This window comes from Arthrobacter sp. JUb119, from assembly GCF_024807995.1.
Lineage (GTDB): Bacteria > Actinomycetota > Actinomycetes > Actinomycetales > Micrococcaceae > Glutamicibacter.
In genome coordinates this window covers 57,473-170,790 of sequence record NZ_JANUFE010000008.1, presented here as the reverse complement: position 1 = coordinate 170,790, position 113,318 = coordinate 57,473, and the positions used below count along the sequence as shown (strand labels likewise).

Below are 113,318 nucleotides of genomic sequence, written 5' to 3'. Positions count from 1 at the left end.
GGTGAGCACAAGGTACCGCGCCTGGTCCGCGCTGGAGAACACTGGGCCCTGGGCGTGAGCCAGGTCGAAGAAGGAATTCCCTCACCAGGTGAGCCACCCCGGGGACATACCATCGCGGCCGCACCCAGGTTCTGACCTTCAAGAGCAGCCTGTGAAGGACGCCCAGCGACGCAGGAAACCCAGCGACGTACCCCCAGCTGACGATGCCCAGGTACCCGCCTTGAAGTTAAGAGCTCACCCAGTAAAAACTCCCGGGCCCAAGGGAGACGAAAGCGCCGGCAGACGGCCTGCTTGGTGGTACGTCCCCGGACGGCAGCCTCTGGACTGCCGGGATCCTGGCTAGGAAAACCACGGATGCGCTGAAGAACCTATCCTGCAGTTCTGCCTTGGTCAGGGCGTGCAGGATAGGTTCCGGAAAATCTAGCTGAAGCGGATATTGAACCGTTGGGAAACATCCAGCAGATCTGGATCATCTGCAGGTATTTCCAGGCCCTCGCCCGCGAAAACCAGGTCGTTGTCCAGCCCGTCATCGGTGCGTCGCATCCAAAACGCCCAGCAAGTGCCAATGCCGTGTCGGGAAGTGAAGCGGATCCCGTCAGCGAAGCCGCCGTCAGCGAGCCGCAGGTTGCGCAATCTCGTGGAAATCAAGGTGGTCAGTTTGCGATCTGCTCCGAGCAGGTGGGATAGGTCCACGGCTTTCACACCGCAGGTTTTGGCGATTTCGGGGCCAAAGTTCCGATCGATATAGGCCAGCGAATGCGCTGTGCCCAGGTCGAACCAGACAAGGCCTTCCTTGCTGGCCAGTTCGTAGATCCGTCGTCCTTCACGCCAGTTTTTGGGAAACGTTCCAGGTCCTTCGTGCCCGAGCTCTCGCTGTTCCTCGAGATAGAGAGTGTGGGCCTCCTCCCAGGTGATGCCGAACTGCCCAGCCATGAAGTCGATGGCCGTGCGAGCTCCCCTGTCTATTCGGTACCCGTAGAGGCATTCGGTAAATGCGCCGAGGCGCGTGGACGCTGCGTACAACGTCCGCCCAGTGGTGTCATACCTGTTCCACACTCCGACGTCATCGGGGAAGAAGTAGCCCCGTTGCGGGGGATTAAGCGCACCGTAGCTTTCAGCTGCGATGCGAAAGCCAGCCAGTGGTGCTCGCACGATGCTTGGCTGGCCGTCCGCTTCTTCCAATGCGCTGCTCATTATCCGTTGTAACCTCCTGAGGACATGGCTTCGGCTGCGTCGATCACAGCCTTGAACCGATCTTGGTGAATGGCTTCGACGGGTGAAATTTCGTCGAGCCAGGGGTTGGCACCAAGGAACCACTGGCGAGCTACCTGTTCTCCGTCAACGTCGGAGACCATCATCCACGCACGGTGGGCCAGCAGAATGCGAGCCTGGGACGCATCCGAAGGGATCGTTCCATTCTCCTTTTGCCAGCGGTAGCTTGCCTTGGGGTCCTTGGCGCCCGCTAACGCGGAAACCATTGCAGCCCCGAGGGACGCATTCAGCCTCCGCACGATCTCACGGAAGTCCATGCGGGACGTTTCCGCATGAACCGTCCCTATAGTCGGTGTGATTCCCATCTGTAGATCCTTTTCCTTGCACCTCTGTGCTTCTGAACATAGGCCTCTTGCCTTTTTCACCGGCATCTCTCCGGCAACACAACCTTACCACTGATTTACCACCAAAATAAGTGCTGTTATCACACTTTCAAGCTCCTGCCCTGCAACATGATGGCGGGAAACTGGTGCTCGCTCCGTAGCCGCCCCTGGGGACGAACTCGCTCCGGCGAGCGCTGAGGCACAAGGAGCAATGGCTGCAGCAGCGGGACGTACCGCCCTCGGTCCGGGTCCCAGGCTGGAGACGCCTTCCGTGAAGATGAACGCCCAAGGAGGAGTGAAATGACGCCCGGGCGCAGAGGGGCTTGGAGTGGTCGTCGAGGGTTCTGCTGTTGAAAGAGGGCCAAGGACGTACCGCCAGGGGGACCTCACTGATGAGAGGCGCTGGCCGGCCCTCGCTGCCAGAAGGCCGTGTGGCAGTATGTCCCCCACCAGGGTCTTCAAGCTGCGGGTCAGAGCATCATGATGGCCATGCGTAAGGCGGCGTCGCCTGTCTGGGGTACCAGGAGACGGGGACCTAGTGAAGTACCCGGTACACCAGGTGTACTTCGCTTGCGAACGCTGAAGTTTCCGCCCGTTCCAGCTCGATATGTTGCCCTAAACCTTCAAACAGGGAAATGCCGTTGCCAAGCAATACTGGGGCGATATCAAGATGCAGCTCGTCGACCAGTCCCAAAGCTAGACACTGCCGCGATATCTTCCCGCCCAGCAAACTGACAAAGCCGTCTTGTGCATCCCGTTTGGCGGATTCCACGGCCCCAGCAATGTCATCGACCACGAAGGTATAGGTGATGCCGTCTCGTTCCACCGGCTCAGCGGCTGCATGGGTCATCAGATACACCGGAACCTGAAGCATCCCTCCATAAGGGATTTCACCGTCCTGGATCGTCTGCGTTTGATTTGCTCCGCCGACAATAGCTCCGATCTTCCCCATGACCGAGGCAACGACCTCATCATCTTCCGGCGCGGAGGGATGGCCAAACATCCAATCCACTCCGCCATCAGCATCGGCGAGGAATCCATCGAGAGTGATGGTGGCATGGACAATCACGGTGGCCATAACTTCGTTCTCTTTCACCAAGGGGTAAGGCGGACAGCAAAGCACAGTCAAAAGCCAGCGATCCGGACTGCCTTGTTCTCTGCCACCCTAAAACACCCGTCGGCGCACTGGATAGCCTCTCTTTGAACCGAAGTAGCCTGATGCGCCCGGAAGGCGCCGCCACTTGAACTCGGAGTGCAAACGAGTCGGTGCGAGAGGACGGCGAGCGCCGGCTGGGAAGAGCGGGACGTACCGTCGAGTGCCGCAAGCGATCGATGGACGAAGAAGGGCGCCGACTCATCCTCGCTCTGCCAGGCGGCCGCATGATGGTATGTCCCCCACGATGCCTGGCCGCACCGGCTAAGGTACTTTACGCCTAAACAGGATTCTTATCCTGGGGTGCAGTGCTTGCGAATGAGTGCAGCTAAGCGGCGCTTGTCGACTGTGTTGGGAATAGGGAATGGCACGCGTTTCTTAGTGAGAGACTGCGTAAGGGGCTGCAGTATCTGCACTGTATCTTTACGGAAACCAATAACGTTCAGCTCGTTCAGACGCCACGGGGTTTTTGGGTGAGCTTCACGAATCTCAAGTAACGTCTGAAGGTCTGCGAGATCATTTTCTGCGCTTCGCTCATTCCAAGCGAACGCTTTAAGGACCAATGCCTCTTCAAGATTTGGGACCTTAGTCCTATAGGTCAGGATTTCACCATTGCCCAAGTACGTTTCAACATCAATGATGAGCGGTGCGTAGAGGAAAATATAGTTCAGCTCGGTCAGAGTATCAATCTGCCCCACGCCAGGGACGTTGATAGGTCGAATTCCTGGAGTGCTGCCGGTACGGGAAGCTAGCCCGGGTATTTCATGAAGGCGACAGTCATTAACTGACTCAAAAGAAGAAAAGGTGACCTGAACTGGGAAAATAGTGGTGTCTAATCATCATCCACCCCGTTCAAAGGATCACCTTTTCTGTGAACCATTCTACCCACGTTTTCCCTGCCCTACCGACCCAACCCACCGGCCAAGCCCTCGTCTCCCATGCTGGGTTGTCGGTACTCACCAACTTTCTGAACGCCCTGGACTTCCGCCAGCTTTGCGAGGACCGGTTCAGCCAGTTCGTGCCAGCCACCGCGATCCACAGTCCAGGCAAGATCCTTGGCGCGCTGGCCTTGTCCCTGGCCGCTGGCGGGCAGCAAGCCACCGATATTGACCAGCTACGCGCCGCACCAGAGCTCTTCGGACTCGTGGCGTCTGATGCGACGGTCAGCAGATTCATGCGACGGTTCAAGGAACAGCCCGAAGCTTTCGCCCATGGCTTCGCCACCATGACCCGCAGCCTGTGACCCAAAGTTTGGGCGGCAGCCGGACCACGGAACCCCGCCCAGTTGGCTACGCCAGCGAACCCGCTGGTCATCGACATCGACGCCTCCCTGGTGCACGTGCACTCCGACAAAGAGAACAGTGCCGGAACATATAAAGGCGGGTACGGTTTTTCACCGATGATCGCCATGGCTGACTACGGCAAAGCCCACGGCACCGGCGAAGTCCTCGCGGTGCAGTTGCGCCCGGGCAATCGGGGAGCGAACTCCGCCGCCTCGCATATCGAGGTGCTCAACCAAGCATTGGCCCAACTACCTGATGATTTCTACGACGAGCACGGAAACCTGTATGGAGAGAAGATCCTGGTCCGCACCGATAGCGCCGGATCTTCACGTGAGTTCTTGCATCACCTGGATTCGCTGGGGGTCCAATTCTCCACCTCGTACTCGCTGCCGGTGCTCAAAGAGCGGTTCATCCGGTGGATCGATGAGAAGAAGTACTGGGAACCAGCGCTGACCGCTGACGGTGACCAGCGTGATGATGCGCGGGTGATCGACGCGTCCAAGGTGATCGAATTGAAGGACTACCTGCGGGCTGAACCGTTGCATCCCGGAGCGAAAGCGACCTTGTTCGATACCGACGGGAACAGGGTGACTGCGTTCTTGACCAATAGTCCGCGGTGCAACGTGGCGTTCCTCGATGCCCGGCACCGGGCCCGTGGCCGGTGCGAGAACAGGATCAAAACGCTGAAGAGCGCGGGGTTGGGCAAGTTGCCGTATTGGTCTTTTACCGCGAACCAGGCGTGGGCGGACTTGGCGATGTTCGCACTGAATCTGGTGTCGTGGCTGCAGCTGGCGGTGTTGCCTAGTGGCCATGAGGCTTCGGTCTGGGATTTGAAGCGGTGGCGGTACCGGCTGTTTTCGATGGCTGGGAAAGTCGTCTCTGGCGGCCGGCAACGCCGGCTTCTGATCCCTGAGAAGGCGCCTGAAGCGCAGCTGTTATGCCAGCTGCAAGAAGGCATCGGTACGTTGTTCCAGCGATGGCGCCACGGTGAGCTCACGGCCTGAACTGGTGGTTGATCTGTTGCTTCTGAAATTATGAAAGGACTCCGTTTGGTCCGGGTGCGTGGAGCCCGGCACCCAGCGCCGGTGCGTCAAGGCGCTATTTGGTATGGGCAGAGTCAGGAACGGCCGCCGAGAACCCCTTGGTATCGGATTTTGGCGGCCGTCAGATGACTGATGGAAAATCTGGGCTAGTCTGATTTCAAAAACGTCGATTTTGACCGGGCAATCAAGAACGAAACCGATGTAGCCGATGCTCACGCCAGGTCAAAAGACCGATGAACACATCTAACTCCCTGAGTGATGTTCGGTGTGGCGTGTTTCCTTCCGGCCGTGAACCGCCAGGATTCCACACTCAGCCCCTGTTGAAGATGCACTCGGACATGGTCCTTAGATCGATGTGTAAGCCGGCCTCGAACGGAACAACATCTGCTTCATCTCTGGATTTCTGCTGAAGATGGCACGTAAATTTGCCAGCGTGTCCAATGCCATAGTTCTGTCGCCACCCAGTCATGGCCCCGTGACGGGAGTGACCAGCGCGTTCAAGACCAGAAACCAAAGCCCTCCGAATTCAGTGAAGACGAGGGGCCCGTCTTGGAAGGATTTCCCGCCGTTTTCAGGATAAAAAACAAAAGTGAATGCATTTCTCAGAAATGAAACGCCCCGCCGACAAAGGCAGGGCATTTCGCATCAGCGCTCAACTCGACGAGGTCATCAGACCATCGCCATGGCATCAATAACCAGAACCATGAACACCGACACAGAGCAGATTCGCTTTCTGGTGCATCTGTGCGAGATCAATACAGGGGACGGTCTCCGTGCCATTGATAGCGGCGCTGCTTGCCACTTGCCACTTGCCACTTGCCACTTGCCACTGTGAATAGAACCAGAATACGGAAACGCTAACCCCTTAAAAGGGCCGGCTGCTCGGAATTCCGATAATCCCCATTGCTTTTTATGGACCTTGCAACAAGGTGATGACGACGTTCATGATCTGCAGCGACAGCACACCGAACGCGATTGAGATCACCGCCCACAAATACGCCCGCTTCGCCAGTGCGATACCGCTGCCGATGAGGCCGAACAGGATCGGAAGGAAGAACATCCAGAGCGGCTTCGCTTCACCGGAATTCGTCCAGTCGACGAGCGCCAGCATTGAAAGGAGCACGAGCGCTATGCTGATCCAAGTACCTGCAGGGCACTGACGTCGCTTGCTTACTGCCTCGGTCATTGGTGAACCACTTTCTAATCGTCAATTGAGGTCTACTTGAAAGGATTGCAGAACGAATAGGTGAAGTACACGCTGACTGCGCTGGCCATGGCACGTTCCTTGCCGCCCATCTTGTATGCGTTCCTCTTGATGCCTGAGACCAAATTGCGGTCGCACGAGCACGCGAAGTATCCGCGGGAGCCGTAACAACGGTCGTGCGTGCGGCAGAGCGAGTCGAGAGTATCCACCGCGCGTCCGCCGCCGTGGCCAGGGCCGCACCAATTGCCCCAGAGGGGCATGCCGTAGGTCGTCACGCCTCCGGCCGGGGCCGATTGTGCCGCGCTGTATTCGTTTAGCAGCTGCCCGACCTCCAGCGTCTCGGCGTCAGCGCCGGCTGCCTTGGCCTTCGCAATGTCGAAGTAGACCTGGCCGCTGCGCGTGGTCGTGAACTCCATGGTGGAGTCAACGTTTTCGGTGATTTGGCGCTCAGCGGCCTTCTTTTCCGAATTTGACGGTGCCGCGTACGACGGAGCCGCGAACACGCCCAAACTGGAAACCACCAGCGCGAGTGACGTCAGGAGCGTGATTCCTGATTTATAGATTTTTACTTTCATGATGAGATATTCATCATTTCTCGAGGTGAAAGTCAAACTTCAAGTTAGAGGTGACAAGGGAAAAATTCTTTTGCCTGCCATCCATGCGCTGTATTCTTGCAACAATTCGAGGTTTCCCTTCTGTTTTCAACTATGTTGGATAAATTGCATTGGCTGAGAATATTAACTCGGCTTGTCACAATCTGAATTGTGAATCCAGCGATTGAACTACTTCTTGATAGCCGTGCCAGCTCATGTTCGCAGGTCAAGGAAGGGGTTTCACCAGTGCGGGTCGGTGGCCCACTGGCTGCGCTCGTCCAGATGATGCCGTTTCACCGCAGGAAGTCTTGGGTCGGCTTTAAGCTTGATCTCCATCTTAGCCATTAGGTCATCAGCGATCTCCCATGTTTCCAAGGTCGATGGAGGGTTCACGCCCGCCTCTCTGGCGATGACCCGTCGGTATTTATCGGTGAAGCCGAGAACCGTTGCTCCATCGATATCCCGATCCCACAGCCAGCGTGCCAGAAGCTTGGCCTTCGCTCTGCGATTCGAGGTCGCGACCGTCCCCTGGCGGAAAGGGTCAGCAGGGCTGCTGTCAGGCTGGGCTCCGCTGGATGATGGACGGCCATCATGCGCGATTTGCTCTGGGGACGGCTCTTCGCTGCGAGCAGTCAGCCACCTGTCACGGTCGCCCATTTTCCGCCGTTCGAACTTTGGATCATCGGGGTTGGCGAGGGGGCACGTGCCGTCTGTTTTTCCAGGAGCTCGGCGGCCAGAGGCAGGATGGATGCGGAGTCGTCGTGACTCAGCCCCAGCTCCTGGAGCGCATCCTTGACCTTGCCTTCAACCTGCTCCGGGGTCAGGTCGCGGTCCCACAACCAGCGTGCCACGACTTTCGTCTCGGTCCGGTGCCGTCCAGACGGACTGGCTGGTGGTGAAGCAGCTTGAGCCGATTCGACATGCTCGACCTGCGGCCTGCTTGCTGTGTCCATGATGCCCAGCAGCTCCTGGTTGACTTCGCTGGGTTCCCATACATGGTCGTGTATGAGCGTGCGAATGTCAGCCACCATGTTTTCATAGGCAGCAATGCGGTTGCTTTCCCATCCCAGCATTTATTCCTGCTCCGAACGTCGATGATTAGTGAATTCAGTATCCATCTTGCCCATGTGTGCGGAGCGCGGCGAGAACCTCGACTTCAGTCCCGGTAGGTTTTTCCTTCCCGGTAATTCGGTTCCGGCGCGATGCCCTGGGCGAGCAGCCGCTTCTCGATTCGGCGAACCTGGCGGTGCGGCAATGGATCGGACCCGAACATGAACCAGTCCTTCACCGGCCTCCCGTTGAACGTCCGCCTGGTGATGCCTGATGGAGGCATCTGCCGGTGGCGCAGCTTGGCTTTCCCTGATTTTGCCTGCATGGGCCTCATGTGTGCGGAACCCCGTTATCTTGTTGACAGCCCTAAAAGAGGATCATAGGGACTGTCGGCCGACCAATCCCGGCATGGTGTCTTGCCCCTGCTTATCCAATAGTCCGGGGTGTTGCCACGGGGATTGGATGGCAGCAAGGTGATTGCTGATTAGAGGCACGGCGCCAAAAACGGACGCCAGTCGTAACGTGAATGTAAGACTTTGCTACCGACGGTTGGCCGACCTTGAACAATTAATCGGTCCAAAGGAGCACCGGTCATGAAAACCGAAGACATCCAGATCTTCCTCGGCCTCGACGTCGGCAAAACCGACCACTGGGCCTGCGCCGTCATCCAAGACGGCACCAGAATCTGGAACAAAACCCTGCCCAACGACGAAGCCAAACTCACCGCCGCGTATCAAAAGCTTCTAGCTCAAGGACAGGTTCTGGTAGTCGTGGACCAACCCGCCACCATCGGCGCGCTGGCCGTTGTTGTCGCTCAGAACCTCGATATTCCGGTGGCCTATCTGCCCGGGCTCTCGATGCGCCGTATCGCAGACATGTATCCTGGCTCGGCGAAAACCGACGAAAAAGACGCCTTCATCATCGCCGACGCGGCACGCACCATGCCACACACCTTGCGCAGCATCCGAGTCTCCGACGAGGACGAAGCAACCCTGGGCATGCTCACCGGATTCGACCTGGACCTGGCACGGCAGATCACCCAGACCAGCAACCGGATCCGCGGGCTATTCACCCAAATCCACCCGCCACTCGAACGTATCCTCGGCCCGTGGCTGGAACACGACGCCGTCCTTGAAATCCTCGCTATCTGGCCCACTCCAGCACAACTGAAGCATGCCGGCAAAGCGCGGATCGACGCGAAGCTGAAGAAATACGGTGCCCGCCGGCACACTGCCTGGGCCGTAGCCATCATGGACGCGCTCGATGAGCAAACAGTGGTCGTGGTCGGCACCGATGCTGCTGGACTGGTGATCCCTCACCTGGCCCGGCAACTAATCTCGTTGCACGCCCCGCGGGTAGATGTAGCCACGCACTTGGAAACCCTGGTGGAGGCTCACCCTCTTTACTCGGTCCTGACATCCATGCCAGGGGTCGCCGTCAGGACCCCAGCGATCATCATCGCCGAGACCTCCGGCAAGACCTTCACCAGCGCCGCAGCGTTGTCCTCCTACGCCGGTCTGGCACCAACCACGCGTCAATCAGGGACATCGATCAAGTCCGAACGCGTAAGTCATTCAGGCAACAAACGCTTGAAACGAGCCCTCTTCCTCTCAGCGTTTGCGTCCATCCGTTTTGATCCGACCAGTCGGGACTACTATGACCGGAAACGGGCTCAGGGGAAGCGGCATATATGACCGGAAACGGGCTCAGGGGAAGCGGCATAACCAAGCACTCATCGCGTTAGCCCACCGACGACTCACAGTACTATTTGCCATGATCCGAGACGGCTCACTTTATGACATGCCAGAGCTGAAAATAGCTTCACTTTTTACACAGGGGCACCCCCTTTTTTCAACCACGGTCGATTCCGGCGCATAACCAACTAGTATCAGTGGCTCTCCCAGGATCCGCTCCAAGATCAGTTTCCTGAGACCTGGGACCTGGGACGATCGGGTCATCCGTAGAAACATCCCAGGAGGTCACGCCATTCCAGGTGGCGATGGAGCCATTCACGTGCAGGCGCATGCCGGGGTAGTCGGCGCCATAGCGGATCTCATCCAACGTGAGGGTGCCGAGATTTGACACCAAGTAGCTGGAACAAAAGTACCATTTTGAATCGTCCCGGGTTTTATGCCGCTTTCTATTGAGAGAATGGAAAGCATGCCCAAGCAGTACACCCCCCGAAGTCAAAGCCCGCGCAGTGGACTACATCATGGAACGACTTGACCGCTATAAGTCGGTCTACGCAGCCTGCAATGACATGGCTCCAAAGCTGAACGTCGGTAAAGAAACCCTGCGCCGCTGGGTGCTCCAAGCCCAGGTTGATTCCGGTGAACGAACCGGACCGACCAGCGAAGAACTCGCCGAGATCAAAGCGTTGAAAGCCAAGGTCCGGGACCTTGAAGAAGCCAACGACATCTTGAAGGCATCAGCGATTTTCTTCGCGAGGGAGCTGGACCCTCGCCGGCACTAATCACCGAGTTCATCGACCAGCAACGCGAACACGGCTACGCAGTCCAGCAGATCTGTGATGCCCTGAATACTCAGGGCCTGAAGGTTTCTGCCCGCACGTATCGCAGTTGGAAAGCAGCTGAACCAGCACCACGGGTCGTCACGGACGCACTCATTTTGAACGTTCTTCATGACCTGCAGAAACCTGATGAAAAGACGGGGAGACCGAAGCCCGAGGTTCTTTATGGGCGGAGGAAAATGCTGGTCTGGTTGCAGCGCAACGGCTTCCCTGACATCTCAAAACACACCGTGGATCGGCTGATGCGTGTGGCTGGGATGAATGGGCTGGTGCGGGGTCGGAGAACGACTACAACGATCCGCGCTAAAGATAAAATCCGGGCGAAAGATCTATTGAATCGGAACTTCTATACTGATGCACCTAACAAGGTGTGGGTCACTGATTTCACTTATGTTCCGATTCGTGGCGGGTTCGCCTATGTGTCCTTCGTGATCGATTTGTTCTCACGCCGGATCTTGTCCTGGGCTTCGTCGACCTCGCATGACACCGAGTTTGTGGAGGAAGCTCTCCAACTGGCCCTATGGCAACGCCGGATTGAGCAAAAAGCGCATGTGAGATCGGCCTTTGGCACCATCCACCATTCAGATGCGGATAGTGAATATACCTCTCAGAGGTACACGCAGACGCTGGCGATGGAGGGGCTGGTGCCGTCGATCGGAACGATTGGGGACGCATTCGACAACGCGGCCGCCGAAACGGTGATGGGGTTGTTCAAGAACGAGGCGGTTGCTAAGGATTCACCGTTCCGCACTGGAGTCTTGGCTACCAAGGCGGACGTGGATGACGTGGTCGTGGAATGGGTGCACTGGTACAACAACGACCGGTTGCACTCGACCCTCGGATATCGGGCTCCGGTTGAATTTGAAGAACTCTATTATGATGAAATGAGCGGCTCGTTACCCGATGAAGCCGCCAGTAAACTGGCGGCGTAATTTCCGGGACGGTTCACCAGCGGGAAGCCATCACGCGGGGGCGCAATGTAGATCACCGCCAGCTGATATGAGCGCCCCTCATGAGTAATGGTGTGAGCCTGCGAACGGATATCGATATGTCCATCCACGTAACCTGCGACAGCATCTTTCAGGGTTGCTGAATCGAGGCTCTGACCACAGAAATCCGTCCCTTCAGCAGGGCGACCATTATCCTCAGCTCCTATCACGAGGTAACCGCCCTCTGGCTGGTTTCCCATCGCCGCGCAGTCCTTGATGAACTCCAACTTCTTGATCTTGTCGTTCAAATCGATGGTGCGTTTGAAATCAAGCGAAGAAAACTCTGCCTGGGCCCCCAGTAACTCCAGAAGTTTCTCCCGGTCGACCCGCCCATCACAAACAAACGGCTGCGGCGGAACTCCAAGTGGCGACTGCTCCATCTACGAGTCCTTTCAAAAACTGCACCAGTGCTTCGGCGATCTACCGATATATCAATCATGAACCATCACCCCGCCAGTTCAGCCTCACCCAAGATCCGTTCGCTACCAAGCGAGATAGCACGGCGAGCGCAGATGAGACGGGGCAGGTGGGGGACGTACCGCCCACAGGACGGGTTCCAGGAGGAAGAGGCCTTCCGCGACCGTCAGGGTTCTACAGCCGAAGGAAACCAAAGAACGCACCGCCGGGGGCTAGGATCTCACTCATGAGATGCGCCGGCCGGCCCTCGCTGCCGGCAGCCCGCCGAGGGTATGTCCCCAGCCTGCAGCGGGTTAGCTTGCTGAATTCTGGGGTGGATGCCTGAGATCAACGTCTGGGGGCAGCGCCTGGAAAGAGACCTAACATCGACAAGTAGCCGGACCTGGTCGAACGAGGACCTGATTCGTTGATAGCGCCCGAAGCGTAGATCCACTCCCGCAGCGCTACATGACGGTATGTCCCCACCGGTCTGCAGCGCATCAAGGCCTCCGGTACTTCAAGACCGCGGTTGCCCCATCGTCCAGTCCATGGTGAAGCCACCACGGCCTCACTGCGTTAGATCCTGGTAGCGGGTACACGGCGAGCGCAAGGCATGAAGCCAGCGTCCAAGGAGCATGCTCAGAGCTCCGGACCGAGTCCTTGGTCGAGGAAGGCGCCGGCTGGTCCTCGCTGCAGGCGGCTGCGTGATGGTATGTCCCCCAGCGCCGGCTTCGCCTCCCCCAACTGGACGCTGGGCTGAACGGACGGTGATCTTGCTTGGAGCGGTAGACCTCGATCCTTGTTCTTATATTGAGGTTGATGCCACCGAAAGTTCCTGTTGCAGCTGCCAGACCTGGCATCTGCAGAAAGACTCCGATCGGATCTGCCACAGCGCTCGGGCAAGGCGGCATGCACTCGCCAAACGCACCAGGCACAGAAGCTCACTTCGAAGCATCTCTAGGACAAAATGTCAGGGCGCTTCAGTACGATGACCCCAAGGTGCGAAACTCCTGCCAGGTGGTGAATGTCCTGAGGACGAGCCGGCGGGATCTTTCATTAACAAGAAAGGCAAGACCATGGCTCGAAGTGACTCACTCCGTTCGGAGATCGCTCGTTTACAAACGCGTAAAAGTACCTTGTCCTCCGATATTGCGAAGGCTGAAAAAGACGCGGCTACAGCGCGTGAAGCTTCCCGAAGAAAGCGTGACCAGGCAGCACGGTCCAAGAGTCCCTCTACTGCCCGCAGTGCATCGTCCGCAGCGGAACGAGAGGACAAGAAAGTGGCGGCCGCAGAAGCCAAGATTGCGAAAGCTCGAAAAGATGCAGCTGCTGTGGAGAAAACCATAGCAACTAAAAAAGCCTCGCTGCGCTCCGCTGAAACCAGTGAAACCCGCAGTGCCGCTTCCAAGCAAAAGCAGGCCGACGCTCAGCGACGGCGCGAAGAACTGGCGCACGCCCGGGAAGTATCCCGGCTCTCCACTCCGCGTTCGGAAATTCGTTTTGTCCAGGTGCGTCCGCCAGAGCCAGAAAAGCTGCGGGTCCTCTATCTCACCGCGAATCCCGAAGCCACCGAAGAAACTCTTGTTCTGCCGGACGGCACTGAACAACGGTATGGGACATGGCTACGCGTGGATAGAGAAGTTCGCGAAGTTCGCAAAGCTCTGCGTGGCACGAAATACCGCGACCTCGTGGAAGTTGAACACCTACCCGCTGCCACCGCTGGCGACCTGATTGACGGACTCAATGACCACCGGCCACACATCGTCCATTTCTCCGGCCATGCCAACTTTGAAGGCCTCCTCCTAGAGAATGAAACTGGCAGCAATGAGGGCAAAGGAATCACCTTCGAGCTCTTCGCGCAGGTCCTCGGCGACACTGACGATCCGCCGCGGCTCCTTGTCCTCAACGCCTGCGAAAGCCTTGCAGGCGCCGATGAGATCCTCTATACGGTGCCAGCAGTGATCGGGATGTCTGAAAGCATCAACGACAGTTCAGCGATTATTTTCGCTTCAGCGTTCTACTCTGCGATTGCGTCTGCTCAATCGCTGGAAACTTCACTGAACCAGGCGAAAACCCGTATGAAGTTGGCATCGTTGGAAGGCTCCGAGCTTCCAGAGCTCCGCGTCCGTGACGATGTTGTCCCCCGCGATCTGGTACTCGTCACTCCACCTGCAACATAGCACCACGCAAACTTGTCCGAGTGGCACCTGCCACTGAGTGGCTTACCCATACTCAGCAATCTCATTGGCCCGCGCCTTACCGTCTTGCCAGACGTTTGAGCATGATTCGCGGTCTTTGAATCCTCAGCACAGTAACCCGCGTTTTAGAGCGACTGGGAGCTACAGCAAGATGCCACGGCCAGGCAGGTCCCATGATGGCCTCATTCCTGGCCTGGGTCCAAGAAGACCGGGATCACGTTGCTCTAAGCGGATGCAGATTCGGCGGCGATGGCGATCGCAGCCAGGTCTTGCCGCATCGCCCGTTTCGTGACTGCCCTGCCAAGAGGCGCCATAATGGCACCGATCAGGCGCTGTGCGAAGTTTGCCCTCTGTTGCTCTCCACAAAAGCGCATGGTCAGCGAGCATCCCGTTGCCGTCGGCGTGATCTCGAACCCTGTTGTGTAGCGCATCCCGTGCGATTCAGCGGTGAGTTCGGTCGAGCGTTCCGGGTCAACGGCAACCACCTCCATCACTTCGCTCGCTTCGGTGCCGAACATCTTGCGAGTTTCCCGCCAGCGGGTTCCGACACCATAGGCGGGTCCAGCAAGATGCTCGATCCCGGTCACGCCCGGCAGCAAGGCCTTTGCCTCTTCGAGGTTGGTCAGAACGTTCCAGACTGCCGATGGCGTGGCCTTGATCTGCTGCTCGACCACGATCTTATTGGCGCTCATGCCGGCGGCCAGACGCCGATGATGATCGCCATGACAATGATTGTGATCGCCTCGTTGAGCACGGTGAAACCAGTCGCCGCGAACTTGCGCGGATCGAATGCGTCATGCACGACGATGCGGGTAGCCGTGAATCCTACGAACAGTATGATCGAGCCGATCAGGGCGTTGGCGAAGAACGATCTGCCGTAGAACGAGAACGACAGCCATGCCGCGCCAGCGAGCACCCAGGCGGTCAGGAAGCTGCCGATGGCGGGGACCGCATAGAGCAGCGGCGATCCGCCGTTGAGAGAGGATTCATCGTGTCCGACTGCGCGCATCCATGCAGTGCCCAGCACCTTCGGATGATAGAAGACGAAGCCTACGAGCATGCTCGAAACCGTCGCTGCGATAACAGCGAGATAGTTGATGTCAGGTAGCTGCATAACGAGAGTATATATCCCTGCCCTCACCGTGCATCGGAGCGGAGAACTGGTCAGTGTGTTCGTCCGGACCGGACACCGCCCGGTGTCGCGGCGGGCACTCAAATACCGCATAGGCGGCCTGCCTGATGACGCAATTCCCCGTTGCTCACCGCCTCCCTCATCATGCGCAAGAAACTTGAGCCCACGGCGAGCGCACGAGGCAGCAGTGGCGGTTACAGTGGCGGGACGTACCGCCGGGGGCTAGGGCCTCACTCATGAGATGCGCCGGCCGAATCTGCCGCCGCCCGCCTGATGGTATGTCCTCCAGCTTGCAGCGGGTTAGCCTGCTGAGTTCTGGCGTGGATGCCTGAGACCTGTGCCCGGGGGCAGCGTCTGGAAAGGGACCTACCGTCCACGAGTAGCCGGACCTGGTCGAGCGAAGATCTGGTTCGTTGATGACGCCAGATGAGTGGATCCACTCTTCGGGCGCCGCATGGCGGTATGTCCCCACCAGCCGGCAGCACAGCAAGGCCGCCTGCCCGCCAGAACCCGCGCCTGCCCATCGGCCGATCCATGGTGAAGACACCACGGCCTCACTGTGCCTGTTCCTGGTAGCGGGTACACGGCGAGCGCTGTCGGTGGGCCGAGCAGTGGTGACGCTCATCGATGTGGTTTCTTCTACCTCGCGAGGGGCTGAGTGGGTGTGTCCTGCGATTCCGGGCTGCTGCGCCCTGGTCTCTGCCAGTCTGGTAGCGCGCAGTTACGGCATGCCTTCGCTTATGGGCCCGCAAGGCGTTTTCGGGGCGGGCGAAAAGTGTGGGGTGCTAGGAGACGTACCACCTGCCGGCAAGACGGGGCCTGGTTACGATGGGCGCCGGCTCATCCTCACTGCCAGGCGGCCGAGTGATGGTACGTCCCCCACACGGCGCCAGACAGGGTCCGGCTGCGGGCCCCTGCCTGGTTCGGAACCTTCTTCTACTCTGGGGTGCAATGCTTGCTTATGAGCGCAGCGCAGCGACGCTTGTCCACGGTATCCGGGACCGGGAAAGGGGTGAGCTTCTTGGAGAGTTCCTTCACCAGCGGTTGCAGTACGCGCACCGTGTCCTTGCGGAAACCAATGAGGTGCGGTTCGTTCAAGCGCCACGGCGCCTCTGGATGGGCTTCACGGATTTCCAGCAGCGTGTGAAGATCCGCGAGGTCCTTGCCCATGACCCGCTCTTTCCATGCGAATGCTTTGAGCACGAGTGTTTCTTCGAGGTTGGGGATGCGCGTCTGATAGGACAGCTTTTCACCGTTATAGAGATCCACTTCGACATCCACGATGAGCGGATCGTAATGGAAAATGTAGTCCAGCTCTGGGAGGGTATCGATTTGGCCCACACCGGGAACCGTTTGAGGTCGAATGCCTGGGGCGGGTCCGGTGCGTGGGGCGAGCAAGTTGATTTCCACTCGTTGTTCAGGGGCGATGTCCTGATAGAACAGGTTCCCGCCTTTCTTGGTGAAGTTCTGTGCGAGGAAGTTTTGTGCCATGGGAGCGGCGATTTCCAGGCTGCCGATGGCGGTGTCGGCATCTACCGTGGACCTGGCAATAGCATTGGTCGTGGGGTAGACATGCAAAAGCAGGCGGACCATGTGCCCACCGACGATGCGGTAGTCGTTGCCTTCGGCTGCCTCCGCGACCGCTTTTTGTCCTCGATATCCCAGGTCGTCAGCATTGCTCGTGGACAGGGTATAGATTTTGTGCGGATCGGTCATAGCGAAAGAGTTGTGGTGATCAGAGCGGCAAGGTGTTCTGCTGCTTCGTGGCTGTCGATATCGTTGCTGTTCAAAACGTCCCAGTAGACCAAGACAGCATCAGCAAGATCCATGTCCTCATGAATGGCGAAGGCGCCGATCCAGGTCAACCGCCACACAGTGGGGTCCTCGGGGATGCAAGTAATCAGCGTGGCTTCCTCCAACGGGGCAGGGACAAAGCCGCAGCCGGCCAAGTCGACAGGACTGTCGACGTAGATCCGGCCTCGGGTCGGCAGTTTCCACGGCATCAGCCGGTCCGCCGCCACATCCCCGCTCACGAGAGGGTTCGCATCAAGCAGTCGAGCCTCTTCTACAGCGTTCAGGGTTTGCTCAACGATAGGGTCGAGGCTGTACCAGCCGAATTGCTGCCCACCAGCCCCGGGGTAATGCGCCCTCCAGCGCTCCAGCAGCTTGACCGGCTCCAGGGTTTCCACCCCATCAACAGTGTGGGTGGCCAAGGAGCCGAGGTCTTTGCAGACACGAGAGACCATCTGCTGGCTCACTCCCGCATACTCGGCGATCTCCGACTGGTGCAGGGGTGTATCAGCCAGCAGGAGGCACCGCTCAATGGCCCAACGCCCCCACGCTTTTCTGCCGGAAGCTGCTTGACGCTGAATGGGAGTCGATTGTTCGACTTCGGGAGTGAAAACTGTCCCTTTGAGAATCAATTGCAGCGGCTGCTGCGTGAGCACATCCACCTGACCTTCTCGTGCTTGCTCAATCACGCTATCGGTAGCCGTGCAGCCGATAAACAAGGGACGTACCGGAGAGCCGCGATGAGCAATAAAGTTCCGCAATGTATGAGCGGTAACCCGCTGCACCGAAGGGACCATCGACATCAAGAAGATGGCGTTATCCGGCGAGCGCAGCACCCTAGAGCGGGCGCTCGTGCCTTCTTCGATGCTGAAATCCAGTTCCCTAAGAAGAGAAACGACATCAATATCCATGCTCACCACCTGTTACAACTTTCATCCCATACTACGGGTTGAAAGTTGTTAGACAAACACAACACCAAGAGGTATAAGCCTCACAGGCGTTGTGAGTGGTAGCCGGCATTGGGTTTGTGAACTTGTCTCGCGGTGTGTAGATCTTTGTGTTGAGGATGGATACCGGCGCTTCGGTTTCGTCCTTCCTTGTGCCATTGGACCTGAGCTAAGCCTGCGTTGATGAGTTTTCTGCCTCGCTGGAAAGGGTTGCCCTAGAATCCCTACCGGTTTCTTGGGTTATAGGAACAGCGGACCCACCATCAGGTGACCTGCTGCGGGAGGCATGCAGGCCATTCAAAAACCTGCACGGAAAATAATAATGCCCCCTCACGCGCTTGAGGAAAATCCCAAGTCTCTACAGTTCGTTGAGCGGACGTAAGCCCGGATGAGTGAAATGCTCAGGCTTTTGCATGGGCTCCCCCGCGGCATCAAAGAACACCCGGTAATACACCGTGGTCAACCGCTGGTCAACGCCGCTCAACGTCCCGGCCCGGTAGGCTTCAGAGGCCCACTGCGGGTAAATCGCCCACAGCCACGCATCACATTCCCCAGAGGGCAACGGCACTCTGGAGCCGGTGACGCGGTGATGGCCCGCAATCGACAAGGTCAGGCAAGTCCCCTCAGCCACTTTGCCTTCGGTCAGCCACGACAAATCAGAGATGTCTGATCCCAAGGTCAAATCGACCAGGGGATCCCATAATGACTTCACTGGTCCCAGACCGGGAATTCGGCGCGAAGGGGCATCAACTGTTGCTGGTCCGGTATGCCCCTGGGGTCCAGTGACCTTCCGGAACAACGCCTCGATCTTCTCCCCGTGCTTCTTGGCGATCCGTTCGGTCAGCTCTGGGACATCCATGCTCAAGTTCATGAGGACGACTATAGCCACCACAACCGACAACCACAGTGGCGAAGCAACGAAAACGGCGAAAAGCACTGGAAACACCAGCTATGACGAGTGCACCACAACAGCGGACTCACCACCCCTCGACACGGTGAGCGCCCAAGGAACAAGGTGCAGTGGATGTCATGGCGGGACGTGCCGCCTGCGGGACGAAGCCCAGGCAGGTGATGGCTTGCGTGGTCTTCTCTTGCTGCGGCTGAAGGAAGCCGAGGACGTACCGCTTGTCTCCCCGGGGGCAAGGGCTCCATTCAAGAAAGGCGCCGACAGCCCTACTGCAGATCACTTGCCGGACAGTACGTCCCCCAGCTGGCTGGCAGCGGGTTAGCTTGCTGAGCTCTGGGGTAGGTGCCTGAGATCGCCCTCCGGGGGTCAGCATCTGGAAAAGGGCCGACCATCGACGAGTCGCCGGACATGGTCGAGCGAAGACCTGATTCGTTGATGGTGCCCGAAGCACGGATCCACTCTTCGGGCGCCGCTGTGGAGGTATGTCCCCCGCCGTGCCTGGCAGCGCATCAAGGCCGCTGGTTGCATAGCAAGTTATCTACCAAGAGGATGACGGCGGTTTTATTTGGCTCTGAATAAAGCCAGCGCCAAACGCCTGGTCGCTACTGGGCCAATACCCGCCGTAATTGAAAGACTGCTTTCGGGCCAAATCATAGACCTCGCTGATGACCCCCGCGATTTGTTCATCTGAGTTATCCCCGAAAATCTGGGTTCGGAAAGTGTCGTCCTCCCCGTCGAGCTTTTCGAGAATCGGCTGGATACGATCCTGCCGGTAGGCAGCGCAGCTCGGATAAAATTCATAGTGGCCATTCCCAGGGTTCTCATTAAGAGCTATGCAGCACCAGAGGAAATCGAACTGCAACAGCGAGTCAAGTAATGCATCAGGGATCGATACGAGTTGATCTTCTACCGATGCTTCCTTAGGCATGTAGTCCGGGCTCAACTGGGGTGTGTTTACAAGGATCTGCCGAGCAGCAGAGATCATCCCAACACCAGCCTTGTCGTTGTCAAAGAGGTTGGCACGGGATGCTTCGGTGAGCCCGTGGCGGATCCATGATTTATACCCATACGGGGACGTACCGATGGGGTGCAGCACTATTGAGCGCAGAACTTCATAGTGTTCGGTTCTCAGCGCCAAAGATCCAACGACCATGACTCTGGAGATGATTTCCAGACCATAGCGTATAGCGCTGTATTTGAGGATCGTCGCGTTCTCGTAATTGCGTTGATAGGCCTTGTAAAGCGCATCGGTCACTTTGATCAGGGTGTCAGTGTCATCAAAAACGCAGGCTTCGCAGGCAAGAGCAGTGAGTTTATCGAGAATCTCAACCCGGCGGTCATCGTCTTCGATGGCTTGTTCGTAAGCCGAGGTTCCAGTGAGAATCACGCGTTTAAGCATGGACGACTGATTAATTTCGAGGACTTTTCGTACTGACGCGGTGAAAGTCGGTAGGTCCATGTCAAGGTCAGGCGCTACCGGATGTGCAGGACCTGTAGCACCCATTTGCGCCACGACCCGGTGGATCAGTTCATCGACATCCGCGCGGGCTGCTGAGCGCACCTGTTGCTGCAGCTTATGCAGAATCTGCTCCCATGTCTTATGGGAGGCAAGGACGTTCTGCGAACCCTCCCGGGTATAGACCGCGCCTTGCTGGAAGATCGGCTTTCCATTAGGCACTGCTCCTAGCTTTTTAGTCACCAAAGGAAAGCCATCGCGCGGGGGCGCAATGTATATGACCGCCAACTGATATGACCGTCCCTCATGAGTGATGGTGTGAATCTGCGAGCGGACGTCGATATGACCATCCACGTAACCTTCGACTACTTGTTTAAGGGCTGCTGAATCGAGGTTCTGACCACTGAAGTCAGTCCCCTCAACAGGGCGGCCGTTATCTTCAGCTCCTATCACGAGGTAACCGCCCTCTGGCTGGTTTCCCATGGCCGCGCAGTCCTTGATGAACTCCAGCTTCTTGCTCTTGTCGTTCAAGTCGATGCTGCGCTTGAAATCAAGCGAAGAAAACTCTGCCTGGGCCCCCAGTAACTCCACGAGTTTCTCCCGGTCGACCCGCCCATCGCAAACAAACGGCTGCGGCGGAACTCCTAGTTGAGGCTGCTCCATCTACGGTTCCTTTCAAAAACTTCACAAGTGCTTCGGCGATCTATCGATATCCCAATCATGAACCATCACCCCGCCAGTTCAGCCTTACCCAAGATCCGTTCGCTACCAGGCGAGATAGGACGGCGAGCGCAGATGAGACGGGGCAGGTGGGGGACGTACCGCACTCGGGGCGGGTCCCAGGATGAAGAGATCTTCCGTGGTCGTCGGGGTTCTGTTGCTGAAGGAAACCAAAGAACATAGCTGCAGGCCAAGGGCAGTGCCTGATCGATACCAGTTCCTCGGGGTGCTAACCCACTGTTGCCCACGGCCCTTGGCGTGTATGCCTGAGATCAATGTCTGGGGCAGCGCCTGGAAAGGGACGTACTATCACTTCTAGCCGCCGGGCCCGGCCGAACGAGTAACTGATTCGTTGATGGCGCCCGAAGAGTGGATCCACTCCCACAGCGCCGCATGACGGTATGTCCCCACCGGCCTGCAGCGCATCATGCCGCCTATGCTTCAAGACCGTGGGCCCCATCGTCCAGTCCGTGGTGAAGCCACCACGGCCTCACTGTGTTAGTTCCTGGTAACGGTTACACGGCGGCGCAAGGCATGAAGCCAGCGTCCAAGGAGCATGCTCAGAGCTCCGGGGGCGAGTCCCTGGTCCAGGAAGGCGCCGGCTGGTCCTCGCTGGGTATGCCCCCCAACCTTTGCGGGTTAGCTCGCTGAGATCTGGGGTGGGAGAAAAGCGATCTTCTGGGCATTGTCGAGCGACATGTAGGGTGCGCCTTGAACGTTTTCCTGGAAGTGGCCTTCGACAATGAAGTACCACCCGCTGAAGTCGCTGATACTTTCCAGGTTCTTGGCTTGCAGCAGCTCGGCGAGCACCTCTTTGTGGAGTCTGACGGCAGGCTTTTTCTCATTCACGTAACCGGTATCCAGGAAATATCCTCGTGCGTGGTGGACCTGTCCCCAGAGGATCATTGTGGTGCTTCTAAGGGTGAATTCATCGACGTGAACGCAACCATCGGCGATCGTCGTGCGGGTTCGATCGCTCAGCGTTAAAGCCCTTCTGCTGTGGCGGAAATCTGGGTCATCGATCAGCATGCCCAGCAAAGGCCCGTAGCCTACCGACCCTGCACGCCGCTGTCTGTCAGCGCCTTGATGCCGGTGGGTCCGCCCCGGTGATCCAGTGGCCCCGGGGGTGTTGTCGGTGACCGGCCGGTTCTGGGGCAGAGGATCAAGACGGATGACCAGCTCGTCCGCGGTGTTGGCGATAGCGTTGAATTCTTCGACAGCTCGTTGCAGTTCAATCTGCTCATCGCTCTTCAATCTAAACCGGCAATGGTCTGAGTGGCGCCCCCAAAAGTAGGCAGAACCACCGCTCTTGGAGCGTATGTGCCATCTCATTGGCGCTCCGCAATCCTGGTCGAGACAGCTCCAGCGCCCTCTATAGGGCTCGCGGTCTTGTTCTCGCAAGTCCGAGGCGTAGATCTGCTGTACACCATCAAGCCATGCCCAACGCATCGCCATTCCCCTTTCAAGTTCCTTTATTCAGATGCTTGAGATGAAACCTACCAGCCATCACCCACAGGAACGTTGATCCATCCAGCACCCCTGCCCAAACCATGAGACCAGGCGCAGCGCGGAATCGCTCTCCGACCCCGCCCGGTCCAGAATGCCGACTGCAGAACCGACGAGCCACTAGCTGAATCCCAGCAAATGCTGAGACAAGCGTTGAACAGCGAGCGCCACAGCGAGAAGGAAGGTTCTCTGGCCGAGAGGCAAGCAACCCCAGCAAGCGCCCCAACCCTCTGCACAAGTAACGCGGTGGGTACAAAGTGCCGCACATGATCCGCAGTGGAAGCCCCGCATTGGAGAACTCTGGGCCCCTGGGCATGTACCAGAACAGGGAAGGCCTATCCTCACCAGGTGAGCAGCCCCCGGGACATACCACCGCGGCCGCGCCCAGGACGACCTGCCCCCCATCGCCACCAGATCCCGGTAGCAGCCAGATTCTGGCCTTCGAGAGCAGCCATTGAAGGAAACCCGGGGACGTACCACCAGCCGACCGTCCCCGCGACCTGCCCCAAAGAAGGCCCCTGTCCCCGCGGAAGGCGCCGGCAGCCGCGTTGCCGGCAGCCCGCCCGATTTGCCGGCAGCCCGCCCGATGATACGTCCCCCATCCACCAGGCACCAAGTGCCAGGTACCAGGCAGGCGACTGGCAACACAAAAACCACGCGATGCCATAGGATAGAATTCCGGTTCGTCTTGCGTATCCGCTGGCTCATCGAAGATGCTGGGCTTCCACGTAACGGCGATGGACGTGGCTTTCTCGGCAGCCCTCTTCACAAGTTCCCTCACCTTTGAGGCGGATTCCCTCGCCCGAGCCCACCGCAGGTCCTCTGCGAAACTTTTCTCCCGCTGAGGCATCTCATCATGTCTCAGCGAAGCACTGGTTCACTACTATCCAAAACATGCAGCTCGGCTCGTGAAGGTAGTCCTTCCCAATCGCCTGGTGATAGACAAGCGAAAGCACCAACTCGCACGGCAGTAGCTAATGCCTGTTGCACCGTACCTCCAGCGCAGCGCTCGGTCAGATATCCGGAGACAAAAGCATCGCCTGCACCAACAGTGTCAATGACTTGGATCTGGATGGCGGAAACTTCACTTACAACTCCGTTATCCAGCGCCAAAGCACCTTCAGACCCTCGTTTGATGACTACTTCCGCCGGACCCAGCAAGCTCATGCGTTCTGCAAGCGTCACGGGATCACCTTCCCCAACGATCATCTGTGCTTCATCCTCGCCGGCGAAAACAATGTCTACAAGAGCCAAGATTTCGGTAATGACCCTAGTCGCGTCGCTCTGACTCCACAATTGAGCCCGATAGTTAACATCGAAGGACACTTTTAACCCGCGAGCTTTTGCCCTGCGTGCCATGCTGAAACACGTTGCACGAGCCGAATCCGAGAGCGCCAAAGTAATTCCCGTAAGGTGAACCGTCCCGGCTCGTTCGAGTATCGGATCCGGGATATCGCTGGGCTCCAGCTTCGAACCTGCGCTGCCGGCGCGATAATACATAACACGCTGATGCTGGTTGGTACGCTGCTCTTTGACCATCAGACCGGTCGGGGCCGTCGTGTCTATTACAGCATGAGCAAGGACAGCTTCGCCACGGATTTCCCGCAGGACTCTGTAACCAATGGGATCTTCTCCCACACGACCACACCAAATGGCTTGACCGCCGAGACGCTGAATTCCTATGGCCACGTTGGATTCTGAACCGCCAACCCCGACTGAGGCGGCGTTTGCATTAGCGAGCGGTCCGGCAGGCGAGGTTCGAAACAACCCCATGGTTTCTCCAAAGGTCAACACTGCTTCGGGCTGTCCCGCTTTTTCCCAATGCGTTTCGCTCATGATGCGCTGAATTCCTTAACCTGTTCGACAACGCGAACCGAACGCTCGCTCAGCGATTTGAGGTCTCCGCCCTTAAATGCGTCGAGCAATAACGGGCCACCGAGGCTGACAGCTAATGCACCAGCTCGCATCCACTGAACAGCACTTTCCAATGAGACGCCGCCGGAAGGGACCACCTGGATCTCGGGGAACGGTCCGCGCAAATGAGAAATATAGCTAGGTCCGAATACGCAAGCTGGGAAGACCTTCACCGCGCTCGCGCCGAGTGTCCACCCGTCATGCAATTCACTGGGCGTCAGTCCTCCTGGAAATATCGGTACCCCACGGGATACCGCGCGATCTATGATTCCTGGCCGTGTGGTTGGCGTGACGAGATAGTCGGCACCCGCATCGATCAGTGGGTCAACCTCCGACAGCGCGGTCACCGTTCCCACCCCGAGGTCGATTGAGTTCCCAAATTGCCGCCGCAGAACTGGCAGTTCCTCAATAACTCCAGGGGTGCTGAGCGTTAATTCCACGCTCACGATACCCCCTGCTATTAAGGCCTCGATCACTGGGGCATAGTCACGTGCGTGTTCCGCACGTAGCACAGCAATCACCGGAGCAGATTGCAAACGGGGAGATACCGGTCTCGCGAATTTAGTGTTCTGGCTCATGCCCTTTTCCATTCCGTTGTATTCATTGCCTCGGACAAAGCTTCACGTGGCCCTGAACTGTGCAGAAGATCCACATAACGCCCCACGCGAGCGATAAATTCTTGGTCCTCGGCGACATCATCACCGAGGAACCGAAGCTCGGCCAATGCGATATGCGCTAATTCTGTTCCGTTCGAGGCTGCTGCGGTGCGCTCGCGCAAGACCTCTCGTAACGGATCTTGCATGGCCCGCGCATGTTCGCCCGGATCAAAACCGGGTAGCGGACTGACACAGCTGAGATAGCCGGACACCGTCAGGGCCAATAGTTCACGACTCTGCCCATTTTCACGCAATTGCTGGCTAGGGAAAGGCACGCGTTCGCGCAGCTTCACAGAGCCATCCGATCCTACTTGGCTCGTGCGGTGTCCCAAGGCCACGTTGCGCCAACGTCCGAAGAGCTCTGCCTCATAGGCGCGGACATCCACTCCCTGAGGGACTTGGACGCTTGGAAGGTATTCTTCTCTCAACACCTTTCGAGCTGCATCTGCGATCCACGGGTCGGAGACAGACTCGGGAATAGTTGCTGCCCCGGAGAGCGCGCCCAGATATGCCAAGAGCGAGTGTGTTCCGTTGAGCAATCGCACCTTGAGCTGTTCGAACTTGTCGACTTCGTCGCTGAAGATGGCCCCGCCGGCTTCCCACTGCGGACGTCCTGCAGCAAAGTTGTCTTCAATAATCCACATGCTGAAAGGTTCAGCCGGGACTGGAACTGCATCAGTGTATCCCGTTGCCGACGTCACCTGATCAATAAGTTCCTGCGTCGTCGAAGGCACAATGCGATCGACCATCGTGGAAGGGAAGGTGACATTGCGTTGAATCCATAATGCCAAGGAAACTCCCCTTCCCTGCGGTAGCTCGGCGATGAAATCTGCTACAAGAGTCTTAGTCAGTGCCCCATTATGGGATAGGTTGTCACAACTCAAGATTGTCACCGGTCCGTTGCCAGCCAGCATGCGGCGTTCGAGCCCAAGGGCGATCTGCCCAATGGGAGTCACCGGAAGTTCATGGCCGTCCAGATCCTGCTGGACCCGGGCATCAGCCAAATTTAAACGACGGGTTACCGGATCGAAGGTATAGCCGTTCTCGGTTACCGTCAGCGAAACGATCTTAATACGCGGGTCTGCTATCAGTTCTAGAAGTCGCTCTCCTTCATTGGCCGCAACCAGCGCATCAGTATGAACGTTGGGCACCGAGTAGGAATAATCATCTGGTGAAATTTGAGCGACCGTATAACAGAAGTCCTGCTTTTTCATAGCATCAACTACTGCGGCCGTACGACTGGCAACCCCGATGATTCCCCAGTCACCACCATGGGCATCAATCGCGGCTCGGGTATAGGTCGCCATATGCGCCCGATGAAAATTGCCCAGTCCTAGATGGATAATCCCGGGCCCGAAATTTCGAGGCCTGCGCTCTACGTGATCCGTCATGGCCTACCAGTCCTTGACAGAACCGTCGAGATTACGGGCAACGGGCAAATATGCCTGCCTGTATTCGAACTTACGGGCTGCTTTCTCATCGAACTCAACACCCAGGCCCGGCTTATCGGATGGATGCAGGTAGCCGTCGTTGAAGGTGTAATGGGAGGTGAAGACCTCGGATACCAGGGGGTCGTAGCCCATATGTTCCTGGATAGCGAAGTTGCTGGTGGCCAAGCCCAGATGCAAGGAGGCTGCCATGTTGATAGGCGAAACATCGGATGGGCCATGAGGCGCGCCCTGAACGTTAAATACCTCGGCAAGAGCCAAGATCTTACGCATGTGGGAAATTCCGCCAGCGTGTACGACCGCACAGCGGATGTAATCGACAAGCCGTTCGGTAAGAATCTGCTGGCAATCCCAAATCGTATTAAAAACCTCGCCGATGGCCAGAGGAATCGTGGACTGGTTCCTGACCTGTCGAAGTAGCTGCGGGTTTTCGGCAGGCATGACATCTTCAAGCCAGAACAAACGGACAACCTCGAGGTCTTGGGCCAATCGCGCGGCTTCGGAGGGTGTCAGCCGGTGGTGCACATCATGAAGCAGATGCAATTCGTCGCCTACCGCATCGCGTACCCGGGCCAACATCTGCGGTGCGGTACGAAGATAAGCAGCGCTATCCCAGTCTTCTGTTACGGGTCCAATGCCACGTCCAGCTGGTTCGTAGGTAGCCGCTTCACGGGTCACCCCGTAAACTTTCTCCAGCCCTGGCACACCAAACTGAACCCGAACTGCCCGGAAACCTTCGGTCTGGCGCTGGGCTACCGAGTCCATGAGCTCTTCGAATCCCCAACCCGTCGCATGGGTGTAAGTCAGGATCTTGTCCCGTGCCGCACCGCCTAGCAACTGGTAAACCGGCATGTCGGCAGCCTTGCCCTTGATATCCCACAGCGCCATGTCGATGGCGCCGATGGCGGCCATGGTGATCGGGCCGCGGCGCCAATAGGCGCCTTTGTAGAAGAACTGCCAGGTATCTTCAATACGTTCGGCATCGCGTCCGATCAGCGCAGGGCACAAATGATCCTTGAGGTAGCTGGCGACGGATAGCTCACGGCCGTTGACGGTGGCGTCGCCATAGCCGACGAGCCCGTCACTTGTTGTAATTTTGAGGGTGACGTAGTTTCGGCTTGGACTACTGACAAAAACCTCAGCAGCAGTAATTGTTCTGTTGGCAGGCATGCTATTTCCTTCGTGGCATGTGGGGTGCTGGAAGCACTTCAGTTCAAGCTGTACAAGGTGAAAATCAGAGAACCTTGCTCAGGAAATCTTGAGCACGGGCTGTCTTGGGTGAGGAGAAGAACTCGGCCGGGGTGTTTTCCTCGACGATTTCGCCATCAGCCATGAAGATGATTCGGTCTGCAGCAGTCTGGGCAAAGCCCATTTCATGAGTCACCACAACCATGGTCATGCCTTCGCCCGTGAGCTCTACGATCACGTCCAGTACTTCCTTGATCATCTCCGGGTCCAGGGCCGAGGTCGGCTCGTCGAAAAGCATGACCTTCGGTTTCATTGCCAGAGCTCGGGCGATTGCCACACGCTGTTGCTGCCCTCCAGATAGCGCGCTGGGTCGCTTGTTGGCCTGATGGCCAACTCCAACACGTTCAAGCAACTGGAGTGCCCGTTCCTTGACCTCAGCCGGTTTCTGCCCAAGTACCTGGACCGGCGCCAACATGACGTTTTCCAACACGGTCATGTGAGAGAAGAGGTTGAACTGCTGGAAAACCATCCCGACTTCAGCTCGCAGTTGAGCCAATGGTTTACTCTCCGAGGGCAGCTCTTTGCCATCGATGATGATGCGCCCTTCGGACGTTGGCTCCAGACGGTTGATGGTGCGGCATAAGGTTGACTTCCCCGATCCGGACGGGCCGAGAATGACTACGACTTCACCGGGACTGACATCGAGATTGACATTCTTGAGTGCATGAAATTGTCCAAACCATTTTTCGACCCCTTGGATGGAAATCATCGGTTCATTTGCAGGCATGGCTGAATAACCTTTACTAGAAGTGAGTGACAAGGAACGATTGCCGCTTCTTGAGAATTTGAGCGCGGTCTAGGAAACTCGCTGACTGAGAAGTGAGGAGATTATTCCCAACAGAAGGCAGATAGCCACGTAGATCAGGGCAATCGCTGCGAAAATCGGCACAGCGTACTCTCCGCCGAGGAATTCGATTGCGTGCTCACCAGTGAGCAATAGGTCGGTGTATCCGATGACGAAGCCCAATGACGAAGCCTTGGTAACTCGGACCATCTCACTGACTAAGCTTGGGAGAACGAGCTTGACCACCTGGGGTAGCTGGATGAAGCGCAACGTTTTCACCGTGCGTAGCCCCAAAGCATGTGCTGCTTCGGTTTGGCCACGAGGAAGTGCCATGAATCCCGAACGGAACACTTCTGACATCGCAGTGCTCTCGTATAAAACCAGACCTACGACCAGGGCCCAAAAAGTGTTAATGGACCAGCCGGTAACTGCCGGGATGCCGAGGTAGATAAAGAACACTAAAAGTAGTTCAGGCAACCCGCGCAATGCTTCGATCCAGATCCGGCAAAGCGTGTTCAACCATTTCCGATGGGACAAACGCCCCAATGCCAACAGGAGTCCTACGACAAGCGAAAGCAGGACACAGACGATGGCTACTTTGGTGGTAGCCCATAATCCTTTACCTAGTGCTTCGAGCAGATCCGGGGTCGTGAGAACTTCCCAGCGCTCCGCGTCAAATAATCCCTGCTCGTGGAGGGTGAAGGAGGCAAGCACCAAAAGCAGCGCAATGGGAATGGAACCTCCCATGATTCCAAGGCGAATTCGCCGTCGTTCAATTGGCCCAGGAGTTTCGAAGAAAGATGCTGTAGTTGCCATTACGTCGTGAACACCACCTTACGTTCCACGATTCCTGCAATATATCCGGCAGGAATGGTGAGTAATGAGTAGAGAAGAGCTGTAAACACCATGAGTGCTATTACGGCTGAATCATTTGTATTAATGAGCTGGAGCATTCCGCCAAACAGCTCGGTGACGCCAAACACGCCAGCAATTGCAGTCACCTTGATGAGCGCAATCATGGTGTTGATCAAAGGGGGTACGGAGTTTCGGATCCCTTGCGGAAAGACAATTTGGCGAAGAATCTTGCTCTTCTTAAGTCCCAGCGCTTGGGCTGCTTCCAGCTGGCCACGTCCGATAGCGTTGATTCCTGACCGAAACGCATCGGAGAAATACGCCGAAAAGTATACGGTGATTCCGATGCAAGCCAGTGCGAAAAAAGAAAGTTTCACGCCGAGCAAAGGCAGCACGAAAATCGTGAAGAAAAGGTGCGCCGCAGCGGGGATATTGCGCATCAGGCCTACGTATACCGCGTTGACCACGCGGAGGAACTTAGACGGAGAGATCGAGAATGAGGCAAGTATCAAGCCGAAGACGATCGATATCATCCCGGAGATCATGGCCAGCAATATAGTCTTGCCGAATGCTGCAATGAATACATCAAAGTTTTCTATGACTGCGTTCATGGGCTTATTCCTTAGTTGAGGGATGGCTTAGCAGCCAGTCATTTCCTCAGGCTTGGCCGGAGCTTCAAGACCTGACTTGCCCATATGCTCATCCCACATTTTCACGATACTTCCGTCGTCGAAGGCCTCATTGAGTTTTTCATTGAGGTATTCACACAGATCGCTGCGGTCCTTTGACATGCCGATGCCCCAACGTTCTTCTTCGCCGTACTTGATTGGGGTGAACTCGAAAACATCTGGCTTTTCTTCAACGAATCCTGCCAATAGCGGGGCAGTTGAGTCCACGGCATCCGCGGTTCCTTGTTCAAGTGCACGGATGCAATTGGTCAACACGTTGAATTCGACAATCTCGGCCTGCGGGATTTCTTCGGCTACACGTGGCTGTCCTTGGCTTCCTTGAAGTACGCAGACTTTGGTGCCCTTGGGGATTTCTTCGAGTGTCTGCATTTTCTCGGCGTCACCCTTGCGGACAATCAGCTGCGGGCTGGTCTTTAGATACGGACCGGAGATGTTGACCGTCTCTTCACGCTCTGGAGTCATCGCCAATGCGGTGACGAACATGTCGATCTTTCCCTGCTCAATGAACGGGATTCGGTTAGCCGCAGTTGTTTGCACCCATTCGATGTTGTCGGCTTCGATTCCCAAGGTACCCGCTAGGTATTCGGCCAAGTCCATATTGAACCCTTCCCATTCCTGCTGGAGGTTCAGTTCCGCAAGGCCGGGTTGGTTGGGCGAAGCTCCCAGTTTGATTTTCCCCGCTTGCGCGATCTTGGCCATGGTCGACCCTTCTGGAAAATCAACATTCTTGACAGGCGCACCTGAATCTCCTGCACAAGACGAAGTGAGTAATGCCAGGACTGCCAATGACGAGAGAGCAGCTGCCTTAAACGTTTTCTTCATGATGAATACACCACTTTCATTTTGGGCACACCAAGTAAACCCAAGTGTTGAGATGGGATTTTCTAGGGAATCCTAGAATTCTTTGCTAACGAGCCAGAACCTTACTGATGAATCTTTCGAGCAGTCGAGCCTCGGACAATGAGCTGGGATTCGAGTTTTGTGGTTTGTTGTGTCACTTCGTGTTGTTCCACCAGCTTGATGAGCTGATCGACACTAGCAGTTCCACAATCGTTGATTCCGAGTCTGACGGTGGTCATTCCTGGGTCGGCGATTGCGGCAACGTCAAGATCATCGATGCCAACAATGCTGATGTCTTCCGGACAGTGCATTCCCAAGGTCCGCAAGCCGGCTTCCAGGCCTAGCGCGACAAGATCGTTGTAAGCAATGACGGCAGTTGCTCCACAGGCCGCTACCGAGGCCGCAGCCGCGAGACCCCCATGAGTGGAAGCTGCCTGGTTGCGCATGACCGTCAACTGCATGGAATACGACTCAGAGATTGCGGCTATCTGCCTATGCCTTTGGGTATTCGCCCACGACATTTTGGGTCCAGCCACATATGCAATATGCCGATGCCCCAGTGAATGCAAATGCTCGACGGCTTGGTGCAACCCGTTCTCAGTTTCCATCAGAATTTGAGGAAGCGGGTCAACCTCTCCATTGATAACGACAGTTGGAGTCGCCCCGACAGCTCCTTTGATCGCGCTAGATCCAGCTCGCGGCGAACATAATACGATCCCGTCGACTGCTCTCCCCATGGTGGAGAGAATCTCGATTTCGCGTAGTGGATCTTCGCCTGTGTCCGCACTGTAGATCAGGTGACGCCCAGACCATGCACGTTCTTGGATCGACTTCATCATCGTTGCGTAAACGGCATTAGACGAATCCGGAACCACCACAGCAAATGTGTGTTGCGCTTTTCGCTGTACGGGAATGTCATATCCAAGCTTCAGTGCGGCGGAAACTACTTTTCGTTGCGTATCTGCCGAAAGCAAGTTCGAATCCTTGAACGCGCGAGATGCAGTCGCTAGCGACACTCCGGCTTCAGCAGCAACCGACTTAAGCGTGACCATATGCACCTCGTGAACTCGCAAACTCTTCCTTGAACATGACTAGCATCACATAGTTTTCACTAGAATGCAATGTTTTCATGAGTTTTCATAAATGCTGTTCGCTAAGATATTTCCAACCGGGAGTTGAACCGTAAGGGTAGAACTGAAAATTCGTTGCTCTCGCGAGCTCTATCCTCCGAATGGCTCCAGACCACAGTGTTTGTAGAACATGAATCATACGAATGCTGCCCTTGCGGTCGTGCCAAACAGGCGTTCAATGTCCGAAGACAGAAGCCGTGCGTTGAAGACCTATTAACGTTGCGAAGCTCGAGCTGGTGCAACTGTTTTGGAGCGCGTATCAGCAGATGGCTGATGCCTACTGGTAGAAGAACCGGAGATGGGGACGTAGAACATTGAGCAATTGGTCGCCGAGATCGGTACCAAAGCATCGAAGGATTTATCAGCTTCGAAGAAGCTCAGTATCGCGTGGGGTTCCAAAGATTATGCGCACAGTGCACTACATCGCACGGTCATTGTTGAAAATCCGTGGTTTTAGATACCGCTTACACTCTGACCTCGCGCGGTGTCCCCTGCCCGAGAGGGGACCAGCTCGTCCGATACCGATGATTCCAAACTCATATAGCAATGATAGGGAAAATTCTGCCCAATTTGATTGCTTATATTTGCAGTATCATGTGCTCATGAGCAATGAAATGAAGCTTGACTCGATAGATCAGGAAATTATATTTCAACTTTAGCAAGATGGCCGCCTGACGAATCTTGAACTGTCCAAACGGGTGGGGCTGACTCCTGCCCCTTGTTTGCGTCGAGTGCAGCGGCTTGAAGAGAGCGGAGTGATTTCCGGGTATTACGCGGCGATTGATCCTGTTGCGTCGGGGCGCGGGTTTTGCGTGGTGATGTCCATTGAGATCACGATGACTGACCGAGATACTGTCGAGAATTTCGAGTCGTCAGTAGCTGCGCTTGAAGAAGTTCCGGAGGTTCGCCGGGTGTACGGGTTCCTGATTATATCGTTACTGTTCACGTTCCAGACGGCAACGCCTACGAACGTTTTCAGACTGAAAAGATGACGAAGCTTCCAGGGGTTCGTCATATCACGTCGCATTTGACGATGAAGCTGGTGAAGGGCCGAGAATAGTTTGACGCGAAGTAGTTGGCACCCGCAGCATCGTCAGGCATGCGGCCTTTCAAATGGCTATGCATCCGTAGCCCCCTCATCCTGCTGTACCGTTCTGGCTTTCACTAATCGGCTGGTGCCCGGCGCGCAGATAATACTCAGAGCTCTTCGAGATGTTCGAATGAATTTCAACATCCTTCGTGAGAAGCAACCCGATTAGATGAGCTAAGCGGGGAGACGGAGAGCAGCAGGCGTACACGCCGTATGCGAATTATTCTGAAGCTCTCGCTGCAGGCGCGGCACCGATCAGCCGTGTCGATCCCTGCTATAAATCGCATCTTGATCGCGATGGGGGACGGATCGGTTACGACTCCTAGCTCCCCAAACTCGCTGGTACGATAGCCATTGTTGTGGTCATTGGTCAGAATCACGGATCTTGCAGATCTCACTTCTCGACATGCCTGTGGATATTGCCAACTCCGATATCCCTGCCCCACCCTGCAAAGCGTCGCGGATCGCCCAGTGAAGTTCCTTCCTGAGTGCCACTATTTCTGCCAGTTTTGCATTCACTTGCACTTCCAAATAGCGTATGTGCTCCCTTTCACCCATGCTGACCTCCGTTTTCTTTTCTCACGCGATGTTTCAGGAAAATTCAATCAATCAATTGCTCTCATGGTTGACGTGCTTCGTTTTTGCATCATCACGATTCGGAAAGCCACTCCACACATCGCCACAAACACCGACCCCAACAGGACCGGAAAAATAAGGTAGTCCCATCCCTCATACGCAAGCAAAATTGCTATGGGATTACCTCCAGCTGGCGGATGTGTGACACGCAACAACGCCATCGCCGCTATCGATACACCGACAGAAAGTGCGAGGCTCCACCACACGATCGGAAAAATGTTCGGGCTAGCAGCCCGCAGCATGCTGATACGACATGGCCGCCAACCACGTTGATCGGTTGAGCCATGGGGGACTCGGGCAAAAGAAAAACCAAGACGCACGAAGAGCCGAATGCAGCTATAAGGACAGGCGTGCCAGTGAGGCAACCCAAAATCGTGAGGCTTGCAATGACAGCAAAACTTCCCACCGAAGCAGTCACGATACGCCCCCAACTCATTGGGTGTTGTGTACGTTTCAAATAGGCAAGAAATGCCGGTTGTAGTGACATGGGACCTTTCAAAAGATGGCTCCCGCAACGGCGAATAGTCAGTCAGAGGTGAGGACGGAGCGAACTGCGTCATCGATCGCTTCCGATAGAGATTCTGCCGAACGACTGGCAAGGCGGACGATAGCCACGGGCATCGTGACATGTGGATCTGTTAGCGAAAACACACGGATATTGGGGTTCAGCGGATACTCGGTAATTGCCGATTCTGGGAGCACTGCGGCCCATGGGCCGCAAGCCACCAGGCTCAGAAGTGATTCCAGGGAATCGACTTCGAGTCGAGGTTCAAGATGGATTCCATGTTCCAGCATCCGTTTATCGAGCTGTTGCCGCGCACGCATATCGGGTGCTAGCAGGGCGAGCTGAACTTCGTTGAGCATGCGTCCTCGAATGATTTTAGTATCCGAGGAAAAAATCCCAGTCGATGCAATTACCACGTTGGATAATTCGCCAAAGGCCACTTCGTGCAAATCCGGTCCATCTGCTGCTGATGGCAGAATCACCCCCGCTTCCAGTTCGAAGCTCCGGAGTTTGGATACGATTTCTTCGCTGCTGAGCCCTGTATTCAAGGACGCAGTCACTGACGGGTGGGTCTTTCCCAGTTCCGAAATAACAGTTGCCCCGATTGAGCTTCCAGCGGGAATCGCACCTATGCGGATGTGGGCATTCAAATTGCCTTTTGCTGCCGATAGATCCGTGAGCAGGGAATCCTGATCGGATAATATCCGTCGCGCCCAAAGCAACGCGAGCTCCCCTTCACCGGTAAGCCCCTGGAAATTTCTGCCTCGGTTGACCAGCTGCGCCCCAAGTTCTGCTTCCAGTTTCTGGATCGACTCGGACAAGGCCGACGGTGAAACAAAACAGGCGGCCGCGGCTCGCCCGAAATGCCGCTCGCGAGCCAATGCCACAAAGTATTCCAGTTGACTAAGAAGCAAAACAGTCCTGCTTTCGTTTTCCCATGGCTCATAGGGGCATGGGCATGGGCTCACTGCGATGGCAATTGATATGACCCATGCCCAATTCTCCTACAGAAAACTACTTCTTTTCAGCGTACGAGTGAGCTCCGGTTCCAGCGTAGTTACCACCCTGAACGATCAGGTATTCAGGGCGGATCTCGCGTCCCTCAAAGAAGCACTCCAGGATTTCCCGAGTGCCTGCCGCATACTTCGCCTGGGCAGAGAGCGAAGTCCCGGAAGTATGGGTCGTCATCGCATTGTGCGGCATGGTGCGCCATGGGTGGTCTACTGGTGCGGGCTGGGGTGCCCATACGTCTCCGGCGTAGCCGGCCAGTTGGCCCGATTCCAGCGCACGAACGATGGCGTCACGGTCTGCGATTGCGCCGCGGGCGGGGTTGACGATATACGAGCCGCGGCGCATGGTGCTCAGCAGCTGCTCATCAAGCAGTCCACTGGTCTCGTCGGTCAGAGGTGCATGGACCGTGAGCACGTCGATGTTCTTCACCAGGTCCTCGATGTTCTCGTGGAAAACCAGGTTGTACTTCTCTTCGTACTCGGCCGGGAGGCGGAAGCGATCCGTGTAGTGAAGGTGCACACCGAATGGTGCAAGGCGTTCCATGACAGCACGACCGATACGTCCCGCTGCGAACACACCCACATCCATGCCTTCGAGATCATAAGAACGCTCGACTGCATCGGCGATGTTCCAGCCGCCGTCAACAGCAATCTGGTGCTGGGGAACGAAATCACGAACCAGCACTAGTACCTGCATCACAGTGTGCTCAGCAACGGAGAGGGAGTTGCTGTAAGTTACTTCGGCAACCGTGATTCCAAGCTCGTTGGCCGTGTCCAGGTCAACATGGTCGCTGCCGATGCCAGCGGTCACAGCAATTTTCAGGTTCTTCGACTTAGCAAGGCGTTCAGGGGTGAGATAGGCCGGCCAGAATGGCTGGGAAATGATGACGTCAGCATCTACCAGTTCACGCTCAAAGACGGAATTTTCGCCATCTTTATCGCTTGTGACGACTAATTCGTGCCCGTTGTCCTCAAGGTACTTGCGCAGTCCCAGCTCTCCGGTTACCGACCCGAGAAGAGCACCAGGGGTGAAGTCGATTCCTTTGGGGTTCGGAAGCGTCTGACCGTTAGGGTAGTCAGGCAATTCAGGCAGGGAATCGCGGGCGTAGTCCTTCGGGAATTCTGGGAATCCATTCACTGGATCCGGATACAGGACGAGTACTACCTTAGCCATGATTTTCCTTCTGTATTTCGCGTTGAAGCACGAAATGCGCTTCTATTTCATGCTATTCCTGGCCTCGCTGGAGGTAAATCACGTACTCCCGGACGTGCATTCGGCGACACCGAATAACAATTCGGAGGACATCTCGCAGGACTTTTAGTTACTCAACCTTCAAGCCAATCGGGCGTGATGGCGACTTACGGTGAGGACGATTGCGACTGTTCGCGACGAACGCGAACTTCCCATCCCGGACATGCTTCGGGCAGCGCTGATGCCATTGCCAAATGAGTGGTCGGCAACCAGTCGCCTGACCGCGTTCGGGCATTTTCGTTTGGCTGAGCGCTGTCAAGCCGTCCAGCATCAGGCGTTTCTTGTGATGCCGGGGCTCTCCGGGAAGTCGTCTGCAAAAGCTGATCTCGATCCTTAGACGCTGCCGATCAGGCAAGAACCGATATTTATGGCCCGTCACCTCGTGAAAACTCGGGTGGCAAGAGGATGCAACAGAGCAAAAGCACGAATAAAAATACCTCTCTCATGGCTTCCCAACTGGCCAGATCCAAAAGAGACCATTTGGACTCGTTTCGAGGTCAGAGCAACGATTGGAGGAATTCCTCGTCGTCGACGACTGGTGAACCTTCCGGTTCGACCCGGCATGGGCTAACTCCGTAACTTTGCAGCAATAACTGCAGTTGAATTCTTCGTCGAGGAATAATAGGCATAGTATTGGGCTGGATTTATTCGGGTCAACCGAGTGAGTTCTGCAGCGAACGCAGACCCCAAATTTCTGTATTGGCTGCTTGCCTGGTGTCGTCCCCAAGATGCCAGGCGTCACATTTGGGTTCCCCCAGTCCCCAAATGTGCAAGGAAGCTCCCGGCCTGCAGGGCCGGGAGCCTTTTCTACGTTCCTGCCACCATGAAACCTGGCACTGCATTAGATCATCCGAAGCTCCGGTATCCCGTTCACCGGGTAACGATCTATGCATCCGGCTTCGACGAACAACTCCTAGTCGGTCTGCCGGCTATCGGCCAGCATGCCCCCCGGATTCGTACGAAGGCGAAATTGCTGGTTCTTCGCCTAGGCTCGAAAGCAGGCTCAAGGCCGGGGCGAAAAAAGCTACACCGGTTCGAGGTGTCGAGAAATCCAATAGACGATCATGCAGGCCCGGCGGGTCCCCAATGAACATGCGCTCCAGCATCCGCTCAATAACCCACAAATGCCGCGTATACCCGATGAAGTAGGTGCCGAATTCGCCGCTACCCGGGCTTCCGAAAGGCATGTTGTCGCGCAGAATGTCATGCTCACCTGTCGCGTCTTCGATCGTGGCCAGGGTTTTGTGCGCTTTCTGTCCGGCCGCGGCATCCTCTAATTCAACCCCGTCAGCCTTCGTGCGCCCGATGATCGCTTCCTGCTGTTCAGTCGTGAGGTTTTGCCACTCATCTAGCGGATGCAAGTACTTTTGGACGACAACATAGCTGCCGCCTGCGAACTCAGCATCTTCTTCACCCACGAGGGTGGCCGCCGGAAGATCCAGCCCAGTCGGGTTCGCCGTCCCATCGACGAAACCAAGAAGATCGCGGGAATCGAAGTAGCGGAAACCTGCAACCTCATCGACCACGTTCACGCTGTCGCCCAGCGCCTTCAATATGAGCCTCTCCAGCTCGAAGCATAGATCCTGGCGTTCGGATTGAATGTGGAAGAGCAAGTCCCCAGGTGTTGCCACAGCGGTATGCGTGGCCCCTGCAACCTCTCGGAAAGGATGCAACTCGGCTGGATGCGCACGCCTGGTCACTTCATGCCACACTCGGCTACCGATGCCAACCGTGCAAGAGAGCCTGGCTTTCAGATCCCGAAACCCAACTGTCTTGACCAGCCCCTGGATATCGCTGAGGGTTTCACGGACCATGTCGATGGCCGCGGCTTCATCGCGGATTGTGCATACAAGGAAGACCGCTGATCTGGTGAGCGGAGCATCCACGCTTTGCGGCTCGATAGGTACTCGATTCATAGTGCCTGATCCGTCCGTACCATGGGAGTTTGCAGTCATCGGGCTCCTTCAGTCGATGTGGCCGTCTTTCAGCAGAAGCTGGATATTGCTAAATCTACACTCTGGTCACAGGACTACTGACCAGGGGCAGCCTTGCGAAATCCTGAAACTCCGTACAGGACTCCCATATTGTTGGCCATTATTGAACATGCCTGAGACGATCATGGCCAAGAGAAGAAATCCCCTGAGAAATTCGACAGGCAAGTTCACTTCTGTCACTCCGAGCCGCGCCCCTGCAGCGTGCTCGCGCAGTCTGCACCCACTTGCCGTGTTTTAGACTGGTCACCAGAACTCCAACTTTGAAAGATTGCACGCGGAAATGCCCGACCAAGACTCGTAGCTACCCGTCTTGGACCCGCCGCGCTTCAACCAACAACCCGGCTGGATCCACACTTGATGCTAATCGTCAGACGCGTCCACAGCGCTCTTCTAGCACTATCCCCCACCCGTAATGATCACTCGGTGGCTTGGCGGCTCACCGCCAGCGTAGGCATCCCGTCACTATTGCTCCTTGCCGCAGGGCATCCCCACTTGATCATCTACGCAGTGTTCGGGGCCTTTCTCGGGATGTACGGCAGAGATGATCCGCCTCAGCTGCGCATCGTCCACCAAGCCCAAGCCGCTGGTTTGCTCCTTGGTGGCGCAATCCTGGGCATCAGCCTGGCCTACCTCGATACAGGACTCTGGGAACTTGTAGGCATTGAAGCGCTTTTCGCCGCCGCAGCCTCCGTCTACGCCGATAAATACGGTCTCAAACCCACCGGACCATTCTTCGCTATCTTTGCTCTCGGCGCCTGCGCCTCGGTTACGCCGACCGTGCCATGGTGGTGCGCTGTAGCTATTTGCCTGGCGACCGCCGTGTTCTCAGCATGCATCGGCTTTGCAGGCTGGGTGACCGACCGGACCTGGTCCGCTGAAGCGACCCGAGATGTCGCTTCCCTGCAAATCTCAGCGACCCTGGTCCACGCATTTCGCTATTTCCTGGCCCTAGCTGTCGCGGGTGTAGCGGGCCTCCTGCTGGGCATCGGCCATCCATACTGGGCTATGGCAGCTGCTGCCGTTCCACTTGCTGCAGAAACTCTCAACCAGCGCATTAGAAGAGGCCTGCACCGAATCATCGGCACCTTGTTGGGGGTCGGGGTTACCGCACTAATACTGTGGCACCAACCGCCGGTTGCGATGCTGGTCATCATTGTAATTATCCTGCAGTTCCCCAGCGAGCTCCTAATGACACGGAACTACGCCCTCGCGCTGACATTTTTCACCCCCATGATCCTGCTCATGACACTCTTGGCCAGTCCTGTAACTACTGAGACTCTAATCGTAGACCGCATAGTGGAAACGCTGCTGGGGTCCGTCACTGGAATCTTGGTCGCGCTGTGCATCAAAGAACCCCGCCAACGCCTCGCTCGGTAGTCCGCATCACGCTGTTCTTCCCTGAAGCGACGAGGCATCCTGTGCACACAGAGTGAACGCCGCGAAGCACAGGTTCCATGCAAGAATCCGTCACACCGTGCAAGGCCCCGAGGGGTAGTGCACGCTTTTCGGCGGTCTGCCGATACATACGAATGGGTTGCACCAGAGTGGACGGGACTCCTGTCCCGTCCACCCAACTGGTACTTCTTTGGTTCAGGCCATTCCAGCCGTTATTTTCGGCTCAGTTCAATCGTCACTTTCAGATGCTTCATGATTGGCTGATCACTCTGCGTGCTGTAGTCGCCGATCGCGCACAGCACGTTCATCTCAGGCATGTAGCCAGCAGCGCAACTGACCGGGATATCGTACGGAATCGCCAAATACCCGGCTAAAGAACGGGTGGAACCATCCTTGGCAGTGCTCACGATATCCACGGCATCGAATTCCGAGATGCCGCGATCCGCCATATCCTGCGGATTCATGAAGACCAGCGTGCGGAGGTTCTTGATCCCGCGGTACCTGTCATTGTCCGAATAGATGGTTGTATTCCACTGGTCGTGCGATCGCATAGTTCCCAGGGCCAGCGTCCCGGCGGCCGGAACCACATCGGGAAGCGCCGCGGCAGAGAACTCTGCGCTGCCCGAGTCGGTGCGGAACACCAGTTCCCTTGCGGGCTGCTTGAGGCGGAAGCCCAAAGGCAAGCGCACCCTGCGATTGAAATCCTCGAATCCTTCCAACGCGCGCGACATGGTGTCACGGATGCGGTCGTAGTCTTCCACGTACCACTGCCACGGCGTCTTGCTCTCCGGCAGCGCGGCGTTGGCGATGCCGGAAATAATGGCGGGTTCGGAGAGAAGATGTTCGGAAGCCGGACGTTTCATGCCCACAGATAGATGGACCATGCTCATCGAATCCTCCACCGAAGTGCTTTGGATCCCGGCAGCTTGGTGGTCTTTTTCGGTACGCCCCAGGCAGGGAAGAATCAGTGCCGCCCGGCCATGGACCAGGTGGCTGCGGTTGAGCTTGGTACTCACATGCACCGTGAGGTCGCAATTGCGCAGAGCAGCAAAGGTATAGGGAGTATCCGGAGCCGCGAGGGCAAAGTTTCCTCCCATTCCAATGAATACCTTCACCTCGCCGCGATGCATAGCCTCAATGGTTTGGACGGTGTCCATCCCGTGCTTGCGGGGTGATTCAATGCCGCAGACCTCATCTAGACGAGACAGGAATTGTTCGTTGGGGTGGTGGTCGATACCGCAGGTTCGGTTGCCCTGGACGTTGCTGTGGCCGCGTACCGGCGATGGGCCGGCACCTTCCCGCCCGAGATTGCCCCGCAGCAGCAGCAGGTTGGTAATCTCCCTGACGGTGTCTACGCCGTGTTCATGCTGGGTGACTCCTAGACACCAGCTGATGATGCTGCGGTCAGCGTCCCTGTAGACCTGCGCCGCTTTGAGGATCTCCTCATGGGCCAGCCCGGATTGGAGTTCGATCTCTTCCCAGCTGGTTGCCTCGCAGATGGCCCGGTATTCCTCGAAACCGGCGGTGTGCCGGGCAATGAATTCACGGTCCAAGGCCTTGTCGTCGGTCAGCGACATTTCCAGAATTGCCTTGGCCATCCCGCGCAGCAGGGCCATATCCCCGCCGATGCGTGGTTGCAAGTTCAGCGTGCTTGTTTTCGTTGACCGGAAAGTTGCCATGTCCAACATATCGTGCGGGACGATGGTGCGGGTGGCGGCGGCCTCGACGAGCGGATTGATGTGCACCACTTGGGCGCCTCTCTTATATGCCTCGGCAAGGGCCGTGAGCATTCGCGGAGCGTTGGAGGCTGCATTCACGCCCATAATGAACAGGGCATCGGTGATTTCCCAGTCGTCCAGGTCTACCGTACCCTTGCCGGTGCCCAATGCATCTTGAAGTGCGCGGCCACTGGCTTCGTGGCACATGTTCGAGCAGTCCGGCAGATTGTTGGTACCAAGTTCGCGGGCCATGAGCTGATAGAGGAATGTGGCTTCGTTGCCTAGGCGTCCAGAGGTGTAGAAAGCCGCTTGGTCAGGATCGTCCATTTCCCTGAGATCTGTTCCGATCAGTTCGAACGCGTCTGCCCAGCTAATGGGAACATAGTGGTCCGTTGCAGGGTCATAGACCATGGGCTCGGTGAGGCGGCCTTGGTGTTCCAGATCGTACTCGCTCCATTTTGACAGTTCTTCTACTGAATGGGTGGCGAAGAAGTCTGGCCCAACTCTCCTGTGGGTCATTTCCCAGGTGACGTGTTTAATGCCGTTCTCGCAGATGTCCAGATGCAGGCCTTTGTTGTCGTCCGGCCATGCGCATCCGGGGCAGTCGAAGCCCTTGCCCTCGTGGTTCATTCTGAAGATCGCCTTGGGGCCGTCCACAAGGGCGCCTTCTTTGACGAGGATCTGCCCGACGCTCTTTGCAGCACCCCACCCAGCCGCGGGATGGTGGTAAGGACGGAATTCCGGGGTCGCGTCGGAGCTAGGTTTCCCGTTTGGCTCTGGCTTGCCCTGGTTGTTCTTTTTCTCGAAGGAGTTCACAGCATTCCAACTTCCGAGTCAAGGGTCAGCGTTACTCGCTGGTTACTTTGAACCTTATCGCTGTGAGCCGACTATTGAAACGGAAAAGGTGCTTCTCGGTTTCTCAAACTGTTTTCGACGATTCATCCGCGTGCTCCAAGCACGGTTCATAAGAACCTCTTCTGCGGCACAACCTTGCTATATTCTGCACACCCTGTTCCCCAGCCCACGCACATTAGCCGCTTATCGGTCCTACCCAATGAGGCTGATCACCAAATTGATGGTGGTGGCCAGGAGCCCTGTGCCAAAGACGAAGGCAAGCAGACTATGATTCAGCACCACTGATCTCATGGAGCCTGAAGTGATGTTGGTGTCTGCTACTTGGTACGTCATGCCTACGCTGAAGGCCATATATGCGATATCCGTGTACTGGGGCGGTTCCGTTTGGTTGAAATCGATGCCACCTGGCTCGCCACTAAAATAGACCTTGGCGTAGCGCAAGGTAAACAATGTATGGATCATGAGCCAAGACATGGCCGTGCAACTCATTGCAAGCAGAGCCAGCGCGAACCGTCCGGCTCCTTCAACATCGCTGCTACCCATAATGACGAGCGCAACTGCTGCCAGGGAAGAGACTGCGGCCATCAGGATCAACAGTTCCGAGGTGCGCTGTCCAGGGTCTTCCTCCGCAGCATGGAATGCCGTGCGTTCTGCATCCATAGGAGCAACCGTGAGCCAGACCGAGGAAGTGTAAATGAACGCCGCGACAGTCCACCCCACCGCCGGGGCGTAGATCCACTGGCCCAATAGCCCCGTTAATATCATGGCAAGCGTGCCGAAGACGAGCATGCACAGGGAACGAATCTGGCGATGTTTTCTGCGTGTGCTGCCCGGGAAACTCATGCTGAAAGTATGCCACGACTACCGCCCCGCCCTCCGCAGAGGGCACCCGTATAGGCGCAGCGCTACAAGGATGCAATACAGGGCCTGATCTACGCTGTTAGAGCGACAAGGCGCTCCGATTCTAGACTGGGTGGAGAATCTTTGATCGAGAAGAACACCAGCACGGTTATAACTCCGGTCGGCATCGGTCAATTTCACGAAGAAAGTACCGAGTTCCAGGCAAACGATCGATGGCTCATCAAACCGACCAACGATTCACCTCTGAACCGCCGGATTCAAGACCTGACATCAGTTACATCAGGGTCGTGGAGTCATAATCATTCACCATTTACTTGCAAGTGAGGCAAGTCACATAGGGTTCTTGAAAACTTACTAATCCCCTATCGTCCCCGTCCCGAAATTAGGATCAATTCATGAATGGCACGCTCAACAACGTTACTTCCGCCGATAAAATTCGAATTCACTTGGTCGACGAAGATGGGTATTCCCGCTCGGCAATCACAGCCCAACTAGGTGAAGCAAGCGACCTGGCATTAGAGGCCTGCTTCAATACGGTCGAACAGTCCTTAACCCAAAAATCCTTTAGCGCCCCTGACATCTTGCTCATTAACATTCTTCATCCGGACCTATTATCCGATCATGCTCTCAGCGAGGCCGTCTCCACACTGCCAGAGACCAAAGTCGTACTACTGACCATGAATCCCAGCATGGACGTCCTCGACGATGCCTACGACTCGGGAATCGCCGGAGTAATCTCCAAAAGAATGGTCAGTGCCGGGCTGCCGAACTATATTCGGGCCATCGCCGAAGGTTACTGGCTTTTCATCCGACCGGAAACCGGCGGCCCCTGCGCTGCAGAACCGTTGCGCGAAGGTCTCTACAAACACTATCTAAGAAACTTGGAGACAGCCGATCAGGAAATAGTGCGATACGTGGCCTTGGGACTAACGAATGCCCAGATCGCAAAAGAAGTGCACCAGAGCGAAGGAACCGTCAAGAAGCGCCTCTTCGATATTCTCGCTGAACTTGGGTTGTCTAAACGAGTCCATCTGGCTCTTGTCGCCTGCGATGCCGGTATCGTCCGAACCAAAGACCTCCTAGCCACACTGGCCGAAGATCTTCGCTTAGGGGCTTAGCGCCACCACCTTGGGCATCATAATCCATAATTGAGCACGGCTGCTACTCGCATATTCGGCGAGACCGCAGTTCTCGAAACCACAGCGCTCTAGTTCCGTGTGCACGGCTTGTGCGAGACCTCCACCCGTTATGCTGTGGACATCACCTAAAAGAGGATCATGCGACTGTCGGCCAACCAGTCCCGGCACGGTTTTTTACCCCTGCCTTCAACGATCCGGTGGCGCCCCTGTGGGTAGAAGTTGCCCATGAGGGTGCGAGTTCTGTCCGCATTCAGAAACTACATCAGAACCATCGAAGACAAGCAGTACGCAAGCAGCTGTCACAAGATAGTCGCACTCAAAAAGCGCGGACATCTGCTTACACTTCAAGGACATGCCGCCACGCAAGGACTGCGTTCCGCACAGATCCTGGCGAAGCCCGGTATCCCGAAACGCTGGCCCAGAAAGGGGATTTACTTGGTGGGTGAGCGCATCCCACTGGAGCCTGGATGGCGACCAGCGGACTCCGGCGGCCGGCAACCCCACAAGGGACATGCCACCACTCAAACTAGGGCGCCAGGTCTCGAACTGGCTCCAGCTGAGCATCGATCCCAAACCTGCTCTCCTGTCTCTGGGAACGCGATTCAGAGAATCCGAACTGGGAACATCAATCAGCCCGGACCATCAGCTAACAGGACGCAAGCAGCCAACCGTGCAGAAGACCTCCTGCAGTGCCACCCAGGAAGATGGGCTGCCAGCAGCAGCTGGGCCGCCGCCGGCCCACTTGCACGGACGAAATGTCCCCGTCAGACACCAAGCAGAGAAACACCAGAGCACGTGAACGGCGAGCGCAACCACCCGAGGGAGAACTGAGGAGGAACGTCAGGAGCTGTGGTCAGGGGCGCAGCAATCAGGCGCAGGTCCGGGGGCGCGCCTGTCATATTTGGTGGCGAAATGCACCCTTTTCATTGACAGTATGCACCCCAGCCTGGATGCTTACCAATGAGAGCAGGCCGCCTTGCTAGGCGCGAGTCCTGTCCGTGTTTAGCAACACCAACAGATCCAAAGTGGACGCACGGTGCTTCAGCTGCCGCATGTGGCACCGAACCTCTCACCGCCTGTGCTAATAGCCAGAGCAAACGCCGTCGATGAACCAATACGACGAACAACCATGCCTGGCAAGGTCTGCTCAGCAGACCCAACAGCAACTGGAATCCGGCCCCGGCTAAATAGCGATGCGCTACCGGTTCCTCCCGTTTACTTGTTGCGCAAGCCAGCAAACTCCGGCGGCTGGCAGTTCCACAGGGATATACGGGCAGCTGCCAAGCACAACGGATCCCAGGCAACCCACTGCCAGGCCCCAGGGCAAGACGCAGAACGGGACGACGCGAGAAGGAAGCGGAGGGCGCCGCGGTGGAATAAGAGTGAAAGAGTCAAGACATATGGACGCGGGATACAAAGCCATACAGGGTTCCGAGTCATCGAAGACTCGATGTAGGGGGATAACTTTCGAAACTCGTTGCGCGGTTGTCAAACCCTTTGTACGAACCGATCTGTTTTCACTAAAAGAACGGCGGCGTTGCAGATGACAATTGAACATAAGAGGGTGACCACCTCTAAGTCAGGTTGTCACTTTCGGCATGTGGTGTCTACTCGAAGTGGAAACCGAATAGCCCACCATCTTCGAAGGCATCGGTGAGATGTGGTTCGATTACGGCATTCGATAAAGAATCGTTGTATCGCTCAGCCTTGGCCAGATCGTCACTGTTCATCGTCACGATGTACTGCAGTCCTTCCTCTGCACATACTTTCGACGCTAAGTTGAGCGCTTCGGCGACTTGACGTTCGTCGACGCCGTCGAAGAGGTGGCTGTCGTGTACAAGGAAATCTGGCCCGTGTCCGTTGCGGTGAGCGAGCACAGCGCACGTAAGGTCGAAGCAGAAGATGACCATCTTTCCAATACCCTGGCTGTTTTCACCGCCGATATGCGGCGAGATCCGCAGACTGGTTGAGAGCGCTTCGATATCAACATAGGCCTCCCTTCCTGGCCCGTAAAGGGCTGTTGCGAACCGCTGGAAGAGGATATTAATCTCGGCGATGTGTTGCTCTCGCTCATTCAGGTCACGGTTAATCTCCTGCTGGAGGCGACTCCTCTCGAACTTGATCTCAGCTTGGGTAGCCTCAAGTTGTCTTGCAGTCTCGAAACGACTTGAGATCGTCTGTAGTTCTGAACGCGCAAGAGAAAGTTGCTCTTGCAAGGCGGTAAAAGCGTCGAGCGCGCCACCTTCATGCAATGCTCTTAGCAGACGCGCCTGTTCTTCACCGAGCCGTCCTCGCTCGTCCTGGCGACCATCAAGACGGGTTCTGGTTGCCGCAATTTCTTCCTCTAAGTAAGCCCTTCGATTAGTTAAGACGGAATGATGGAATGACTGGACATCGTCATAGCGGCGCAATACAGCGTCAGGCAATATGATGCCGAGCTCTTGATAGGCTCGCTGAAGATACTCTGCATCTGGCTCATGCTCATCGTGTAGCGCGTCGTTTAGATCTTGCAGATTACGACGATCAGCGGCATCTTCTGTCCGAGCTCGACGAATCCGAGCATCGACTTCGTCTGCTCGCTCCTGTAACAGTTCATACTCTGGGACAACCCGGAACGCAGAGACTTGTTCTTCGAGTTCACGCACTCGAACGATGGCTGCTGCAACTTGCCCCCGAAGTTCCGAAACCGAACCGACAATCAGACCAAAGGCCGGGTCTTTAATCGCCTGCTTTAACTTACGACGGAGTGATTCCCGTCCCGCAAATTCTTGGTAGCTAGCTGCGAGATTCCAGTCCAGCCCGAGTAAGTAGGCAACATTTGTCGTTGCCTCAGTCATCGCCTGCGCCGGAAAAGTTTTAACCGGTTCGTCCATCCCGTGCTGGCTTACCCTGCGGATATACAAGGACATGAGTGCCCTAGCACTGATTCCGGTATGTTCCTCCGGAAATCCAAATAGTCCTCGGCCAATGGCTTCTACCCATTCTGGAACAGCAAGGTAGCCAGAAGCGTGTGCGGGTACCGATTCCAAAGTGACGTTCGGGGTGAGCTCAATACGGCTCTTCTTAATTAATGAACGGGTAACGGTCACCCCATTGTCGGCATTCGGCCAATCGAGCTTTAGCGAAAAAGCGTCGTTGCTCAGTGCTGCATTAGCCATAACTGAATTCGTTAGTGTGCGCATACCGAAGATAAAGTGCAGAATCTCGATAATTGAAGACTTCCCTGCACCGTTACGACTGTCGACGTCTCTCGAATGGGCCGTTTTATCCGCAATTAGGATGTTAAGACCTGAGCTGAACGAAATAGATTTGAAACGATCGTCGCTTGATCGCAGTTGCCGAAGCATTAGCTGGTTCCTTTTCGATAGAGCAATCCGTCTTCATAATGCACGGTACCCAGGCTATATAGCAGGTCAAGGGCGAGCACGAACCAAGAGAATGGGATAAGCGCATCGTTCGCGTGTCGGATTCGCCATGCTTTGAAAGCAACCCATACTTGGCTGACAGTCATTGGTTCGGTGAGGACAATTGAAATCTGGGCTCCGACGGTTAGAAGTGCCCGCTGGGGAGCGATACCTTTGGTCGGAGCTATCAATTCTGCACATCCATATTCGCTGGTACCCAGCCGGATGGGACGTTCTCAAATATGTCGCAGCTCTCGAAAAAATAAGCAAGGACCGCAGTTTGGGCACGGTAAGCCGGCGCTGTCGGCATACGATTACCAGCAAGAAATTCTCGGATCCTCAGAAGGACGTCTTCTGGGTCCAGCCCGCTGTTCACAGCAGCACGGTACTCGGAATGGAAACGGCCAGCCACTTCATCACGTTCAGTAATATCGATACGCTGTTGATAATAGTCAGAGATAGTTGACGAATAACGCATCCCCTCACGCAACTCGGCTTGGCTCTCCTCGCTGAGATCGCTGTACCGCAGCTTATACGCAGATACTGTTTCAATTGAGCCTAAGGGCGCGTTGATCAAGCGCTTCTCAGACAAAGCTGCGAGTAGCTCTTCCATCTCCTGCAGTCCGAGCGCAATAGCATGTTGCATCGGCAAGGGGCTTTTGAGTAAAGCTTCGACATCCTGACTATCCTTTTTGCCGAGAAGGTCGCGGAAATGGCGCATACCCATAGTCTCGAATGAGATTCCAGGATGAGCGCTTCGTGCTCTGGCCAGAGCTGCAGAGATCTCTGGGTGTATGCCTCGCACATCGTTGTGGACGAATACAAAAGTCGTGAACTGTCCAGACCGTTTCTTAATTGCACCGGCTAAATCGGAGTTGAACTTCTGGATCGTGGCTGCAGCGTCAACCGTTTCTGGTGCGTAACAAGCATAGAGTTTGTCTCCGTAGAGATCGAGCCCGTCACTTGCGAGGTCACCAATGTTGCCATGCGTACGTACATCAACGAACCCCGGGAAGCATAGCGACATCAAGTCATGGAAAAAGGATTCGAACGCGTTGCCGTGGAGCTCGTGAAGATGAGTCCAAAGCAATCCTCGCATCGAAAGACGCTCGTAGAAGTCCATGCATCCCTCTCGGTGTCGAATCCACGATGATCTCGTAGGAGCTAGTTCCAGTTATTTTCTGGAAGTCTCCATTGTTTATCCATTAAGGATAAATTTACTGTGAACCGTTCCGAAAATCATGGCTGTAAATGACTAACGGCATCATCGAATAACGAGCCGTTGAATTCATCATAATGGAGTTCTTCGAGCTCTACCTGACACCGGTAGCTCAAAGTCAAATACGATCGGGAGGCGTTATACCAATGCCCCCTCGCTGCAGAATAAGAGCCCCCGAACCCCGCAAGCCCAGGGCAGGGGCCGAGGGCACGACGCAGAACAAGCCAACGCAGAGCGGCACGGATGGGCACGGAGCACCCCTGGGGGCAAGACGCAGAACGAGACCACGAGAAAAGGACCAGACGAACACCAGCACGGAACGCAGCGGAACAGGGGGGGTGAAGAAGGCGAGACCTCCCCGGACCGCAACCCCTTCCACCGTCTCAGCACCTGGCGAGCGGTTCAGCAACCCTGAACATGCGCCCACCCAAAGGCGACGCACACGGCAACTTCAACGCGCCAGGTTACATAGCCCACCAGGAACTCAAACAGCAGCATGCAGCTCTTCAGGATGGCGCCAAGCGGCTACGCACGGTATGTCCCCACCAGCCGGCACACAACCAACACCAGACGGCAGGGAAGACCGGCAAACGCAACCAGCAGGCAGAGCGCAGAGGAAGAAACCGTGTGTCCGCGCACGAGGCTCAGCGGGTGTGTACTTTACTCGAAAAAGCAGGCCTGCATAAACTTCGGAAACAGGGCGAAAAGGCTCGTCACAACGCGAATCTGGGATACAACGACCGCGAGTCGCGCCAGACCACATACCGCTTTTCCACCCATCCACGCTGGAACGAGAGGGTTGAGATTCGGCTTCATAAGCTTCCGCTCTTGGCGCGTAAATGCCGCACCTGTGTGCCTTTCAGTTACTGGGCGGAGTCTTTCAATCAAATCGCAGGCAGCTACAAGGGCGAAAAGTATGCCTTGCTCAGCTGAAGTCAATTTCCCGGAAATGACCTTCGATTCACCATCATCTTCGGCGTCCATCATGGTCAAAAGTCCGCTAATCCATGTCCGCCCGTGAGTTGCAGCAAGGTGATTGCGCTTCCGCGCTATAGCTTGTGTTTCTGTACCTTAGCGCGCGCCCGCGCCCATTTCTGGTCCTGTTGATTCGCCCAGTTTTTGTTCTGTCGTTTCCGTTTATCCTTCCGGGTCTCTCGACACACGTACTTCCGAGCATGGGTGACCTCTGAGGACTTCATGACCACGGGGATCTTCACGAGCTGTTTATAGAACTCGCGTTCGTTGTCTCTTTGATCAATCACAACAAAGCCAAACCCAGCAAGAGCACCGTAGAACAGTGAGAAAAGTGCAGCGCCTGCTAGTCCGAGTGCACCATAGGTCTTGTCAATGGGCCATATGAATTCCAGAATAATGACCCCAAGTACCAGGAACATGACAAAAATGAGAGCAGCGACAAGCATAAACGGAGTGATCTTCTCCAGCATGCTTTTCCTCTGTAGCGAAAACGTGGTCAACCGCAAGCTTTCAGTCATGATTGCCTGCTCAGCAGCTTTATATGCATGCGATGAAGGATCTAGTGTATTTTGGTTCGCTTTCAACGCATCCAAACGAGCGATCACCTGAGAGCTACGGGCCTTGTTTTTGAAGACAACGAGGAATGATGAAACTCCCGCAGTTCCCAGAAGTGCACTGATTATTTCAGGGCTAATATTCATTCAACGGAACATAGCAAACACGGTGTCCACTAAGACAAAATATGACATGATCTCAATAAATCCCCACACGTGAAGTACCGAAGTGGTAATTGCTAAACCAGTCCCACAGGGGACGTATGCCCTCCATTGCAGGTCTTTCCACAGCATAATTTGTATCGATAAGCTCAACTGAGGCTCAAAAATCTGCTCAAAGTGTCCGTATGAGTCGACACGAGATCTGGCACGGCATCGGCGAGCGCAAAGATTGAATGCACCGGGACGTACCACCGGTGGCTAGGACCTCACTCATGGGATACGACGGCCGGATATGCTGACAGGTGGCCGCGTGATGGCATGTCTCCCACAGCGCCTGGTTCTTCAGGCTGCGGTCCAAATCCCATTGGTCATGTGTGGGGCGCTGCGGCCCGCCTGGGATGCGCGGCGGAGGTGCTCAGTGAAGCACCCGGTACGCCAGGTGCACTTCACTTGCGAACGCTGAAGTTTCCACCCGTTCCAGCTCGATATGTTGCCCTAAACCTTCAAACAGGGAAATGCCGCTGCCAAGCAGTACTGGGGCGATATCAAGATGCAGCTCGTCGACCAGTCCCAGAGCTAGGCACTGCCGCGCTATTTTCCCGCCCAGCAAACTGACAAAGCTATCTTGTGCATCCCGTTTGGCGGATTCCACGGCCCCAGCAATATCATCGACCACGAAGGTATAGGTGATGCCGTCTCGTTCCACTGGCTCCGTGGCTGTATGGGTCATCAGATACACCGGAACCTGAAGCATCCCTCCATAAGGGATTTCACCGTCCTCAATCGTCTGCGTTTGATTTGCTCCGCCGACAATAGCTCCGATCTTCCCCATGACCGAGGCAACGACCTCATCATCCTCCGGTGCGGAGGGACGGCCAAACATCCAATCCACACCGCCATCAGCATCGGCAAGGAACCCATCGAGGGTGATAGTGGCATGGACAATCACGGTGGCCATAACTTCGCTCTCTTTCACCAAGGGGTGGGCGGTCAGCAACGCACGGTCAAAAGCCAGCGAGCCGGGCTGCCTTGTTCACTGCCACCCTAAAACACCCTTCGGCGTACTGGATAGCCTCTCTTTGAACCAAGGGTTACTGCGGTGGCGATGTACTCCAGCGTGGTGGTGTGAGCTGACGGCGAGCGCCGGCTGGGAGGAGCCGGACACACCACTAGCGTCAACGCTGGATCATTGCTCATCCTTATGTGCCGGACCCGGATCTGGAAGGCAGGACGTACCGTCGGGTGCCGCAAGCGATCCCTGGACGAAGAAAGACGCCGGCTCATTCTCGCTGCCAGGCGGCCACGTGGTGGTATGTCCCCCACGGGGCCTGGCTGCGCCGGATTCTTGGGGTACAGGAACAGCGGGCCACCATCAGGTGACGCGCTGTAGGAGGCGTGCAGGCCACTCGAAACCTGCAAGGAAAAGAATAGCGTTCGCTCATACGACATGGGAAAAGTGCACAGTGAGCCATCAGTCAACGCACCAGCTGAAAAGCCCCAGGAATCCTGAGTGAGTCTAGAGCTCCGGGCAGGGGTGTGTTTAGACTGTGAGCGTGTGGTTTGACCGAACCCCACCCTACCCAGGCAAAGGGGGAAGGGGTGGCGTTCCTCTTTTAAGTTCCACTTGCGTCCGCCGAGATGAAAACCAGGCCCATGGCATCATGACAGCGTCGCAATGCTTTCCCTGCACTAGTCGGGCACCAGATGAGGCCGAGGGCTAAACGATCAACGACTAGCCGCGGCACCCGCGTACCTAGAGCGCGAACAGGCTCCCTGTTGAGTGCCGAGGCAGGCGGATGGTTCGGCAGTCACCGCTATTTGAACGCTGAGTGCAAATAAGATGCCGCGGTACACGGTGAGCACCCAGGGAACAAAGTGCAGTGGTTGTCATGGCGGGACGTCCCTCCAGTGGGACAGAGTCCAGGCAGGTGATGGGTTGCATGGTCTTCTCTTGCCTCGGCCGAAGGAACCCAAGGGTCGTACCGCTTACCGCCCCCCGGGCTGGGCCCTTGTGAAAGGTGCCGGCGGCCGCGCTGCGGCAGCCCGCCCCGGTGGTTTGTCCCCGGGCGGGCTGCCGCACTGCTCAAGACGAAACCAGGTGGTCCCGTTCTAGGTCCGTCGGGCTTCAATGAGATGTCGTGACGAGTGCGCAATCAACGGCTGGCCACCACGCATCAAAGCATCCAGCTGTCACTGAAGCCGGTCCTAAGCCGCGAGGTAAACAAAGGTCAGGTTCCAGCCCGCTCACATTCAATATGCTCGATCTGAAGTTCCGCCCATCTCTTTTCGACTTCAGATTTTCGATAAATGTAATTAGCCACGGCAGCCCGAGGGTTCCAGTCGCGTGTCCACGAAGTTTCTTTCTTTCTGGAAAGGAAAATAGCGAATGTAGGCAGCAAACCCGTGAGACTGCAAGTGATTCCCACTAAGGGAGCAGAAACATACGCCAGCCCTACACCAATCGCGGCAAGCGCGGCTAGGTAAAACAATAGGAGAACTAAGGCCAGCAACTTATCCCAGACGGAAGTTTTCATCATCCAGGATATAACGGTGTGAAAATTGGTCACAGCACAGAATCCACCGATTACTGCGTAAAATGCGTAAATTCCTAGGGCCGCAGAAAAGGACACTGGGTGATAAAATACCATGGTTAATGAGGCTAAGACAAAGCTCAATGCTAGAGGAGGTAGTAAAAATACCTTCCACGCAGCAAACCGTGATCTACTACGAAAAATTTCAAGGTTCACTTGTGCTTTACTTAGCTTCGTTCGCGCTAGCTTCAATTGTACTCTTGGATCGTTAACTGCATAGTTACCTAGCGTTATCGACAATAAGATCAGAGCAGTATAAGCAGGTATAACGACTAGCATTTTAGCCGCCTTATCCGCTTCTCCGACTGAGGCGACTGAGGAAAGTACAATTGCAGGGAACGTACACGCGATAATTAAAGTAGAAAATACGCCTAAGGTCCTACTTGTTTGCCATGCTCTATCGCCAGTCCCTCTAATTTGTCCAGTGACACTCACTACAAAGAAACCCAACAGGATCGTTAGGTAGAATCCGCAAACCCATCCAATCTCTTCTAGTATCGAATCCCCGAGGGCACGTACAACTCGATGAAATTCATCCAACCCACTACCCACGGGAAGCGTACATTGGATCGCCGCAAAAGAGAGCACTAATATTACGATCGAAACTGTCATTATTTCACTGAGAGTCTCGCTTAGAGGTCGTGTCGGCCATTGGCCGTAATGAGTTACCCTTGCTTTTCTCACAAACTTGTTCACCTAACTTATTTTCAATTCATTTAAATAATGGCAGACAGAGCACACTTATCGATATATAAGCCGGGTGCCTCACCTTAAATTTTCAGATAGAAAATCTTGATTATTTATCGTTCCTTTCGAGGTAGCGCTGATTTCATAGTGCTCACCAGAGCCGGAGTGTCTGCCGCTGATCCCTCACTTTGTTGCCATCGGCCTACGAGAAACTGACGAATCAAGCGTTTCACGGCGGCCGAATGCTTCAACAAGAGGCCGTTCAATCAAGAAATACAAAATCCATGCAACAGCTACAGCGATCACGAATGCGGTCAGCGCTAGGGTAATGATTTCGGAAATGCCCTTCAGACCGTCAGATGACTTCGACCATTTGGCGACCAATTCAAGTACTGGGTAATGCACCAGATAGAACCCGAAGGACAGCTCCCCTAAAAGCATCAGCCAGCGAGGCGCATCAGTTCCACGCGCATAGGTGCGGCTTAGTGAAGCGGAAAGTATCAGCCACGCGCTCGGGATCACCAATATGGCCCGATGTGACCACAACGTCGGTGCATACAAGCAAAGAATGTATGCACAGATCAGACAAACGAGTGCTGGAAGAATTGGAGCTCTTTTGATCCACCCTGATCTGACGGCTATTGCAAGGCAGCCTCCGAGCACAAACTCTGGAAGTCGAAATAGCGGAGATACATAGGCAATCCAGTAACCGAAGCTCTTGACGTTCGGATCTAATGGCATCGCTACTCCAGTATTGAAATAGGTTGCAAGCAGCACGATGCCAGCGATCGCAATCAGTGCTCCAACGGCCAACACAGTTGCCCTCATCCGAGTTCTACATTTATGCATCAAAGGTGCGATGAAAAGCGGGAAAAGAGCATAGAAGAAGGCCTCGACGCATAGTGACCATCCAGGTGCGTTGAGCCCAAGCGCGGTTGCTGGGTGTGTGAACCACGCTTCACTCATGACCAGATATCCGGGAAGCAGATGTAACCGATCTGGGTTAATCATGACGGCCAGGATCCCGGAGAGCCAGTACAACGGCAGGATTTTGACGAAACGGCGCCGCCAAAAACTACGAACTCTATCACCGGGTTTATGGGACCAACTGATCACAAAACCACTGAGGATAAAGAAGAAAGTCACTCCCAAGCCGCCAGCTGGGTCTGCTAGCCAGCGTAAGGTCGAATGGGATTCGACCTCAGATGAGAGCAAACCGATCTGAGGGAGAGTCACGTGGAAGATGAAGACCACAAGGGCCGCGGGGAACCTGAGAACAGTCAGCATCTGCAGACGTGGTGCGTCCACTGGGCTAGGGGGTTGCATGAGATTTCGTTGCTCTATTCATTTGTGAAGGTGCGATGCTGGAGAATGGCCAGCTTGATGAGACATGCCATATTGAAAGGCCAGTGCAGACACTGGCCTTTCAATATGTTTTGAGTTGCAAGATTGTCGATGGCGCTCACGCCGTGGTTTGAGCTATTCCGCCATAACGGCTTCGACCAGCTCTTGTTTCTTGGTTCGAGTCTGCGCAGCCAACACCAGTGCAGCAAGGACGACGAGCACGGCCCCTGTCCACATTGCGATGGCCGGGTCATCGCCAAACATTCCAATGGTCACAGCGCTGACCGCTGAGCCCAGCGTGACACCTGCCGAAATTACGGCAGTGTGGATAGTGCTGACCATCGTGCCTGCACCACCAACTTCTGCCACACGAGTTACCAGAGCCGGGTTCATCGTGACTCCGACGAAGCCAACGACGATCACCATAATCAGAACGACCGGCTGGACGTATCCGAATGCGGCAAGCGCGGCGAGCGCGATGAATAGCAGGGCGTGGCCGATCCGGAGAACTGCGATGGCGTGCTTGTCTGCGAATTTCCCGACGATCATGTTGCCGATGTATGAGCACACACCGTAGGCAAGAAGGATGATGGTGGTGGCGTTTGTGCTGAATCCTGCGCTGGTCTCTAGCAATGGCGTGAAGTATGAGAAGGAAGCGTAGGCAGCACCAACGGTAAGCAGGCTGACCAGGTATCGTGCCCAGAGTCGTGGCATTCGCAGGTTTCGTAGATCTTGTGCAGCTGCTTCCTGTGCTGGGGCTTCGCGTTTAGGTAGGACGGCGAGGCTTGCGACGAAGAGTGCAAAGGTGAGGATGCCTAGGACGTAGAAGCTGGACTGCCAGCCCCAGCGGTCTGCGATGAAATGCGATAGTGGCAGCCCTAGGACGGTGCCGACCATGATGCCGCCGAGCACGATTGAGATCGATTCTCCGATTTTCTGCGGGCTTGGGGCGAGGAGGGCGGCGTAGGTGACGGATAAGCCGAATGATGCGCCAGCTAGTGCTCCGGTGACGATGCGTACCATGGCGACCCACCAGTATTCATCGACTAGGGGAACGAGTACCTGCATGACTGCGTAAAGGGCCACGATGGTTAGTAGGGCGCCTTTGGGTGGGCTGTGTCGTAGGAAGTAGGCAAAGAGGGGTCCGCCGACGGCCATGCCTGCTGCGAACATGGAGACGAGCATGCCGATCTGGCCTGTTGATACTCCAAGGTCTTCGGACATGGCTGGCATCATGCCGGCGACTTGGAGTTCGCTCATGACGGTCACCATGATGGTGACCATGAGCAAGTAGAGGTGCTTTTTCATAGGAGTTTCTTCCTTGAGAGCTTGGATCTTGTTGGTTGTTCGAACAATTTTGGATTACATTATCCAGAAATTGGGTATGCGTAATCGTTGTTGTTCTGGATCAGGCGTTCGTTCCGCCGTCGACAGCAAGTGTCGCTCCAGTGATGTAGGAAGCTTCTTCGCTGGCGATGAATACTGCAGCACGTGCAACGTCGTCCGGAACACCATATTCTCCAAAGACCGTAGTGGAGCGTTGGTAGTCTGAGGCTGGTCCGTCTGCAGGGTTCATTTCTGTATCGATTGATCCGGGCGCAATTTCGTTGACGCGGATTCCGAGTTCTCCCAGGTCTCTTGCGAGTCCACGGGTGAATCCAGTGATGGCAGCTTTGCTGGTGGCATAAGAGGTGAGTCCTCTGCTGGGCACTCGATTTCCAAGGCAGCTGCCGATGTTTACGACTGATCCCTTGGGACTGATGTGTGGTGCAGCTGCTTGTGTAACCAGAAATGGTCCGATGACGTTGGTGGTGATCGTGCGTTTAAGCGTTTCGGGAGATATCGACAGGAAGGCTGGCGCGCTCATGTCGGCGTATCCTGCGTTGTTGACCAGGACGTCAATCTTTCCACCCAGGATGCCCACGGCCTGCTGGATTGCTGGGGCGATCGTTTGTTCTTGTTCGAGGTCTAAATGTATGGCGGAAGTTGGCAAGTTGGTTTCGGCGGTGATGCGTCGTGCCGTTTCTTGTGCGGCTTCTTGGTTGCTGCGGTATGTGAAGGCTACTTCGTATCCAGAGTTAGCGAATTGCTGGGCGATGGCTGCGCCGATCCCTCGGCTACCTCCAGTGATTAGGGCCGTCTTCCGTTTCGAAGTTTTAGTTGTCTGTTGTGCAGACTCGATGGTCAATGTACTTTTTCTCCGTTTGCACTTGGGTTTTCAATGGTCGATGCCGTGGTGTTCTTTACGTGTTGCACCACCATTGTGGTTAGGCGGGTTGCAATCCGTGGCGCAGTCCGACCTCAGCGGCTCGGAGGTTGTCTGCTTCGGTAGCGACTGGGATCGGTAGTGCAGGTTCAGCCTTGGTTCCGGCTTCTTTGAAGAACTGTTCGGTGCCTGATGGGGTGAAGAGAAACTGCAAGTGAGCTGGTGTCGCTGTGTGGTTGTAGAACCTGTGGACGGTTCCGGCGGGAATCACAGCAACATCGCCCGTGTGAACTTCTTGGCCTTCTTCGTAGAGGTAAAGAGTGACGGAACCGTCCAGGACTGTGATGATTTCCAAGGCATCAACATGGATGTGCGGTGGTGGGCCCCCACCAGGTGGTACCCACGCGTCTGTGAGGGAGATGGCTCCACCTGTCGCTTCACCGGGGACTGTCAGGGTGTAGACATCGCTGCTTAGCCAAACTTGTTCGGCTTCTGCGAATCTGAGAATTTGCGCTTTGGGCGTGTCGGGGTTGGTTTGTTTTCTCTGGTTCATTTTGGTCTTTCCTACAGGAATGGTCCTGCAGTTTTTCCGCCAAGAATGCGGTTCCCTGCAAGTTCTAGTAGTGATTGTTGGGCTACGGCATGCTGGCACATCACGTGCAGGTCACTTAAGCGAGCGCCGAGATCGCCGGCGGAGACGTAAACCGCCTGGGCGCCGAGCAAGTCACCTGCTTTCATGACCAGATCTCGTGATCCCTGGAATGCGCGCTGACGAATGGCTGCAGAGGCTACGAGGATCGAGTCTTGATCAGCTTGGGTGTGAGGGTTTTGCTGATACACGTCCCAGGCTGTTGCCAAGCTGCTGTAGACACTTGCTCGTAGTGACAGTAGGTCAGCGGTGAGATTTCCGATGGAATGTAGAACGCGATCGTTTGGTTTCTCGCCCTCTTTGAGGAGAGCTGCGACTTTCTTCTGGACACCGGCGACAACTGCGCTGAGTCCGCCCACAGCTACACCGAGAGGGATTCCTGCCATTTTGCGCAGAATGGCATCGTGGGGACGATGCATTGGGCCGTCGAGTTTCGGTTCGTGCAGGGAAAAGGTTCTCTCGGTAGGGATGATGAGACCCTCTGCGCTGTAATGCTGACTACCTGATCCTTGGAGCCCCCAAGTGTCCCAAGTCTGCTCAACCTTGACTGATTGTTTGTCGAGTACTGCAATGCGCCAGGTCCATTCGCTGGAGTCGTGGGCGAAGTATCGAACTCCCCCGAGCAACACGTCAGCATGGTCGATGCCTGAGCCGAATTGCCAGCGACCGTTTACTTGGCAAGTCCCGTTTCCGAGATCGACGGCCGTACCTTGAGGATGAATCCAGCCGGCACTAATCAGTCCGGATGTGGGGAACACTTCTTCGCTCACGGAGGATGGTAGGAAACCTCGGTAGATTCCTGAGTCCATGCCAATCATCACGCACCAGGCTAAACTGCCGTCGATCGTGCCTAGCTCTTCTAAGACTCGCGCTTGGGCTGCCGAGGTTAGTCCGCGGCCGCCTTGTTCCGTGCTGAGCGCGAGGTCGAAGAGTCCGCCGGTGCGCAGTAGTTCTACGCAGCTGTCAGGCAAGCGTCCGCCTTGTCGGGCTTTCACGCCGTGGTCTTGCAGTTCTAGACGGTGTTCCTGGACCCATTCCAGGACGTCCCATACGCGATCCTCTTCGGCAAAGAAGTAATCGTCTTGCTGTTGCAGCATTGTTTGCAACATCTGCTCTCCTGTCTTGTTGGCCCTACAGGGTGGACCTAGTACTTAGTGGTGTTGCAGGCACTTCTGTATGCCCCAGCTCAAAGGTTGGTGGCGGTTTGAGCCGGTTCGTTATTCTGCTCCGGCGGTAACGTAACGATTACTTGCAAAAACTCGGGTCGGGTCAATCACTCGACTAATCCTTTGTGCAAGGAGAGCGTCAATGCTCCGGCCTTGATCGGCATAGTCTTCTCTGGTGTGCCCTGTATCAACTCGGTAGGGTGCGTATCCTGAGTCGACGAGCTTGGAAACCATCCGGTCAAATACTTGGTGGGCGTCATTGGAACCGGTCTCGTCACGCTGGAATGAGAGCGCTACGACCAGGTCCACGGTGTCGTGGTCAAGTACGTTCACGGTAGTTCCGGCTCTTACGTTTGTTCCGACGATGCTTTGTCGGACAATTTCGATAGCTTTGACGACATCTCGACCATGCATGGGTAGGAAGGGCAAAGCGAAGATCCAGCCGGTCCCGTGTTTATCGGCGCCTTGTGTTGATGCGTTAAGTGCGTTGCGTACGATGGTTTCGCTATTGCTGGTGTCACCGTCGTACAAGCTGATGACAGCGGACATGAGCGGGTCATCATTGACTTTTGAGGCCGGCACTCGTTGTGGTTGGATGCTTCCGAGGCGCCGCCAAAGTTCTGAGATTTTGGCTTCTGCGATCTGCTCAGGACCATCAATGCACGCGTGAATGGCAATCCTTGCTTCACGGGCTCCGTAAAGTGAACTTGATTCTTCGTCGTAGATCTTTGTGACGCCGCTGAGAATTCCGTCTCCAACTAGGGTGCGTAGTTGGTCGACTACCGTTTCCATTGTTCCGGGGTCGACGGTGAAGGTCACGATCTCGCGGCGGGAAGGACGTGGTCGAAGGCTAATGGTCGCGGCGGTGACTACCGCAAAGTTTGATTGTGTAAATAGGTGAAGCGACGAAGGGCCCAGTCCCCAACGATTCGCCGCGAGCGATCCCACGTTAGGCCACCACCCAACTGTGCCAGCGGTGCCATCAGGTAGAACGACTTCAACTCCTAGTAGATCGTGCGTTCGTTGGCCGTGAAGGCCGACTCCGCGATCCATCATGTTTCCAACAATTGAAGTTTGGCCCGAGGAGGCAGTGCAGTTGAGAAAACGTGATGTTCCTTGAAGCTCAGCACTGAGCTGATCCTGTGTAACGCCAGCTTCTACAACGGCGAATCCTCGCTCAAGGTCAATGATCCTGATCTTGTTGAGTCGATGTAGATGTACAAGATCAGTATTTGGTGTGGGGCTCGATGCTGAACCGAGTCCCCAGTTATATCCGCTGGAGACGACGCGTAGCGGGAGGTTGATGCTCGCGTTGTGTGCTTTGAGCAGTTCTTGGACTGCGGCGACATTTTCTGGCTCGAAGACTGTGCCTGGTTGAACTGCAGGAAACTCGCTGACGTTCATTCCTTGGAGGCGGTTCATGCGGACTGCCCCCACTCACGGTTACGGTCTGATTTGATCGCGACATATGAGTGTTCATCGTCAAAGGTTGCATCCGGGGTGATCAAACGTGCCCGACGAACCGATTCCAAAGAGTAACCAGCTTTAATTGCAGTGCGTACAGAAGCGGAATTTGCTGGTTTGATTCCAAGCTCAATCCTTTGAATTCCTGCAGATTCAAAGGCCCAGTTGGTAAATACTTTGAGCGCACGCGCGGCATAGCCCTGCCCACGATGATTTGGCATCGTGGCATATCCGACGTCAAGAACTCCTGGTGGGACGAGTCGACGTATGGACAGCTTCGCGACGGGTGGACCGTCCATCTCAGTGCGAGCGATGAGGAGCGATGTATCCCCAAGTCTCCAGCCTAGGTAAGCTTCTGCAACAAGAGTTTGAATCGTCGCGTCTGATGCAGCGGGGAAGAGCGCGTGTTGGCGTGTTCCTTCGTCCATTTCATTCGCGCATAAGTCAATGCAATCAGTGACTCGTGGGTGCGTGAGCACAAGCCCCTGGCCGCGGATACAACCGTCTTTCAGGACCGGGAAAAACATCTTAGGTTGCTGGCTTATCTGCTGACCTTCTGATGGAGCTTCCCATCGCGAGTTGCCCAGATGTGTCCACCCTTCGCCAATCAGCCGTTCCACCTCCTGGCAGTCGCCCATTGTCACAATCCGAACATTGGGCTCGATGCGATACTCAAGGGCTCGGTGATCTAGAGCCATCTTGTTTCCTCCCTAGGTGAGTTTTCCTAATTTGCCCTGACAGCTTCGAAAGGTCGTTGTGGAGCTGTTGGTTTTGGACAGGGCAGTACTTTCATTCTGTATTTGAAAATACAGAATGAAAGTACAGTTTTGAAAAGGTGTGATGATCAGAAAATTAGTGAATTAGTACGGAATCCAGGCTGGCCTTGGCGACACGCTCAATTAGATCAGGCTCAGCTCCTGCTCCTGCCGTTACCCTCATTCCAGATATAGCGGTAATCACCAGCATTGCCACATCTTCTGGCGACATCCCCGGGGTAACACTGCCATCCGATTGGCCGATCGTTGCCGCATGGACCATGTGCTCTAGGCGCCGCTCAAGGTCGCGATCCAAGATATCTTGGATGCGCCCGTCCCGCGCGCGAAGAGTTGGGGACATGTAGGATTGCACGATCATGCAGCCTGCCGCGCGCCCCCCCGAAAACGCTGCACGCTCTTCATCCACAGCCATCTCCACGACCCGACGAAGCCGGGTCCCTCCATCGAGGTTAACGTCAGTCAGAACTGTCGCATGCGCTTCAGCCATAACCTCCGTGTAGCGTTCTAGTGCTTGAATGAAAAGCTCGTCTTTCGACACGAACGCGTTGTAAAGACTGCTGCGACGAACGCCTGCAGCTTCACACAATTGGTCGGTCGATGTTTCCTCAAAACCGTTGATACGAAACTCCTTGATAGCAGCATCAAGGGCGGCAGTGGTGTCAAAAGAGCGCGGTCTAGCCATGGGAGGAGCGTATCATGTTTTGGACTACAATATCCAATATAAGGTTCATCTCCAGGCGTCACACTCCTCAAGACCCCACCTATCGTTCACTTAGGACACATGTCATGCGTCCTGTCACCCGGAAGAGGTTTTACTTTGAAGGCACTTGTTCTCGCAGCCGATGGACTCGAGTTAGCTACCATCCCTGAACCCACACGCGAAACCCCAGATGCAGTACTCGTGGAAGTTACCCTTATATCCCTCAATCGAGGAGAGACTTCTCTACCTTGGCGCTCAGGTCAAGTTGCTGGCTGGGACGCATTCGGCACTGTTATTGAAACAAGCTCTGATGGACAGGGCCCTCCGGTCGGTTCCACCGTGACCACGTGGGGCTATTCAGGAGCCTGGGCACAACAACGGGTCGTCTCACGCCATGATCTGGCAGTCGTTGCCGGGAATATCGATCCTTATGCCGCGGCAGCACTTCCCGCAGCTGGAGTATCCGCCCTACATGCAGTAAAAACAGCCCAAATAGTCAAAGGCACACGGCTAGCCATAGTGGGCGGAACTGGCGGTGTCGGGCATCTGGCAACCCAACTAGCAGCAAGTCTCGGCGCCATCGTCACAGTCGTAACCAGAGACCCCATTTCCGCCTCAGCAGCACACACAAAATCAGCAAACTGGAACATCAATTTCACCTCTGTAGAAGACATCAATCCCTCCGCTGAGTTTGACGCCATCATTGACACTGTCGGAGGCACACCACTATCGCTTCTGACCGAACATCTGGCGCGAAGAGGCCGCGTCCTGCTCGTTGGTGCTGCAGGCGGTGAAAAGACAACCCTTGACACTTCTCAGCTCATCAAACGAAAAGCCAGCATGCACAGTCTCGACGTCCCCACACCTCTTGGAAATGACTTATCAGACTTACTCACACTCGTTTCAGAAGAGAAAATACGACTCACAGCTTCCGACGGCGGTAGCTGGGTCCGGTTAATTGACGAACCAGCTTCTCAACTCATGGGCATGGGAAAAAGCGTGTTCCACGTCAACTAATACTCAACGGAGCACGCCAGCATTCTCAAGCACACAAATCCCCGGCGAAGCGCTGATCTCCAATACTGCCCTGACCAAGCGGGGCATGCAGCATCCTGCAGGGACCGTGAGCATCATGAGCACTAAAATTCCTGTCGACTACACGGTCGTCGGTTCATACACACCGCTCGTTACTTGAGCTGCCGTGCACGGCAAACGACCGCCCACCGGCTCAACACACAACCCGGGGTCAAATACCCCGGAACGAACCTGCAAGTTGAAGAAACCAACAGAAGCAGCAGCCATGTCCGGCAAGGTCCGCTCAACCACCCCAACCCACCACAATCAGCAACCCCATGAATCCGAAACCGACTGAATAAGGGTGCGTTACCCGGACCATACGGCCTGACCCATCGCGCTGGCCAGCATTGCTAGCAGCCGGCACCCCAAAATGGGGACATACCGCCAGCCGGACCCAGGGACGCCGGGCCTCAGACCGGACCCCAAACAACCCCTTCCATCGTCACCGCAACTGGCGAGAAACTCAGCAACTGGCGAGCGGTTCAACAACCAAGAATGTGCGCCCGCCCAAACTAGACGCGCACAGCAGCTTCAACGCACCAGATTACTTAGCCCACAAGAACCCAAACAGCACGCAGCAGCAAGAAGGCCTTCAGGATGGCGCCAAGAGGCTACGCACGGTATGTCCCCACCAGACAGCAAAAACCAACCGAGTGCTTGTTCGATAACACCCCAATCTTCATGAAGATCTGCATCAGACGGGAGATTATTGAATGGCAGGTCCAATTTGCGTGAAGGAGTCATAAATGAGTGCAGCAGATGATGAGTTTCTTGGCGTCGGTCTATTTACTGAGATCAGGACTCTCCAACGGGGGACTGTCGCAGAGCCTCAACCAATAACGAAATTCGCTGCTAAGAATGTGGAAGATCATGCACGTTCTAACGACGGCACCACTCATGATGCTGTGGACCGTGATTATATGATCTTTTCGGATAGCTCAGGTTTCATGACTGCGCCGCATTCGCACGTTGAAGCTTATCGACGCTATTGGGCTATTCAATCTTTCGATGATGATGGACAAACTATCCGTTGGGTGGAGAGTCGGCAGAAAGATTTCATGACACCGCTTAACGTGTCTCGAAAGGAGCTCAATGCAATTTGTAGAGAGCGACCTGTGACGTTCAAGGGTTTACGTTGTCCAAGGTGTAATGAGCCGGTTCGGATTCATAGTCGCAGAGAAGCAGTAGACGCGATCTGTTCTCCGAGTGGTTATTGCGGAAGTTGTTGGCGTAGTTACTGGGATGAACTAGTGCAGAGAAACGACCGTGAACGCGATGAGAGGATGCTTGAATCGCAGAAACAGGAACGCAAGCTTCGCCGAGTTTTCGAAAGCATTTCTTGCGAAGATTCACACCTTTCGGAGTGCCTGAAGCTTTTAAGCACTTCTGCTCTAGAGCTCTATCTAGACCTGAAGCAAAAGTCTGATAATCCTGAACAAGGATTCTATCGAGAAGAGCTTCCAGGTCATTCTGTGTATCTGATTAATCCGTGGCTTGAAAGACCGCAGGACGCCACTTACCAAGATCGTGGCCCTGATCTGTTTTCGCTATCCAGACACAGGCTGATTGAGCCCGAACAACTGAATGGGTTCGTTACTTTGACTCAACATGGCCTGATAGATCCCACAGGGCTGCCCCACGTCGCTTGGGTTGTGCACAACGCGCCAGATGGCTTTCCAGTTGAAGAAGAAGTTCAGAGGCTCCTACGAGAAGTTCAGGGGAATTAGCTTGGACATTGCATTCGCTTTCCTGAAAACATCCCCTCGTTGATATGTAGCCGAGCTACGACTGGGGCAGCTCAGCTTCGCTTCTCTCGATGCAGAATTCGTTACCTTCTGGGTCTCGCAGAGTAACCCACCCTCGCCCGTCAGAAGAGCGGTGATCCGCATAGATCGTTGCACCCAATTGGATGGCTCTTTCTACTTCTGCATCTCGGTAACGTTCTGTGGGCTGCCAATCGATGTGCACTCGATTCTTGACTGTTTTGCCTTCCTGCACGCGGATAAACAGTAGCCCAGGCAGGGGATGAGGGGCCTCTACCAAAACTTCTGGATCTCCAGGCGCGTCAATGTCGGAGACGGGCCAGCCGGTCATACGACTCCAAAAGGTCGCAAGAAGATAGGGATCAGCGCAGTCAATGGTCAAATGGCGAAACCTCATGGTCGCTCTCTCCTCCTCCAAGCGGGCGGCTACAGCCCAGCTCTTCCGTTACCTTTCAAGAGCCTTTTACTCTGCCACGTCGAGAATAAGAAGCATAGGCCTTAGGTGACGAATCTAGGATCCGAAACGTTTCGGGTTCACTGCGAATAGTTGCGCCAGCTTACTCAGATATGAAACGGTAGAAGCTGTGAGTTGATTGCCGTAATTTTGGGTTTCATCTCATGATTTATGCGCATTCCCCCCAAGATAGTGCATGAATCAGTTGCTTGGCAGTCCCCCAAGATGCCAAGCAATAGTATCTGGATATTTACTACCTCAAGGTGTTCTGGATGCGACCAATGTAGGGATGCTTTGCACCAGCGACGCATCCCTACTTTTATGCGCATTATGCGAAATCCCTAGGACGTTAAATATGAAAGACGTAGCGTAGTTCCATGGTTGGGTGGGACGTTTCAAGGCATCCTGAATGGGACATGATGTACGCTGCAGGACTCACCGTGCGTGAGATCTCTACCTGGTGTCACCAGACCTACAGCACCGTACATCTACATTTGCAGGTCCGAGAGAAGTACTCCCCCGGGCTCCGTGCACGCCATGAAGCCGCACTCGCTGATCGCGGCCCAAGTATCCCAAGCACGAAATGGCGGAACCGGCTTGCGGCAGTTGTCGACTTCTACCAAGCGCACGATCGGATGCCTGCGGCGAATGATGAGCCCGTGGAGCAGTCTATGCACTTATGGCTTTGCTCGCAGAGACGCGCTTTTGAACGAGGAATCATGCCCCTTTCGAAAAAGGTACTGCTCGAAGCGTTGCCTGGTTGGGATCAGAACTCACATCAGCAGCAGCTGGACCAGCTATGGAATTCCCACCTGCAAGCTTTCCAAGACTTCGTTGATACTCGTGGGCAGATGCCCAGATACAGGAATTATTCTTCGGAATTTGAGCACCAGTTAGGTGTGTGGCTGCATAACCAGCACCAGCGTAGATCTCAGGGGAACCTGGTGACTTGGCGGCTTAAAGCTTTGAACGCCGCGGCGCCTGACTGGCAAAGCCGTGCGTAATCAGCTACTCGTATTGCCATACAGGAACTATTCAAAGGCTTTATACGCGGCCTCTTCGTGAACGACGTGCTGCTAAATCACTCGGAAGCCGCCAAAGATTGCTCAGCAAGCGGCAACGAGCTGTCGAATCGCCACAGTGGCAGCTTTGTTAATACTGCCGATCCACATGAGATTTTTGCCGGAGTGAGATTCGTTCTTTTGCATGGCGATAGCCGAGAGTGCTGCCACCACTCACATCTAAAGTTGTACCTGTTGTCCGAGATGACCGCTGAGATATTAAGAAAAGCACTGCTTCAGCAACAGTTTCAGGGCTCGAAACATCCCCGAGTACAGCATGAGATTCCATATGTTTTCTCACTACAGGATCTGAGAAAAGTTCGTGCCCGTTATCAGTGAATCCTGGGATCACTGCATTGACCCTGATCCCTTTCCGTGCCAAAGCTTCAGCGGCATGGAAGGTCATTGATTCAAGAGCGGCCTTGCTCATCGAGTACACGATGTCGCCTGGACTCGAGAAGTGTGCTCCTGCCGAAGAGAAATTGACAACAGAACTCCCAGGGGCCATTAACCGGGCGAGTTGTTGGGTTAAAAAGAATGGTGCTCTTACATTGACTGCTACATAATTATCGAAGGACTTTTCAGTAGCGGTTTCAAATGATGGGCCGAGCAGCAGCGCTGCGCAATTGACTAAACCCCTAAGTTGCACTTGTGGGTCTTCCAACAGGTACGAGACTCTTGTGACGATGTCACGCACAGACGACGACTGGATAAGGTCGCACTTGAATGTATCGCATCGTGCACCTAGAGAAAGAATTTCAGATCGCAGATTCCTGATTTGAGGTTCACGAGAATGAAAGGCGCAAAAAAGATCGTACCCTTCTGAGGCCAGTCGAAGGGCTACGGATCTCCCAATTCCTCCGCTCGCTCCTGTAAGCACCACTAAAGGCCTTGCTTCGTCGGTCATGCGTTCTTGCCGCCCTCGTGATATTCATTTTGATGTGATCGAACAGCAAGTGCCACTGTCATCTCAAGAAGTTCTGGTGCGTCTTCCCAGCGACCGGTGAACTCCAACAAATCTTTCGTCCCCAGGCCGGCTGCGGTAATTAGCCACGCAAGCTCATCGATATTGGAATCGTTTCGGATTTCACCTGAGCTTTGGGCATCTATTAATGCAGAACTGACAAATCCTTGCCAAGTGCGAAACGGGTTGATATTCCGTTCGGGAAAATATCTGTGGGATTCGGCTGCAATCCTGATTCCGGCGCGGACAATGACATCGTTGGCGAGGTTTTCTCCCACAAGCCTGAAGGCTAATTGCAACCGGTTCAACGGTGTCGAAGCTTGAAACAATGCTTGGCGTTGAGCGGTTCGCATACTGTTTCCCTCATAGGTCAGTATTGCCGTTCCTATGGAGTGCATCGATTCGAAGACTCTGGAGAGTTCGTCTCCTTGAAGCCCTGCTTGTTGAGTGAGCGTTGACAAAGAGACTGCTGAGTAGGGCTGAGTAGCCAGTACTCCAGCGCATGCTTTCAGAACGGAAGCTGGTACGTTCTCGTGCTTCATGCGCTCTCCTCGTAGGCTAGGTCTGCACGCAATAGAGCACCAGAGCTTGTGACTGCTTCTACAGCTATATCTCGAATTTTCCGCCCTGCCCTTTGGAAGTATTTATCACGAACTATGGTCATTGCACTTGTCATTGATTGGTCGAGTGGCTGAGGCCTGCTGCTCGTGCTCAACGAGACACTCCTCATCCATAGGGTTCCGGAACGTCCCGCCTGATATCTAAGCTCTAGTAGTGCTTGTGAAAGCTGTCCCATCAGCACCAAATAGTCGACCGCTGTAAGACTTGGCCAATATGCCGATTCGATCCCTTTAGGGAGAATCCGGTTGTAGTCAGGGCGCAATTGAAACTGATGTTCGGCCTGTAGTGTCGCTGCAGTTTCGTTATAACTAATCAGCTGCGTCTCTGGAAGCATCGCCCGGTAGCAATCATCATAAACGTTCAAATGCTTCTGCAGCTTTCCTGTAGACAATGCGGTGGCGGCACCTGATAGTTCGAACTTCCTCGAATATTTCCCACACGAAATTGAAAACCATTGGGCAACGCTGTTCCCAAGAGTCTAAGTGAAACGGGTACATGGTCTAAGTCGGTCCTAGCACCACTACTGGCTCGCAAGTTAAAACGAGTTACGAACAATTCAGGGTTTTGTTCTTGCATACCCAATAACTTCATTGGCAGCAGGAAGGCATCGATGGTGCTTAAATGAGGTTCGCGGCTTTTCCCTTGGGTATCTAATGACCACGTTGACGGGTAAATAATTCTAGCAACTGTCTCCGCGCCATGAGCTGTTAGGTTTATTTCGTTCAGAAACTCGTGCCTCACGTCACGATATCCGGAGCCAAAATACCGAGCGGATTTTGGCCCCAGTACAGTTTCTAGATTTCCTAAAGCAGTCACATCAATACACTCTAGTGCGTATGTATATTTTTCGTCCATGTAGTCACTAGTCAGGTTCTCAGTCTTCACAGAACTAGATTTGATAAAGTAGCCGAATGGCAACAAAGCACGAAGGTCGGCCACGGGACGCTTCGATTAGCCGAGCACTCGTGCAGGAGACCGAAAGAAGGATGGAAAAAGAAGGTTTCGACAAACTCACGGTTGATGGGATCGTCACCGAAGTCGGAACAACTCGTCAAGCCTTCTACCGGAGGTATAAAAGCATCTCGACTCTCGCACTAGAGATACTTCTTTCTCGGTTTGGTGGACAAGACGAGGTAAACACCGGCAGCCTCAAACTGGATCTCTTGGAACTTCAGCACAGTGATGCTGAAATGATGTCATCTCCGCTAATCCAAAAAAATTTGCCGGGCTTACTCGAAGACATCCGCACGGATGAGGCGGTACGCGACATCTACGTTGAGAAAATGATTCGTCCTCGCCGTGAAAATGTACGCAATGTTCTCGATCGAGCTCACAAACGCGGCGAAATCTTGCGAGCTGATTTCGATTCCGAGTTTATTTGCGACTTACTCTTTGGACCATTGCTGGCCCGGGTACTTCTGCCAACTGGCCAACCAATCGACAACAAACTGGCCCAGCAAACCGTTTCTTCTGCTCTTAATAATCTAGGAATCTACGAAAGCCAGGCTTAACACGTCATTGGGTAGCTTCTTCAGTGCGGGTTCATCAGGTATTTCATTTCTACTTCCACCGAATGTTTCACATAGCCAGCCGCTTTATTCATTGAAAGAACCGCCTGATTAGTGGTGCCATTTGTTGTTTCCACATACTCAACCAGTGGGAATCCCGTGCGCAATTCTTCATAGGCCATTGACTTGACAGCTACGCCTAGCCCCTTTCTACGTTCGCCCCTCTTCACATAGGTCACACCCTGAATGGCATTGTTTGGACAATTCGAGTCCACACTCATCCTCGTGTGCGCCACAGCTTGTCCAGTCTGATCAAAGATACAAGCGGCTATCATAATACGTCCCGCATTGGCGGCCGCAGTTTCAACTGCACAAAGAGTGGAGATAGATGCTTCAATCGAGCTCTCTGGGGGAAGCTTAGATTCCGGGTTGGAATCTTTCACAGATAATGAAACAAGAGGTGCATAAAGACGAATTAGTTCTTCTGGACAGTCCCCAACCCATGCTTGCCCTGAAAATGCGGTAGGCAATTTTCCAGTGAGGCTGTTCTGTTCGATCTTCAATCGCTGAACTAGAGATGAGCTTGTTTTCCGGAAATTTATCGCGTCAAGTGCTCGATAAACCTGGTTCGTGGATTCTTCCTCTTTGAGTCGGATTCTTGCAACCAATTCTCCATTTGAGCAGTTACTAAGCTTCAAGCAATAGTCAAATAGTCCTTGCAGTAAACCAGCAGATTCCTCCACATTGATCCCTGAACCTAGGTTCAGGGATAGAACCTGCGTGTCGACACTGAACGGTTGGGGGTAGATTGCCCCGTGCCCAACCGTTCTTCCGCTCTGTTCTATAAAAAAGGCAGCGTACCCGGGAGCTTTGAATATACTGGATTTCACCATATGGATCAGTGCTTCATCCATGTTGCCAGATTCTTCAGCAGTGAGTGATTCTTGAACCCACAGTTCAAGATTCTCAATAGTTACGGGCTTGATCATCATTGCTCCTTAACGAACATGCATCCCTGCTCATCAAGGCGGTTGAGCAACGGAAATAATCTACGTTCATTCAAGAATTCATGAAGTGCTTTTGTCGGGCCTGTGAACTTTGCATAATCGTCGAGAATGATCACACCTCCTGGAGCAACCAAATCGTAAAGTTCTTGGAGCTCGACTCTAGTCGAATCGTAAAGATCAGTATCTAGTCGAAGCAAGCTAATTTGCTGCGGCTTCTCCTGCGCTAGTGTTTCCTGCACCAATCCTTTAACAAGATGAATCTGAGGTTCTGGGAACCCTGTTGCAAGCAGAAGTCTTTTTACTGCTTCTTCGCTAACTAGAGGATCAGTTGATTCTGAAGCAAACTCGGTGAGCTGCGAAAGATCGACTTCAGGTGCAGAGGTAAGCGAATCGTTGACGCTAGGGGATTCCCATGTTTCGGAGAACGTGTCATATCCCCATATATGTCGTGAAGGATCAAGTTGCTGGGTCAGCAGTGCTGCTGCTTGAAGTGTTCCTCCGCGCCATACTCCGCATTCAACAATGTCACCAGGCACTTCGTTATCGACAATGTATCTAATCGCGGAATCCAAGGCCAACAACATAGCCGGCGTCGTAAACGTAAATCTTTGAATGGTCTCGAATAGATGCGCCACGTCAGGACGTGTGGTTAAGACATCGTGGTAAGGGCCCTGTATCGCTCGTGGGAGCCATGATGAGCCGCGCTGCTCTTCGGATACTTCCGAAGACTCTCCGCTGGCATCGCTTGATACCAAAATTCCCGCATCCGCGAGCCCGGACAATGCTTCTGACAGTTCTGCAGACACTTCATCTGCCAAGCCATGTTTAGCCGTAAGGTCAGAGGCCGAAATCGCTGGATCCTCGCTGATCAAAGTAGCGGCAAGATCATTGGACACTTCATACTGTTCAAATGCGGACGACGAAACTCCTACCAGTTTGGTTTCCTGGTCATTTCCGTTTTGCGCAAAGTACACATCTGGCGCTAATCGATAGTTCATTGCTAGGCTACGAGCTCCTTTGGAGTCCCCAAAAAGTCTTGGAGCGACTCATCCATGTCAGCCAATCGAATTAAGGCTTCATCGATATGATCCTGTGTGGTGCCTTCTCCAAACCGTTCAATGAAAATCTTTAAGGTCTGCTCACTGTTCGCTCCAGCCCAGAGCAAGGCTGCAAGGAGTTGAACCTGTTCGTCTTCACCGTTGTATACACCTGAGAAAAGTGCCCTGCGCTCATAAGTTTCTCGTCCAGCGCTAAGCTTCTTGAGCAGTTCTGATGAGTGAACATTCTCCATAACTGCCATCAGCACTTCTTCATTTTCCTCGGCGCCTTGAATATAGGACTGGACCTGCTGCTCTGGAGACCCGCTAGTAAAAACGTTGACCAACGCTTTCTCATAGGCAACAGGGTCAGCTAAGGAGAGAAGTTCCATTGCCTCGTTCCTGCGCTTGACAAGTGAATCCTTCAACCGCATTGGATCGACGATGCGAACTCCAGGAGCGTAGTAATCTGCGGGGCGACGCACGATTCCTGGATGTTCGTTGCAACGGACAACAATCGTAACGCTAGGAGTATCAATCCAATAGATATCGTGGATCAGTTCTGGGAGGATCGGTTCAGCTTCGCGTTCACGCATCAAGCGAAGATCAGTCGCATCCAAATTACCTAGGGTGATTGCTCCATCAATCTCTTCCCCAGGTGCCGCAGTGAACTCATAACGAGGGTGTAGGCGATCCCCAATTAGCGCACCGAATGATCCACAAGTTACATGATCGTGCACCGGTGCTGCCTTGTGCATCCAGTACAGTAGGTCAATTCTCAAATTCTCTGTTCGGGCTACGGTAATTGCAGGTTCACCGAAATCGAAGTCCCAGCCCTGGTAGGGAAGCGTTTCCGCTGACACCGACCAGGAAAGAAAGTCCTGTGCATCAAAGTCATTCTCTCGCATGAAATTGCTAAGTTCCTCGGTGGCAATTTTCGCTAATTGCTCATGAGAAGCGTGGGCCAAGCGTTCTTCAATAGTTCCTGATAGGGCTTCAAACTTTTTGATGTAGTCCACTGCGTTCTTCCTTGCTAAAAATATTGGTAGTGCAAACGTTGAAGCCCGCCACACTCTGTGACGGGCATCAACTGGATGTTGGTCCTTTAGAACAGAGTCGGCTGGCTCTTCTTGGTCACCTTGCTGACCTTCTTCATAGCGATGACCATCTTCTTGTTTCCGTTGTTCTTCTGCATTTTTTCCTTCCTTCCGGACGTATCTCGCCCGGAATTCACTGTTCCAATGAGGCCAGGGTGGCTTCACGGAAAGATTTAGTGGTGATTGCGATAATCGCAATCAGTATCAGCGCGAAAGACATGGTCCACAAAGCTGGGTATGGGTCACCGCCCTTACTGAGCATGCCCAGTAGCGGCAAGCAGAGCGTCATGAACAGTGATTGCACGAGCGCGAGAATAGCCTGCACTCTCCCCATCGAGTCCATAGGTACTCCAGCTCGGACTAAAGGAGCGCCATGCGAAATGTAGATTCCCTGACCCAGGCCAACAACGAAAGCCGCGCCAAAGGCCCAAACCCCGGTGGACAAGACAAATAAGATCATTCCAATAGCAGCGATAAAAATACCGATGCAAGCTGTCGCCCCTAGCCTGTTGAAAGTTCCACGGATACTTGCATAGGCAGTTACGAATAATGCTCCACCAGCGACAGCACCCATTGCCATACCAGCGGTCAAAGGCGATTCGCCGCTAGCACGTGCCCAGAGTGGGATTATCAAGACTGTAAAAGGAATGAGGAAACCAGCAACCACCCCAGTTGTCAGCACTGTGATTCTAAGTACTGGTTGCCTGCTTGCAAGCACCGCGCTCTCCCGCAGTGCGGTCATAAATGCGATCTTGGGTCGGTTTAGTCTCTCTGGATTCGAGGGAATCGCCAGCAGGCTCACGATAATCGCAACTACCGTAAGAATATTCACCCCAGAAGCTAGAGCAAATCCTCCAATTCCAACAAGCAGGCCACCAAACGGTCTGCCAACGACTTGAGTGAGTTGGTTCAGAGACTGCTCAATCGACAGCGCCCTCGGGAATGCTTGGATAGACGTAAGCTCTCTCGTTAAAGTCGCGGCTGCTGGTGCGCTAACTGCACCGTACAAACCAGTCGAAACAGTAAGAACCACTAATTGAATCTCATTGCCCCCGCTAGCAACTGACCAAATCATCCCCACAGCCAAGATGACCGACAAGAAGACTGAGGCCAACAACATCATCTTTCTTGGGCGGAGCGCATCTGACAAATGACCTCCGATAAGCAAGAAGGCCATCGTAACGAGGCTCGAAAGCATAGCAATGAAAGAAGCGAATTCCACTCCGTACTTTGTCGCTTCCCAAATAATCGCAGTTAAGAAGACAGCAGTTCCCAACGACTTAATGCCAAGACCACACAACCAGCCTATGACTGGTTTGCCCAGCGGCATTTTAGCCGCTGACAAGGTCGCTTGGGTCTCTGTGTTCTTCATAACAATACACAGCCTACTGTTTTGTATTGAAATGCTCAATAGATATTTCAAAAGATATTTCTTGTTGCAGTAGCCTCCACCAACCATAGGATCTAGACACGAAGCGGGTCTTCGTCCAGCGCCCAGAAATTCTCTAGAATCCCCGCTGGCTCCGTAACTAGCGTGTACCGCTATCGCGGTCTTGGCGCTCACATTTCATTCCCATGCGACTATCGAGGATGATTATCCGGTGGCCTCATTTAGCACTCGACAGAAAATCATCAATTGCCTGCATCTTTCTCGCATGCAGCCCTATCTCGATGCCGCTGACGGAAATCAAGATAAGGCTTTGAAGCTGTATCAATGGAATCTTGAGCTGACTGCGGCAACACAATCGATCCTTGGTATTACCGAAGTGGTTTTACGTAACGCCATGGATCGTGAGCTGCAAGCCTGGAATCAGGCGAATGGCGGCAGGGCAAGTTGGCTACTTGAAGAACCAGAAACTCCGTTGCGCGGGCTGATCTCTAGCAAGAGAAGCAGCGCTTTGAGCCGAGCAAACAAAGAATCAATTGCGCGCGCACCAGAGCATAGAAGATTCGGGGCCCAGGTCACGCATGACGATGTTCTAGCGCAAGTGATGTTCGGAATGTGGAAAGATCTCTTACCCAATCACGCGCCTGAGGCTGGAAATTCGCAAGAGAACATCAATCGCGAAATGATGTGGACTCACTGTCTCGTCCGTGCCTTCCCAAATATCCAGGACTCAGATGGGTCCAAGACTTATTGGCTAGTGAATCATGTCCACGGACTCAGGAACCGTGTATCCCACATGGAGCCGCTATTCCAGATTGATGTGATGGACGTGCTCAGAGATGCACTGCGGATAATTCGAAGTATTGACTCAGATGTGGCCAATTGGGTCTCTGGCGGGAACAAAGTTCCCGGAGTACTTAAGAACCGCCCAGTTTAAAATGGAAAAGCCTACAGACGCATACGTTCTGTAGACTTCCAAACTCATAATGAGGGACCTTGTCCTCACCTTCTGTAGTATCAACGATACTCTCTTCGGCCCAGGCTTCCAAGTTAAAAGCAGTCCACTCTTTCATGTCGGCAGATGAAAATCATGGAATCAGCAACACATCTCGCCGGTTTTCAGCACTGAACGCTGCAGCAGCGAATCAAATGAGCCTAACATTCGCTTCTTCGTCGAGCACATACTGCCGAACCACCCGGACCCGGTCTTCATACTGAAGCATGCGCACAAAGCAGACTACTGCCGGCACGATAAATACGAGACAGCCCCAAAAAAGAGGCATTGGCATTGAACCAGGATTCAATACCTGCATCAGAACTGCAGTAAGTGGGAAAATGCCAAGCAAAAACGTCCACAGCCGGCATCGTAGAAGTAATTTTTGCACCACTTGCAGCTGAATCCTTCGTCGTTCTAATCTGATAAGTTCGTCTGCCATCAGTCACTCCTCACTTCCTTAGATCAACTATCTCGAAGCTATGCCTTTGATCGCAACGTTATTAAGAAGCCCCGGCTCGCTCCCAAGATGCTTTAGCTGCGATCTGTGTTCGGTTCAGAATGCATGAGGTGATCGAACCGTCCGATGCATAACCTAGCCTTAGAGTTAGAATATATGTTCTAAGGAAAGTTGAGCAGTATGGGAATAGATCGAATACTTCAGTGTGCCCCAATCACTTCGGCTAAAGCTGTCGTGGCGGCAGCTCTCGGCAGAGTGAGCGCGGGATACCCGTCCCCAGCCCAGGATTACAGCGACTCCAAAATTGATCTTTCTGAGATGCTGATTAGGGACCAGGTATCGACCTTCATTGTTCGCGTATCGGGTGAGTCAATGCGAAATGCGGGTATCAGCGATGGAGACGAGCTTATTGTTGATCGATCAGTTGAACCGCATGATGGACACGTGGTTATTGCAGTGATCGACGGAGAGATGACCGTTAAACGGCTCTCCCTTGGACCTACCGGAGTAGTACTGAAAGCGGAGAACCCTGATTATCCCGACCTACATGTTGCTGAGCTATCGGATTTCAGGATTTGGGGAGTTGCCACCACATGTCTTCACCATCTCAATTAACTGATAATCCTCACCAGGAGTACATCGCACACGTAGACGTCAATAGCTTCTACGTGTCCTGCGAGCGGGTCTTCGATCCCAAACTAGAATCGCGGCCGGTGATCGTACTTAGCAATAATGACGGCTGTGCCGTCGCGCGCTCTTCCGAAGCTAAGGCTTTGGGCATTGAAATGGGCGCGCCGTGGTTCAAGCTCGCTGCAGATGCTGATCGTCTCGGGCTTGTTGCTAAGTCCTCTAATTACGAGCTCTACGGGGAAATGAGTTCGCGTGTTATGAAGCTGCTTTCTAGATTTTCTGCCTGGGTGGAGGTCTACTCCATTGATGAAGCTTTCCTGGGCGTCAAAGGCACTTTAGAGGAGCTGCAGGTACTTGGGGAGAAGATCAAATCAGAGGTTCTGAGGCTCACCGGCCTGCCAGTCTGCGTGGGAATCGCTCGGTCGAAGACGTTGGCGAAAATGGCCAACAAGACGGCAAAGCACGTTTCTGAGCTGCGTGGCGTGTGCGTATGGGATCGGGCGCCACGGGAAACAACTGAGACGCTGCTGAGCAGGCTGCCGGCAGTGGAAATCTGGGGTATCGGGCCACGGCTCACCAAACGACTGCGAGGGCTGGGGATTTGGACGGCTAAGGATCTGCGTGATGCTGATGCGGTGCGGATCCGGGATAAATTTTCTATCGTCCAGATGCGAACGGTGCTGGAGCTCCGCGGTATTCCGTGCATCCCAATGGAGGAGGAGCGCGCGATCAAGGATCAGCTGATATTTTCCAGGTCTTTTGCTGAGCCGATCACTGATCGTGTGGGCATGGAACAGGTTTTGGGGATCTATGCGCAGCAGGGCTCTGCCAGGCTCCACCGTCACAAGAAACACGCAGGGGTGCTGAGCGCCTGGGCAATGACGAGCTATTACAACCAGCAGCAGAATTACCAACCGGCGATTACCGTTAAGTTGCCTGGCCCTACGTCCGATCCCGTAGTCCTCACTAAGGCGGCTAAGGAACTGCTGCCACAAATTCTGGTGGGTGTGCGTTATGCCAGGGCTGGTGTGGTGCTCACGGATCTCAGGCCGGCGGCAATGCAGGAAACTTTCGAACCTTTCGTTTCAGCTCATGAACAGAAACAAATTGGCAGCCTTGTAGAGCAGATTCGACGAGAACACGGGGTGAAGTCCATTGGCCTGGGGCTAGCGGGTCTGCAACAGGGTCCGGCGTGGGAGATGAAAAGAGAAATGATGAGTCCCAGATACACCACCCATTGGTCAGAAGTTCTCACAGTAAAAGCTGCATAGTCAATAACGGAGCGCTAAGGCCCACTGGCGAATGTCTCCTCAACATTATTTCACAGTGGTGCAAGAAAAGTTCATCCTCGTATATTTGCATGCGGAAGTAATGCTTAAAGACCAAAATCTTGGCAAGGAGGCAGTCGGACAGCTTTGGAGACTCCAAAAAATCATGACATTAACCCACTTCAGACTTAATTTTCGTCCGACACACCCGCATCAACACTCACACGTTATAAAGATTCGGTTAGGTTTAAGGGCATGAGCACATCAACAACGACCCCTCGGATTGGGTACGGAATGCGAAAAGATGCAGTCACTGCAACTTATGCCATCTCGGCCGAAAGCCGAGCCAGGTTCAAAGAAATCGCTCATCGTTCTGGGATGAGCGCCGGCCACTTCCTCGAAGTCCTTGCCGATCAGTTACCCCTCGACGAAAACGGGATTCCCTTGTTCTTGTCTGAGCAAGCAGCCGAAAGGAATGAGGAGCCCAAACTCAAAGCTGGTTAAACAAAAGATGAGCGGATCAGCGCCAACCGATCCACTCATCTTAGAAGTCTGAAGCATCACTTAGCGCCAACTGAGTAATGCAGAGAAGGCTTCTAACCTTCACGATCTAAACGAAATTGCGAGTTTCGTTTGATCCATATAAATCCGATCCACCGCATAAAGAAGAAAGGACTGTTTAGTTAACAACCTTCCCCGAAGGGAAGGGGGACATTTGCATACCCACAGGAGGATTACTCTGTCTATGAACCAATATAGGGACTCCCATGCCCTCTTGTCCACAGGGACATACCATTTTGCGAGCGAATCCACAGACTCAGCAGATGCCCAATGGAACTTCTTCGCACCCAAAATCGCCGGCCGGAACACCTACCGCTGGATGAACGCCGAAGGCAAATACCTTCCTAGCAACGAACGTCCCATCAGCCAGGGGTCACCAGCACGTCCAGCTGCAGTCATGATCTATTCCCCTGAAGGCCAGGCGCAGACTATCTGCCTCGACTTCGATGCGAAGTTCCCCTCTCTTGATGCTGACCTCGAAGAGTGCCGGGCTTGGCTTGATTCATTCAACATTCTGTATGTAGTCGACCGCTCCATCTCGGGTGGCCACCACATCTATATTCCGCTCAACGAGACTCTAACCTGCCTCGATGCCAGGTTCTTCGTTGAACACCTCGCAACGCACTGGGCTTCTCTGGACGCTTCCCCGCATCGTGTGGCCAAGCATGGCTGTATCCGCGTTCCAGGTAGCAGGCACAAAAAGGGTGGTAGCCAAACCCTCATCACTGACTTCGACATGTCAGTGATGATCTTCACAGTGCGCAACACTGCTGAATCAATCAATCAGCTCCTCGACAGCGCTGTGCGCTGTTCTGTAAGCAAAGCTGCAGCACCGGAAACCGATACAACTTCTCCAACCCCAGCTCAACCCACCGCCCAAAGTGCTGCACGCATCAAACCGAAAACTTCACTGGCCCGCGCCATCGCAGAAGGAGCACCTTTCGAGGGATCTTATGCATCCCCTTCTGAAGCACGCATGGCCGTTATCTGCTCGCTTGTATCGTCCGGGTGGGACATTCACCAGATTGACAGCGAAATGACCTCTGGTCGACTTCCAGGGCTTGCCGCTTTGTACTCCAAGTACTCAACTGATGCTAAAAACACGCGACTTCAAGCCGAGATCTTGAAAGCTGAGTCTTTTGTAGAAAAACGTCATGTCAGCAAGGGTTTTATCCCTGTTCGTAAAAACAACATAAACGACACTTTTAACTCACAGCGGGGGGATATTCATAGGGAGATTCGGAAGATGAGGGCTCTGATTGATCTTTTTGATCAGAGGCTTTCTCGGATGCGATCGGGGATTTATCTTCGGGTACTCTTGCGGGCATTGTTCGAGTTTGCTCATAAGACAGGGCAGACTCGGTTTGCTGTTGGGTGTAGGGCACTAGCTATTGCGACGGGCATGCACTTCGCCACGATTTCCAAGCTCCTTAAGGAGCTTGTCCAGATTCCAGGAACTCCCGTTGTCAAGACGAAGAAGGGATATCTTGGCGAGGCAGATGAGTATGAGCTTCGTCTGGAATCTGCTGATCGGCTGGTTGCAAACGACGGACGGCTGGCTAAAGGGAAGATCTACTCAATTCGCCCTGTATTTCGCGCTCTAGGGCCTGTTGCAGCACTTGTGTATGAGTCGATTGAGGAAACCCCTTACCAGTCGAGAAAAGACATAGCTCGTTCTACGGGGCTCTCTGCGACAGCCGTGTACGAAGCATTGAAAGAAATGTCTTCGTTAGGCATGGTCTATCTCGATCACGGCGTATGGCGCATACGAATTTCAGCGAACCTTCGGCAACTCGCAAACATGCTTGGTGCGCTTGACGAAATGACTGAGCAAATCTCTCGATACCGTGCTGATCGTAAAGCCTGGCATGAGTACCTGGCTAGAGTACCTGGAAGTCGCTACTACTTGGCGCCGGTGAATGAGCGCGAAATCTTCGACCCGGTTACTGAGGAAGCCATAGTGGGGCCTCCTCCCCCGAGGTATCGCCCAGAAGAGGATTTCAGGCCTCTTGATGAGCATGAGCTCTATGATGCGGAGATGGACTACTTTTGGGTCCATCCAGGCGCGGATGGCGACGCTTCCCTTGTCGACATTTCGCTCCTTCGCCCTTACGAACGGATCGCGGCCTAGTCTTTTCAATCTAACTGATCATTCTCTTTGACACCCAATTATGCTAATCTTAATTAACATATAGGACGTTGGGAGATCTCCTCAGCTCGCAAATGAACTCTTCTTCACTACATGGGCGTCCAGGGACGGTGAGCAAAGTGTTGCAACGGGTGACATACACCTGCACAGTGGATCAGATCGTCGACCTCGACTTGAACGAGGTAGCCCATTGGGCTGCCACGAATTGCTTGATACGAGAACTTTCCGGAAATGAGCCCGCGCCGGTAATCGCAGAAGAAATGTACTGGATGCTTCTTAAAAATTCCGCACTTCGAACTGAAATCTGTAGCCGATACGCAAAGCACCACGCAGTTTCGGGAACATCGAATTTTTCTTGAGACAACTAAATGCAGGTGGGGCCAGAAACGTTCTGTTTCTGGCCCCACCTGCATATTTCTATTCAGTACGTCGCGTCGCGTTCAGGGGCTTGCCCGGGCCCTTATAGAGCTCACGTGCCTGAATGAACTCCTCTACCTCATGTTTCAGATGCAAAAGAGGCCGTTGCACGACCGGACTAGGGAACGAATCCTTCCACCTACTGCGCTGCACCCTAGCTACGGCCTCGGACACATTCAGGCGCTGCGCGAGCCATTGGGTATCGACTAGTTGCTCCCTGAGAGTGCGGGCTAACTCAGCCGAGTCAACGGAAACATCGGCCGGCAGCAGCCTGCCCAGGGCTCCACTCAAAAACTCTTCGATCCTGTCCTGGTCAGCCATGCTGGTATGTCCCTCCTCTGACTATCATTGATCACGATTTCTTCGTCGCCGACGTGACTTTCGTCCAGAAGGTGGTTGCGGATCAATCAGGCGATTGCCCTTCTTGTCGCGATTCCAACGTCGAGCATCCTGCTGATCCAGCGCCTTACGCTCTTCCTTGCCACGGGCAGCGTCGTAAATTGTGATGTCAGTCTGCACAATCGAATAGTCATCAGGATCAAAATCTTCTCCTTTGTACCGTTCCATGAGCTGATCTTTAATCCAGGCTTCTACATCTCCGTCCTTAAACGTTCGAATATCAGAGAGGACGTCTGAGAGATGATAACCGTCGTGGCTACCGATTTCGACGGTGCGAAAATCACCATTTCCCAGATCGAAGGTGACGCCGATTTTTCCACGTTTGTCTCTAGCTCGCTGACCCTTAGCCGCGCGGCGCATCGTGTCCAGAAAAGTAGCCATACCTTGTTGGTGGCCTTTTGATCGCTTTCCTTTAGGCATCGTGATGACATGTTTGCGTCCACCGTTGGGCATCACCGTAGTCTTCTTGAAAAACCTTCTCCGGCGCTTCTTAACTAAGTTTTTAGAACGATCTTCTGCGGCATCGAGCTCTTCTTGATTCTCGTCATCAATATCTTCATGATCTGGTTCATGCTCGACAGGAGTCACGACAGGCTCAGGAGCGTTCCGCTTAGCGCGGACCTTAACTAGCTGTCCTGCCTTGTTTCTCCTACGTGCAGGAACATGGATAGCTCGCCCATGCTGCAGAATCTCCAATAACGCTTCGCGATAGGATTCGCCGCTAGTCTCCCCCTTGGAGATCTTACGAACCATCTTTTCTGAGCGCTCGATCATATCGCCGATTTCTTTCCAAGTTGCGTCAAAGACTCGGCGGATCTCATCGACTAGCTCAGAAGGTGTGAAGTCCCCATATTGCTTGGACATCGTTATGCCTCTTCAGCTGGTTGGTAAATGGCATCGTCGTCAGCAATCTCGAATTCCGAATCGTTATACGAGCGCTCCCACAAAGCTCCTGCTTCAGACGATTGTTTGCGCAGCTTATTCCTGGCCTCACGAGTAGTCGGGACTTTATATGAACCTTGCAAGTAGCCTTGAAGACGCATCCTCCCTACACGGCCGTCATCGGACCCTCCATCAGCTGTTGGCAGCGACCAAATTGGAAGAGTCGTCGTGTAGATAGCATCGCCATTGATGCCCAGAAGGGTCGAAGGGTCGACGCTAAGGGCTCCGCCCATGACCTTGCGATCTGAAGTAGGGCAATGTAGCACTCGCGCACGGCCTCTGGCCCAAATTTGGGCTGCATACTCTGGGTGATAGAACTGGTAACTCCGCTCACTCATCTGTTGACGCTCTTTGTAGACCCAGAGCTTTCCTTGGGGCTTGGCTTCACCTTGAGCGTAGGACGGTAGGTCCTGCACACTGCCGGTGACAATCGACTTGGAGCGGCCACGAGACGCAAAGGCACCAATGGTCTGAATCAGAATGGCTCGGATTGCAGCTGCTACTGCAGCGCGTATTGTCGGATCCATCTCGTCATCATTTTGTACCCATTCGCGAGCACGGATAATTCGCTTGGCGAATGTATCGAGCGGTCGAGCGGTGGTTAGACCATGGCCAGCGTCTTTACGGCTCCGCTCTGCGTGTCCTTCAAATCGGATACCCTCGATAGGCTCGATGAGCCACCCGAATTTCCTGGCTACATGAATCTCAGAGGTATCAGCCCATGTGACTGCTGTGGCACCCGGACGATTTGGGTAGTACCAGCCGTCGTCAGCGTTTTGATGCTGCACGCCAAAGATCCCCACGTGATTCCATGTGTCGGGAACCGTGTACTTGATGAGAAGCCTTCCGCGTGCATAAGGTTCGTGCTCGAAGAGATCATTCGCAGCTGATCTATTGAGTCTGACTCCAGGGCCAGTCCCCAGCTCGCGGCATAGGGCCGCGTACATGAATCTGGCATCCACGTAGGCAAACTCATCGGCTTCTGGTGTCTTAGTAGGATCAACCAGGGGGATGCAGTCTTCATGTTTCGAAAATGAAGGCCCTGCAACAAGATGTTCCAAGTGATGCTGGCCTGAAGTGCGGTGGATTTCCTCAGCGATATCTTCAGTGAGGTGAATGGGATCTAGATTGCGTGGCAAAGAAAAGGCCCAAAGGTTGGTCCCTGTACCGGCTGGGCTCAGCGCAATTGGAGCACCTTCAAAGGCCTCGTCGATCATGACCTTTAGAGCTGTCCAGGCATCTTTGGCTTTATTCGGAGTAAGTGGAGTATTGCCGAACCATTCAGCAGCTGTACGAATTTCAACCCGTCGGCCGGTATTGATGTGTTCAAACCGTCCCGTGACAGGTTTTCCCATCCAGTGTCCGAGGCCATTCCAGCCAGGGGTTTGAACGAGGAGCCAGTGACGCTGTCCGCGGTCTGCTGCAGGGACGTTGCCTGTGAACATGACTCGTTGAGCGCCTTCGGCTAAAGCTGTATCCAGGATGTCCTGCAGATTGGGTGACTTGCGACGCGCGCCAACCTTGGCTATTACTGGTTTGCCGTTCTGCATGACGCCCCTCTGGCCTCGGAAATCAATCCAGAGGGTAGGGGGGTCCGCGAGGTTTCGCCAAGGTTGAGGGCGCATCGTCAGGGGTCCTTAAATCTAGAGCAGAAGGCTACTTCGCCTACTTTGTGGCTGCTTCCGGGAAGGTATCTTCTTCGAGCTTGGTGTAAAGATATGGGCCGCGGATTGTTGTCTGAATGGATCGAGCCCAGAGCACTGGGTTCTCTGAGAAAGAAACAAATCCTGAACCATCTGCAGCTACGGTGTTGAGGTCCAGCTCAATGACATCCGGCGCCTTCCCGGTAATCTCATGGGTAAGGTCGTCGTTGAGGGTGAGCGTGGCTAGGACCTCATCCTGGTCCCCATCGCGAAGACCGAAAAATCTGAGTGTAAGCATGTCCACTCCTTTCTATATGCTATTCTAGATTAGCATAAATTGTTTGCTGTTGATAGTGATAGCTACAGGATTTTTCCTGATTTCAACATCGCTTCCGCCCTACGTTTGAGCGAGTCTGCGCGCTTAGCACCGATGATTTTTTTCATACCCAGACAATCATCGGATTTGGTGATCTTAACAAGCAATTGGAACTCATTTTGCGTCAGTTCCGGCTCACGCTGCTTGCGATAGCGTTGGAATTTTGAAGCATTGACTCTGTCTCGATTACGGGCGAAAGTGAATCCGTGATCAATCCCCACAACTCCGCGGTTATCGACAATGAAGTTACCGCCATGCCTATCTTGCTGTCCGATAAGCGCGTCGTAGAAGGCCAGATTATTGACCTGGTCTTTGGGAAGATCGCTCAAGGGGATTCCTGTGTTATTTGAAACACGCCCAGATTGTCCATACGAGACCGAACCCAATTGGCCACCGACTTCTCGAATGATGCAAGGTGATACCAACTGTGCGTATTCAGGACCCATGGTTTTGGCGAATTGCCAAGCCGCCGCCTCGTGGATTGGCTGCAGAGCTTTATCTTGACCATAGAACGCGGCCGTCGAGTGGTCCAGGTCGGAGAATGGCTTGAAGTATCCATGTTCATCGTCTCGACCGATCTTGATTTTCTTGGTCGTATTAACTCCTTCGCCAATGATGCGTATTGTTTCGCCGCGCCTTAGTAGAGCCCCTTCTTGCCAAGTGCCCGACGAGGTTTGAACGTCAACCAAAGCCTGGATCTGGTCCTTGACCGGTTCAACATATTTACGATCACTGTCAGACACAGTGATGCCACACAGCGTAAGAGGTTCTTTATTCCCGCCCTGCACGGGATCACCGGCATCGCCACTATTGCCCCCGCGGCCGCCGCCCATACCCCCTCGGCCACCGCCTCCGAGCCCAGCCCCGCCACCGGCAAACCCACCGGCCATGCCGCCGTCTCTGAACGGCTCCGGGGCGGGGCGATGAAGATTATCGTTCTGAACATCGACTCCAGGTCTATATGTGCCTGCCAAGAGCACTTCCGCAGGGGCACCATGGTCCTTGGCCCAGATTTTCAGTTGGTCTGCAGGTTTTCCTTTGACGTCATTGAAGTCTAGGTTTTCTTCATTACCTGCCCACGCTTCAATGTTCATCTTGATTTTTCGATTATCTCGGCGCCGCCTGTTGTGTGCTTCGCGAGCTTTAGTGCAATTCTGCCCTGGGCAGCGGCGATCATCTCGACACATGATTCCATCCCCTCGTCGTGGTTTGCCATACGGGAAAGGGATAGCCTCAGCATCTGCTGAAATCGGTCACAAGAGCGCCTAAGAATTTTCTCGTCACCATAGAGGCCTCCTGCCATCCAGGTTATGGATGACAGGAGGCCTCTTGAATGAACCAGGGCTATTTTTCCCCTTTGCGACGACGAGCACCGGCAGAGATGAGAAGAGCGAGCGCACCTAGAAGCACGGCGCCAGTGAGCACTATTCGAGGAAGATCAAGACCAATCCCCCATTGGTCGATGGACACCAATGCTTCCTGAGTTGTCACTACAATCTTCTTCTCCAGCAACCAATCTCGTACTGGAGTGAAAACACCGGCCAACAGTGATCCGACTCCAATCATTCCCACAAGGCTGATTACCGCGATTATCGCGATTGGCGCATCCATTTCATTGTTGTTGTCCATGGCGAGCTGCTCCTAGTCTTCAACTACTGGGTCAACGGGTTTACGTGTCCGAACCTTGTCGCTTGGTTCTAGAGCAAGCATTTCCGGCTCGCCGGTGCTCATGGCGCGATAGTCGATTTGCGCTCCCACTTCATCAATGAGTACATCTTCGACAACGCCCCAAAGTTCTAGGTCTTCGTCAATTTCAACGAGGTCGCCGGGTTCGAGTTTCGCGGGTTCAACGGAGATTGTTTGATCGGAGAATCCTTCGAAGCTCGCATCGTCATCTTCACTATCAGAAGCGCTGTCATCGCCAGGTAGCCAGGATTCGAGGATCTCTGTTTCTTCGACTGTCTCAGGGGTTTCATCCGCGTTCTCAGCGGGACCTTCTCCTTCTTCATGCTTGACCCAGTTCGGATGCGGTCCATCGATGATCTTTGCGTCCAGATAATCGTCCAGCAATGAAGGCTGCTCTTTGCCGTCGATGTCGATCTGAATGTCCGGCACATCTTCGATGTGTTTGATACCCCACCGGGTTTGAGAAGGCCTCACGGCTGTAACGAATGCTGGGTCAAACCCTGGTGCGACAGGGTCTGGATTCGGTGCGTAGATGAACTGAGATTCAACCACATCGCCATCCAAAGTCGTGGCGAATCCTCGACCCTTCTTGCTGCGTGCCACAGTCGTTCCGACAGCGGCGTTTTCCCACATCATCATCGCGCCCTGGGGATCCAAACGGCCAACGGAGTATCGAGCACCGAAATTTGAGCGCATTTCGCCGTTAAGGAATTCGACGTCGGGACGCTGCAAGCCGAGTACCAGGTGAATTTTGGCTGTTCGTGCAAGACGTCCGAGATCTGAGAGCCATTCTTTGACAGGCGGTTTGCCCTTGTACCCTTGTTCAGCCCACCAGCTTTCAATGCGCTTCACCAGTGAAGCAACTTCATCGATGATAAGGATCAGCGGTTCGAAGTCATCCAACGAGGCCTTGCCGTCTTCGATCAGGTCATATCGCTCATCCATCAGCTTTTTGGCATCATGGATTAGCTTGATCTGATGCGGAACCTTGGCCGCGATGAACTCAACGTTGGGCCACCAGCGGAACCCAAGGAACTCAACGCGCTTTCCATCAACAACCCACACACGAAGCCCTGCATGCGAGCATGCGATAGCCATATTGTGCAGGATCACGGTTTTACCTGATCCTGTGGGGCCAACAATCAATGCGTGCGACTGCAAGTAGGGACGCCAAGTAACGACCAAGTTATTTTCAGCTGCAGCGATAGGCACTTCAAAAGCCGTGTACTGGGAATGCGTGAGGATCGGCTTGAATGAGCTAATATCGATTTTCACCATTGAAGGTAGCTCCTTGCGTTGTTTGAATACGACGACGTCTCCCACGGTGTCCCAATGAGCACGCCAATGCCCAGGGACACGGGTATTGAAAATTCTCTCGACCCTGTTGCGCCGTGCTGCCATGGCGAAATCAGTGCCCTGGTGATGCTTCACAGTCACTTCTTCAACTCCGTCAGGGTCCGCCGTTGTTTCGACTTCCATAGGATCCTTGAACAATTCGGAGGCAACGAGCTGTGCTCGGGTATCGGCTGATTCCTCGCTGGTACCTTCTTGCTCAGTCTCAACGTCTTGTAATGAAGCCACTAACGTGAAGGGCTGCGGCCCTGGCTCGATTTTGATGGCCATGGCTGGAAACAACTTTTGCAGTATTGGTTTAAGAGCAAGCCCGATCACCAGATTTGCTCTGGTCTGTCCTAAAGGTTTGCCGTCCCAGGTCACTGGATTGTGATGGAAAAGCAGCGCAGCTGGTTTGGGCAAAAGCGAGCGTGTCCATTTATCGCAGCGGATCAGTTTCCGGTCAATTCGTTTAGCACCGAGAGCGTCGTAAGTTCTCAGTACGAGCTCGTCCATGATGCGGTCTTTGCGGCGGCGCCTCCCATGAAGTACGGACGCGCCAACAACAACTATGCCCAAAAGGCTGAAGGCAAGAGTTGCGTTGATCGAGTATCCAAGGATCTCTGCGACGGCCCACCCCACTAGAGATGCGATGACAAGGGCGAGCATTCCCTGGGCGAATCGATATCGACGTGGAGGTAGGAGAGCGAACTCGTCTGGCGTCTCCAGCGCCATGGATGACATTTGATTTCTCATGCTCAGGGGATAGCCCTTGCACACTTCGAAATCGGTCATGTGAGAGACGAGGAAATCTGGAATTTCCAGCACTCCTACTTGACATGGTGTGATATCATCGAAACTAGGTTCTCGTAGAGGTTCTTTGATTCGATGAATCAGCACCAGCCAAGAGAGTTAGAGAAGAAAATCAAGGTATCCTGCCAGGTTTAAGGCATGGTTTTCCTCCCCAGCACGAGATGATCTGCCGGCTCGTTTCTTGCTGGCGAAACAGGTTACTTTTCTACTAAAGGCCGTTTGGTCAGAGTGTTCTCGTGGATGCCATTAGTTGCATCCATATCTACTTACCTAGTTGCTCCACTAAGGGGTTTACTGCGATCCCAACGGTGATTTTAGTTAGATCGGTGGGAGCCGAAACCAAGCTATGAACATCGTCATGTCTCTAGGACTTGACGTAGGTCGTACCTAATTCGTCATCTAGGTAGTTCACTATTTTCATCACTGTTATGCACCTAGTTGCTGGCTTATGAGTACTGCGAGTTTGTATAGATGCTTGCTCCTAGGCAGAACAACAAGTAAGGCGCCCTCTTCCAAGAGGGCGCCTCTGTTGCGTTTCGAAGCTATGCAGGAAAGTGGTTATCCAATGAAATATTGATCGTCAGGTGAATCTGTTGGAGCGACTTCGTCAACAAATTTTGGTCCGTCGGAGAAGTCAGCCCAACTATTGACTAGCCACCCTTCACGTGTGTTGACGAGTTCGATTACTTTGTTGGCAGCACGGTATCCGTCGCCTTCTGCTGATTGGGTGACATGATCGAAAGAGACCAAGAATTCTGCTTTGTCGTCGGTCAGACTCAACTGAGAGATTTCTAAATTTTGAGCAGAAGATACTTGCCGAGTCTCTTGGATTTCGGTCCAGGCGCTGCCGCCATCTCCTTGGCCGTAGGCCTTCAGGATTTTTTTGGCGTATTGACTGGAGCACCATTTAGCTGCGCGGTCGATCCAAGCATCCGCCGAGGAATCTTGGTAGGACCAGGAGTAGTATCCCTCGACAAAACCGTGAATCGTCATCGTGATTTGAGGAGTAATCGGATTGGTGGGATCTACTTGGGGAGCTGGTGATTCCACTTCCCAGGTCATAGAAGGTTCTGACTGCTGCGAGTGATCTTTAGGAGCTACTAGCCAGATAAGCAGGAGAGCTGCAACTGCGCTTAGGGCAATAATCCATCCTCGCTTATTCATGGCCTTCAACCTCCTCAACGATTGGGGTCGCCGACTCAGGTATTAGGCTATAGCCGACCGGATTCTTTGGCAGTGGCACCTCGATTGTTCCTTTGGTAGTTACGGTCACCATTGTTTGTTGATCGATCATGATTCCAACCTGGTCCCATTTCCCTTGCGCAACCTTGCCCATGACGATGAGATCTCCGGGGGCTAAATCATCTGTTTGGCGGCCGGCCGCCCACGGGTCGACATATGGAACCCCGCGGATCTCTGCTTTCTGAGTTGCCCAGTAGACAAAGCCATCGTCGTCCCATTTTTTGAATTCTCGTCCGCCTCGGACATGAGAGCCACCTAGGCCTTCTTTCGCGGCATCGACTAAAGCACTGCGTACTTCGGTGAGATCTGCTGTTGAATTCGCAGCGAGTGATGTTGTTGCACCCATCGCTGGGCACTCGGTGTTGATCGGGGCTTCTCCACCAGGTGCACCTTTGAGCATCTGTGTGGCTACGGGTTCCCAATTGTCATACAGATCCGGGAATTTGCTGACCTGAACTGCCTGGGCAGCTTCCCCAAGGCCAAACTGTTCCCAATTCTTTATTGCGAAGAGCCGCTTGATGAATTGTTCAGTGGAGTACTCCACCTGCATTAAGCTCTTCACCGGCCCCCATCCCTGTGATGGACGCTGCTGGAATAGCCCTACTGAATCATGATCATGGCCTGCCCCATCGTTTGGGTACCCTAACGATTCTGGAACTGTAGTATTCGCCAGAATTTTTCCCTTAGATTCCTGCAGTACGGTCATCAACGTGATCACCACAGCCCGGTCATTTCCTTTGAGCTTTCGAACGGCGCTGATCACTCCTGCAAGGTTTTTGGCTTGTTTCTCATCGGCCACATATTTTTGCCCATCAGCACGTCGGTATGTCCCTGCCAAACCTCCACCAGTCTCTGGAATTTCTTGCTTGGGTGAATCTGGATTTTCTTCTTGATTATTAACTGTCTGGACCTGTTGTGTCTCGTCAATCCCAAGATTCACTCCCTTCTTCTTCATCCATGGGATGGGAGGAGTCGGCTGCCCGTTAATACGAATCTCGAAATGTAGATGCGGGCCAGTGGCGTTGCCTGAAGCTCCCACATCAGAAATGTGCTGTCCCTTTTGGACCTTCTCGCCGACCTTGACATGAATACCCTTGGGCCACGAATGTACATATCGACTTTGGACCCCACCACCATGATCAATCGCGACCATATAGCCGGAATTTCCGCCAGTCGATTTGCCTGCAATTGAGACAACGCCGTCAGCCGCAGCCAAAATTGGGGTGCCATCTGGTGCAGAAATGTCCTGCCCAGAATGTACTTGAAATATGCCTAGAATCGGGTGTACTCGGCCACCATACGACGAGGTGAGTTTCCCTTTGAGCGGGTTGAGCCATTCGCCAGTGTAAGCCTGATCCGGGCTCACTACATTCGGCCCATCCCCAACCTGGCACTGGAGCCCATTGTCATTGTTCGTCCCCGACCCATTCTTGGCTGCTCCGCTGAAGCCGGCCACCATCACAACCGGGAGAATAAGTGCTGACCCTGCCAACAAGATGGCGATGAGGAGACACCCTATACCAAGACCAGCACCGGTCTTTTTGGCACTGTTATTGGTCATCTGCTGACTTTCACAGGCTCGGGAGTATGAGCAGCACGACGTTGCTCAGCTCGTTGTTTCAGAAGTTCTTCGTTGGCTTTATGCTTCGATACAACTTGTGCTGCAGTATCACGTGCCTTCTGAGCCGTTGCTAGCTTTGCCTGAACGCGCTCACGCCGTTTCGGCATATGCTTAGCAACTTGAGCTGATTTAGTTGTCTTTGCAGCCATCTTGTTGGTCAGCTTCTCCATCTTTTCTGGAGTTGATGGAGTGCCAGGACGTTGAGCATCCTTTCGCTGAGCATTGGTCAGTTTCCGGTCGACACGATCCATCGATCGCTGGACACGTTCTTGCTTACGGTTCTTGCTATTTTCAAAACGCTCCTCACGGCCTTGATAGCGGTCTACTTTTCGCTGCTTCAGGTCAGTCTTCAGCTGTCCTGAAGATACGTGCGTTTTAGCAGCGCTAACTGTTTTACCCACCTTGCTTGCAGCCTTTCCTGCCACAGTTGCTGCAGTGACTGCAGTGCCTACGCCAGGTACGCGTTTGGCAGCTAGCAATGCTGCCGCTTTTACCTTTCCCCGTGCGTTACTTTGAGATCGACGCTCGTTAGTTTGTCCTGTGCCCGCAGGAGCGTCTTGAGGCATTTTTGATGGGGCTTCTTTAGACGCCTGAGCATCAGAATTTTGGCCAGCTGATCGAGCGGTGCGGGACATAGTCCTCGCGGATGCGACATTTGAAACCGTGTGAGCGGCACTGCGCACTTTAGAGATAGCGCCGCCAACGTTTACTGGCTGGCTTTGGCCTCCACGGTCTCCGAGAGTGTTCTTCATCCGCTCAGCTAGCTTTTTAGCTCTTGTTACTAACCACGAACGGTATTTGAACAACAGAACAGCAGAAACAACGGTGAAGATCATCACGACCGTGAATTTGTTGCGTCCCAGAGGTGCCAGGAAATCTAGGAAGCCGACGATAGCTAGAAGGACAATGACAAAGAGCGCGAGGGCGAACCCAGTGAGGAACAGTCCGTAGAGGACCATGACCAGGCATTCCCAAAGGCCGCCTCGTTCGCCTCCAGGCAACAAACCGATGAGCAGCTGATACAGCAGAACACACGTGCGCCATGCAAGAAACAGGACCGCGCCGGCCAGAATGGCAAAGAAAACGATCACGAAAATTAGCATCCCCGAGAGCATCATGACTGATCCAGCCATCACGTCCAGAGTGCCGTTCGGAGTCTCTAAATAGGCTTTGGCCTGTGGGTCGCATTTAGAAATGGCATCACGAACGCGGGTGTCAGCACCGTCTCCAGTAGCTACTTCCTGGATCTTTTGTGTGAACGTTTCCGCGCATTTCCCATCGAGGGTTTTACCGAATGCTACATATTGCAGAGGTTCTCGGAGCATCACGTCAGTGAGTTTGCTACCTACTGAATCTGTGATGACTTGATTGGCCGTGAGATTATCAGAATTTTGCTCTCCGTTAGTAGCGATGGTGATGGCTACTTCGTTACCTGCGTTCCGGAACTTATCGAACGCTCCATCAGTACCGAATACTGAGTTCATCGGATTAGACAATGAGCCCATCAGAAGTACGAGTATTCCGATCGTTACGGCGATATTCATCAACGCGCTTCCGGCCTTACCACGCATCAGAGCAATACCGTAGACGGCGCCTGAAAGCGCCATTGCGAATCCGATGTAGCTGGATTTGATGGGAGACACGACTGCAGAGATGTTGTCGGAGATCCCCTTGACAGGGGAAATTAGCCAATCGACCCATGTGAACGAGAAGACAAAGTGGATCAACCACATCATCGTTTTAAAGGACCCCGTGTAGGGACCCCACAACAGATCAATAAACCAACCGTCGATGACATGGCGCGGGTGCCAAATATCTCCGCGGTCGACGGGAGTAGTGAGATACTTTTCTGCTGGTACGCCTTGTGAGTCTTTCAGCGAGCTCATAGGGTCGGCAGGGATCTCCCCCTCAGCTGGGGTACTGAGCGGAGAATCCTCACTTGTAGCTGCTGTCGAATATGAAGGAGCCGTCGCGGCCAAGGACGAAGGCGCGCCGATTGCTACGCTGCTGATGGCTAAAAGGAGCGCAAAACTGAAAAGCATGTAGAGGCGCTTCATTCTAACCTCCGATTCGTGCTGCTTGTGGGGTGGTGAGGATGGCTGCAGCGATCTCAGGATCTGCTGGCAGAGTGACCTTTATTTCCCCGTGGTTACCTGACTGGTCGATAATCATCGCTTCGCCTTCTCGCCCAGGAACGATTTTTCCGTCGGCTTGCTGGGGCGAGAATCCGCGCACTTTCTCCACTTTTTCCTCGTCGTCGGGATCAAGTCCAAGAAAAGCTAGGCCCTTCTTTGCTTCTTCTTCATCGGTGTGGCGCATCAAGATACGGAACGGGATGAGTCCGCGTTTGTCTCCGAACTCGACTGGATCGTGTGAATCCATCCCAAGAACAGCTTTGGCCTTTCGCCCCTCGCGGAGGAAGGAGTTAACGATTTCAAGTCCCTGAGGATTGCTGGTGAGGTGGTGGGCCTCTGAAGCCATGAAAAGAGCAAGATCCGAGTCGTCTTCAAAGCACACCTGGTGAGCGATCCTAGCGATGAGCGCATACAAAGCCCGACCGTAGATTTTCTCCAAGCTGAGCTGTTTGAAGAGGAAACCTTGGCTGAGCTCTTCAGGAGACGGAAGTTCCAGACCATAGGTACAAAACACGATTCCCCGCGCATCTTTGTTGAGCGGTGGCAATGTCTCGTCGAATAAGACCCGGCCCTGCTTCTTCTTCGAGAAGGCCTGCATGGTACGTCCCAATCTCCGCTGTTCAGGATCATCTGTTTCTCCCTGGAGGAATTCGACGAGCTTTCCTAATGAATCGATCCCGTGCTCTTCAAGATGAACCGGATTGAGCATTTCATTGAGGACGATCCCCATTTCGTCTGAGGGAGAGATGTTCATCAACATGGCAGCTAGGGACTCCACATGTGAGGCGCCTTCTTCAACACCGAAAACACGTAGAGGATCCAGAGAATACTCTGGTTCAACTAGGTTGATTGCGGTGCTTGGGATGCCCTTTTTATCTAATGCACCAGCCACGGAAAGCCACTCATGAGTCGCTGATTTATCGATCACCAGATAACGTCCACCACGTTCCGCAACGAATGCTGTGATCTTCTTGAGCGTCAAGGTTTTACCGGCACCGAGTTCTGCGACGACAGCGAAACAGCCAGACTTATTACCCATCACGGCGCTTTCGATATCGTGCAAAACGGGAGTACGCCGGCCGCCAGTGGTATTGATTCCCAGCATTGGTCCACGTTCAGCTCCCAATGAGTCAGAAGCGATAGGGATTGATGCTGACAGATCGTAACTGGTGGTGGGTGGCAACGCATATTCTTTGACAATTGGAGTCATCGGGGTGCCGATCATCATGGACTTCCACAGCTCTTCCATGAGCTTTGGCAAAGGGGCCTCGACGCCGACTTCCATCTGCTTGTAGAAGTCGATGATCTGCTTACCGTAGGACGTTACTTCCTCTGCCGAAGAACCACCGACGGCCAAAAGTACTGTCGGCGTTATGGAGACTTCTTTTTCATTGCGGCTCAGGGCTTGCTGGTACAACTGCAAATCACGCTGGTGGACATCGAGCTCAGCATTAGACCCCGTAACCGATTCGTCTGTTCTCTGATCACGCTGATCGTTCAGGCGTGATTCGTTAGTTGCATTCTGTTTCTTTGCTTCACGCGCATCGATCGTGGTGAATCGCCATACCCAATCCACTGGGAACGCGAGTTGGTCAATGGCGCTCATCCACTCGCCGCCAGGGAATTCGAATCCACCGAGCGGCATGGAGCGGATAGCCAGGACCTGTTGGTATGAAGGCTCGGTGCTGGCTGCCACTTTGATGTAACGACGACGGAAGATACGGTCTTTGTTCTCTTCACGCGGATCAGTTTGCGCTCCCTGATCCATCCAAGGTTCAGGAATGATCTGTGCCTGGCCCTCAACCAGGGATTTGTCATGACCGTGCAGGCCGATAGCTTCGTCTAAATACAGCCCTCTCTGCATATGGTGAAGCGCCAGCCAGACATGTTCCTCTGGGGTGGCCGGCCGAGCGCGGAACATCGTCGGGAGGTTTTTCAACGCTTGTGTACTCGACAAGCTGCTGGATTCTAAAAGTTTCAGGTCCGGGGACATACCAGGAAGGGCTAGGGCGTCGTGGAACTTCCGACGCAGGACAGTGCCGTGACGACGCAGTGTCTCTTTGAAGGAAGAAGACTTCAACGGAATGGACAGCCAGAAAGTACGAGTGCCGAACTCGATGTCATCCCATGATTCAAGGGTTTTAGCGACTTCATGGAACCAGTGCGGACACTGCTCTGGGTCGACGCCTTCGATCATTGCTTCGACCATTGCTGAAGGGTCAAGAGATGCCGTGATGCCCATGAGCATTGATTCGCCCCGGAGGCTCTGGAACAGGTCCTCATGAAGCTTTTTGATCATTGAGCGCTTTTTAAAGGGTGCGTATCCATATTTCTGCGGTTCTAACCGCCAAGTAGCCCAGACGGTACCAGTATCTGTGAATGCAAGATTCTCAGTGAGATCGGTATAGGAGAGGATACGCCTAGACATGATTGAGACTCCTTTTAGTGAGTGCCGGTTTGAGCAAGAAGATGCTTCAACGCGCTGGAAGCTTGTATAGGTGACTGCGAAGCTGACTGTTGAACTTCAGGCGGGGTAGGTTCCGGCAATGAGATTGGGGCCGGTTCGGGCACAAGCTCTTGATAGAGAGAAGTAGTGCTGCTGTTGATGAGCACGGTGCGTGCCCGTGCCCGAGCCGGCTTATCGAATTTCAATGGTTTCCCGCGGTATGTCCCCTGCCTGCTGAAGTACCGGGAGTTGATTGCGCCGGAGAACCCATCGAACTGTACGAAAGGGTTGCCATCGAGCTTTTCGAGCTTTCCTGCCAGAATTCCTGAGCCGAGGACTAGTCCAGCTGCGAGAAGCAGATTGATCCCGAGGGAGTCAGTCCGCCACAGCGCGTAGCTTTTGTAGAGCAACATGCTGACCGCAGCGACTGTCACGATCTGAGCTGCCGTATAGGGTCCGCCGATGATCTTTTCACCGCTGGGAAGACGCCCGATCATAATCGGGATACGGACAACCCGGTAAAAGCGTGTGACTATCCGATGAGATTCTTCTGACATGACGTGGCCTTAGCCCAAGGAACCTGAAGGGTCATCTGTTGCGTGGGTGATGGACACAGAATGCGCTGCAGAAGGCACGGTGCCCTCCACTTCTTCCTGAATGGTTGAGTACCCGCCAACGACATACCAGCCGATGACACCTCCCAAGACCATGGCGCTGAGCGTCTTGCCCCAAGACCCCTTGGACTGCCAGAACACGACGCCGCAGATGAGGATGATGATCACACCCACGCCGATGATGATTGTTCCTTTGCCCTGGTTGAACAGGGAGTTCACGGTTTCAAAAACGTTGCCGACGACAATGTTGGATGTCAGAGCACCGTTCAGTTCGTTGAGATTCATTGTTTTGGTTCCTTTCGTGGTGTCTGGGCCTTAGCGAAGGTTTCGTCAAGCCCAAGAGTGGAAACTTCCCATCGGCCGGCTCGTGCCGTGAGGGTCAGTTGGAAATCCCCGAGTGTCTCGGTGGTTTTGTTTGTCAGCAGCATGCGCGCGTTGACGTGTATTAGATCCCCATCAGTGGCCTTCTCTCCTGGTTCTTTGTCTCCGACCACATACTCGATGCGTGCGGAAGAGTAAGGGGCTGGAGAAATGGGAGCAATGGTTGTGCCTGGGGCAACGAAGCGCGTGAGGTCTCCGCTGCCGCTGAGATACGACTGCAGAAATCCTTCGACTGAGCTCGTGACGGCCTTATTAGCCGATAGGTCTTTTGAGTAGCCTTCGAATTTCTTGCTTTTGGCAGCGGGGTGCGCCCTTTCGCTAGGAAACCCGAGAATCGATAATTCTTGGTTCCCTGCGGTGATGAGCAGCACGTCAAATGCCCTTGGCTGCCATTGCCCTGACGGGTCTTTCACTTCAACCGAAACAGTGACTCGGAACGTCGATTCGTTAACGAGCCCAAGTTCTGACACACTAACTTCTCTGATCTCCGAGCCATTTTTGGGAAGTCGAAGACTGGTGGTCTGTGTATAGCGGGCTAGCCGTGAGGCATCATCCCGAGTCGCGGTCAACCAGGAAGAAACGAAACCTTGGGCTATCGACTGTGCTTGTTGAGCTAGGGCAGGTGGTACTCCTGGCTTTTGCTCAACTACCTGAGCTGCAGCCGGTGGGGACATACCTTCAGAGATTTGGTATGACACGAATGGGTAGGCCAATAGACCGACCACAATCAGACCTGACACCATCTTGTTTGAGATGCTGTGCCCCTGAGTCCAAGGTTCACCTTGGATAACTTCCGAAGCCTGCTGGTCCGCCACACCATCGGTTGAGTCCTTTTCGCGCTTGAACCGAGCGAAAATTCCAGCGTTTGGTTTCTTCGCTTTGCGTTGGGTTTTCATGGTCTTCCCTCCTCTCGGATGTATTCGGCTGCTTCTCGGCCGAGCTTCATTTCTTCTGACATCAGGAACCGTGCCAGTTCCTCTGCTGCCTCTGAACTGAATGGGCTTTCTAAGACATCGGCAACTCGTTTCTCTAAGCTCTCTTCGGCGTTGATGACCACTTCGCTGTGCTGAAAGAAGGAGTGGAGATTGTCCTCAAGAGAGGGCGAATTAGCATGCTCTGAGGCATCTCTAGCCTGATCTTTCATTGAGGTCCCCTGTCGAGATTTTCTAGTTCTGCCTATAGACAGCCCACTGAAATACCAAAAGCGGTCAAATGATTTTCAAAATTTTTTTCACTGCAAGAAGACCCAAGTCAGAAGCAGGAAATACAAGTCAGAAGAGTGCAGCTTGATGGCTGGGATCCAGAGTGATCCAGATTCGAATCTAGGGGCGCTGAGGAGCGTGGATCATGACGAAAGGACGTGATCCACATGGGTACTATCACCCGAATCAACACTCGCTTGAACTTGGAATGGGAAGCGCAGCACGCGCATGAAAATGCCGACCATGGCACCGCCGGGTTTATCACTGGAGACGAGTATTTGGCTTTTCTCTCTAATAGCGACCAAGCGACTTTGCATGACTGCCTCCAGGACGCTGTGAGTGGCAACAGCACAGTCGAAAGAGCATTGCTGCATTACTTCCAGGGCATGGCTGTCAACGCTGCACGCACCTGCAAAGGACTGCGGTACCTGAAGAGCATTGGGCAGCAAGACGAAGCGCTGACCATCGCAGTCCATGCTTTATGGGAAACCATCAAGACATACCCGCTCCAGAGGACCTCCTCCGTGACTGGAAATCTGCAAATGGAAATGCTGAAAAGAATCACCCGTTCAGTCAGCGCGAAGCTGCCGCAGATCATGGCAGAGCAAACTTACGGTGATTTCGAAATCGCAGAATCAATTCATTCTGAAAGCTGCACTAGTGCCCCAATGGAAGCTCATCCCATGGAGTGCCGTCCTCATGAAGAAAGCATTGGATCGCCATGGATTGAGGTCATGCGCGTACTTGAATGGTCAGTCAAGACTCATGCCTTAAGCGTCAGCGAAGCTAAGCTCCTCGGACAGTACACATCGGCTACTACGAAAGAACGCCACAAGCTTGCCGATGAGCTGGCAATGAGCAGCTCCGAACTCAGCGATAAGATCTCAGTCCTCAAACGACGGTTAGCACGTCGTCTAGCAAGTGCTGGTGTCGAGCGAGGATCACTGATGTGAACCGTTATCCACGAATCCACAGAACCGGGTGCCCCTACTTATGAGAATCCCCCATGTTAATTAACTTAAATGGGCCTCTCATTTTGACGGAACTGACTAGGCAAAACATAGATCAGGCGTCACCGATTGCACGTGGTTAAGCGTCACCGATTGCACGTGGAAAACTCTCCTCACTGAGATGAAGCGTCACCGATTGCACGTGCTGCATCCCTGGAATCACGCGGATTAACTCCCCCAAATAAATATCCACACCCACTGAAATACGGGCGTCACCGATTGCACGTGGATAACTTGCTCTATCCACAGAAAGTACTTCGCATCATGTCAACTGCAGCAGAGCTTATGACCAACCGCCAGCTTCGGCTAGTTGATTTGGCCTGTGACCTTGAGGGAGAACTTTTCTCAGGGCACTACGCTTCACGGATCATGGCGCAGCTCTCATTGCCCTATAAAGACCCCAAAGACGCCCCAGAATGGGTCCGGCGAAACAACGCCCTCACCCTTACTCTCACGCCGGGTCAGGTGACTGCTCAGGACGGGTCACGTCAACGCCTCTACCCATACGGAGTGATCCCCCGGTATTTGATGACCTGGATGACTACTGAGGCTTATCGCACGCGGTCGCGACAGCTCTATCTAGGCGACTCACTGACTCAATTCCTCGCCACTCTAGGAATGAATGGATCCGGTGCTTCAGGCCGACGAGTTCTAGATCAGCTGCACCGGCTAGCCGTCGCCAATATCAATATCGAAGATGTACGTGACCAGAAGTCCAGATGGAATATCACCGGAGAAAATTTCCACATTGCATCCCGTTATGACCTCTGGTTCTCGGCCAAGGACGTACCCAACCAGGAACAGCTTCTGGGGTCAACGATTACCCTGTCAGAGCAGTTCTATGAGGAAGCCATCAAATCCCCCGTCAAACTACACCCTCAGATATTGAGAGAGCTCGCGGGATCGGCAATGAGGCTGGATCTGTATGTATGGCTTTCCTACCGGTTGCGAAACCTGTCGAAGCCGACTACTGTCACTTGGTCTCAGCTAGAAGCCCAATTCGGCTCAGAGTACAAACATCAGCGCCAGTTCAAAGCAAAATTTCTCGCGCACTTACGAGAAGTGCAGATCTTCTTCCCCCACAACGCAGTAGCGGCCCAAGTCCAAGGCTTGCGCCTGAACCGGGCCGCTAAGGTACTTACCTATTAGAGCGATGCATTACGAATACTGTGGGACATCGACTTTCAAATCCAAAGCAAAGAGGGATGAAATAAGTGCACTGCGAGTTGGTGCGCCCACTTCCGCGCAGTAGACATCGTCGATCCATGCAACTTGGTCCGAAGTCAAGCGCAGCTGTATCTGCGTGCCTCCCTCTCCCCCGCCACGGCGCTTACGCAAAGGAGCGGCGCCAGGCATCCCCTCGGGCAGGCCAGAAGCTACTACTCCACCAAAGCAAGACGCCAAATTTTCTTTTGAGACTCGGCTAAGTGCACGGAAAAGTAGTTCTGTATAACTCTGCGACGCCGCAAGAGATTCTTTGCGCAGGGCCTTATATACATTGGCCGGCAAATAGACCGACGAGTGCGGCTGCTTCACATTGCGCTTCCGGGAAGACGGTGTATCCGCGGCAGCTTCCACCTCGACTTCCCTCGGAACCTCTTCCTGGACTGCGCGATCCGCTAGTGGTGGTGCCTTGCGTTTGGTTGGTTTTGGTGGCAGAAACCCTTTTAGTGAATCTGCAGGGTCCTCTGAAGCTCCTGGCTCAAACATGCTGCCCAAATTTTTCCTAGTCATTGCTAACCTCGGCTTCAATTTCCAACAGACGGGCAAAAATTTCACGTGTTAAGGCCGTGTATTCCTTTGCCAAGTTCCCAACATCTGTGGCTAGTAGCGCTTTATCCTCCTCGACCGCTTCACCGTTCTTGAAGGCAGTGAAGCGCTGTTTGACTGATTCCTCAACAGCGGGTGAAAGCTCATGGATGAGCATTCCCCGGCGACGTGAATCAACAGCTGCAGTTTCCATGTAGCGAATGCGGGTCTCGAAGACCGGTGCTGCCTCCCCCAATGATTCAGTGAGGCGTTCCCGTGTCTGACGTGCAATGCGGCGACTTGCCCCACCGATGCCGAACATTACGGCCCCTGCTAGTCGAAGGTCGGGGTTGAAATGACGGGCACGCATGAATTTCTTGGCGGTGTTTTCAACGGCGTCAAGTGTGCCATCATCTGGTCGAGCCGGGATCACTAATGCTGAAGCCACACAGAGGGCACCTTCGGTGATCCATGGATCACCAGGCGGGGTATCAATGATGATCAGGTCGTAAGGCTCGGCAATTGCACCCAAGCTAGCCGACAAAAGTGAAGCGAAGGCCTCCATTGGAGCCTGACCCCTGGAGAACAAGATTCCTTGTAGGTCTCGAAGTTCCGCTCCACCTGGAACTACATCCAGATTTGGGCGAACGTCCTTGATGACAGGCAAAGGGTGCCCCTTGCGAAGTGCATCAAACAGTCGCGCCCCATCCTCTTTGTCGTAACCAAGGTCGTTGTGCATGGCACCTACGGGATCAAGATCGATAATGAGCGTCTTGTATCCAGCGGCTGCAGCCTGACCAGCGACGTTGCATGAGCAAGAGGTTTTACCGACCCCACCCTTGTCAATACCGAAGACTACGGCGCGAGCGATCTGCGTGATTTGCGGGCTGGTTCCAGCGAGAGAAAAAGAGCTAGACATGCTTCCTCCAAGAGATGATCTGACTTGAAGATCATAACACTATTCATAGGTAATTCAACAGTGGGCTAACTAGTTCGGAAGTAATTTCATATCTATGTACATATCTATGTGCACAACTGTTCATGCATTAGGTAAGCAACTAGGTAACATGACAATGAAGATCATAGTTTCACAACTATGCAGTAAGTAACGTGTTATCTATGTGGTCTACTAGCTGCCCTGTGGTTGATGGTTGAAGCGAAGCCAGTGGGCACTGTTGACCTCAATCTACCGATCAGCATGCCTCCAACGGGGATTACTGTCCCTGCGCGCCAGGTCGCACTGAGGCAACTAGGTAGATGCTTACGAGCATCACGATGTGGATAACTAGGTAACAAAATGTTCAGTTACCTAGTTGCATCAATAGTTGCCTAACTAGTTACGTTCATATGTATATAAACTGCGGCCCGGGGATGCTTTTAGGGTTCCAGGGCGCTTTGGCTCAAGGCCGACATCAGTTATTCGAGTGGGTGCGGTTATATCTGCCGTTTTGTGATTCCAGGTCGCCAATCTTTGTCCATGTCGGGCGGGTGATCCTATGAGGGATGCAGGGTATGGCGTGGGTTCGCAGGAATTTCGCGCAGCAAACTGGGGGAGAATGAGGTAAAGGAAAATTCTATGGCAGGTTTTCTGTCAGCACTGGGCTACCTGTAAGTATCAGTCAGTCCGACGGGAGTAAGAGGATGTTTGTTCGAAGGATCATGAGTAACTCGGCGCATCGAGATCGTTGCGCTTGGTACGTTACTGCGGTGCTTCCTCGAAGCTCTGGTGGTATGTCCCCTTTGACGGCGCCTGCTGCTTCTAGCGCCCTTAGGTTGGCCCTTACGGTGTGTTCGTTTAGATCCAGGCGTCCAGCAAGCGTGGGAATGGAAGCAGGGCCTCGCCGCTGGAGGTCCCTGATCAGTTGCACTCGTGCCGCGGACCCAAATGCATCAATTGCGAATTGGAGATCTGCAGGGAGGCCTGTATCTATTTTGCGCGGCATGATCCCATCATGACTTTTCCTTGTGCTCATGACCAATAAGCCTAGATTTAAAATCTAGGCAGTGCTACCGTTTTCTTGTCAGATCATCCATAAAGAGGAGAATCCCAGTGACTACTGAAGTCACCAGCGAAGAGACCCAGAAGAAGCAGATGCCTGCGGGTCTTCCCCATCGCGGTAAGAACCCTAAGTTGCCGTCGCGCCGTAAAGGCTTTGTCGCCGCTGTATTGGCCATGGCTGTCCTCGGTGCATCTTTAGCCTGGGTGGGAACGAGGTCTACCGGAAGCCACCAGGTTCTGACGGTCAAGAATGACGTTTTTCGCGGACAAACTATCAAGCAGGAGGACCTCACTTCGCTGTCGGTGGAGGGGGAGCAGCCACAATACATCGATATCAATCGTCAAGGTGATGTCGTGGGTACTAAGGCTCAGACAAATCTGCTCGCCGGCACACCTGTTGTCGAGGGTTCGTTTGCATCTGCAATGCCGGTTCCTGAGGACATGAGCATCGTGGGATTAGGCCTGAAGCCTGCCAACATGCCAGGGCGCGAACTGGTGCCTGGTGACAAAGTTCGTGTAGTTCACACCCCATCAGGCGAACAGCTTACTGGCGATGAGACTCTCAAAACCGTTGCGGCTGTCATAGAGAGGTATCCGACTGCCAGCGAAGATGCAGAAGGTAACAGCAACTTCATCGTAGATATTCGAGTGAAGAAGGCTGATGCACCGCAGATCGTTACCTGGAGTTCATCTGGGCTGGTGGGCATCGTGTTGGACGGTGAAAAGTAAATGGCTATGGTCACGCTCACCAGCATCGGTACGTCCCCGGGAATAACGACAACAGCGGTGGCCCTAGCAGTTGAATGGCCAAAGCCAGTCATCTTGGTAGAAGCAGACATTTCTAAGCCATCATCTGTGATTGCTGGCTACATGCAATGTCAGATATCAGGTAAGCGGGGACTCAGCACGTTAGCGGAAATTTCTGCCATGAGCTCTGTTGACCGAGAATCCATCCTGGGATCATGCGTGCCACTAACCAGCACGGGAGAAGATGAGGGAACCGAGAATCTACTCCTACCTGCGATTTCAAACCCGGAAGCTGGCCACGGTATCACCACCATGTGGGGAGAGCTCGCGGAGGAACTGACAGCTTTTGAAGCCTCCGGCTACGACGTGATCGTTGATCTTGGGCGTTGGACGGGAAACAAAGACCGCCGCATTGCTTTGGCTGAACGTTCAGACGTTATGTTGTATGGTCTGCAACCTACATTCTCCGCACTTGCTGCTCTCGACTATGGGAAAAAGTCCATAGAACCTCTTCGCGATGCAGTAGGGAGGGGCGACTCTTCTTCTGCTGTTTTGTACCAGCCAGCTGTAGGCGGCTCTAGCACGCGGGAAGTCAAGAAGTTCCTCAATATGGGGATTTCTGGGGAAATTCCATTTGCACCCAAGCAAGCCGCAGTCTTTTCACAAGGCGAACCTAGCTCGAAACGAATGATGATGCGGGATAGCTACATGTCAGCTATCCGTGCACTGCGAGCCAAGATCTTCAAAGATCTTGATAAGACAAGAGAACTGATCCAGGAGGAAAGCGATGCCGGATAACATTACTAGCAACTCTGACCAGGATCTCCGCTCTCTGCCATTTTTCGCTTCTGAATTGACGGCGCAGCCATCACTCAAAGTGCCCACTTCAGTGAAAGAACATCTCAATGCAGGACAGAGTGGGCGCCGTGCGGCGAAAGTCCAAAGTGAAGCCCGGGTAGAAGGCTCCCAAGAGTTCTCGGAAGAGAACGAAGAATATTGGGAAACCATTCAGCACCTGCGCAGCCAAGCAGCAGAGCTTCAATCACAGAAGCTGATGGAGCGCCCGGACCTCGATAACGACGCACGCGAGCAAATGGGACGCCAGCATATTAAGCAGGTGGTACTTGATCACGTCAAGTTCCAGATCCGCACCCAAGGGCAAGAAGGCAGCTGGAGCGCGCGCACTCAAGAAGACGTTGAACGTACTCTGCGTGACTACATGTTCGGGTTGGGGCCATTCCAGAAATATGTCGATGATGAAACCGTAGAAAACATCACCGTGAATGGGTGCGACGAAGTATGGACAGAGCACGCCGGGGGCGAAATGCGCCGCCAACCGCCTATTGCGCCAAGCGATCGGGTGCTGGTTGACGATGTTCAATTTCTGCTCAACCGTAAAGAAGAAGAAGCGCGCCCCTTCGACCAGGCCCACCCAGACGTGGACGCCGATCTCATGGAAATGGTCCGCCTTGCGGCTGTCACAAAGCCTGTGACGACGCGGCCCGTAATCGTGCTGCGCGTCCACCGATTCCTCAACATCACTCTTGATGAAATGGTGCAAATGGGGAACCTTACTGAGTCCGCAGCACACTTCCTCCGGGCTGTGATCGCTGCCAAACGTTCGGTAGTTTTCAGCGGCTATGCGGGAGATGGAAAAACTACCATGTTGCGAGCAGTCGTCAATGAATTTGACCCCTACGAACCAGTGATCACCATGGAGATGGAACGAGAACTTCACCTCCATCACCTATCTAGCCGCGCTGTTTCCCCAATATCGCTTCAGTATCGTCCCGCAGGCGAGGCCGGGGGTGCCGGCGAATATTCCATGTGGGCCGCCAGCCGTAAAGCACTGCGTCTAAATGCTTTCCGTTTCATCGTGGGTGAAGTCCGCGGTGACGAAATTGGTCCCATGATTCGAGCCATGCAAACCGGCGCAGGAAGTCTTTCGACTGCACATGCTGAAGATCCTGAAGATTGTGTGGAAGCCCTCGTGGGCCTTGCTAGCCAGGAGTACTCCGAAGAATATGCCAAGCGCCAGATCGCCCGTCATATCGACTTCATCGTGCAGCTCAACCGTGTAGAGCAGGAAGATGGAAGCAAACTTCGGAAAGTAACCCATATTACTGAGGTACTGCCACACGAAACTCATGGAGTAACTACCTTAGACCTCTTTCACCTAGATGAAGAGGAAAACGACGAAGACGCGAAGTTTCTTCGCCTTCCAAGCGATTCACGTATGCGCCGCCGACTCGCGCGTCACGGTTTGAAAGAAGAAGTTTTGAGGAGGGGATTCTAATGCAACAAATGATGCTGCCTATTGGGGTTTTCCTCCTGATTACTAGCCTTGGCTTAGCGGTCGCGTATTTACTGCTTCAGCCTAAAAAGAAGCTCAGGACGGTAGCCGTTCCGGCACGGTTCCAGTGGGTGAACACGAAATTTTCGAAAGCTGAGAAAGTCCGTACCGCTGCTGCATTCGGTGCAGCGGTCATCCTTTGCATCTTTACGCGTTGGTTCCCTGCACTTATTCTCTTTCCGCTCGCTGTGCTTACAATCCCAGCGCTGTTTTCGAACCGAGCTGATCGGTTGGTGCTTGAGCGCTTGGAGGCCCTGGAATCCTGGACACGTTCCCTTTCGGGTCTCATCGGGGTTGGAACAGCGCTAGAAACCGCGTTGAAGGCTTCGCTTTCAAGCGCTGCAGATTCGATCCGACCGATGGTGAAACGCCTAATTGCTCGGCTTGAAGGCGGGTGGATGCTGAAAGACGCGCTCGAATCTTTTGCTGATGAAATCGACGACCCAACAGCTGACATCATCATCATGAATCTCATGCTTGCTGCTGAACAAAGGGGGGCTGGTCTAAGCACTGCCCTAGAGAACATCGCTGAAAGCGTGCATGACGAAATCAAAGCACGTCACCAAATCGATACAGATCGTTCCAAGACCCGTTCAGATATCCGGATCATCATCGTGGGCGTAGTAGTCATGCTGGCCATCATGCCCTTTATGCCAATGGTTTCAGAGCCATATAAGAGCGCAACTGGTCAGATCTTGTACTTGGTGTGGGTGGCGTTGCTTTGCTACATCGTGTATGGGATGTACCAGCTGGCTAAGCCATACCGTGCAGCTCGACTCTTAGGGAGGACAACCAAATGATTCTCATCATTCTCGGCGGTGCCCTCATTGGACTGGCAGTTGCTCTATTGGCTGCGCCCTTATTTACGGCGAAACCAAAACTGGCAGTAGCTATGGATAATTTCGGTTCCGAAGTCCTCATTGACAAAGAAACTAAATTCGCCCCAGTCGACTGGAAAAGCAAGATTGGGCTTTGGGGCATGAAACTTCCACCAGTTCCAATGACTCCAAAGGTCACTAAAGAAGACTTACAACTCATTGGACGCACCGAGCTGGACCATTCTTTCCAGAAAATGCTCTACGGTTTTGGGATTGCTGGACTTGCAAGTATTGGAGCCATTCTCCTATCTGTAGCTGGCATGGAAAATACCATGTTTCCTTTGCTTGTGGTCGTCGCTTTCATGCTGGGTCAAGCTGTGCCGGACCGTCGAGCCCGCACCATGGCGTACCACGCTCGTAAAGAGTTTGGTCGAGGCGTAGGAAGCTTCATCGAGCTCGTTGCTACAGAGGTACGACGGGGCGCCCACGTCACGGCAGCGGTCACTAGTGCTTCTACAATCAGTAATGATTCATGGGTCTTCGTTCGGATCAGGCAAGTACTCACCAGAGCTCAATACCAACAACAACAGGTATGGGATGCACTAGAAGAATTAGCTAACGAGATCCACGTTCCGGAACTTTCGGAAGCTTCGAGAATTGTACGACTAAGCGGAAAGGACGGAGCAAGAATATATGAGGCGCTACGTGCTTCAGGCAAGAATCTCCGAATGCGGGCCCTTGCGGAAGAACACGAACAGGCCAACCTGGTAAGCAACAAAATCTCAAGACGTGTGCAGGCAATCGTGATGGTCTTCCTAGGGATGATCCTCACCGCACTCTTTATCAATATTTCAAATTCCCCTTTCTGAAAGGAAAAACAATGCGTAAGGCAATCACCGACAAAGTAACCTTGGCAGCGCTGACAGCTGTGGCCTTGGTCTCGACGCAATTCAACTGCTTGACAGTCGACAATGAACGAGGCAGCAACGACACCTCGCAATTCGGGTGGATTTGGGTCGCCGTGGGAATTGTAGCCCTCGCCGTCGGCTTCTTCACCGGCAAGGTGCAGGAATGGATCAACCAGATCAACGGCGCGGGTTGGTGGTAAACCGCAATGATTAATGCATCCAGAAATCAGTGGCGTTGTGAGAAAGGGAGCTCCAACGTTGGAGGGTTCGCATTTCTCCCAATCCTCTTAGTGCTGATTTTTGGGGCCATCGAATTCGGATTAGTGGTCAACGCTGATCAAAAAGCTCATGCAGTCGCGGCGGCCGCCTATAACGTCGCCCGATATGAGGGTTCTACGGCCGCAGACGGCCGCCGCGCTGCCAATGAGCTACTAGCCAGATATCGGATGGATCTCCCGCCTGATGCAGTTACGGTGACTCGAAGTGCAACTGAAGTTCGAGTCAGCGTCCATGCTCGTTCTGACTCCATGATTCCGTTTCATGACGGATGGAAAATTGACCAGGAAGTGTCTGGCCCGACGGAAAGGATCATTGCCCGATGAAGGATCTTTTCAAGAACTCCGAACGAGGCAGCCAGTCAGTCAGCACATTCTTCGCAATACCGATTATTTTTCTATTTTTCATGCTCATTCTTTATGCAGGCGTTATGGGATCCGCGAAACATGCCGTGCAATCTGCAGCTAACGCAGCTGCTCGTGATGCTTCGCTTGCTCGAACCTCGAATTCTGGCAAAGCCGCGGGAATTCAAGCAGCCAAGCGTGTAATGACACAAGGTTCAGTCAATTGCGATTCGATTGATGTTGATGTGGACACCTCACGATTCCAGACATCTGGCACCAACTTCGGCAGAGTTGATGCAACTGTGACGTGTGACGTTGTCTTTTCTGGAATCAAGATTTCCGCTATTCCAGGCATTCAAAGCACTACAGCACACGGTACGTCCCCTGTCGATTCATTCCGAGAAAGGTAAGCGACTAACCATGAAAGCTAAATGGTGGCAGAGAGAACGGGGAGAAGCCCCAGTGATCCTCATCTTCGGCATGATTCCGGTGCTTCTTATCGTCATTGGCTTGTTCATGGAGAACGGGGCGCTTATCAACGCTCAAGAACGAGCAACCTTGATTGCGCAGTCAGCAGCACGTGCTGGGGTTAATGGTGGAATCACCGCTGATACGTCGATAAATTCCGAACTGGCTAGGCGAGCGGCGCAGAAATACCTAACTCAATCTGGGGCAGAAGGTAGCGTGGCTGTACAGGACGGGAAAGTAACAGTTCACGCTGTCATCCCCTACGAACCAAAATTCCTGCCTATCGGAAACAAAGAAGGCGTAGGAATCGGCGCAGCCAGAGTATTCAAGCCAGGACAGTAGAAAGCATGAAAACCATGAAGACCAAATACATGATTACCGCATCGACCGCTGCTTTGGCCCTACTCCTTGCCGGCTGCAGCCAGACTACTGAACCAGAGGGCGGTACGTCCCCAAGCACTAAACCTGCGGCGAGCGCTTCTGTTGATTCTTCGGCCAGTTCTTCGCCGGTGGCTTCAGGGAGTGTATCGGAGAGTGGTTCGGGGGAGTCGAATGGTTTTGAACCGGTGACTACGAAGCCTGGTCCGGATGTATCGGTGGATGCTGCCTTCGAGACCATGAAGCGTTTAGTCGCTGTCGGTAATAAACAGATGGAGGCAGGTGATACTTCTACCGAAGACTTGGCTAAATTCGCCGTTGGAGACAAATTCGCTTCCACAATGAAAACTCTGAATGGTCTCAAGAAAGAGAAAGCTACTGCTAAAGGTGGCGTAGAGGTGGAAGAGATATCTGGTTACTCCTCCTCTGTAATTGAAGGCAAGAAGGAACTTGAAGATCATGTCGTGTATTTGGAAGTCTGCAACGACACCAGCAACGTCGAGATAACGCTTGCTAACGGAAAACCAGGGGAGAAGCCAGAACTGCTTAGGGCAATTCTAGACGTCAGAGCACAGTATGACACTGAGCTGGGACGTTGGGTTATCGCTAAAACAGAGTTCAAGGATGGTGGCGTGCCATGTTAGTCAGACGCCTTGTCGCGGTTTTCACGCTATTAGCATTTGCGCTGGTGCCTTTTACGGCGAACGCCAGCATGCTTCCCACGATCAAACTACCTAAACAGCTTGTCTGCGACGACTGGGGTTCTTGTGTGAATAAGGAAACCCAGAATGGCAACAACGGTGAGGGGACGAAGACTCGTCCTATCGGTAATACGGAGAATCCTAAGGGGAAGAATAAGGGGCCGTCGAAGTGCGAGAACACCCATGGTACTGAGATTCCTTGCTCTGATAAGGAGCGGGGTGTGTGGAGCGCGGGGGATGAGTGCTACTGGCAGCTGAGGAATCCGCAGAAGGCGCCACCTCCAGGTAAGGACCCGTCGAAGGGTGCCTGGTATGTATGTTCGCCTGCTCCCAAGGATTGCTCGCACATTGATAAGGACGATTCCATTGCGTTGAACCTTTGTGAGCAGAGCCCGAGTATCTATGCTCCGCGACTGGAATGGCGTGATACCCCGCCCCCTGGCGTCGATCAGTTGACTCCTCCTCAGGCCGCGAAGCGGTTTATTGATACGTTCCAGCTGGAGGGCGTTGATTTCACTTCTACCATTGCTCAGAAGGATTCTGGTGCGGTGAATTTGCCGGTGTGGTTGTGGGTTCCTGCTGAGAATCAGAAGCCGTTGAATTGGGGTCCTTATAAGCGTTCGAAGACTCTTGGCGGAGTAGCGATTACTGCTGACGCCAAGGTGACCAATGTGAAGTACTCGATGGGAGACGGGGGATCGGTGTCGTGTAATGGTGCTGGGCAGCCATGGATCAAAGGTTCCGGGCGGACGGATTCTCCGAGCTGTGGCTACCGGTACTCGAAGATGAGTCCTGGCGATGGTTCACGGCCGTATGAGATTACTGCTCGTGCGACGTGGAAGGTGACGTGGACTGGTGGTGGTGAATCTGGCACTGTGACGACGTTTACTGAGTCCACGGGCAATGGTTATGTTGGTGAGCTGCACGTGCTCAACAGCCGGGATTAGTTTGTAGCGCCGGTAGGGTGTTGTTTGTGGGTCTGGTCTGGAATTGCTTGATGGGGGAGCAGTTCTAGACCAGACCTTTTGTGTTTCTATGTAGTTGGTGGCATTGAGTGGCGTGCCATGAGTTCGCCGGCATGGTTGTAGCAGGCGAGGCGGGCGTCTGTGCCGATGTCGCTGCCGCTGCGCTCCACGCGGGCTTTCGCTTCTTCCATGCAGTCTGGGGCTGTGCATGTGGCGTCTGATGGGCCGATGAACATGGCGTCGATTTTGAAGCCAGCGCTGATGCCGGCTGCCCTGAACTTATTGAGGGGTTCGGCCCAGGTTTTTGGCCAGTAGTCGTCGGTTGAAACTGCTGTGTTGGGGAAGAATCGATGGGCGGTGGCGATGGCTGTTGCGCGGGAGGTGTGCCAGGCATCATTGACCTTGTCTGGAGCTTTAAAGATGAGATTGGGAGTATATGGGTTCCATACTGGGTCATCTTCGGGGTCTAGGAGGTGAATTGCCCAGGTGTCTGGGCTCATCAGATGCACCAGGCCTATGAATTGTCCGTTGGGTGCCCAGATGATTTCGCGTTGGGTGTCGGGGAGGATGCTTGTAGTGCGGAGCATTGATGCTCTGTTGATTAGGAGCCATCCTTCAGGAATCCATTTATAGATTTCGGTGACTTCTTCTTCGTTGCATTCGTTGGCTCTTGTCTCGAAGAAGAGGTTGAGGGCGGCTGAGGTCTTACGGATGCCTTGAAAGTCGCGGGTTTCATTGGGGTTTGTGACGCTACGAATTCCGACAGCCCACCGGGAGAGGAAGCTGTCTTTGAAATGGTGCCAGGCCCCGTTGCCGTCCGCTGTCATCAGACCGATCTCGGGCAGCTTGGTCAAAGTTGGTTCGGGCATGATTGTCCTCTCGCTTTGGTTGCTTCATTTCAGCGTATCGATTGGCTCCTACTGTTAGGGATCTAATAATCACCAAACTTAACTAAAATTTTTTTTAGCCGATATTGATTAGCGGTGAATCTTTTAGATACTGTGGAGAGTGATACGGAAAACGCACCTGCCGGAAGGTAAAGCAATGGGCTTGTTCTCACGCAAGAAAATGGCCACCAAGCTGGAAGTCAGCATCGGACGTGTGTCCCAACTGGCATCGACAGGTGCACTCATTGAGCCGATGGAAGACGATGAGAGCGGACACAAGGGATGGCCAGCAACGTATGTCGAGGAAGTAGCCGGCCGAAAGAAAGGCCGCTCCACTTCACGCAGCATCTACAGCTTTGCCCCAGCAACATCACCCGCGATCCGAGAGACCGACGGCATCATTGAGAACCCTGAAACCCATGAACAGGCTTGGGTGCAATTCTTCAAAACCAATTCAGGACACATCGGGGTGATCACGCCACTTCAAAGGACCAAAGAAGTCGCCCCACCACCATATAAACCGGTTCTGCAACGCGTGCCCCTCTACTCCGAGCTTGGAAGTAGTGAACTGGCCCTGATGACCAACGCTGTTTCATTACTCAACGAGTTGACTATCTATGACGTTGCCTGGGTCTATGTACGACGCGATGACCTCTATGAAGTCGTGATCTCAGAGGCCCCAGCAATTCGGGAGAACAGCCCTCGCTCGTTATGGGAAGTTGACCGCGAGCTCAAAACCGAGAAGGTCTCTCACCAAACGCTGAGCACAAAAATGGGAAGAAAAATTCCCTTGATTGATCTTCCCACGGCCGCTGCAGTCGAAGATTGGAATCGAGCAGACAAAACGCCAATCACCAGAGACCTGGAATGGACACGAAACTTCAACCTGGCGCTCTCCGCTTCAATTCTTACCGGCCTTGAACAAGGCGAACAAACGAAAAGCGGGGCTACAGCAAGAGTAAGAGCTGAGGCGCTTAATCTTGCCGTAGCAAGGCTTGCAGCTGAGATCGAGTGGGGCAGTGCCGGAGCGTGGGCGATTCGCATTCCCAAGGAAAGTCAAGAGCACGTTGAATACATCGTCAAAACTGTGGAGCCTGACCTCAGCATCGAACAAGCAACAGTCAAGCAAAGCAAAGCCGCTGCTCTTACTGCTCCTGCGGCGAAGAGACAAGAATACGCGAACGAGCTCTATGATTTGATCTACTCAAAGTTCGGCAAGTATGGCGACTCTCCTGAAGAGGTCACAGCCTATGCCTTGGGCCTAGGCATCACAGCGCTCTGCGATCTCACGATCGATGAGATCAAAGAAGAAAACCCCGAAAGTCAGCCACGGTTCCCGGTGCGCAATGATCTTCGCAGCTTTGAGAAGCACCAACAACGAATCTTCGAGCGCTACTGTTCAGAACTCCTTGACTTGGACGAGGCGAATTCACCAGAAGCTCGGCAATTACTAGACGTGCTGACGGCAGAAGAACGCCGAATGCTCGTTCGAGGCCATGGGAACTACGAGTTGAAGAAGGACCGTGATGGCAATCCCGTGCTTCTTCAGGCCAAACAGAGGTATGACGATGATCCCTACACCAAAGTTTCGGTAGTTGTCCCAGTGACCATGCACCATCAAACTTCCCGATACGATCATCTCAAGAACTTCGATTACATCGTTATACCCCCGTATCTACAAGACGGGCCAATATTCATCGTTGTGGACGACGCATTGCATCTAATGCCATTCGCCGAAGGGAATCCAGGTGGATTCACCCATGGCTACCGTGGCATCGGCCCGCAGAAGCTGCAGAAGGCGCTCACCGGTTTCCTGCAGTGGTCACAAGGCGCCCAAATGACTGACGAGGGCAAGGAACGGATTGCCAGCCTCATTGCCAACGCAGCTCAACACAGCGCACTGCAAATCACTCGCGAACAAGTCGTTCGTCCCGGAATGTATGCAGCTTCGTTAGACCAGGAACAGTAGATGAAAAATCAGCGCAAGCTTCCTGAAAATCACCAGTTCCAGCCCTGGCCAAC

106 protein-coding genes and 4 pseudogenes (1 of these 110 cut by a window edge) are annotated in these 113,318 nt (G+C 54.0%); 34 read left to right on the top strand and 76 right to left on the bottom strand.

The window, feature by feature from the left end:
* Positions 1 to 420: 420 nt before the first annotated feature.
* The 4 genes from M2368_RS17660 to M2368_RS17645 all read right to left on the bottom strand — a co-directional run bounded on the left by M2368_RS17660 (position 421) and on the right by M2368_RS17645 (position 3,446).
* Positions 421 to 1,194, bottom strand: a complete 774-nt coding sequence (locus M2368_RS17660; RefSeq protein ID WP_133834652.1) for a hypothetical protein — start codon at positions 1,192 to 1,194, stop codon at positions 421 to 423.
* A complete protein-coding gene (locus M2368_RS17655) occupies positions 1,194 to 1,577 on the bottom strand; it encodes a hypothetical protein (RefSeq protein WP_133834651.1) in 384 nt (127 codons plus the stop codon). Before M2368_RS17655 ends, M2368_RS17660 begins: the two co-directional genes overlap by 1 nt.
* A gap of 553 nt (positions 1,578 to 2,130) precedes the next feature.
* Positions 2,131 to 2,673, bottom strand: a complete 543-nt coding sequence (locus tag M2368_RS17650) for a dihydrofolate reductase family protein (RefSeq protein ID WP_133834650.1) — start codon at positions 2,671 to 2,673, stop codon at positions 2,131 to 2,133.
* 368 nt (positions 2,674 to 3,041) lie between these two features.
* The gene (locus M2368_RS17645) at positions 3,042 to 3,446 is read right to left on the bottom strand and encodes a hypothetical protein (protein WP_133834649.1); all 405 of its coding nucleotides are present in this window, start codon (positions 3,444 to 3,446) and stop codon (positions 3,042 to 3,044) included.
* Positions 3,447 to 3,619: 173 nt separating this feature from the next.
* On the opposite strand from M2368_RS17645, the pseudogene M2368_RS17640 reads away from it, so the two are divergent.
* Positions 3,620 to 5,035 (top strand): annotated as a pseudogene (locus tag M2368_RS17640) (IS1380 family transposase).
* Positions 5,036 to 5,984: 949 nt separating this feature from the next.
* Here M2368_RS17640 and M2368_RS17635 read toward each other — a convergent pair.
* The 5 genes from M2368_RS17635 to M2368_RS17615 all read right to left on the bottom strand — a co-directional run bounded on the left by M2368_RS17635 (position 5,985) and on the right by M2368_RS17615 (position 8,246).
* Entirely contained in the window at positions 5,985 to 6,260 is a 276-nt protein-coding gene (locus tag M2368_RS17635; RefSeq protein ID WP_133834648.1) for a hypothetical protein, read from the bottom strand.
* 32 nt (positions 6,261 to 6,292) lie between these two features.
* Positions 6,293 to 6,853: a phospholipase A2 family protein gene (locus tag M2368_RS17630; RefSeq protein WP_133834647.1), complete on the bottom strand. Its 561-nt coding sequence runs from the start codon at positions 6,851 to 6,853 to the stop codon at positions 6,293 to 6,295.
* 258 nt (positions 6,854 to 7,111) lie between these two features.
* The gene (locus M2368_RS17625; protein ID WP_133834646.1) at positions 7,112 to 7,528 is read right to left on the bottom strand and encodes a hypothetical protein; all 417 of its coding nucleotides are present in this window, start codon (positions 7,526 to 7,528) and stop codon (positions 7,112 to 7,114) included.
* Entirely contained in the window at positions 7,504 to 7,944 is a 441-nt protein-coding gene (locus M2368_RS17620) for a hypothetical protein (RefSeq protein ID WP_133834645.1), read from the bottom strand. The genes M2368_RS17625 and M2368_RS17620 overlap by 25 nt, the downstream gene beginning before the upstream one ends.
* An 83-nt stretch (positions 7,945 to 8,027) precedes the next feature.
* The gene (locus tag M2368_RS17615; protein WP_133834644.1) at positions 8,028 to 8,246 is read right to left on the bottom strand and encodes a hypothetical protein; all 219 of its coding nucleotides are present in this window, start codon (positions 8,244 to 8,246) and stop codon (positions 8,028 to 8,030) included.
* Between the two features lie 268 nt (positions 8,247 to 8,514).
* Between M2368_RS17615 and M2368_RS17610 the strand changes: the two are divergent.
* From M2368_RS17610 to M2368_RS17600, 3 genes and pseudogenes are all read left to right on the top strand, one after another.
* Positions 8,515 to 9,799 (top strand): annotated as a pseudogene (locus M2368_RS17610) (IS110 family RNA-guided transposase).
* Between the two features lie 334 nt (positions 9,800 to 10,133).
* Positions 10,134 to 10,394 (top strand): hypothetical protein, encoded by a 261-nt coding sequence (locus M2368_RS17605; protein WP_133834643.1) that lies wholly within the window; start codon positions 10,134 to 10,136, stop codon positions 10,392 to 10,394.
* Entirely contained in the window at positions 10,349 to 11,383 is a 1,035-nt protein-coding gene (locus M2368_RS17600) for an IS3 family transposase (RefSeq protein ID WP_133834642.1), read from the top strand. Before M2368_RS17605 ends, M2368_RS17600 begins: the two co-directional genes overlap by 46 nt.
* On the opposite strand, the gene M2368_RS17595 is transcribed toward M2368_RS17600, so the two are convergent.
* On the bottom strand, positions 11,326 to 11,820 hold the full coding sequence (locus M2368_RS17595) for an AlbA family DNA-binding domain-containing protein (protein WP_133834641.1): 495 nt from the start codon (positions 11,818 to 11,820) through the stop codon (positions 11,326 to 11,328). The two genes, M2368_RS17600 and M2368_RS17595, sit on opposite strands and share 58 nt — an antisense overlap.
* 1,296 nt (positions 11,821 to 13,116) lie before the next feature.
* Between M2368_RS17595 and M2368_RS17590 the strand changes: the two genes are divergently transcribed.
* A complete protein-coding gene (locus M2368_RS17590) occupies positions 13,117 to 14,016 on the top strand; it encodes a CHAT domain-containing protein (protein ID WP_208294282.1) in 900 nt (299 codons plus the stop codon).
* Between the two features lie 242 nt (positions 14,017 to 14,258).
* Here M2368_RS17590 and M2368_RS17585 read toward each other — a convergent pair whose 3' ends face one another.
* The 16 genes from M2368_RS17585 to M2368_RS17510 all read right to left on the bottom strand — a co-directional run bounded on the left by M2368_RS17585 (position 14,259) and on the right by M2368_RS17510 (position 31,976).
* Positions 14,259 to 14,726, bottom strand: a complete 468-nt coding sequence (locus M2368_RS17585) for an SRPBCC family protein (protein ID WP_133834639.1) — start codon at positions 14,724 to 14,726, stop codon at positions 14,259 to 14,261.
* Positions 14,723 to 15,148, bottom strand: a complete 426-nt coding sequence (locus M2368_RS17580; RefSeq protein ID WP_133834638.1) for a DUF1761 domain-containing protein — start codon at positions 15,146 to 15,148, stop codon at positions 14,723 to 14,725. The genes M2368_RS17585 and M2368_RS17580 overlap by 4 nt, the downstream gene beginning before the upstream one ends.
* 954 nt (positions 15,149 to 16,102) lie before the next feature.
* Positions 16,103 to 16,882 (bottom strand): nucleotidyl transferase AbiEii/AbiGii toxin family protein, encoded by a 780-nt coding sequence (locus tag M2368_RS17575; RefSeq protein WP_133834637.1) that lies wholly within the window; start codon positions 16,880 to 16,882, stop codon positions 16,103 to 16,105.
* Positions 16,879 to 17,868 carry a hypothetical protein gene (locus M2368_RS17570; protein ID WP_133834636.1) on the bottom strand — a complete coding sequence of 330 codons (990 nt, stop codon included), beginning with the start codon at positions 17,866 to 17,868 and terminating at the stop codon, positions 16,879 to 16,881. Before M2368_RS17570 ends, M2368_RS17575 begins: the two co-directional genes overlap by 4 nt.
* A gap of 394 nt (positions 17,869 to 18,262) precedes the next feature.
* A complete protein-coding gene (locus tag M2368_RS17565) occupies positions 18,263 to 18,775 on the bottom strand; it encodes a hypothetical protein (protein ID WP_133834635.1) in 513 nt (170 codons plus the stop codon).
* Positions 18,776 to 19,349: 574 nt separating this feature from the next.
* Positions 19,350 to 20,930, bottom strand: a complete 1,581-nt coding sequence (locus M2368_RS17560; protein WP_133834634.1) for an AlbA family DNA-binding domain-containing protein — start codon at positions 20,928 to 20,930, stop codon at positions 19,350 to 19,352.
* Positions 20,931 to 21,626: 696 nt separating this feature from the next.
* Entirely contained in the window at positions 21,627 to 22,442 is an 816-nt protein-coding gene (locus M2368_RS17555) for a hypothetical protein (RefSeq protein ID WP_166650839.1), read from the bottom strand.
* A gap of 912 nt (positions 22,443 to 23,354) precedes the next feature.
* On the bottom strand, positions 23,355 to 24,329 hold the full coding sequence (locus M2368_RS17550; RefSeq protein ID WP_133834632.1) for a sugar kinase: 975 nt from the start codon (positions 24,327 to 24,329) through the stop codon (positions 23,355 to 23,357).
* On the bottom strand, positions 24,326 to 24,985 hold the full coding sequence (locus M2368_RS17545) for a bifunctional 4-hydroxy-2-oxoglutarate aldolase/2-dehydro-3-deoxy-phosphogluconate aldolase (protein WP_133834631.1): 660 nt from the start codon (positions 24,983 to 24,985) through the stop codon (positions 24,326 to 24,328). Before M2368_RS17545 ends, M2368_RS17550 begins: the two co-directional genes overlap by 4 nt.
* The gene (locus tag M2368_RS17540; RefSeq protein ID WP_133834630.1) at positions 24,982 to 26,454 is read right to left on the bottom strand and encodes a mannitol dehydrogenase family protein; all 1,473 of its coding nucleotides are present in this window, start codon (positions 26,452 to 26,454) and stop codon (positions 24,982 to 24,984) included. The genes M2368_RS17545 and M2368_RS17540 overlap by 4 nt, the downstream gene beginning before the upstream one ends.
* Before the next feature lie 3 nt (positions 26,455 to 26,457).
* On the bottom strand, positions 26,458 to 27,681 hold the full coding sequence (gene manD / locus M2368_RS17535) for a D-mannonate dehydratase ManD (protein ID WP_133834629.1): 1,224 nt from the start codon (positions 27,679 to 27,681) through the stop codon (positions 26,458 to 26,460).
* Positions 27,682 to 27,745: 64 nt separating this feature from the next.
* Entirely contained in the window at positions 27,746 to 28,486 is a 741-nt protein-coding gene (locus M2368_RS17530; RefSeq protein ID WP_133834628.1) for an amino acid ABC transporter ATP-binding protein, read from the bottom strand.
* Between the two features lie 69 nt (positions 28,487 to 28,555).
* Positions 28,556 to 29,359, bottom strand: coding sequence for an amino acid ABC transporter permease (locus M2368_RS17525; protein WP_133834627.1), 804 nt, complete (start codon positions 29,357 to 29,359; stop codon positions 28,556 to 28,558).
* Entirely contained in the window at positions 29,359 to 30,006 is a 648-nt protein-coding gene (locus M2368_RS17520; protein ID WP_133834626.1) for an amino acid ABC transporter permease, read from the bottom strand. The genes M2368_RS17525 and M2368_RS17520 overlap by 1 nt, the downstream gene beginning before the upstream one ends.
* A 27-nt stretch (positions 30,007 to 30,033) precedes the next feature.
* On the bottom strand, positions 30,034 to 30,870 hold the full coding sequence (locus M2368_RS17515) for a transporter substrate-binding domain-containing protein (RefSeq protein ID WP_498724758.1): 837 nt from the start codon (positions 30,868 to 30,870) through the stop codon (positions 30,034 to 30,036).
* Between the two features lie 137 nt (positions 30,871 to 31,007).
* Positions 31,008 to 31,976, bottom strand: coding sequence for a LacI family DNA-binding transcriptional regulator (locus M2368_RS17510; protein ID WP_133834624.1), 969 nt, complete (start codon positions 31,974 to 31,976; stop codon positions 31,008 to 31,010).
* 776 nt (positions 31,977 to 32,752) lie between these two features.
* Between M2368_RS17510 and M2368_RS17505 the strand changes: the two genes are divergently transcribed.
* From M2368_RS17505 to M2368_RS17495, 3 genes and pseudogenes are all read left to right on the top strand, one after another.
* Positions 32,753 to 33,046, top strand: coding sequence for a winged helix-turn-helix transcriptional regulator (locus tag M2368_RS17505; protein ID WP_286172281.1), 294 nt, complete (start codon positions 32,753 to 32,755; stop codon positions 33,044 to 33,046).
* A complete protein-coding gene (locus M2368_RS17500) occupies positions 32,986 to 33,114 on the top strand; it encodes an Lrp/AsnC ligand binding domain-containing protein (RefSeq protein WP_286172283.1) in 129 nt (42 codons plus the stop codon). Before M2368_RS17505 ends, M2368_RS17500 begins: the two co-directional genes overlap by 61 nt.
* A gap of 254 nt (positions 33,115 to 33,368) precedes the next feature.
* A pseudogene (locus M2368_RS17495) lies at positions 33,369 to 33,470 on the top strand (excalibur calcium-binding domain-containing protein); the annotation flags it as partial.
* Positions 33,471 to 33,749: 279 nt separating this feature from the next.
* On the opposite strand, the pseudogene M2368_RS17490 reads toward M2368_RS17495, so the two are convergent.
* From M2368_RS17490 to M2368_RS17475, 4 genes and pseudogenes are all read right to left on the bottom strand, one after another.
* A pseudogene (locus M2368_RS17490) lies at positions 33,750 to 34,216 on the bottom strand (HPP family protein).
* 89 nt (positions 34,217 to 34,305) lie between these two features.
* Positions 34,306 to 35,199: a LysR family transcriptional regulator gene (locus tag M2368_RS17485; protein ID WP_133834623.1), complete on the bottom strand. Its 894-nt coding sequence runs from the start codon at positions 35,197 to 35,199 to the stop codon at positions 34,306 to 34,308.
* A gap of 100 nt (positions 35,200 to 35,299) precedes the next feature.
* Positions 35,300 to 36,469: an NAD-dependent formate dehydrogenase gene (locus M2368_RS17480; RefSeq protein WP_133834622.1), complete on the bottom strand. Its 1,170-nt coding sequence runs from the start codon at positions 36,467 to 36,469 to the stop codon at positions 35,300 to 35,302.
* 1,007 nt (positions 36,470 to 37,476) lie between these two features.
* Positions 37,477 to 38,463, bottom strand: coding sequence for a Dyp-type peroxidase (locus M2368_RS17475; RefSeq protein WP_133834621.1), 987 nt, complete (start codon positions 38,461 to 38,463; stop codon positions 37,477 to 37,479).
* Positions 38,464 to 39,033: 570 nt separating this feature from the next.
* Between M2368_RS17475 and M2368_RS17470 the strand changes: the two genes are divergently transcribed.
* Positions 39,034 to 39,918 carry an FUSC family protein gene (locus M2368_RS17470; protein ID WP_286172280.1) on the top strand — a complete coding sequence of 295 codons (885 nt, stop codon included), beginning with the start codon at positions 39,034 to 39,036 and terminating at the stop codon, positions 39,916 to 39,918.
* A gap of 230 nt (positions 39,919 to 40,148) precedes the next feature.
* On the opposite strand, the gene M2368_RS17465 is transcribed toward M2368_RS17470, so the two are convergent.
* On the bottom strand, positions 40,149 to 42,470 hold the full coding sequence (locus M2368_RS17465) for an FdhF/YdeP family oxidoreductase (RefSeq protein ID WP_133834620.1): 2,322 nt from the start codon (positions 42,468 to 42,470) through the stop codon (positions 40,149 to 40,151).
* Between the two features lie 231 nt (positions 42,471 to 42,701).
* On the bottom strand, positions 42,702 to 43,352 hold the full coding sequence (locus tag M2368_RS17460; RefSeq protein WP_286172279.1) for a DUF1345 domain-containing protein: 651 nt from the start codon (positions 43,350 to 43,352) through the stop codon (positions 42,702 to 42,704).
* 413 nt (positions 43,353 to 43,765) lie between these two features.
* Between M2368_RS17460 and M2368_RS17455 the strand changes: the two genes are divergently transcribed.
* A complete protein-coding gene (locus M2368_RS17455) occupies positions 43,766 to 44,488 on the top strand; it encodes a response regulator transcription factor (protein WP_133834619.1) in 723 nt (240 codons plus the stop codon).
* 1,628 nt (positions 44,489 to 46,116) lie between these two features.
* Here the strand turns inward: M2368_RS17455 and M2368_RS17450 are convergent.
* The 15 genes from M2368_RS17450 to M2368_RS17380 all read right to left on the bottom strand — a co-directional run bounded on the left by M2368_RS17450 (position 46,117) and on the right by M2368_RS17380 (position 62,388).
* Positions 46,117 to 47,856, bottom strand: coding sequence for an ABC-three component system protein (locus tag M2368_RS17450; RefSeq protein ID WP_133834618.1), 1,740 nt, complete (start codon positions 47,854 to 47,856; stop codon positions 46,117 to 46,119).
* The gene (locus tag M2368_RS17445; protein WP_133834617.1) at positions 47,856 to 48,104 is read right to left on the bottom strand and encodes an ABC-three component system middle component 6; all 249 of its coding nucleotides are present in this window, start codon (positions 48,102 to 48,104) and stop codon (positions 47,856 to 47,858) included. The genes M2368_RS17450 and M2368_RS17445 overlap by 1 nt, the downstream gene beginning before the upstream one ends.
* Positions 48,101 to 49,036, bottom strand: a complete 936-nt coding sequence (locus M2368_RS17440) for an ABC-three component system protein (RefSeq protein WP_133834616.1) — start codon at positions 49,034 to 49,036, stop codon at positions 48,101 to 48,103. The genes M2368_RS17445 and M2368_RS17440 overlap by 4 nt, the downstream gene beginning before the upstream one ends.
* A gap of 756 nt (positions 49,037 to 49,792) precedes the next feature.
* Positions 49,793 to 50,119 carry a hypothetical protein gene (locus M2368_RS17435; RefSeq protein ID WP_166650837.1) on the bottom strand — a complete coding sequence of 109 codons (327 nt, stop codon included), beginning with the start codon at positions 50,117 to 50,119 and terminating at the stop codon, positions 49,793 to 49,795.
* 62 nt (positions 50,120 to 50,181) lie between these two features.
* Entirely contained in the window at positions 50,182 to 50,808 is a 627-nt protein-coding gene (locus tag M2368_RS17430) for a hypothetical protein (protein ID WP_133834614.1), read from the bottom strand.
* A 430-nt stretch (positions 50,809 to 51,238) separates the two neighbouring features.
* A complete protein-coding gene (locus tag M2368_RS17425; protein WP_133834613.1) occupies positions 51,239 to 51,781 on the bottom strand; it encodes a dihydrofolate reductase family protein in 543 nt (180 codons plus the stop codon).
* Between the two features lie 1,270 nt (positions 51,782 to 53,051).
* Positions 53,052 to 54,026 carry a hypothetical protein gene (locus M2368_RS17420; RefSeq protein WP_133834612.1) on the bottom strand — a complete coding sequence of 325 codons (975 nt, stop codon included), beginning with the start codon at positions 54,024 to 54,026 and terminating at the stop codon, positions 53,052 to 53,054.
* Positions 54,027 to 54,284: 258 nt separating this feature from the next.
* Positions 54,285 to 55,409: an acyltransferase family protein gene (locus M2368_RS17415; protein WP_166650836.1), complete on the bottom strand. Its 1,125-nt coding sequence runs from the start codon at positions 55,407 to 55,409 to the stop codon at positions 54,285 to 54,287.
* A 171-nt stretch (positions 55,410 to 55,580) separates the two neighbouring features.
* Positions 55,581 to 56,753 (bottom strand): MFS transporter, encoded by a 1,173-nt coding sequence (locus tag M2368_RS17410; RefSeq protein ID WP_133834610.1) that lies wholly within the window; start codon positions 56,751 to 56,753, stop codon positions 55,581 to 55,583.
* Between the two features lie 100 nt (positions 56,754 to 56,853).
* Entirely contained in the window at positions 56,854 to 57,633 is a 780-nt protein-coding gene (locus tag M2368_RS17405; protein WP_208294279.1) for an SDR family NAD(P)-dependent oxidoreductase, read from the bottom strand.
* A 79-nt stretch (positions 57,634 to 57,712) separates the two neighbouring features.
* A complete protein-coding gene (locus M2368_RS17400; RefSeq protein WP_133834609.1) occupies positions 57,713 to 58,204 on the bottom strand; it encodes a cupin domain-containing protein in 492 nt (163 codons plus the stop codon).
* An 11-nt stretch (positions 58,205 to 58,215) separates the two neighbouring features.
* The gene (locus M2368_RS17395; protein ID WP_133834608.1) at positions 58,216 to 59,409 is read right to left on the bottom strand and encodes an acyl-CoA dehydrogenase family protein; all 1,194 of its coding nucleotides are present in this window, start codon (positions 59,407 to 59,409) and stop codon (positions 58,216 to 58,218) included.
* Between the two features lie 108 nt (positions 59,410 to 59,517).
* Complete coding sequence (locus tag M2368_RS17390; RefSeq protein WP_133834607.1) at positions 59,518 to 60,888, bottom strand: FAD-binding oxidoreductase; 1,371 nt, start codon at positions 60,886 to 60,888, stop codon at positions 59,518 to 59,520.
* A complete protein-coding gene (locus M2368_RS17385; protein WP_133834606.1) occupies positions 60,885 to 61,628 on the bottom strand; it encodes a GNAT family N-acetyltransferase in 744 nt (247 codons plus the stop codon). The genes M2368_RS17390 and M2368_RS17385 overlap by 4 nt, the downstream gene beginning before the upstream one ends.
* 154 nt (positions 61,629 to 61,782) lie before the next feature.
* Complete coding sequence (locus M2368_RS17380) at positions 61,783 to 62,388, bottom strand: TetR/AcrR family transcriptional regulator (protein ID WP_133834605.1); 606 nt, start codon at positions 62,386 to 62,388, stop codon at positions 61,783 to 61,785.
* Positions 62,389 to 62,523: 135 nt separating this feature from the next.
* On the opposite strand from M2368_RS17380, the gene M2368_RS17375 reads away from it, so the two are divergent.
* The gene (locus tag M2368_RS17375) at positions 62,524 to 63,423 is read left to right on the top strand and encodes a zinc-binding dehydrogenase (RefSeq protein ID WP_166650835.1); all 900 of its coding nucleotides are present in this window, start codon (positions 62,524 to 62,526) and stop codon (positions 63,421 to 63,423) included.
* Positions 63,424 to 64,229: 806 nt separating this feature from the next.
* A complete protein-coding gene (locus tag M2368_RS17370; RefSeq protein ID WP_133834603.1) occupies positions 64,230 to 65,210 on the top strand; it encodes a hypothetical protein in 981 nt (326 codons plus the stop codon).
* Positions 65,211 to 65,265: 55 nt separating this feature from the next.
* On the opposite strand, the gene M2368_RS17365 is transcribed toward M2368_RS17370, so the two are convergent.
* Entirely contained in the window at positions 65,266 to 65,643 is a 378-nt protein-coding gene (locus M2368_RS17365; RefSeq protein WP_133834602.1) for a VOC family protein, read from the bottom strand.
* Between the two features lie 434 nt (positions 65,644 to 66,077).
* Between M2368_RS17365 and M2368_RS17360 the strand changes: the two genes are divergently transcribed.
* Positions 66,078 to 66,704 carry a helicase associated domain-containing protein gene (locus M2368_RS17360; RefSeq protein WP_353653991.1) on the top strand — a complete coding sequence of 209 codons (627 nt, stop codon included), beginning with the start codon at positions 66,078 to 66,080 and terminating at the stop codon, positions 66,702 to 66,704.
* A gap of 148 nt (positions 66,705 to 66,852) precedes the next feature.
* Here M2368_RS17360 and M2368_RS17355 read toward each other — a convergent pair whose 3' ends face one another.
* From M2368_RS17355 to M2368_RS17340, 4 genes are read right to left on the bottom strand one after another with little or no spacing between them, the layout of a single operon-like run.
* Positions 66,853 to 67,668: an SDR family NAD(P)-dependent oxidoreductase gene (locus tag M2368_RS17355; RefSeq protein WP_133834601.1), complete on the bottom strand. Its 816-nt coding sequence runs from the start codon at positions 67,666 to 67,668 to the stop codon at positions 66,853 to 66,855.
* A complete protein-coding gene (locus tag M2368_RS17350; protein ID WP_133834600.1) occupies positions 67,665 to 68,267 on the bottom strand; it encodes a TetR/AcrR family transcriptional regulator in 603 nt (200 codons plus the stop codon). Before M2368_RS17350 ends, M2368_RS17355 begins: the two co-directional genes overlap by 4 nt.
* Positions 68,264 to 68,680 (bottom strand): AvrD family protein, encoded by a 417-nt coding sequence (locus tag M2368_RS17345; protein WP_353653992.1) that lies wholly within the window; start codon positions 68,678 to 68,680, stop codon positions 68,264 to 68,266. The genes M2368_RS17350 and M2368_RS17345 overlap by 4 nt, the downstream gene beginning before the upstream one ends.
* A gap of 26 nt (positions 68,681 to 68,706) precedes the next feature.
* Positions 68,707 to 69,231 carry an AvrD family protein gene (locus M2368_RS17340; protein WP_166650834.1) on the bottom strand — a complete coding sequence of 175 codons (525 nt, stop codon included), beginning with the start codon at positions 69,229 to 69,231 and terminating at the stop codon, positions 68,707 to 68,709.
* Between the two features lie 26 nt (positions 69,232 to 69,257).
* On the opposite strand from M2368_RS17340, the gene M2368_RS17335 reads away from it, so the two are divergent.
* A complete protein-coding gene (locus M2368_RS17335; RefSeq protein WP_133834597.1) occupies positions 69,258 to 69,857 on the top strand; it encodes a TetR/AcrR family transcriptional regulator in 600 nt (199 codons plus the stop codon).
* 20 nt (positions 69,858 to 69,877) lie between these two features.
* On the opposite strand, the gene M2368_RS17330 is transcribed toward M2368_RS17335, so the two are convergent.
* The 4 genes from M2368_RS17330 to M2368_RS17315 all read right to left on the bottom strand — a co-directional run bounded on the left by M2368_RS17330 (position 69,878) and on the right by M2368_RS17315 (position 74,367).
* Positions 69,878 to 70,846, bottom strand: coding sequence for a hypothetical protein (locus tag M2368_RS17330; RefSeq protein ID WP_208294278.1), 969 nt, complete (start codon positions 70,844 to 70,846; stop codon positions 69,878 to 69,880).
* Positions 70,843 to 71,859, bottom strand: coding sequence for a TylF/MycF/NovP-related O-methyltransferase (locus M2368_RS17325; protein WP_133834595.1), 1,017 nt, complete (start codon positions 71,857 to 71,859; stop codon positions 70,843 to 70,845). Before M2368_RS17325 ends, M2368_RS17330 begins: the two co-directional genes overlap by 4 nt.
* Positions 71,860 to 71,861: 2 nt before the next feature.
* Positions 71,862 to 72,917: a hypothetical protein gene (locus M2368_RS17320; RefSeq protein WP_133834594.1), complete on the bottom strand. Its 1,056-nt coding sequence runs from the start codon at positions 72,915 to 72,917 to the stop codon at positions 71,862 to 71,864.
* Between the two features lie 211 nt (positions 72,918 to 73,128).
* Positions 73,129 to 74,367, bottom strand: coding sequence for an MFS transporter (locus tag M2368_RS17315; protein WP_166650833.1), 1,239 nt, complete (start codon positions 74,365 to 74,367; stop codon positions 73,129 to 73,131).
* A 181-nt stretch (positions 74,368 to 74,548) separates the two neighbouring features.
* On the opposite strand from M2368_RS17315, the gene M2368_RS17310 reads away from it, so the two are divergent.
* Positions 74,549 to 75,319, top strand: coding sequence for a hypothetical protein (locus M2368_RS17310; RefSeq protein ID WP_498724756.1), 771 nt, complete (start codon positions 74,549 to 74,551; stop codon positions 75,317 to 75,319).
* A 208-nt stretch (positions 75,320 to 75,527) separates the two neighbouring features.
* On the opposite strand, the gene M2368_RS17305 is transcribed toward M2368_RS17310, so the two are convergent.
* Positions 75,528 to 75,818 carry a hypothetical protein gene (locus M2368_RS17305; RefSeq protein WP_133834592.1) on the bottom strand — a complete coding sequence of 97 codons (291 nt, stop codon included), beginning with the start codon at positions 75,816 to 75,818 and terminating at the stop codon, positions 75,528 to 75,530.
* A 198-nt stretch (positions 75,819 to 76,016) separates the two neighbouring features.
* Here M2368_RS17305 and M2368_RS17300 point away from each other — a divergent pair, with 198 nt between their 5' ends.
* The 4 genes from M2368_RS17300 to M2368_RS17285 all read left to right on the top strand — a co-directional run bounded on the left by M2368_RS17300 (position 76,017) and on the right by M2368_RS17285 (position 80,426).
* On the top strand, positions 76,017 to 76,451 hold the full coding sequence (locus tag M2368_RS17300) for a LexA family protein (RefSeq protein ID WP_133834591.1): 435 nt from the start codon (positions 76,017 to 76,019) through the stop codon (positions 76,449 to 76,451).
* Positions 76,430 to 77,737: a Y-family DNA polymerase gene (locus tag M2368_RS17295; RefSeq protein ID WP_133834590.1), complete on the top strand. Its 1,308-nt coding sequence runs from the start codon at positions 76,430 to 76,432 to the stop codon at positions 77,735 to 77,737. Before M2368_RS17300 ends, M2368_RS17295 begins: the two co-directional genes overlap by 22 nt.
* A 252-nt stretch (positions 77,738 to 77,989) precedes the next feature.
* Entirely contained in the window at positions 77,990 to 78,238 is a 249-nt protein-coding gene (locus M2368_RS17290) for a hypothetical protein (RefSeq protein WP_133834589.1), read from the top strand.
* Between the two features lie 454 nt (positions 78,239 to 78,692).
* A complete protein-coding gene (locus tag M2368_RS17285) occupies positions 78,693 to 80,426 on the top strand; it encodes a winged helix-turn-helix domain-containing protein (protein WP_133834588.1) in 1,734 nt (577 codons plus the stop codon).
* 435 nt (positions 80,427 to 80,861) lie between these two features.
* On the opposite strand, the gene M2368_RS17280 is transcribed toward M2368_RS17285, so the two are convergent.
* The 15 genes from M2368_RS17280 to M2368_RS17210 form a co-directional block, all read right to left on the bottom strand.
* Positions 80,862 to 81,182: a hypothetical protein gene (locus tag M2368_RS17280; protein WP_133834587.1), complete on the bottom strand. Its 321-nt coding sequence runs from the start codon at positions 81,180 to 81,182 to the stop codon at positions 80,862 to 80,864.
* Positions 81,183 to 81,206: 24 nt separating this feature from the next.
* Positions 81,207 to 82,124, bottom strand: a complete 918-nt coding sequence (locus tag M2368_RS17275; RefSeq protein WP_133834586.1) for a hypothetical protein — start codon at positions 82,122 to 82,124, stop codon at positions 81,207 to 81,209.
* 2 nt (positions 82,125 to 82,126) lie between these two features.
* Positions 82,127 to 83,752 (bottom strand): hypothetical protein, encoded by a 1,626-nt coding sequence (locus M2368_RS17270; protein ID WP_208294277.1) that lies wholly within the window; start codon positions 83,750 to 83,752, stop codon positions 82,127 to 82,129.
* 115 nt (positions 83,753 to 83,867) lie between these two features.
* A complete protein-coding gene (locus M2368_RS17265; RefSeq protein WP_133834585.1) occupies positions 83,868 to 84,143 on the bottom strand; it encodes a hypothetical protein in 276 nt (91 codons plus the stop codon).
* 62 nt (positions 84,144 to 84,205) lie between these two features.
* Entirely contained in the window at positions 84,206 to 85,315 is a 1,110-nt protein-coding gene (locus tag M2368_RS17260; RefSeq protein ID WP_166650820.1) for a hypothetical protein, read from the bottom strand.
* Positions 85,316 to 85,565: 250 nt separating this feature from the next.
* Positions 85,566 to 85,850: a hypothetical protein gene (locus tag M2368_RS17255; RefSeq protein WP_133834584.1), complete on the bottom strand. Its 285-nt coding sequence runs from the start codon at positions 85,848 to 85,850 to the stop codon at positions 85,566 to 85,568.
* A 12-nt stretch (positions 85,851 to 85,862) separates the two neighbouring features.
* On the bottom strand, positions 85,863 to 88,034 hold the full coding sequence (locus tag M2368_RS17250) for a type IV secretory system conjugative DNA transfer family protein (protein WP_133834583.1): 2,172 nt from the start codon (positions 88,032 to 88,034) through the stop codon (positions 85,863 to 85,865).
* Between the two features lie 576 nt (positions 88,035 to 88,610).
* Positions 88,611 to 89,216 carry a hypothetical protein gene (locus M2368_RS17245; RefSeq protein ID WP_133834582.1) on the bottom strand — a complete coding sequence of 202 codons (606 nt, stop codon included), beginning with the start codon at positions 89,214 to 89,216 and terminating at the stop codon, positions 88,611 to 88,613.
* A complete protein-coding gene (locus M2368_RS17240; protein ID WP_133834581.1) occupies positions 89,209 to 90,855 on the bottom strand; it encodes a M23 family metallopeptidase in 1,647 nt (548 codons plus the stop codon). Before M2368_RS17240 ends, M2368_RS17245 begins: the two co-directional genes overlap by 8 nt.
* A complete protein-coding gene (locus tag M2368_RS17235) occupies positions 90,852 to 92,972 on the bottom strand; it encodes a hypothetical protein (RefSeq protein ID WP_133834580.1) in 2,121 nt (706 codons plus the stop codon). The genes M2368_RS17240 and M2368_RS17235 overlap by 4 nt, the downstream gene beginning before the upstream one ends.
* 1 nt (position 92,973) lies before the next feature.
* Complete coding sequence (locus M2368_RS17230; RefSeq protein WP_133834579.1) at positions 92,974 to 95,478, bottom strand: ATP-binding protein; 2,505 nt, start codon at positions 95,476 to 95,478, stop codon at positions 92,974 to 92,976.
* Positions 95,479 to 95,492: 14 nt separating this feature from the next.
* Entirely contained in the window at positions 95,493 to 96,053 is a 561-nt protein-coding gene (locus M2368_RS17225; protein WP_133834578.1) for a hypothetical protein, read from the bottom strand.
* A 9-nt stretch (positions 96,054 to 96,062) separates the two neighbouring features.
* Positions 96,063 to 96,395, bottom strand: coding sequence for a hypothetical protein (locus tag M2368_RS17220; RefSeq protein ID WP_133834577.1), 333 nt, complete (start codon positions 96,393 to 96,395; stop codon positions 96,063 to 96,065).
* A complete protein-coding gene (locus tag M2368_RS17215) occupies positions 96,392 to 97,387 on the bottom strand; it encodes a conjugal transfer protein (protein ID WP_133834576.1) in 996 nt (331 codons plus the stop codon). Before M2368_RS17215 ends, M2368_RS17220 begins: the two co-directional genes overlap by 4 nt.
* Positions 97,384 to 97,635, bottom strand: coding sequence for a hypothetical protein (locus M2368_RS17210; RefSeq protein WP_133834575.1), 252 nt, complete (start codon positions 97,633 to 97,635; stop codon positions 97,384 to 97,386). Before M2368_RS17210 ends, M2368_RS17215 begins: the two co-directional genes overlap by 4 nt.
* A 225-nt stretch (positions 97,636 to 97,860) precedes the next feature.
* Here M2368_RS17210 and M2368_RS17205 point away from each other — a divergent pair, with 225 nt between their 5' ends.
* Both M2368_RS17205 and M2368_RS17200 read left to right on the top strand, forming a co-directional pair.
* A complete protein-coding gene (locus M2368_RS17205) occupies positions 97,861 to 98,646 on the top strand; it encodes a hypothetical protein (RefSeq protein ID WP_133834574.1) in 786 nt (261 codons plus the stop codon).
* A 321-nt stretch (positions 98,647 to 98,967) separates the two neighbouring features.
* Positions 98,968 to 99,852: a replication protein RepA gene (locus M2368_RS17200; RefSeq protein ID WP_133834573.1), complete on the top strand. Its 885-nt coding sequence runs from the start codon at positions 98,968 to 98,970 to the stop codon at positions 99,850 to 99,852.
* A gap of 9 nt (positions 99,853 to 99,861) precedes the next feature.
* Here M2368_RS17200 and M2368_RS17195 read toward each other — a convergent pair whose 3' ends face one another.
* The 3 genes from M2368_RS17195 to M2368_RS17185 form a co-directional block, all read right to left on the bottom strand.
* Positions 99,862 to 100,413, bottom strand: coding sequence for a hypothetical protein (locus M2368_RS17195; protein WP_498724755.1), 552 nt, complete (start codon positions 100,411 to 100,413; stop codon positions 99,862 to 99,864).
* A gap of 16 nt (positions 100,414 to 100,429) precedes the next feature.
* A complete protein-coding gene (locus M2368_RS17190) occupies positions 100,430 to 101,371 on the bottom strand; it encodes a ParA family protein (RefSeq protein ID WP_133834571.1) in 942 nt (313 codons plus the stop codon).
* 700 nt (positions 101,372 to 102,071) lie between these two features.
* Positions 102,072 to 102,395 (bottom strand): HVO_A0114 family putative DNA-binding protein, encoded by a 324-nt coding sequence (locus tag M2368_RS17185; protein ID WP_498724759.1) that lies wholly within the window; start codon positions 102,393 to 102,395, stop codon positions 102,072 to 102,074.
* Positions 102,396 to 102,502: 107 nt separating this feature from the next.
* Here M2368_RS17185 and M2368_RS17180 point away from each other — a divergent pair, with 107 nt between their 5' ends.
* Genes M2368_RS17180 through M2368_RS17130 form a run of 11 tightly spaced genes read left to right on the top strand, consistent with a single transcriptional unit; the run spans position 102,503 to position 110,391 of the window.
* Positions 102,503 to 103,180, top strand: coding sequence for an SAF domain-containing protein (locus tag M2368_RS17180; protein WP_133834569.1), 678 nt, complete (start codon positions 102,503 to 102,505; stop codon positions 103,178 to 103,180).
* 6 nt (positions 103,181 to 103,186) lie between these two features.
* The gene (locus tag M2368_RS17175; protein WP_498724754.1) at positions 103,187 to 103,996 is read left to right on the top strand and encodes a hypothetical protein; all 810 of its coding nucleotides are present in this window, start codon (positions 103,187 to 103,189) and stop codon (positions 103,994 to 103,996) included.
* On the top strand, positions 103,986 to 105,494 hold the full coding sequence (locus M2368_RS17170) for a TadA family conjugal transfer-associated ATPase (protein ID WP_133834567.1): 1,509 nt from the start codon (positions 103,986 to 103,988) through the stop codon (positions 105,492 to 105,494). The genes M2368_RS17175 and M2368_RS17170 overlap by 11 nt, the downstream gene beginning before the upstream one ends.
* The gene (locus M2368_RS17165; RefSeq protein WP_133834566.1) at positions 105,494 to 106,351 is read left to right on the top strand and encodes a type II secretion system F family protein; all 858 of its coding nucleotides are present in this window, start codon (positions 105,494 to 105,496) and stop codon (positions 106,349 to 106,351) included. The genes M2368_RS17170 and M2368_RS17165 overlap by 1 nt, the downstream gene beginning before the upstream one ends.
* Positions 106,348 to 107,238 (top strand): type II secretion system F family protein, encoded by an 891-nt coding sequence (locus M2368_RS17160; RefSeq protein ID WP_133834565.1) that lies wholly within the window; start codon positions 106,348 to 106,350, stop codon positions 107,236 to 107,238. Before M2368_RS17165 ends, M2368_RS17160 begins: the two co-directional genes overlap by 4 nt.
* Before the next feature lie 11 nt (positions 107,239 to 107,249).
* The gene (locus tag M2368_RS17155) at positions 107,250 to 107,477 is read left to right on the top strand and encodes a hypothetical protein (protein ID WP_133834564.1); all 228 of its coding nucleotides are present in this window, start codon (positions 107,250 to 107,252) and stop codon (positions 107,475 to 107,477) included.
* Positions 107,478 to 107,483: 6 nt separating this feature from the next.
* A complete protein-coding gene (locus M2368_RS17150) occupies positions 107,484 to 107,879 on the top strand; it encodes a TadE family protein (RefSeq protein WP_133834563.1) in 396 nt (131 codons plus the stop codon).
* Complete coding sequence (locus M2368_RS17145; RefSeq protein WP_133834562.1) at positions 107,876 to 108,307, top strand: TadE/TadG family type IV pilus assembly protein; 432 nt, start codon at positions 107,876 to 107,878, stop codon at positions 108,305 to 108,307. The genes M2368_RS17150 and M2368_RS17145 overlap by 4 nt, the downstream gene beginning before the upstream one ends.
* Before the next feature lie 10 nt (positions 108,308 to 108,317).
* On the top strand, positions 108,318 to 108,707 hold the full coding sequence (locus M2368_RS17140) for a TadE/TadG family type IV pilus assembly protein (protein WP_133834561.1): 390 nt from the start codon (positions 108,318 to 108,320) through the stop codon (positions 108,705 to 108,707).
* 5 nt (positions 108,708 to 108,712) lie between these two features.
* Entirely contained in the window at positions 108,713 to 109,387 is a 675-nt protein-coding gene (locus tag M2368_RS17135) for a hypothetical protein (protein ID WP_133834560.1), read from the top strand.
* Positions 109,381 to 110,391 (top strand): hypothetical protein, encoded by a 1,011-nt coding sequence (locus M2368_RS17130; RefSeq protein WP_133834559.1) that lies wholly within the window; start codon positions 109,381 to 109,383, stop codon positions 110,389 to 110,391. Before M2368_RS17135 ends, M2368_RS17130 begins: the two co-directional genes overlap by 7 nt.
* Positions 110,392 to 110,477: 86 nt before the next feature.
* On the opposite strand, the gene M2368_RS17125 is transcribed toward M2368_RS17130, so the two are convergent.
* Positions 110,478 to 111,278, bottom strand: coding sequence for a hypothetical protein (locus tag M2368_RS17125; protein WP_133834558.1), 801 nt, complete (start codon positions 111,276 to 111,278; stop codon positions 110,478 to 110,480).
* Between the two features lie 175 nt (positions 111,279 to 111,453).
* Here M2368_RS17125 and M2368_RS17120 point away from each other — a divergent pair, with 175 nt between their 5' ends.
* Complete coding sequence (locus M2368_RS17120) at positions 111,454 to 113,265, top strand: hypothetical protein (protein ID WP_133834557.1); 1,812 nt, start codon at positions 111,454 to 111,456, stop codon at positions 113,263 to 113,265.
* On the top strand, positions 113,266 to 113,318 hold the start of the coding sequence (locus tag M2368_RS17115; protein WP_133834556.1) for a hypothetical protein. Its footprint extends 172 nt past the window's final position; only the first 53 of its 225 coding nucleotides appear in the window; it begins with the start codon at positions 113,266 to 113,268; its stop codon lies beyond the right edge, outside the window.

Coding starts and splice junctions, on each gene's coding strand:
- M2368_RS17130 (WP_133834559.1), top strand. CDS start 109,381: ATGTTAGTCAGACGCCTTGTCGCGGTTTTCACGCTATTAGCATTTGCG.
- M2368_RS17215 (WP_133834576.1), bottom strand. CDS start 97,387: ATGAAAACCCAACGCAAAGCGAAGAAACCAAACGCTGGAATTTTCGCT.
- M2368_RS17150 (WP_133834563.1), top strand. CDS start 107,484: ATGATTAATGCATCCAGAAATCAGTGGCGTTGTGAGAAAGGGAGCTCC.
- M2368_RS17245 (WP_133834582.1), bottom strand. CDS start 89,216: ATGAATAAGCGAGGATGGATTATTGCCCTAAGCGCAGTTGCAGCTCTC.
- M2368_RS17220 (WP_133834577.1), bottom strand. CDS start 96,395: ATGAATCTCAACGAACTGAACGGTGCTCTGACATCCAACATTGTCGTC.
- M2368_RS17530 (WP_133834628.1), bottom strand. CDS start 28,486: ATGCCTGCAAATGAACCGATGATTTCCATCCAAGGGGTCGAAAAATGG.
- M2368_RS17400 (WP_133834609.1), bottom strand. CDS start 58,204: ATGAACCAGAGAAAACAAACCAACCCCGACACGCCCAAAGCGCAAATT.
- M2368_RS17565 (WP_133834635.1), bottom strand. CDS start 18,775: ATGAACTTGAGCATGGATGTCCCAGAGCTGACCGAACGGATCGCCAAG.
- M2368_RS17595 (WP_133834641.1), bottom strand. CDS start 11,820: ATGGAGCAGTCGCCACTTGGAGTTCCGCCGCAGCCGTTTGTTTGTGAT.
- M2368_RS17315 (WP_166650833.1), bottom strand. CDS start 74,367: ATGAAGAACACAGAGACCCAAGCGACCTTGTCAGCGGCTAAAATGCCG.
- M2368_RS17605 (WP_133834643.1), top strand. CDS start 10,134: ATGGAACGACTTGACCGCTATAAGTCGGTCTACGCAGCCTGCAATGAC.
- M2368_RS17435 (WP_166650837.1), bottom strand. CDS start 50,119: ATGATGGACGCCGAAGATGATGGTGAATCGAAGGTCATTTCCGGGAAA.
- M2368_RS17410 (WP_133834610.1), bottom strand. CDS start 56,753: ATGAAAAAGCACCTCTACTTGCTCATGGTCACCATCATGGTGACCGTC.
- M2368_RS17260 (WP_166650820.1), bottom strand. CDS start 85,315: ATGAACATTGAAGCGTGGGCAGGTAATGAAGAAAACCTAGACTTCAAT.
- M2368_RS17170 (WP_133834567.1), top strand. CDS start 103,986: ATGCCGGATAACATTACTAGCAACTCTGACCAGGATCTCCGCTCTCTG.
- M2368_RS17335 (WP_133834597.1), top strand. CDS start 69,258: ATGGCAACAAAGCACGAAGGTCGGCCACGGGACGCTTCGATTAGCCGA.
- M2368_RS17205 (WP_133834574.1), top strand. CDS start 97,861: ATGGGTACTATCACCCGAATCAACACTCGCTTGAACTTGGAATGGGAA.
- M2368_RS17255 (WP_133834584.1), bottom strand. CDS start 85,850: ATGGACAACAACAATGAAATGGATGCGCCAATCGCGATAATCGCGGTA.
- M2368_RS17125 (WP_133834558.1), bottom strand. CDS start 111,278: ATGCCCGAACCAACTTTGACCAAGCTGCCCGAGATCGGTCTGATGACA.
- M2368_RS17190 (WP_133834571.1), bottom strand. CDS start 101,371: ATGTCTAGCTCTTTTTCTCTCGCTGGAACCAGCCCGCAAATCACGCAG.
- M2368_RS17570 (WP_133834636.1), bottom strand. CDS start 17,868: ATGGATATTGATGTCGTTTCTCTTCTTAGGGAACTGGATTTCAGCATC.
- M2368_RS17520 (WP_133834626.1), bottom strand. CDS start 30,006: ATGAACGCAGTCATAGAAAACTTTGATGTATTCATTGCAGCATTCGGC.
- M2368_RS17395 (WP_133834608.1), bottom strand. CDS start 59,409: ATGTTGCAAACAATGCTGCAACAGCAAGACGATTACTTCTTTGCCGAA.
- M2368_RS17455 (WP_133834619.1), top strand. CDS start 43,766: ATGAATGGCACGCTCAACAACGTTACTTCCGCCGATAAAATTCGAATT.
- M2368_RS17420 (WP_133834612.1), bottom strand. CDS start 54,026: ATGACAGTTTCGATCGTAATATTAGTGCTCTCTTTTGCGGCGATCCAA.
- M2368_RS17635 (WP_133834648.1), bottom strand. CDS start 6,260: ATGACCGAGGCAGTAAGCAAGCGACGTCAGTGCCCTGCAGGTACTTGG.
- M2368_RS17510 (WP_133834624.1), bottom strand. CDS start 31,976: ATGGTCACGCTTAAGTCGGTTGCTGCTGAAGCCGGAGTGTCGCTAGCG.
- M2368_RS17250 (WP_133834583.1), bottom strand. CDS start 88,034: ATGACCGATTTCGAAGTGTGCAAGGGCTATCCCCTGAGCATGAGAAAT.
- M2368_RS17345 (WP_353653992.1), bottom strand. CDS start 68,680: ATGCTTCCAGAGACGCAGCTGATTAGTTATAACGAAACTGCAGCGACA.
- M2368_RS17120 (WP_133834557.1), top strand. CDS start 111,454: ATGGGCTTGTTCTCACGCAAGAAAATGGCCACCAAGCTGGAAGTCAGC.
- M2368_RS17630 (WP_133834647.1), bottom strand. CDS start 6,853: ATGAAAGTAAAAATCTATAAATCAGGAATCACGCTCCTGACGTCACTC.
- M2368_RS17550 (WP_133834632.1), bottom strand. CDS start 24,329: ATGAGCGAAACGCATTGGGAAAAAGCGGGACAGCCCGAAGCAGTGTTG.
- M2368_RS17270 (WP_208294277.1), bottom strand. CDS start 83,752: ATGCAGAACGGCAAACCAGTAATAGCCAAGGTTGGCGCGCGTCGCAAG.
- M2368_RS17300 (WP_133834591.1), top strand. CDS start 76,017: ATGGGAATAGATCGAATACTTCAGTGTGCCCCAATCACTTCGGCTAAA.
- M2368_RS17365 (WP_133834602.1), bottom strand. CDS start 65,643: ATGAGGTTTCGCCATTTGACCATTGACTGCGCTGATCCCTATCTTCTT.
- M2368_RS17350 (WP_133834600.1), bottom strand. CDS start 68,267: ATGAAGCACGAGAACGTACCAGCTTCCGTTCTGAAAGCATGCGCTGGA.
- M2368_RS17290 (WP_133834589.1), top strand. CDS start 77,990: ATGAGCACATCAACAACGACCCCTCGGATTGGGTACGGAATGCGAAAA.
- manD (WP_133834629.1), bottom strand. CDS start 27,681: ATGCCTGCCAACAGAACAATTACTGCTGCTGAGGTTTTTGTCAGTAGT.
- M2368_RS17440 (WP_133834616.1), bottom strand. CDS start 49,036: ATGGACTTCTACGAGCGTCTTTCGATGCGAGGATTGCTTTGGACTCAT.
- M2368_RS17380 (WP_133834605.1), bottom strand. CDS start 62,388: ATGGCTAGACCGCGCTCTTTTGACACCACTGCCGCCCTTGATGCTGCT.
- M2368_RS17200 (WP_133834573.1), top strand. CDS start 98,968: ATGTCAACTGCAGCAGAGCTTATGACCAACCGCCAGCTTCGGCTAGTT.
- M2368_RS17460 (WP_286172279.1), bottom strand. CDS start 43,352: ATGAGTTTCCCGGGCAGCACACGCAGAAAACATCGCCAGATTCGTTCC.
- M2368_RS17325 (WP_133834595.1), bottom strand. CDS start 71,859: ATGAACTATCGATTAGCGCCAGATGTGTACTTTGCGCAAAACGGAAAT.
- M2368_RS17585 (WP_133834639.1), bottom strand. CDS start 14,726: ATGAGCGCCAATAAGATCGTGGTCGAGCAGCAGATCAAGGCCACGCCA.
- M2368_RS17280 (WP_133834587.1), bottom strand. CDS start 81,182: ATGGCTGACCAGGACAGGATCGAAGAGTTTTTGAGTGGAGCCCTGGGC.
- M2368_RS17295 (WP_133834590.1), top strand. CDS start 76,430: ATGTCTTCACCATCTCAATTAACTGATAATCCTCACCAGGAGTACATC.
- M2368_RS17235 (WP_133834580.1), bottom strand. CDS start 92,972: ATGAAGCGCCTCTACATGCTTTTCAGTTTTGCGCTCCTTTTAGCCATC.
- M2368_RS17655 (WP_133834651.1), bottom strand. CDS start 1,577: ATGGGAATCACACCGACTATAGGGACGGTTCATGCGGAAACGTCCCGC.
- M2368_RS17575 (WP_133834637.1), bottom strand. CDS start 16,882: ATGACCGATCCGCACAAAATCTATACCCTGTCCACGAGCAATGCTGAC.
- M2368_RS17140 (WP_133834561.1), top strand. CDS start 108,318: ATGAAAGCTAAATGGTGGCAGAGAGAACGGGGAGAAGCCCCAGTGATC.
- M2368_RS17480 (WP_133834622.1), bottom strand. CDS start 36,469: ATGGCTAAGGTAGTACTCGTCCTGTATCCGGATCCAGTGAATGGATTC.
- M2368_RS17545 (WP_133834631.1), bottom strand. CDS start 24,985: ATGAGCCAGAACACTAAATTCGCGAGACCGGTATCTCCCCGTTTGCAA.
- M2368_RS17555 (WP_166650839.1), bottom strand. CDS start 22,442: ATGGCGATGCGTTGGGCATGGCTTGATGGTGTACAGCAGATCTACGCC.
- M2368_RS17525 (WP_133834627.1), bottom strand. CDS start 29,359: ATGGCAACTACAGCATCTTTCTTCGAAACTCCTGGGCCAATTGAACGA.
- M2368_RS17285 (WP_133834588.1), top strand. CDS start 78,693: ATGATCTATTCCCCTGAAGGCCAGGCGCAGACTATCTGCCTCGACTTC.
- M2368_RS17625 (WP_133834646.1), bottom strand. CDS start 7,528: ATGGGCGACCGTGACAGGTGGCTGACTGCTCGCAGCGAAGAGCCGTCC.
- M2368_RS17175 (WP_498724754.1), top strand. CDS start 103,187: ATGGTCACGCTCACCAGCATCGGTACGTCCCCGGGAATAACGACAACA.
- M2368_RS17620 (WP_133834645.1), bottom strand. CDS start 7,944: ATGCTGGGATGGGAAAGCAACCGCATTGCTGCCTATGAAAACATGGTG.
- M2368_RS17615 (WP_133834644.1), bottom strand. CDS start 8,246: ATGCAGGCAAAATCAGGGAAAGCCAAGCTGCGCCACCGGCAGATGCCT.
- M2368_RS17145 (WP_133834562.1), top strand. CDS start 107,876: ATGAAGGATCTTTTCAAGAACTCCGAACGAGGCAGCCAGTCAGTCAGC.
- M2368_RS17540 (WP_133834630.1), bottom strand. CDS start 26,454: ATGACGGATCACGTAGAGCGCAGGCCTCGAAATTTCGGGCCCGGGATT.
- M2368_RS17355 (WP_133834601.1), bottom strand. CDS start 67,668: ATGACCGACGAAGCAAGGCCTTTAGTGGTGCTTACAGGAGCGAGCGGA.
- M2368_RS17135 (WP_133834560.1), top strand. CDS start 108,713: ATGAAAACCATGAAGACCAAATACATGATTACCGCATCGACCGCTGCT.
- M2368_RS17225 (WP_133834578.1), bottom strand. CDS start 96,053: ATGTCAGAAGAATCTCATCGGATAGTCACACGCTTTTACCGGGTTGTC.
- M2368_RS17385 (WP_133834606.1), bottom strand. CDS start 61,628: ATGGCTCTAGATCACCGAGCCCTTGAGTATCGCATCGAGCCCAATGTT.
- M2368_RS17390 (WP_133834607.1), bottom strand. CDS start 60,888: ATGAACCGCCTCCAAGGAATGAACGTCAGCGAGTTTCCTGCAGTTCAA.
- M2368_RS17425 (WP_133834613.1), bottom strand. CDS start 51,781: ATGGCCACCGTGATTGTCCATGCCACTATCACCCTCGATGGGTTCCTT.
- M2368_RS17160 (WP_133834565.1), top strand. CDS start 106,348: ATGATTCTCATCATTCTCGGCGGTGCCCTCATTGGACTGGCAGTTGCT.
- M2368_RS17360 (WP_353653991.1), top strand. CDS start 66,078: ATGGTTGGGTGGGACGTTTCAAGGCATCCTGAATGGGACATGATGTAC.
- M2368_RS17475 (WP_133834621.1), bottom strand. CDS start 38,463: ATGAATCGAGTACCTATCGAGCCGCAAAGCGTGGATGCTCCGCTCACC.
- M2368_RS17275 (WP_133834586.1), bottom strand. CDS start 82,124: ATGTCCAAGCAATATGGGGACTTCACACCTTCTGAGCTAGTCGATGAG.
- M2368_RS17155 (WP_133834564.1), top strand. CDS start 107,250: ATGCGTAAGGCAATCACCGACAAAGTAACCTTGGCAGCGCTGACAGCT.
- M2368_RS17580 (WP_133834638.1), bottom strand. CDS start 15,148: ATGCAGCTACCTGACATCAACTATCTCGCTGTTATCGCAGCGACGGTT.
- M2368_RS17370 (WP_133834603.1), top strand. CDS start 64,230: ATGAGTGCAGCAGATGATGAGTTTCTTGGCGTCGGTCTATTTACTGAG.
- M2368_RS17195 (WP_498724755.1), bottom strand. CDS start 100,413: ATGTTTGAGCCAGGAGCTTCAGAGGACCCTGCAGATTCACTAAAAGGG.
- M2368_RS17210 (WP_133834575.1), bottom strand. CDS start 97,635: ATGAAAGATCAGGCTAGAGATGCCTCAGAGCATGCTAATTCGCCCTCT.
- M2368_RS17450 (WP_133834618.1), bottom strand. CDS start 47,856: ATGCTTCGGCAACTGCGATCAAGCGACGATCGTTTCAAATCTATTTCG.
- M2368_RS17560 (WP_133834634.1), bottom strand. CDS start 20,930: ATGGAGCAGCCTCAACTAGGAGTTCCGCCGCAGCCGTTTGTTTGCGAT.
- M2368_RS17165 (WP_133834566.1), top strand. CDS start 105,494: ATGCAACAAATGATGCTGCCTATTGGGGTTTTCCTCCTGATTACTAGC.
- M2368_RS17430 (WP_133834614.1), bottom strand. CDS start 50,808: ATGAATATTAGCCCTGAAATAATCAGTGCACTTCTGGGAACTGCGGGA.
- M2368_RS17185 (WP_498724759.1), bottom strand. CDS start 102,395: ATGCCGCGCAAAATAGATACAGGCCTCCCTGCAGATCTCCAATTCGCA.
- M2368_RS17305 (WP_133834592.1), bottom strand. CDS start 75,818: ATGGCAGACGAACTTATCAGATTAGAACGACGAAGGATTCAGCTGCAA.
- M2368_RS17660 (WP_133834652.1), bottom strand. CDS start 1,194: ATGAGCAGCGCATTGGAAGAAGCGGACGGCCAGCCAAGCATCGTGCGA.
- M2368_RS17230 (WP_133834579.1), bottom strand. CDS start 95,478: ATGTCTAGGCGTATCCTCTCCTATACCGATCTCACTGAGAATCTTGCA.
- M2368_RS17240 (WP_133834581.1), bottom strand. CDS start 90,855: ATGACCAATAACAGTGCCAAAAAGACCGGTGCTGGTCTTGGTATAGGG.
- M2368_RS17330 (WP_208294278.1), bottom strand. CDS start 70,846: ATGATGATCAAGCCCGTAACTATTGAGAATCTTGAACTGTGGGTTCAA.
- M2368_RS17265 (WP_133834585.1), bottom strand. CDS start 84,143: ATGCTTACACTCAGATTTTTCGGTCTTCGCGATGGGGACCAGGATGAG.
- M2368_RS17650 (WP_133834650.1), bottom strand. CDS start 2,673: ATGGCCACCGTGATTGTCCATGCCACCATCACTCTCGATGGATTCCTC.